Genomic DNA, 115,343 nt, shown 5'->3' on the forward strand with positions numbered 1-115,343 from the left:
CGAAGAACGAATCGGACACGAGCTTTGTCACTTTTCCGTTCTCTTCTAATTTATAGTCTTTATCCAGAACACCATAAGCGAGCAAATCGTAGTTCTCCTGACTGCTAAACATCCAGTTAAAGAGTTGTAGATAACGATCTACATCTTTCTGACCACCGATGGAGATAGAGTATTTCGTGTTATCCCTTACGGAAGCCATAAGAGGCTGATCTCCGATCTGATAGTTGACTAACTTTCCGTTCGGAACCTTGGAAACCAGGTTCGGAAGCTGTTCCATCGGATATGCAGAGGTTCCACGGTTCATTAAGGCTTTACCTGCATTCCAGTCAGCAAGACCAAGCTCTGGATTGGTGATCAATGCTTCACTGATGTAGCCTTCTTTTTGCCACTTCGCCATCATTTTAGCTGTTTTCTCAAACAATTCAGATTCATAGAAGCTGTAGACCTTATCATCTTTAGCTAAAGAATCAACATACGTATACGTCCAAGCTGTCGAGTTGCCTTCCATTGGGGTAAACAATTGATCCGGCATCAATGCCGCCCTGAACATCTTCTTCACATGTGAAGCTTCCGGAATCATCGTGTAGTCTGGGTGCTTTTCCTTCACAAGCTTGAATGCGCTTTCCACATCTTCGAGCGCTTTAAGTTCGCTGATGCCGACCTCATCCAGTAAATCCTGACGAACCGTTATGAGTTGGAAATCTCCAGCATACGGCTTGTTACCAACCGGCATAGCGTAGATTTTCCCTTCGAGTTTCCCCGAGTCCCATGCGTCCGGTCGAGTAAGCTCTTTCAGTTGAGGTGCATGTTGGTCAATGCTCTCTTGTGGAATTTCCGCAAGAAATCCTTTATTAACTTTTTCACCTAAGCCGCCGGTACCTGCATATGTAGCGAAATTCTCACCCGACGCGAACATGAGGTCTACCTGTTGGTTACTTCCCCATGGCAAGAATTTAAATGTCAGGTCAATGTTCAGCTCTTCTAAAATCTTATCATGCAGATCCTTCTCTAAAAATTCCGTTCTTCTTGGTGTTAGGTCACCAAAGTTCACTAGTGTAAGCTTAACAACCTCTTGATTATTTTTGGTCTCACCAGAAGCCCCTTTAGCTGCCTCATCGGTAGTGCTTTCGTTTCCTTTTCCAGAACACCCTGTAATTAAGAGCGCAGAACACAGTAAGACAGACATGAGCAAATTCCAATTTTTCTTTCTAAACATGTACTTTGACCTCCTTGAATTATGCATTCTCATTGTCTTCCGTCCTAGGTACGGAAATATATTATAAATCCGCCACCACAGCGGGTTAACACTTCGGCCGTGAGGTAACTCGCTTAACAGCAGGCAGCGGAAACATAATTACATCATTAGATTACAAACAATGCCCTGCTAACCCTTAACTGCCCCAATCGTAATACCCTTGACGAAGAACCGCTGGGCAAAAGGATACACCAAAATGATGGGTCCGATGGTAATACAAGTCAATGCCATTCTTGCCGTCATCGTCGGTATAATGACCTGACTCGATCCCTGTGCAAAGGCATCCGAGCCTCCTCCTCCACTTGTAAGGAAAGAGATATTCGACATCATGTTATAGAGCAGAAGCTGAACAGGGTACAAATCACGATCCGTAATCAGCATCAGTGACAGGAAGAAATCATTCCAGTAGCTCAGTGCATAGAACAATGTGATGGTTACAATCCCTACCTGAGCTAAAGGGATCATGATTGAGAAATAAATTCTGAAAGGCCCGGCACCATCGATCTTTGCCGATTCCGCGAGTTCCTGTGGTATCCCCCGAAAGAAGTTACGCATCAGGAACATATTGAACACATTAATTGCGTATGGAATGAATAGCGCCCACAGATTGTTGTGAAGATGGTAATACTTCGTAGTCAATATGTACCAAGGGAGCAGTCCTCCGCTAAATACCATCGTAAACCAAGCGATAAATGATAACGCATTCGCATACTTAAATTCCTTCATGGAAGCGACATATGCATAGGATACTGTAACGGCTACTGAGAAAAGCGTACCCACAACAACCGTGAACAGCGTGATGCCGTAAGACTTAATAAGTAATGCACCTTTACTCTCGAACAAATATTCAAACGTATACGTTGTAATCCCTCGTGGGAATAACGAGAAGCCGTTTAACGCCACCTGCTGGTCATTAGATAAAGATGCTGATATGACCATGATGAACGGGATGAGACAGACCAGTGAGAATAACACAATAGCCACATAACTGATCCATAGAATCACTTTGTCTTTGCCCATGTTCATGACATTCATTAAAGCCCTTCCTTTCTCTGCTTAGAACAGTGCATATTCTTTGTCATATCGCTTCACAATCCAGTTGGAGAACATGACAAGCATGAAGCCGACAATCGATTGATAGAGCTGAACGGCTGAAGCGGATTCAAACTGTCCGTTTTGAAGAGCTGTCCGATACACAAATGTACTAATATTGTCCGTAGTCTCTAGCAGCATCGGATTCAGATTCGTAAGACCAAGGATTTGGGTAATGTCACCCGCCAATATGCCGCCTACGGCTAGCAGAAACAAAATAATAATGGTCGGCATGAGGAGCGGAATGGTGATTTTGGTGATCTGTTGCCATTTGGATGCCCCATCCACGGTAGCTGCTTCATAGTAAGAAGGATCAAATCCTGTGATCGCAGCAAAATAGATGATGGAGTTAAAGCCTGCAGCCTTCCATACACTGAAGAATATCAAGAGCGGCCACCACAGCCACGGATTTGAATACCATAACACCGGATCCATACCGAGAGAGGTCATCATCCCATTAATCAGACCTTTTTTCTCATCCAAAAAGGTAACTGCGATCGTTCCTACAACAACCCAGGAAATAAAGTGTGGAAAAAACATGATTGATTGGGTTACTTTTTTGAACCATTTGTTACGAATCTCATTCATCATAACGGCAAGTCCGACCGCCACTACGGTTGTCAGAATTATATTGAAGAAATTGACGACAATCGTATTCCTCGTTGCCCGAAGGGCGTTCTCCATATTTGAGAAAAAGAATTCAAAGTTCTTAAGTCCCACAAACTCGCTTCCGAATAAACCGCCTTGATACGTGTACCTTTCGAATACAATATACAAACCGGCCATTGGAAGATAAGAAAACAATAGTAGAGCAACTAGCCCAGGCAGGGACAATACATATAAGGGCCAGTGATCCCTGATCGACTTGACGAAGCCGCCTTTCCCACCTGGCGAGAGAACTTTCTTCGTACGCTTCATCTTCCATCTGCACCTCCTAACGTGATGAGGCAATCATAATGTAAGTGCTTTCTTGTTGTATATTTCAAAATCATCTTCTGGTTTCTTTTTTCTCTAAACATATAAAAACGCCCGGCAGAACAGCTTATTCCGGACGTTTCTTTCGTTTATTTAAATTTTCGATTTAAGTTTAGTTTTTACGTACTGAACGGATTTTTGAAGGTGAAACTCCATACTTCTTCTTGAATGAGGTTGTAAAATAGGAGTTGCTGCTGTATCCAACCTTTTTAGAAATATCCGTAATGCTCAGCTCCGGATAGTCCTGAATCAGTTCCTTCGCTTTTTCCATCCGCAGATGATTCACGTACTCGGGAAACGTATATCCTATGGATTCATTAAATATTTTACTGAAATAGGACGAGCTGATGTTCAACGTTTCTGCCACTCTGTAAACCGAAAGAGAAGAATCACAGTAGTTCTGATTGATATAATCCAGTGCTTCAGGAACGAAATCCTGCGCTTTTTTATTGGAGATCTCACGTAAGACCTCACTGGATTGATAGAATAGCTCCGCGAACCATTCCTTCAACTTCTCATACTCATATATCTCAGACACACGCTGATGAATATCGAAATCATTGACTTTAACTTGTCCACTATCTTCACCAATTAAATCTTGAGAAAGCCGAAGAATAGAACTAGCGAGTGTGGCAAAAAAACGGAGTGTACTGACATACTGATACCCCCGGCATATGGATGCGATACGATCTAGCTCACTTAGGTACCGTTCATAATCTCCTTGGGCCACCGCACTTAACATCTCTTTAGCAACGTTATCCGGGATATCGGAAGATTGAAGATTCCTTATATCATGAGCATCCGCAATCCATCGGTTCGTTTGAACGATTCGGTGCTTCGTTACATCAAACGCCTCTTTATAAAGATCTACAACGAAGCCTGGGTCATCTGATATGGAGCTAATCCCGATGGAGATATCTATACTTAGCATGTTAGAAGCTGAAATCTGGGCATGCTCCGCTGTTTTTGTAAGAAAAGCACTATCCAACTTCGTACCCTCACAAGGCTCACTGACCACGCAAATGAACTGGCCCTCAGAAACCGTAAATAAAGCGCATTTCACCTCGGAGGACAAACTTTCGATCAAAATAGCAGCTAAGGAGTCTAGACGAAAAGAAATCGTCTCAACATTACCTGTCTGACTAAAATCTTCAAACCCATCGATTCTCACGACTAGCACAGCATAAGGTGTATGATCCGAATGAATGGCTCCCGTCTTCATGAATATATTTTCGATTCGCTCCTTCGTATGTTCTGTTTTCGAGTTCAGCAATCGAACGAAGGCGTGCACGTCATTTTCTTTTTCCAGTGAATTCATTTTGTTAGTCATTTGGGTAAAAGTGTTCGATACGAGCTGCAGTTCGGCAACATTGCGATCTTGTTCTGATTCTCCTGGATAGCTGCTACGGATTGTTTTGACAACATGCCCCAGTGGCTTGTACAACAAGTAAGATATAAGACCGGCGATGAATAAAGCGATTAAAAGAATGAATAGACCGTACATAAGTATCACATTTCTTGTCTTCACCCACTCTGAAAGCGTATGCACAACTTCCATCTCTGAAATAATGAAATAGCGTCCATTGGACGATGTAAGGTAGGCATAAGTTAATGGCCCCTCCTGATTCTCCACTGTAAAAGAGTCGTATTTATCGCGTGAATTCAATATTCTAGTAAAAAACGGTTCAGAAGAAATATTACGATTGGACTGAGACATATCATTATGTAAGATAATATTGCCTTGGCGGTCTGCGATATACATCTTCTGATGTTGATGGGTTCCTTCATCTGCAAAGATAGATTTCGCCATATTGCTCATATCGATATTGACAGCAGCAGCCCCTCCAAGTCCCGAAGGTGTACCTTTATGAAAAAAGAAAGTCATTGTTTGGATGTCTTTTCCGCTGTACTTATCTTTCATATTCCAGATCACTGGACTATCAGAGGCCCTGTGACTTTTCACAATATCAAATAGATCCTGGTCACTGTCTGGTTCGGCAAACCTCTCCGATATATTCAGAATTGTGGTCGTATCATTCAGCACATATACCGAATTCATAATATCCCGGTTCACGAGCAGAATATTCTGGATGTGATTCACTGCATTCTGGGTCCCACTATCCCACGCCAAATGATCCATAAACATCAGTTTTCGAATATTTGGATTCTCGTATAACTCCACCGAGTAGTTCTGAAATCTTTTGATGTGACTTGTAAAGACCGTATCCGTGTTCTGAAGGGACATTCGAGTTACCTTGTTAATTTCTACAAGCGATTTATCCTTCATCCAGTAAAACATAACCATGGATAGGATCGTGATAATCATAATCGATAGAAGGGATAGCCCGATGAAAATGTTAAACAAAAATGCATTTCTCTTGTAAGAGAGCTTAGGCAGAACGAACCGTTTCAAGTGATTCCACTCATTCCATGTTGTATTTTCTTAAGACTACATTTCATTCTTAGGCTAGAACTTTTAGCGTTATTTTGCAATAGGAAGCACTAAAGAAATTTTTCTTTCTATTAGCCCTAGCCTCATATCACAAAAAATACCCCTCTTATACTCAGGGGCATGGCTTAAACTAACTCCGGTTGATATTCCATGATTGTGCTGAAACTCCGATAAATCGTCAACACATCCTTGATAAGAATGGTTTCATACACAGTATGCGTATGAGACTGCACTGTATGCTTTATCTTGATCTCCAGACTCTTTACATCTCCATTACTGGAATCTTTCATTTTATTAACTTCTTCCAAAATGCATTTCACCACGTCTGGTTGTAGCTTCTTCCTTTGCACCCGCAAGAAGAGCTCATAAATTGCATGATTAACCCTTCTCAGCTCCTCCAAAAAGCGGTTCGCATCTTTAAGTTCTCTCGTCTCATTATTCATAAGAATGCGATCCTCAATTAATGCCGAGATGGCAAATAGATGATGGATACTGTGCGCTTTGGAGGGGTTCTCAAAATAATCATATAGTTCCTCTATAAGATACGTAGACATGTCTTTGTACATTCGAACCAAGCCCGCTGTCCCGTTCTCGATACTATACGGAAGAATCAGGCGGTTGGCTAGCATTCCTATGCCTATACCAAGTACGACATACAAAATTCGCTCCAAGGTCACAGCGCCCATACCGCTAACTAATGCAGCAGTTCCTAGTGCAGGAACTGTTGCCGTAAGAATAATCGTACGATATGCCACGGCAAAACTATTCAAATAACCGAACAACAATACAATTAACATGTGACTAGTCGGGCTTTTGAACACACTGAATAGCACGAAGAAAAGAGCCGCACCGAGAATCGTTCCTTTCAATCGTTCAGAAAACCTGAATTTTGCAGTTTCCGAATAAGGCTGGGTTACAGAGAAGATGGTGAACATCATCCATTTCCCCTGTTCAAGAGCGAAGTAATCTGAAATAAAGGCAGCGATCGTCACCGCCAAACTCACACGAACCGCATAGGTGAAGCGCACCGAATTTTTATTGAAATTTACGGTATGGTTATACGTTTTTTTAAAATATTTCGGAATGTTCTCTAGTTTTTCAACTTTCCGCAGCTCTTTTTTGTTCGTAGTATGTAATTCTTCGATCAGTTCATAGATCAGCTCAAACGTATTCATCCATTCTGTAATGTAAAGGTCGTCCATGGCCTCTAACTCAAAATCACGTAAGCCCTGAAGCCTACTTTCGTTCATTGATTCTTGACGACGAAGGAATTGGTTAACCCTACTCAATTCATGAATCAAAGCCTCCATAAAATGATCTTTATGGCGAACATCATGAGAATCATTCAGCAGCAGGTACAATTTTTCGAAGCAAGCTGACGTTTTGAGATATATTCTGCTTTCATTGGATACGTAGTAACCATCAATGGTTTGATGATAAACTATTCTCCTTATTTCTTTTATAGCATTGTCAATTGTAGGGTTAAATTGATGATGATCTTGCTCTGACTGAATGGCTTTAAGCTTTTGTATCAACTGTTCATTAATCGTAATAAGAAGTTTATGCCCTATTTTCTCCATCTTATTGTGATTAAAAATGAATTGAGCAACCATTATAATGACGGCTCCAAGCGCCAAAGCCATCAGACGAAGCGGCAATGCTTCGAAGGTTACCGGGGTGGTCAAGATAAAAAGATATTGTAATCCAAAAGCGATCGTTAGTGGCTTCTTTAGATTAAAAGAAAAGAAATAACCAACGATAAACATTGATATTAGATTTAATGGAATACCAATCCACATATGAACAGCCGATATGTAGCCAAATATCCCTTGCAGCAGATTAACGGTGAGCAAGAATAATAGGTTTTTCCAGGGATTCTTGGTTAAGTCTCGTTCAAGATACATAAGAGTGGCGATCACAATCGTTACACCGATCAGCGTATTATCCTTGCCAAAAAGACTATTGAACGCAAATATGAACAAGAGGATGTAGATAAATATTTTTGTCTTCGCATAGATGAGTTGTTTCATAAAAAACCTGCCTTCTTTTCCTAATATTAATCATATACTTCTCTAGGCTGATCAGGTTTATTCGATCTTCACTTATGTCCAGAATTATTGCATTAATCATTACATTGAAATCAAATAAGCAGACGTCGGTAGGATGCCGAAATCTGCTTATTCAAGCTTACTACTCTTTATTTAACACGATGTAGCACATCGGCTAACTCCCGCAGCCGCGGTCCGTCTATCAAACCAAGTCCTTGTCGGCCTTCCCGAATCGATGAACCAAAGTGAACCTCTTCTACACCTGTTCCTTCTATGAAAGGAATAATTCCTTCCGGTGTTAAACCGTAACCCGCTAGAATTCGAGGGCCTCCTTGTTTGGAGCGTTCCACAAGTCGATGGATTTCAGGAACCGACTGCGGTGCTGGAGCAGTTCCACCCGAAGTCAGAATGCGGGAGATTTGCGGATAACGGGCTAGCACTTCGTAAGCTGCCATTTGATCTGAAATTTCATCAAAGGCACGATGGTATGTAACATCAAGTCTACCGACTGCGGCAAGTAGTTGCTTTAAGACTTCTTCGTCCACATGACCATCAGGTGTAAGGGGCCCTAGAACAACTCCTGCTGCATTCGTATCTTGAATCCGAGTTATATCTTCTAGCATCGTATCTAAATCTGCTTGATCCGTAACAAACGTACGACTATGAGGGCGGATCATCACATTCACTGGAATTTTCACACTTTGAGTAACACGTTCGATGAGTCCTATACTAGGAGTCAAACCGCCTTCCGTTATGGCTGTAATCAATTCAATACGATCTGCTCCGCATTCTTCTGCGACCACAGCATCTTGAAGGGTTGTTGCGATAACTTCCAATAACATGATCGTTCCTCCTTTTCATTCCCTTATAATATTATATTAGGTTATAACTCGTTCCTCGATGTAACATAGTCCGCTAAAAGACGAGCACCATATCCAGTAGCACCCGATGCGGAGAATCCAGCATCACCTTTATATTGAACGGTTCCTGCCATGTCAATATGCACCCATTTCATAGGCTCTGTAACAAATTTGCGAATAAAGAGTGCTGCCGTAATTGCACCAGCAAGTGAAGAGGATCCGATATTACTAAGATCTGCATAATCACTATGAAGCTCAGACTCATACTCATCCATTAGTGGCATTGGCCACAGCCGTTCCCCGTTACGTTCGCCAATGGATACAAGACGTTCTGTCATATCTTCATCGCCCCAAATGCCTGCAATACCTAACCCAAGGGCTTGACCTACATTGCCAGTTAGGGTGGCAATCTCTACGGCTTCTTCTGCTCCAAGCGCCGCCGCGTGAAGAAGACTATCCGCAAGCACCAGCCTGCCTTCCGCATCCGTATTCGCAGCTTGAACCGTCAATCCATTAGGGAAAGAAACAATCGAAGATGGCAGCATGGCATGAGCATCAGGTACATTCTCCGCTACAGCAATGAGTCCGACAACATTGACCTTCGCACGCTGGGATACAAGAATGTCCATGGCACCAGCTACCGCGGCTGCTCCTCCCATATCCATACGTGCATCACTAATATCTTTACCACTTTTGACGTTCATACCGCCCATATCAAATGTAATTCCCTTGCCCACAAGACTGATAAGCGGAAGAGATGCGTCCCCTTCATAACGAAGCTCAATCATCGCCGGTGGATGAACACTACCCGCACCCACTTTAAGAAGACCGTTCATCTGACGTTCCTCTAACTCCGCACCTGTGTAAATCGTAACCTTTACTGGCGTATCTTTAAAATGCTCAACCATCCACTCAACCATTCTGCCAGGATGTAAATAATCTGGTGTTTCATTCACCATATCTCTAGTAAGCATGGTTCCTGTAGCACGAATTTCTGCGGTTCTGATCACCTGCTGGATTTCTAAATCTGTGATCTTTGGCCAATCTTCCGGACGGATCCGTAGCGTTACTTCCTTAGGGGGCTGCGATGCAGTCCGATATTTATGAAATCCGTATAGACCGAGCAGCCATCCCTCTATCCAGGCTTGAAGCCATTCACAGTCTTTTACGTCACTGTTCGACTTGTTAGATGCTACCTCTCGAATGAGGCAAGCATCGCTAAAACCTTCCTTCTGAATGTTTCGTGCAGACAAACCACCCGCACGCCTTATTGCTTCAAGACTAGCCTTTCCTCGGTCCCCTAAACCGACCACGAATACATCTTTGTCCTCATCGCTGCGGCTTCTAAACCAAACCGATTGTCCTGCTTTCCGATATGCCTCACGGATAGGATATATAAACGCTTGATCCTGATATAAAGGATATATATGAACTGCCGTATGGTCACTAGATGTCCATGTTATTTGCATGTAGGTATCTCCCTTCTAAGCTCGCACAATTGTTTTGATGGAAAAAATAGGATTCTGCTTAACTTTGCAGTGAGAATACAGCCTTACGTTCACCCACAACTAAGCCGTTATCATTAATAATTTGGTTCGGGACAAGTTCATACAGGCTATCGATTGTATCCTGGTTGCTGTAACCAAGTGATTCTAGAATGGATGCGATAATACTTGGCCACACCTGTTCAGATCCGTCAGATACTTTTAGTGAAATACCAATGCGTTCTTTACGAAGCCCAATGCCATAAACACCTTTCGCTCCGCCCTTGGCTGTCAGATTAGAGTCTTTTAATAAGGTAGAGCATACAAATTGGGTATCAGCAATCATATTCGGATTTTCATTCATCAACTTGGCGATCCGTTCAGCTGCATAACGTGTTTCTTCATCCTGAATCAGATCAGGGCAGGCTAGTTTTAAATAGGATAGAGCAATAGACTTGAGTGGCACAGCAAAAATGGGAAGACCACACCCATCGATGCCCATACCAATAGACTCCTTCGGTACGTCAGCGAAGTATGCAATCGCATCCACAATTTCTTGCTGTACTGGATGTTCAGGAAGATAGTACGTTAACGGGTCCCACCCCATATGTTTACTAAGAGCTATCAGCCCAGCATGTTTACCTGAGCAATTATGAAAAATACGTCGTTTCTCTTCGTTGTCACGCAGTCGCTGCGCTTTAGCATTCTCGTTCAGTGGATAATTCGGACAACAGTGAAGTTCTTCTTCACGGATGTTAGTCTTGTGAAGTATCGATTCCAAAGCATCAATATGAAATGCTTCGCCTCGATGGGAGGCTGCGAACAAGGCTGCTTCTTCCCCCGACAAGCCATAAAGCTCATCAATCTTACGTTTCATCACCGGTATGGCTTGAAAAGGCTTCGCCGCAGACCGTAGATAGGTTACATGGTCCGGATCTCCGGCATGATATAATACGTTCCCCTTCTCATCCACCACACTAACCGCTCCGTAGTGCACGTTCTCAAGCAATCCACCTCGATATTCCTCAACCAATGTCGTAAATCCTCTCATCGTCATCCCGCCCTCATCATCCATTTATGTTAAGCTAATCTAATGAAAAAAATCGAGTCTGCGCCAACAATCCAGAACCGATCATGACACCTTCTTCACCAAGCACAGTGCATTGAAGACCATAAGTATTACGCAGCAGCTCCCATACAAAGCGTGTGTTGCATAATTGCTCGATGTCTGGCTGAATCTCAGGAAATTTCTCCAGCCATTCTCCACTCAAAATAACCATGTCGGGATTATACATGCAGAGTACATTGTTGATCGTGATAGCCATATAGATGAGTGCTCTATCGATTAACTGCACTGCCCACATTTCTCCAGACTTTCTGGCTTCAAAAAGCTCCTCGATCGTATCCATTGGTCGAATCTTATTGGCCTCATTTAATAATGCGCTTGTGATGATGTAAGTCTGTAAACACCCCGTCTTACCGCATTCACACAGTGCACCATTCGGGTCTATCGTTGTATGACCAATCTCGCCAGCACTGTTCGATTCACCTCGGTAAATCTCTCCTTCAATGATCAAAGCCGAACCAACCCCTGTACCAAACCCAAGTAATACGGTGCGCTTAGAGCCAGCGGCAGCTCCCTTCACATGTTCCGCAAGAGCCTTTAATTTAAGTTCGTTATCCACCGCTACTTCATATCCTGTTAGGGCTTTTAACTGTTGAACAATATTCACTTTCCTCCATCCTAGCTGAACAGAGAATACTACTTCACCACGCTCGTCATCTACAATGCCAGGAAGCCCAATACCAATACCTGCAATACGAGTGGAATTCACACCTTCAGAATCGATCATTCCTTGTAAAACTCTGGCAATGTTGTTCAGTGTCTCCTCAGCACTTTCTTCAGGGAGCCGTTCACGAACTCTGCTATATAGTAAGACACCATTTACATCGACAATGCCGATGCGGTACTGATGCTTATCAAGCTCTATACCAACAGACAGAACCGATGTATCCACGAGCTTAAGCATCGCTGCTTTACGCCCTAAACCGTTAGATACCAACTCAAACTCAGTAACATAACCTTGTTCACTCAGCTCACCAACAATTCGACTAACCGTCGTTGGGCTCATTCCCGTTATTTTGGCAATGAGTGCCCTTGATATGGGGCTACGGACTTTGATCATCTCGTAGACCGTTTTCTTATTTTGCAGCCTCATAAAATCTTGGTCATGCTTTTTCATTGAAACGCCCCTATTAATTTCTCCATTGGATTAATTGACTGCATAATTCAAATATAACTAGCTAATCCAAGTGTATTTTGCATTTAATATACAATTTTCGATTGATATCAAATACAACTTACTCCAGTCACGATAATAATAATCCTGCATTTATGGATCGTCAACATGATAATGACTATTTTCCCAACCTTATCTCTACAATGAAAATGTATGTATGCAAAAAAAGGGCGTGATACCCCCGACTATAGGGTTTATCACACCTTTTTTACAACGATTAGCGATTATCTACTTTCCGGAATCTCCACGATAGGATTCACATCTGCTTCATAATCCACACCATCGGTTTCAAAACCAAACAGCTGGAAGAATTCACGACGATATCCCTCTAGATCCGTTAAGTCATAAATGTTCTCACTCGTCACTTGTTTCCAAAGCTTCTCAACTTCTTCCTGTACATCTGGACGAAGCTCCCAATCATCGATACGAATACGACCCTTCTCATCGACTGGTGTATTCTGACCACTATACAGACGATCCGCGAACAAACGGTATGTCTGCTCAATACAACCTTCATGAAGTCCTTTCTCTTTCATGACTTTATAAAGGGCAGAAACGTATAGCGGAACAACAGGAATCGCTGAGCTGGATTGTGTAACGAGCGCTTTACTTACAGATACATATGCACTTCCTCCACCTGCTGAAAGCTCCTGGTTTAGTCTTAGTGCCGTTGCCTCTAAATGATCTTTAGCTTGGCCAATGGATCCATCACGATATATGGCTTGCGTGATCTCAGAGCCAATGTAGGAATAGGCAATGGTAATTGCATTATCAGCTAGAACTCCGCCATCACGCAGCTGCTGAATCCACATTTCCCAATCCTCGCCGCCCATGACTTCAACCGTATCGCGCACTTCCTGATCATTCGCAGGTTCAATTGTCACTTCGGTAACTTCACCTGTATGAAAATTAACGGTTTTGTTCGTATATGCCTCTCCAATCGGTTTAAGAACGGAATTCACTGCTTCGCCGGTTTTTGGATTCGTACGACGAGCAGATGCCACACTATACACAACAAGATCTACTTGCCCCAGTTCCTGACGAATCAGGTCTACTGTTCTTTGCTTCGTCTCATCAGAGAAAGCATCCCCTGTTACACTGAATGATTTCAGATTGGCTTCTCTAGCAGCCTTCTCGAATGCAGCAGAGTTATACCAACCAGCAGAAGCTGTTCTTTTCTCCGTTGCCTGACTCGGACGATATACGCCAATCGTATTCGCATTAGCTCCGAACGCAGCAGCGATGCGGGCCGAGAGACCATACCCTGTGGAAGCACCAATAACTAGCACATTCGAAGGTCCTTTAATGGCTGGCTTAGATTTAATATATTCTACCTGCTGCTGCACCTGGCGTGCGCACCCATCGGGATGAGCTGTAGTACAAATAAAACCACGTGTTCTAGGTTTAATAATCATTATTTAATAATTCCTCTCTAAATCAAATGATATTCTCTGATTCCATAGTACCCTGACATATCAATTCTAACAATTTTTTTCGAAAACGAAAAACGTTTCAAATTAAAAATAATGTTGAGCTTCAACGCCTTTTGTTTCCTTCTATAAAATTCTTCTCCACCAATTGTTCATTAAATTGTTCGATGTATGCATTATCCTTCATTTTAGTCTGTACAACCTCATGCCACTGCTTCTCATTCTGCAGTGGACGCAGACTATCCTCTCCACCATACCATTCCTCCACTGCCTTTCTATGAATCGTAAAGGTTATGTCCTCGAAGGTCAAACGTAGAACTTGTAAGTTATCAATCATAGCAAAGTTCGCAATTGTGTTATAAACGAGCATTTCCTTCAATTTCGCTGCATCCACATAGACAGAAGAATTCGGAAATTTAAGTTCAGCAGTTAACTCATCTGGATACAACTGATAGGTTCGATTCAATTCATTAAACGGAAGAGAATTGTTAAGATTCATCAGATTTCCGGCATCACCCATATATTTGCTCTTAAATTGTAATGTTCGAGAGATATCATGAGTATATGGATTTTGCTGCTCGGCAGCATATCTTGCTTCTTGTTCCCTTACCTTAGGCTTTGCATAACCTTCCACTGCAACGATACCGCTGATTCCAATGATGAGCAGGATAAGAATCCATATATTTTTTTTATTCATGCTCAGTCACCTCATGTTTCTTAATCAGTCTGTCTGCTTTATAAGCCGCCATTGGGATGATCACCGTAACTAGCGGAATCGCGAGCTCCAGCACAATAACATAGAGAGCATACGGTCCATTAATCTCAATCGTTCTGCCAAACCACAAATCGCTTCCGAAACGAGTCAGGAGTGTAAAGGCTGTAATGACGGAGGCGTAGATCCCCCAAACAATCCATGTGATCCCACTTAACTTCTTCGCTTTCACCACATTCATTGTACCTGTGCGATTACTATCCTCTTTAACAATACGTGAAATAAGGAAAAAGATGATCCCTACAGCGACTACAAGTAAAATGAGTACATTATTCGCAAGCATGCCTACAGGCATAAGTCGCAATGGAATCGTGAAGATCCAGGCTAGTAATGTATATAATAATGTGCTCTGCGCAACATCATAACGATAGCGGTTCATATATATAGTTAAATGATCATCAATCAGATTGTCTATCGCTTCAATATCCTCAATAGCTATACATACCGCCTGCTGATATTCCATTCCGTTCTGCATATAATCGGTAACTTTAGCTTCCAGATTGCTAAGCACTTCATTCCGGAGATCGATCACGGCTTTAGTCTTCCGGTGATTAGCAAACAATCGGTCTACAAATAATTCAAGATCATTTTTGCTTCTCATCATGTACTCCCCTTTCAAAGCCAATCAATACGTCGATGATTTCCCGTGCCGCCTTCCATTCTTCCCTATTCTGAAAAAAACGATCTTTCCCTTCAGATGTTAACGTGTAATATTTCCTTCGTCCCCCTTGGGTCTCTTCGCCCCAATATGATGTAATAAGTCCCTGTTTCTCCAATCTTCTCAGACTTGAATACAAGGTAGGCTCCTTCAACTCGAAGCGATTTCCACTACGAATCGAAATTTCCTTTATAATCTGGTAACCGTAATTGTCTGCATCCTTAAGCACCCGCAAGATAAACGTATCAATGTTACCCCGAACAAGATCGCTATTATGTAATGAATCCATTGTTATTAAATTCCCTCCCTCAAAATAGGGTGAGTACAATCTAACACATATAACTATGTGTGTCAAAGTAATATTAATGACATATATATTTTGTTCAAATGATCCTTTATACTATTTATTAGGACAAATTCCATTTGACTAATAACTACTATTTATCCGTTATTTTTTTTATATTTACCATTTTGCATTTCTGGAGGAAATCGCTTGCTTCGGAGAATTTTTAGAACACTTAAATATTACATCCTGACGTTACTTCGTATGCAAAACAGCGACCACCGGATTGCGCTAGGATTCTCATCAGGATTCTTTCCATGCTGGTACCCTACTTTTGGCGTTGATATTATTATCGCCATCGCACTCAGCCGAGTTGTCAGTGGGAATATGGTCGCAGCCATATTAGCAGCATCAATGGGTTCCTTTCTCTGGCCGTTACTATTCTTTATCAACTATAAGGTTGGTTACATGATCAGTCATATTTTCTCTACACCACCCCCAATCGAGCTTAAAGATGTTATAACGGCTCCCGTTCCAGATCGGGATTATTCTGTTCTTGCCAGCTACTTCAGCAAACTAGGGGATATGGGCGTAAACTTCTTGATTGGATCTGCTGTTAACAGTATTATTTTTTCCTTTATACTTTATTTTGTTGTTCGTTATTTACTGTCCCAGTACCGAAAGCCACTTCTCACCAAATTAAAAAAAGCCAGAAAAAAGCGTATTTTATAGGTAGACGCTCTAACTCGCTTCCATATAAGAGGCAAGCTGCATCCATAAGCAGTTTGCCTCTTCTTTATTGTCCCCGTAATAGGTAATTTTTCACTTTCATCTGGCTGAACAGATGAAAGCCACACGACGAACACCTTTCCCACAATTTCAATATACAGAGCGACCAGATGCGGTTGCAGCTTCCCTCTTAGAAGGGCGTATTGGTATTATGCTTGACGGAACTCCCTCAGCTTTACTAGTTCCTGTATCCATCTTCTCACTGCTGCAATCCTCAGAAGATTACTATCAAAGCTTCTACTCCGCTAGTTGGATTCGGATTGTCCGATTTGTGTTCTCTTTAGTCTCTTTAATGCTTCCTTCACTATACGTGGCTATCACTACCTTTCAGCAAGAAATCATTCCGACAGATCTGCTGATTACGATTGCGTCAGCTCGTGAGAATATCCCCTTCTCCGCTTTAACCGAAGCGCTTATCATGGAGCTTACCTTCGAAGCGCTTCGGGAAGCAGGAACAAGAATTCCTAAACCTGTGGGTCAGACCATCTCCATCATTGGTGCGATCGTGATCGGGCAAGCTGCCGTGGAAGCAGGTATTGTATCAACCCCAATGGTTATCGTTGTTTCTATAACCGGGATTGCAGCTTACATTGTTCCCCATTATGAACTGGGTCTCACGTTTCGACTGTTAAGATTCCCTCTTCTCATTATCGGGGGGACAACGGGCCTGCTTGGGGTACTCGCAGCAACTTTTCTCATATATGGCCATCTGACGTCCCTGCATACGTTCGGCACACCTTATATGCAGCCACTCGCACCACTCGTGCTATCCGACTGGAAGGATATGTTGGTTCGTGCTCCATCAAACTTAATGAAAAAGCGCCCAAGCAGCTACGCTTCTAAAAACAAAAGGAGACAATCCCATAAATGAACGTTCTAAAGCTCTGCAAAATGATCCTCCCCTTACTGCTGCTAACAGGGTGCTGGTCCAGGGTGGAGATCAATGAACAATTGTTTGTTTTCGCATTATATGTTGATCAAGGCGACCAACCGGATACTGTCGAAATTACGATCAGTTCTCCCTTACCTAACCGATCCATATCCGGAAAAGGCGGGGGTGGTGGTCAGGGGAATCCATATGCCATGATAAATAAGACGGGATCTTCCATTCCAGATACAATAAATGCGATCCAGCGAGATACCACAAGACAACTGGATTTTAGTCACACACGTGCCATTGTCGTCGGCAGAGAGTATGCGGAGACTGGTATCCGGGACATCCTAGACTGGATTATGCGAGAGCCATCCCTAAACCTAAGCACATTCATCCTAGCCGCTGCTGGAAAGGCTAAAGAGATCACAAAACTAGCTCCCGTTTACGAGCAAATGCCTTCTTTTGTGTTGATGCGATTTGAGATCCTAAGCAATATTCTGGCAACAACAGCTAAAGATTGTTTAATTGGGGAACTCGGAGGCCAAGGATTTGCACTCACTTATCTGAATAGTCATCTGAAACCAATGATTAGTGAAAAAGAACAATTAGAGCACTGGGTTGGTATCGAAGGAGCAGCACTTTTTCGAGGAGACCAGATGAAAGGAGCCATTCAACAAGTAGAATCAAAAGCACTAGCTTGGGCGATGTCTCAGATTCGTAAGCCCATATATACGGTAACTTGGGACGAGGGAAGAAGCAAAGCTAGTGTTATTTTTATCAATCCAAAAGCAACTAAAGAAGCGTATATGACAAGTTCAGGCCCTCTTTTCAAAGTGAAACTATCCGGCATGGGCGATATGATTCTACTCAAGGATGCCAAGAAGCGTAGTCCACTGGAAGTCAATCAAATTATCATCAATGAATTAGAAGAGCTTATTCGTAACGATTTAAACAATACCCTGCAAACAACACAAAAATTAGGAACAGATGTTATGCAGTTCGGGAATATACTCGAAGCTAAATATCCGAACGCATGGGACAAGTTACGCCCAAACTGGGGAGAGCACTACCGGGATGTTGCGGAATTCGACGTGAAGGTTAACGTAATGGTCCGCACATCAGAGTCTTCCGCATTATAAGTTTAAGAACACCGTTTGCTTTAAGGAGGCATACGACATGCTGGCTCTGTTATTTGTATGTATCGCTCTGTTCGATTGGTTTCTTATTAAATCCAAATCAAAAGTAGAGAAATGGGGAGGGCTCCTCCTCATCCTCCTGATCGCCGCGTGGAATGTGAGCGCCAACTTTATTTTGTGGTGGGCAGATCCATTTGTCATCATTAATATGGCTCTAGGCTGGATCCAATAAAGCCGATCTCGATGGAAGGATGAAGGACATCATGATTAAAACACCTTGGCAAACATTTCGCTTTGCCTTCATTTATCTTAATTCTCAGCCATCAGCGTATCTCATCCCCATCTTACTTGGAAGTTCAATGTATCTAGGATGGGCAGCTATACTTTTAGGCAGTCTCTTGAGTACGTTCATCCTTTGGTGCACCATTCGTTTAGGGATGTGGGATCGTGAGAGAGCCTGGATCGATTTCGGAGAGCAGATTGTCGGCAAGTGGATTCATTCCCTTGTGCTTCTCCTTTTATCATTTTGGGCTGTCACCTATGCCTCTATCGATATTCAAAGCTTCACCTTGTTCTACGGCTCCAACTACATGAGAGAAACGCCACAATGGTTTATTCAAATCATACTCGGAATTGTGATCATTTTTACAGCTCGATGGGGATTCAAGACATTAGTCTATCTTTCAGACGGCTTATTTTTCTTCACTGTTGCAGCGCTGGTGCTAACCATCAGTTCATTTGCTAAAGATGCTGATTTACATATGGTTCCAGGATTCTTCACACACCGCAATTATGGAACATTAGCTAAAGACACTGTTATTGTCTTGTCTTACTTGGGTGAGTGGATTGTTTTTCTATTCATTGCTCCATATATTCAGATCGGATGGAGAACGATGAGAAATCTATTTTGCGCTGGTTTACTTGTTACGATTGCAATCACTTTGCAATGGACGCTAACCTTCTTAAATTTCGGCCCCCATCTCGGGAAGCTGATGCAGTTTCCCTTAATTGAACTGCTTAGAAGCTCCGTTACTGGTGTGCTAGGAAATATAGATCCGCTTATTATCGGTCTATGGTCCAGTTCGATGTTTATTCACAGCGCTTTTCTGATCCATATTGCTGCTCGTTGCTTTGGGAAACTGCTACGCACACAAAGAATGCAATTAACTCTTGTTACATTAATGGGGGGCTCTGCTACTGTATCTGCCTATCAATTCTCACGAGACCCAACCTCCTATCAGCAGAATGTAGGACTTCTATCCACTGCTGTATTTTGGGTCATCGTCGAGTGTATTCCGGTCATGTACTGGATCGTCACGCTGTTCCGTTCTAAAGAGAAACAACAAAGAAATCGTCGTTCTTAATTCTGTTTCTGCACATAAGGCATGTATTCATCAAAAGGGGTGAATTTCAACTTTTCAGCCACATACCGCCCCTCTTCAAAGGTATAAGTGATCTCTAAGTCACCAAGATACATACTGAAATAAAAGGCACCACCCAATCGAGCAATCAGCTTGTTATTCTCAACTCTATGATAAACAACGCCTCCAAAGCCGATTTCGGATTGATCTACAAAGCCCATGTCCGGGATACGGAGGATGACATCATCCCCCTTATCATGAAGAAGGATGGAAGCCTGAAGGAGATCTCCATCCTTCTTCAACTCTGTCGATACCCAGTTCTTAATCGTCTCTTCTTGGGCTTCAATAGGTATTTCTTTAAAATCGCTCATGCTGATCAGATGTATATCTTGTGCATGAATGCCAGTTCCAGAACCTTGATTCAGTAACACAACAACTTCTGACTTGCCATCCTCATTCAAGTCGCTCACAATCAGTTCAGGTACTTCTTTCCAGCCAAGTGGAGTTTCCCAATCAAAATGATGACGCTTACCAGCAATTTCGAGCACCAGTCCTTTATAAACGTCACCTTCTATGTTCTCGCCAAAGATCTTAACATCCGGATGAGTATCTGACACTGCTATAGGACTTCTTCCCTTAGAATTTATCGTAAGAGAGCGATATTTCTCGTTATACTGGATACCTACTCCTGTCATTTGCTGTAACAACGATGCAGGAATCATGACACGTCCATTATCAATGTACGCAGCTGCGTCTAGTGTAATGGTCTTTTCACCCATTTTAACTGTTCTGCTTCCACGAACAATTTTGTAGGATTGTCCATCGACTGTGACTGTAACCGTTTTGGTCTCTTGATTCCAATGCAGCCTCACGTCCGACCAAGATCTTGTCATATAGATGGGTACGTATGGAGACTCATTCTTCATAACAGCGTTTGTATCCAAATCTAAGAGTCGTTTGTCTAATTGAACGGACAACACCTCAGATGAGGCTGCCGATGAATGGTTAGGTATGTAAATAGCCGTTGATATTAAGACTGCGGCTATGAAAGAGCTTAGTATTTTTTTCATATATATAAATTCCCTTCATAAAAAGACCTAGTTATTTACTCTATCATAGCTGATCTACTAGGAAAAAGGGATAAGAAATGGTCATTTTTTCAAATTAAATGATTATCACTATTCTCTATTTTAGAAATGGTTGAATCTCTGGTGATCAATTTAGTTCCCAATTTAATCGATACCGGATCGCTAGAAGGATGGTCCACTCGATTCATTAGCAATCGAACCGCTGAACTACCAAAGTCATTCATCGTCTGCATAACAGTCGTCATACGAATAGGAGCATACTCAAGCACCTTGTGGTTGGAGAAACCAGCAATCGATAATCTTTCAGGCACTTTATATCCCAGCACTAGTGCTGTTTTCATCGTTAACATCGCCAAGAAATCATCTGAGCAAAACACGGCTGTCAGCTTACCATTCGCAGTTAGAAAGGATTGAATGGCTTGCTGTTTGACTGATACGCCCTTTTCACCACTCTCATGTTTCTCCAAAAACAGAAGTCGATCAGTTTGTATATCCATTTTCCAATCTAGCAGTGCGTCAATATACCCTTGGTACCGTTCCTCTCTACTCTTCGCCATATTCATTTCACTCGTCATAAACCCAATCTCTCTATGCCCCGTTCGAAGTAATTGTGCAGTCATCTCATAAGCTCCGCTATAATGATCATGGCTTAAACTGTCGAACCCAACCTCATTAAATTGACGGTCAAGTATAACAACGGGGTATTTCAATAGTTTTAATCGAAGAAGGTGATCTCCACAAATTTTCCGATCGACTGGAAACAACAGAATACCCACAATATCACTCTGGTGCGAAAGACTACGAACCGCTTCGGCTTCTGCAGCTACATCTCCAGTAACCTTAATAACGATTTCATACCCTTGTTCTTTAGCAGCTTGTTCAACAGAGGTAATAATGCTGCCAACATAATCATCAATAACAGGCACAATCAATGCAATGTAATGCCCTGCACGGCGTGGTTGTTTTGCTTCGTACGAATGATTCATACCTGCTGATTGCTTTAATTCATCCAAATCCACGTCTGCCAGAAATGTACCTCTCCTAGGAAGACGATACACAATTCCCTCATCTTGAAGTGCCTGAAGCGCAAGCTTACCTGTCATACGGCTCACGCCAAATCGATTCGCAAGTTCTCCTTCAGATGGTAAAGGATCATGTGGCTTTAACCCACGCTCCAAAATGATGCCAAGCACCTGGCCCTTCAGTTGTTCAAATAACTTCCCCGATATATTATTCATCTGGTATTCCTGCCTGCCTTCCTCTCCGTATCAGCGATATCTATTTTATCACATGCAAAAGAAACCTGTCCCCAGATCAAGGATACAAGCTTCTTTATTTAAAGATCGCTTAAATCTGTCTAATGTATGCTGAATATGACGATATCATTAATTTTTTTTGAATATATTGTGAAAGCGCTTCCCATAATCAGTTCTTTTTTTGTAAGCAATTGGCATATTATATATTACAATAGACCAGCTAGTAGGGGGCGGTAGAACAGGAGGTGAAATCCATGGGCGTGAATGAAGCGTTAACGTTAATGATTTCGTTCGCCACCTTGGTCGTGTCGATGCTTGCTTTTCACAATAAGAAATAGAACCTTCCCTTTAAGAATGTATCTATTTCTTATCCGTTAATTGAAGCATGTTAACTATAACCGCCCCGCACACATCTGGCTGTTGTTCAGGGAGTCGGCTGCCACCGGCTCCTTTAGCGATGAATCGGTACACAAAAATATCCTATTCCCCGAAAAAAGCAAATATAACTGTCCTTATTTCTTTTTTTGTTGAAGCAGAGGTTTAATCTCTGCTAACAGCTGATTTAACCGATTGGCCGTATTCGTATAAAGCTCTTTCGACTCTTTCGTAGGAGCTGAAATGCCGAACATCTCCAAGTCAGCTTCACACTTTTTAAGATTAGCGAACAGAGCAGCCTTCTGCCTTACTTGGGGCAAACTGATCTGATCATCATACAAGTCCAGTTTAAGTTCACCACTAGTATCCACCTGTGCAAGATACACTTCTTCTTGTTTGACATTATTCTTATTCAGCTCTCGTTTCAACCATGCCGCACTTTTACCAGATAAACGTAGAGGTTCTTCCATTACCTCTCCGTCCATAATGACTTCGTGAGGCTCCTTAATGCTTCCAGGCTGTAATCCAAGGTGTTTAGGTGTCAGCGGTTGTTTCTCACTTACAAGCATAACGTTAACTTCGCCACTGGATTCCATAATTGCAAATTCCACATCAGCTAAATCAAAAATACTTTTCTTACGCAATTGTTCCATTAGCTCGTCCGAAGTCAGACGCTCTTTTTTCAAGTTTCCTTCTAATACTTTTCCTTCTTTTATCACCGTTGTTGCTTTGAAATCGATAAAATCCCTCAGCCTCTTACTTTTAATTTGCAACAGCTCAATAAGTAGTGAGAAAGCTACCCAAACCGCTAGGGCTATCAACCCTAAATACCAATTAGCCTCTAAATCAAGCGATAAGGATGCAGCAATACTACCGATCGTAATACCCGTGAGGTACTCGAAGAACGACAATTGCGAGACTTGTCGTTTACCTAACAATTTTGTTAATAAGAACAAAACGACAGCGGCACATAATGTCCGAAGTAAAACTTCTAGCCATTCCTGCATGATTACAATGCCTCCCCCTCAGTATCTTCTACATCAAATTATTATGGGTAAGATACTTTTTTTCTAAACCCTGAGATTTTTCTCTCATGAGACTGGATATTCACAATACTAGAATCCACTTTACAAGAAAGCGCTTAATTCTAATTGAGTATTTTTATCTTTCAAGGTAAAGTGTTACATAAAAAGGAATTCGAACAAGGAGGCAGCCTGTATATGACCACTGAAATGCGTCGTCCTTTTGATGTCATCACTTTTGGTGAATCCATGGGACTCTTATATCCAGATGGCCCGCATGGTATTGGACAAGGTGGCACGATGGCTCAATCATTCGGCGGAGCAGAAAGTAATCTTGCGATTGGCTTAGCTAGACTTGAGTGTACTTCCGGATGGTTTGGACAGCTTGGTAAAGATCCAATGGCACAAGGAATTGTGAAAGCGCTTCGCGGAGAAGGTGTTGATGTCTCTAGAGTAAGGTATTCCGAATCTGGGCCAACCGGTCTTATGCTTCGTGAATCGGTCAGAGGAAAATCATCTGTTTATTATTACCGTGCAGGTTCAGCTGCAAGCAAAATGACTCCCGAACTGATTGATACAGATTATATCGCTCAGGCGAGAATCGTTCATTTTACTGGGATTACAGCTGCCTTAAGTTCGAACTGTCTTAAGACCATCCAACACGTGATCTCCATATGCAAAGAGAATGATGTACAGATCAGCTTTGATCCCAATCTTCGACTGAAACTCTGGAATATTGAACAAGCTCGCCCTGTTCTATTGGAGCTCGCTGAAGCTTGCGATTATTTCATGCCAGGCTATGATGAATGCAAGCTCCTATACCAAACGGATGACGAGAATGTAATCATTCAAGAACTGCGTAAGCTTAATGCCAAATGTGTTATTAAAAGTTTTCATGGAAACAACGTCCTTGTGGAAAAAGACCAACTTATCAAAGTTCCGTTCGAGCAGGTCGATGAGGTTGTGGACCCGGTTGGCGCAGGTGATGGATTTTGTGCCGGTTTCCTGGCTGGTATATCCAAGGGGTATTCCCTTGAGAAAGCCATTCGACTTGGAGGCTTAACAGGGTCCATGGTAATTGAAGCCATTGGCGATTGGGAAGCGCTTCCCACATGGGAGGAAGTCGAGATTCGCCGCGGTAATAGAACACACATCGAACGATAATCGAAAAGGAGTGTAAACGATGAAAAAAATGAGGTTGCTACAACAAATTCATGATGCAGGTGTTGTTGCCGTGCTTCGCGCTGATTCACCAGAAGAAGTAGTACGCATGGCTAAGAAGGCAATTGAGGGTGGAATCAAAGTTATGGAGATCACCATGACGGTTCCTTTTGCGACAGAGGCCATCACGGAATTATCTAAAGCTTATTCCTCTGCCGATCCACTTACAGATAATTACGCTATTATTGGAGCTGGTACCGTTCTTGATCCCGAAACAGCAAGACTTACGATTCTAGCAGGTGCTGAATTTGTTGTATCTCCAGGATTTAATAGCGAAACCATTATGCTCTGTAACCGTTACCGAATTCCTGTTATGCCCGGTGCAGTCACTGTGCATGATATCGTGGCATCACTGGAGCTTGGTGTTGATGTCGTAAAACTATTCCCCGGCAATCTCTATTCTCCATCTGTCATTCCTTCTCTGCGTGGACCATTGCCTCAAGCAAACATTATGCCAACAGGCGGTGTCAGCCTGGATAATCTAGCTGAATGGATACTTGCGGGTGCTTTTGCCGTTGGCATAGGCTCTGATCTAACGAAAGAAGCGGTCAAAACAGGGAATTATCAATTAATTGCTGAGAAGGCAAGCGCTTATGTCCAAGCTTTTCAAGATGCGAAACGTCAAACCATTATCCAGCATGTATAGCATACTGTCTTACCTACAGAAGGCCGCTCAAGGATAATCCCTGGCGGCCTTACTTCTTCTGTTTATACGTACTAATTAAAGTATGCTTCTCTTCTTCTCTTCTTCTCTTCTTCACTTCTTCCTAGCCCAACGTCGCTGTGTGCACATACCTGTGGTGAACCCGCCAGATACAATGGTAAATATGGATAAAATAAAGGTTTCACCTGACAGTAATAAACCACCAACTCCGATAATAACTGCATCCATTAATAGAATAATGACACCCACATTCAAAGGAATTCGCCTCGAGAGAAAGTGTGCAAGCAAATCTGTTCCACCCGTGCTTGTCTCAAACCGAAGCATGATTCCGAGCCCCGCCCCGATGAGTAGCCCTCCGACTGAAGCGCTGGGAATAGCTCCGATCGAAACATTTTGCTGAAAAAATGATTGTAAGGGCGATAACAGATCAATGACAAACGATGAAATTAGCATTCCCGTCAAGCTGTTATAGAAAATCTCTCGGTTTAACAGCCATGCGGCCATGAACATTGGGATGCTGCACAATATAATAACAAAACCAATATGTACATCCAACATATAATTGGTAATCAGCGCAATGCCAATTACACCCCCATCGAGTATCTTGTGTGGTACAAGGAAGAAGTTTGTCCCTGCGGCGATCAGAAAACTCCCAAGAACAATAACGATATACTTGATTAAGGTCTGCATATAGAACAGCTCCAAACATAGGAATGTTTATTCATATGCTTGTCAGAAGAAAAGTTTTACTCCATGTTAGATATTTTTTTCTAAAAAATAACAAATATTTACCATCAGTAAAATCTACCACTCTGCAAAGTTATATCGTTTGTATCAAGAGGCCATTACACTATATACTGGTAACTAGGAAACTCTCACAGTATAGAAGAGGTGAACTATTCATGGATCAAATGAAAGAGGCGTATGAGAAGCTTGGACTTCCAGAAACAGCAACCTCAGAAGAGCTGGATGACCGATACACCCTGCTCATGCGCCAGACCCGTTCAGAGCAACGGCGGAATCCGGATAAGTCAGATGAAGTGGAAGAACGTTTTGCGGAAGTTACGAAAGCTTACAATTTTATTTTGGAAGAGGAGAAACGCAAATCCCTGGAAGAATTGAGTCGTCAAAAATACGGTAAATTTAAAGGTATGGCCGGCGCAGCGGAGAAGACAGAACATTTTTTCCGCTACTATAGATACCATGTTCTGGGTGGACTTGCCCTCATCGGCATTATCATCTATATCATCATTAGTATTTTCGATCATCGGGCAGAGCAGGAACGCCTTGCTAAGCTACCACCTGTAGATCTATCGGTCATGTTCTTAGGTAGCTATATCACCCCGGATGGAAGTCAAAATTACAAGCCAATTGAAGATGCGATTTTGGCACAGTTCCCAGATTGGAAACGAGTTGAGATCAATGTAACTTACGTTCCAGAAATTGATTCCGGCAATCCGAACGATGCCGCTCTTCTTCAGAAAGCTATGCTCGTACTTGCCACCGAACGACCGGACTTATATATTATGGATCAGGGCGCATTTGACTGGGTTGGTAACCAAGGGATGATACGAAGCCTTGAGCCTGAACTTGAGGGGGAGCTGAAGTCACTAGTTACTCCCGATCTGCTGAAGAAGACCAAACAAGATGAAGAACCTACAGAACAAGTGTATGCCGTGAATATTATAGACAGCCCGCTTTCAGAAGAGCTTCCTATAGCGAAAAAGGACATGTTCGCAGGTGTCCGTGCAGGATCAGAGAAAGAAGCTAACGCGTTAGCGTTTATCAAACACTACTTGGAAGCTTCCAAAACAAATAAATAACACAATTAATGTCAAAAGCTCCTTTCTTGAGGGAAGAATGCATACCCTCTGAAGGAGCTTTTCAATTCCGGCGTTTCCAGCCTTTGAAATCAGGCTTAACCTTGCTATAATAAAAGGAATTTGATTGAGTTAAAGGGAGATGTTCATGTCTGGAAAAATAAAAATATTCGCTGACAGCACTTGTGACTTACCGTCCACGTGGATTGAAAAACACGACATTGGCATCATACCATTATATGTTGTTTTTGGGGAAGATTCACTTCGTGATGGAATTGATATCACACCTGTCGAGTTGTACGCTAAAGTCGAAGAAACGGGAAGTCTTCCAAAGACTGCTGCTCCGTCGCCTTCTGATTTTATCGCTGCATTTACACCATCGATTGAACAGGGTGACGATATATTATATATCAGCCTTTCTTCTGAGCTGTCCTCTACATATCAAAATGCCTTGATTGCTGCGGATGAGATGCCGCCAGGGCGCGTCACTGTAGTCGATTCGAGGAATCTCTCCTGCGGTATTGGACTCCTTGTTATGAAAGCAGTCCATGCGGCTAATGAGGGCTCCTCCATTCCACAAATCGTAGATTTGCTGAACAAATACACAGGCCAAGTTGAATCCGAATTTGTTATTGATACGCTTGATTATTTATACAAAGGTGGGCGCTGTTCTGGGATGCAAAACCTGATCGGTAGCTTGCTCAAAATCAGGCCTGTCATTAAAGTTGTGAACGGTAGCATGACACCTGCTTATAAGGTTCGTGGAAAGAAAGAAAAAGCACTTGAACAAATGTTAAGCAATGCACTCGACAAGGTCAAGGATATGGATAATGATCTCATTATCGTTGTACATGCTATGGCTGAATCGGAGGCACGCTTCCTTCAAAAGGCCCTTCAAGAAAAGACAGGAGCAAGAGAAGTCGGTCTTTCGACTGCGGGCTGTGTTATAAGCAGCCACTGTGGGCCTCATACCGTTGGACTCATGTATACCAAGAAACCGAATGTATAGCATTGAACAATAGGATTTTATAGTGAACGGCCATTCTGTCTTAGCAAAAGCTAGCAGAATGGCCGTTCATTGTTTTATTCATCACAATCATCTTGTACAGTCTGAATGGGTAAGAAAAATCTAAATACTGAGCCTGCCCCTTCTACACTATCCACAAAAATAGAACTGCCCATAAGCTCAACAAGCTGTTTACAAATGGCAAGCCCTAAGCCTGTACCACCGTATTTTCGGTTAATTACAGGGTGCAGCTGGGAAAATGATAAGAATAATTCATCGAGCTTATCTGCTGGAATTCCTATTCCTGTATCTGCTATGGAAAACTCAAGTGAGAGATTGTCCGAATCGTTTGATCCAACGGGAGTAATCGTTACAGTGACTTGTCCCTGCTCGGTGAATTTCAATGCATTCCCTATGAGATTCACAAGAATCTGCTTAACTCGAATCGGATCGGCTATGATTAGATTTGGAACTCCCTCCTCAACAACTGCTTTGAAGAGCAATCCTTTCTCAGAGGCTTGTCCCATGAATAATTCCATAACCTCGTTTACCAATTCTCGAAGATCAAACATCGCAGGTTTTAATACCATCTTACCCGCCTCCATCTTACTGAAGTCGAGAATATCGTTCAGGATAGACAGAAGAGATTCCGAACTCGATCTAAGAATGTCAACGTAACTTCGCTGTTCCTCATTCAGGTCACTGTCAAGCAGCAGCTCCGTCATCCCAATCATTCCATTCATTGGAGTACGAATTTCATGACTCATCATGCTCAGAAATTGAGACTTGACCTGAGCTGTTCGCTCAGCTAATTCTTTTGCCCTCATAATCTCACGCTCGGTTGTAATATCATTAAAAACGACAACAGCTCCCTTAATTTCCCCTTGATCCATGATCGGATTCGTATGGTATGAAACTAAGAAACTTGATCCATCTTTTCTCCAGAACACATCCTCATTTACGACACGACTTCTACCATCGCGAATCGTCTGATAGATGGGACAGTTCGACATCTCATGATGTGAGCCGTCAGCCTGGGTATGATGAATGAAATCATGACTGTTCAAGCCCGTAAATTCATCCTTGTCATATCCGAGCATTTCCGCTCCTGCAGGATTGATAAATATGGATTTCCCCTCTCGGTCCAGCCCATAAATCCCTTCCGAAACCGAATTTAAGATCAAGCTATGCTGACTGCTCAACTTCTTAATTTGTTCAATATACAATTTTTCGTCCGTTATATCTCGTGCAATTCCATACACACCTACGATCTGCCCCTTTATAATAATCGGAACATTCGTAATATGAACACGACGTTCTTCCCCATCCTTACGCAGTACACTGCTCTCAAAGTATTGAAGTAATCCCTGCTTGGCGAGTTCAAAGTGCTTGATCGTATTTCCTAACTCTTCAGGCATAAGTTTCTCATGAAAAGAGCCAGTTAACAGTTCCTCCTTGGTATAGCCTGTTAATACGGTTAATTGATCATTTACAGACAGATAGTTACCTTCGAGATCCAGGGAATATACACTTGAGGGGTTATATTTAAAGAGCGACTTATAACGCTGTTCGCTTTCCTCTAGTTTACTTCTAGCTATAATTTGTTCTGTAATGTCTTGAGCAATCCCATATATACCTACAATCTCTTCCTCAATCTTGATCGGGACATAGGTAATACGAGCATCACGTATGTCTCCATTCTTATGTCTAAACTGAATTTCGAAATTCTGTGATGTTCCAGATAACGCTTGGTCCATGTAACTGCTTCGATTTTTTAGACCTTCTTCACAAAACAACGCATTTTTCGGTAAACTAAATAACTCTTCCTTGTTATAACCTGTAATTCGCTCGGTTGACCGATTAGCGTCCACATACACACCTTGTGTATTCATGATATATATCGCATCTGGATGATTCTCGTATAATGATCGGTATGCGCTGCCTTCCGAAATTAACTGCTCCATGATATGAGTTTGATGGTCGCTCAATACAGCTTCATTCCTCTCTTTATGGGTCCAAAGAGAATATAACATATTTACTCAACATTAGCGCATGGATTAACTAGAGGATTGCTAAAAAAACAAAAAGAGCGGTGTTAAACCACTCTTTAAAAAATAATTATCACTCTTGGTCGAGCATTACTCCCCCAGTACTCATAAGTAGACGCTCTACGATCTGGAGAAAGTGTCCTACCCGGATAGGTTTTGTTACGTATTCCGTAAAACCTGCTTCGAGTCCTCTTTCGATGTCTACCTTCTCAGCAAATGAACTCAATGCGATCACCGGAATGTGAGAAGTCTTTTCATGCTCCTTCAAACGCTGAAGGGCTTCATAACCGTTCATCCCAGGAAGTTGAATATCCATAATGACGAGATCAACATCTTCATTCAACGCAATTTCCAAGCCCTCCTCCGCATTTACAGCTTCACGAAGGACCACATCATGAAGTCTTTTCACCACATGCTTCATTACGAGCATATTTAAATCATTATCCTCAATACATAACACTATAGAAGCCAATGGATCAATCCTCCTTAAACACAAAAAAGCCAAAAAGAAGCACAAAGGCTCCTTTTTGGCTTATGCCTAGCTCATCCGCATATGAGGATGTCTAGTTCATTACCACCAAATATAAATTTGTATAGGAACATTTAACTCAGGAATGGAAAATATAAGCGACAATCCCTTTATCCCGTTCTAGATCCCAATCAACATAAACATCCGCGAGTTCTTTACCAAACAATTCTCCGATACGATTATCCTGTCCGAATACCCTCTTCTCAAGCTTACGCTTTGTGGTCTTCAGTACATTCTCATATCCAAGCCCGATTAATTCCTTCTCTAGTAGAATCAACAGACCTTCACGAACCACGATTAATGTTCGAGAATTAATCCACCATGAATCAATCCGTTCGGGCTCCTTCTGTACCTTGGCAGTAAGAAGGGCGATTTGTTTGTGAACCTCGGCTTGTCCTTCGTAATAATTGGAAACTTGAATAGCATTTTGAAATAGTCCAACAATGATGCCTGTGGCGTTATGTAAGCCCCAATCATAGAACATCTCATCTACATCCAGACCTATCTCATTCTTCAAGTAGATAGTCAATTCTGGCAGAAGGGATTTCATTAACAGTTCGCGAGTGTAACGGAGTGCCTGTTCTTCTTCCTTACTCAAAAGAAACTTCTCAACAGGTCCGATAAAATTGCGGATGTGCAGTGTAATGCCTCTTTCGCCAATCGATACATACACTGATTCGGGGCCTTTACCAAAACGATCTCGAAGCAGCTTCCCCGTGAAGCTGGATACCTGATTAATCTGAGCTTGCGTAAACAAGATTTCACTTCCTACCGACAGAATCATTACCTTTTGACGAAGAACCATTGTACATTCGATCCATTAGAATAATATAGATCGATACTTATTCTATTATTGTAACCTTTTTTTAATAGAATACAACCTGAATAAAACAAAGGAGAACATAAATTGTATAAATGTGTATTCCCATAGTCCTTATAGAGCCTTGCTGCAGAATCACAATCAAGTATTTTCTTCCAAAAAGCGAGGCCCTTAATCGGACCTCGCTTAAGAGAAAGCTGTATAATTTACATCTCCACGCTTACTAATCCTCAGAACAAACTCCCCTGCACTCTTCCCTGCCACAATGACTATGGATAATCTTTACACCGTCGGTCGGCAAAGTATCGATCAACTCGTTACAGCCAGAGCATATGATCAGCCCCATATCCTTGCTTTTGTCCACATTCCCCGCCATCATGCTTGTTAGCGTTTTCATGTTATTCCTCCTCAGGGTTAGGTGCTTTTGAATACCATAGACAACCGACTTACAGGGTCTTCCTGTCAGCGTATTATGCAGCCAATTTCAGGCCCTGTTCTTCTTAGTGTATTGTCAAAAAAATAAACTTATGAACAAATGATTTAACTTAAAAAAATTGTGTTAATATAGCAAATTATAGGACATATAATTCATAAAAAAGATGGAGGGTACTGCTTGAACAATTTGTTACAGCTTATTAAAAAAGGTAACACCTCGTCAGGAATCGCTGCTTTAGGTAATACCGGTCTTGCGATCATTAAAGGGGTGGCCGCTTCACTCAGTGGCAGCGGTACTATGTTTGCCTCTGCCATGCACTCCGTGGCCGATGCTGTCAATCAAGCTTTTGTATTCATCGGAAGTGTTCTTGCCGAGAAGAAGCCAACCAAGAAATTCCCCTCCGGATTCGGCCGAGTCATTAACCTTGTCTGTATGGTGGCCGTTATTGTCGTCACTGTCATGGCCTATGAAACAATCTTGAAGGGCTTCAAGCTTCTGAAGCACCCTGAGGAATCAACCAACTTCTGGCTTAACTTTGTTGTATTGTTGATCGCCATCCTCATCGATGGGTCAATACTCATGAAAGCCATGAAAGAAATTCTAAAAGAAACGCGGGTGAAAGCCCATGGATTTGGGATGATTCCAGCTGCTTTTAAGAATGCAGGCCGGGCCGCTCCTCCTACCCGACTCGTGTTTTACGAAGACATTGTAGCTACATTAGGTGCCTTGTTTGCGCTAGTTGCTATCATTTTTGCTCATTTCCTTGACTTCACTCTTCTCGATGGAATAGCTACGATTCTTATCGGACTCCTCATGATTGGTGTAGCTTTTAAGGTAGGTTACGATAACATGGTAGGTCTAATTGGAGTTGCTGCTCCGAAAGATGTGGAAGAGAAAATATCTCAGACCCTCTTATCGGATCCTGATGTACGCGATATCAATCGTCTGCGGATTTTACAAGAGGGCAGAACCTATCATGTGGAAGCATACATTGAACTGCGCACTGGAATGACCTTAGCAGAAGCAGGCCGTACTAAGACTAGAATTAATGCCCTGTTACTTAAAGATCCAGATATCGCAGACGTCGTTCTAGGCATTCTTGAAGATGATGGAATTAAGCTCTGGAATCCAAATTATGATATAGAGTCATAATGACTGAGTTTATAGATAACAATAAACGGCAGGTTCAGAGGAAAGCTCTGACCTGCCGTTTTTCATTTCCTGTTTTATAAGTTCAGAATTAAAGGTTATGTGCTATTTACAGCGGTTAAGAAACTCTACCATACGGGCATAGGCAACTTTCTCATTGGCTTTTTTCGTAATGCCGTGACCTTCATCCTCGAATACCAAATACTCCACATCGCGTCCTTTTGCACGCAAGGCTTCAACGATCTGATCCGATTCTTCCTTCACAACACGGGGATCATTCGCCCCTTGAATAATGAGCATCGGGTTAACCATGTTATCCAGATACGTAATCGGTGAATCCTTAATAAATCGTTCACGGTCCCGCTCGGGGTCCCCCAGCCAGCGCTCCATGATCGGCTTCCAGTGCTCAGGTACCGAATTATTAAATGTAAATAGATTGCTTACACCAACAATATCAATGGCCGCAAGGAAGTACTCAGGATTACGCCCTGCAAGCAGGAGCGTCATATACCCACCATAACTGCCACCCATAACAAACAATTTCTCACGGCTTGATATCCCCTGCTCGAATAACCAATCCATCCCAGCCAAACAATCCTTACGCGGACCCTCGCCCCAGTCTTGCTCAACTAACTTCACGAAAGAACTGCCATAACCGGTGCTACCACGGAAGTTCGGACAGAAAATATTGTAGCCCTGCGCAGTAATATATTGAAACATGGCACGAAATTGCTTGCGTTCAGCCGCTTGTGGTCCGCCGTGTGGCCAGAATACTGTATAGCCATTCGCTAGGTCCTCTTTGGCACGGTATAGAAGCGCTTCAATCTCCATACCATCAAACGATGGGTATGTAATAACGTCCGGAGATACAAGGTCATCCTCAGACAACCCTGTCATGACGTTTCGGGTTAGCATACTCCATGTCCCATCTTGATAGCGATAGATATTATGCGGCTTTACTGCTCCGCGGGCCAGAACATACAGGTTACCCGATTTTGCTACCGTTAGTTGCTCTACAATATCGGATGGAAGCGGAATCGACATAAGTTCTTCACTATCAAGTGAATATCGATAAAGCTTATCCTCAACCCCCTTTTCGGTCACTACGTAAACTGTACGCGATTCTTTATGATATCGCATCAGACTGATACTCTCTTGTTCAATATGACACAGTGGCTTGAATGCTTGATTAGGTATGTCGTATTGCGCAATATACGTGAACTCCGAATCAAAGTTAGTCGCGAACAACAGCGTATCGTTGTCGAGAAAAATAACATCACCGGCAATATGAACTTGTTCCGGAGAAGGAGTCAGGCATTGATCTTCCATACCTTCACGTCGTACAAAACTTAAGAAATATGTATTAGCATATACTTTTGTATACACCAAACTGTCCTCATCTGGACTCACTGCAGCCAATTCGGTTGTCGTATCCTTCCCTTCAATCAAAAGCTTATCCTGCTTCGACTCTAGGTCATACACATGTGAATTCATAAAGGAAGGATTATCCTTGGAGGTGCTGTAATACAGACGCTTTCCATCTTCGGATAGTTGTACAAAATAATGCTTATCCTCTGAAGAAGCAGATTCAAATAAGGGCATTGGGTCTCCACCGTTCCAACGCAGTGCATGGAATTGGTAGTTCTCATTACCATCACGGTCAAATGCCGTTAATATGTGTCTTCCTTCTGGGTCCAGCTTAATAAAGCTGCTGATCTGGTCGTTATAGGTAAGAGGATATGGAAATGATGTTTCCTTGTTCAAATCCATAGCCCATAAGTTAAACTTACCATTCAAGTTGCTGCTGAAGACCAACCGTGACTCATCCATATCCACCCCAAAAGAACGAATAATGTACGTTTGAAAAAATTGCTCCACATCCGGCTTAGGAAATTGAATCATTGCATTGCCTCCCCTATCCAAAACATATGATTTTACAGGTAAATAGACTCTCCCCCTGCATAAATCTAATTATATCGTATTCGATTGGTAAATAAATCAAACCAGGGGTGTATGCCACCTCATTCTTTAGTCGTAACCTAGAACACAAATAAAGCAGGCTGCCCATGAGTTCTCTCTGGGCAGCCTGCTTTAGTTCATCTTTTTATTTTGTAACGGATCTATCTGATTTCAGCATCTCTATAATAAAACCAATTAGAGCACCTACAATCGCGGGAATGACCCAACCTATCCCCTTCTCATACAGTGGAATATACTTAAACCACGTTGTTATGAAGTCGATCGATATATTGGCCTCCTTCAATCCATCAAAGATACTGATGATCACGGTGGCAATCATGGCCCCAGCATAAACATAAGGAGACACATGGAATAAGCGATCTAAGAATGAAAGGAGTATAAGCACAATAGATACTGGATAAATCACGAGCAGGACAGGTACCGAGATGGAAATGATCTGATTTAGTCCCAGATTAGATACTAACAGTCCAAGCACACATATGATAAATGCAACCCAATTGTAACTAGCCCTACGGATAAGTGTTGAGAAATATTGACCACAAGCAGCTACGAGACCGATACAAGTCGTAAGACAAGCAAGGGTTACGATAAATGCAATCAGAATTAGACCGTATTTACCGAATAACGCTTGTACAACAACGGTGAGCAGTTGACCGCCATTCTCTGCATACCCGAAAGATTCAACGCTCGTTACTCCGATGTATCCGAGAGCAGCGTATACCAACGAAAGACCGATCGCAGCTACGATCGCAGCTTGGATTGCTGCCTTAGCAATGAGCTTGTTGTCCTCCACACCCTTCATCCGTATTGCATTAATCACAACCACACCGAAGGCAAGTGCAGCAATCGTATCCAACGTTAAATATCCCTCCATAAACCCTTTGAAGAAGGGGGATTCAACGTACTCTTGAACTGCAGGTTGTGCAGATCCTTGAGGATTCAGCATGGCTGCAACAAACAATCCCGCTACCCCCAACAGAAGTAGAGGTGTCAGCACGTTACCGATCCGGTCCACAAGCTTAGACGGATTCAAACTAGCCCAAAATACTACACCAAAAAACACCAGTGTATACGCGAACAGCACCCAGCCGCTCGATTTCAATGATTCAGGAACAAATGTCTGCGCACCCATCTCAAACGCCACGTTTGCTACTCTAGGAATAGCCATCGAGGGACCTATCAGAATATACACCACGATTGTAAATACAATTCCGAATTTCGGATGTATTCGTCCAGCTAGCTCTTGCATATTCCGACCTGAAAGTGCAATCGCAACGATCGTCAGTAACGGCAACCCAACACCTGTCATAATAAATCCTAGAATAGCTGGCCAAAATTGCTCTCCTGCTTGTTGTCCTAAGATCGGCGGAAAAATTAGATTTCCTGCTCCGAAGAACAACGAAAACAGCATTAGCCCTATGAAGAAAATATGGGTCTTGGATATGGTTTTCATTAAGAACCTCCTGAAAATCTCTCTTAGCTGTCATTTAATAAAAAAAACGTCCCACGAAGGGACGGATTATACTACACATGATCACCCAATACCGACTTAAAAAGATCGGTGTGAATCATTCACCTGCATTCATCCATTTTAATTATTGCTTCAAGCATTTTCTCATGATGTTATCAGTATTGTCAAGTTACTAGCCCATCTCATAAAATCCATTTTAAGGATATTTATTTTATGATTAGCAGCAATCTAACATCGGTGTATATAACGGGAGTGGAAACCAACCTACAGGAATGTTTTCAGGTTCATTCCCCGTAGAAAATGCAGTATAAGAACTAAGCGGCGAGAACAGCAGGGCAGTTGCTTCTCTTGCAGATAATACGGCATCCGGTTGGATCACACCATTTGCATCTTCAACACGCTGTACGCTCACTTCCCCATTCCTCACTTGAATATCAATAGTTTCAGCATTCTCGATCTTTAACACGTACCTTCCATCCTGAATTCTTCTCTCAGAAACCTTACATTTCATAAAGGCTTCGATAACCGGAGTATAAAGGAATACATTGTAATTATGTTGATAAGTAGTCCTATAGGTATCACACACGCTGCCCAGCAAGGTAATCTTGTCCCTGTCATAAGCAGGCAGTGAGAAGTGTAGCTCTGTCAGACGTTTAACAGACATCAATGACTTACAAACAACAGGCAACAACTCTGGATCGACAAGCATAATCTCTAAGATCGAGCCGTTCTCCTGGGATAGACTAAGATAACCTGCAAATTGTCCTCCCTGAGTAATAACGTATGGATGGGTATTCCATGTATGCAGTATATCCACGAATTGCTCTTTGTTTCTTGCCCCACTAACTAACCCTTTTTCATATAAGTTAAAGGCATCTCCAAGTGAAGCTGAATCCTCCAATAATTCTTCAAATCGGATATCATCCGCATTCAATCCCTTAAACTTATGCCGAACGTTATCACTAGTTAGTGTGAAATCCATCTTTATCCCTGCGGGCTCATAACCGAAATATTCATATCGCTGTCTTTGTCCACCCAGCACACTGAAGTGGTAGCCTTCAACTTTCATCTCATCTAACGCGAATTGAAGCAACTTCTGCATATATCCTTTTCCTCTTGCTCGCGGATGGACCGACACCGTCCCCACACAACCAACCTTGAGCACGGTACCCGCCACATGAAAGTGGAGTGGTAATACACAGAGCATCGCACGAATTCTACCGTCTTCTTTTACTAAATAGTGAAATTCTTGAGTCCTCTTCCCTTCCCCATATAACTTTGGAATCATTTGTGCAAAATCATGTGGTGCTGTGGCTGTACTGAATATGTAATCTGCAAAATCCACGATATCCTGGGCGTCTTCTACTGAACCTTTACAGTAATTTTCCATGTATCTTCCTCCAAATATGTGTAATTTAAGGGACAAAGTGCATGCTATCCTCAAGCATATCCAATCCATTGGATTGACCTGATAGCGTTTACATATATTCACTACAAATATATCATATACCGCATTCCAAGAATGTGACTTGTTCAGATGATCGTCTATTCTATGGACCCAGTGCTTACGTTAAAAAGGTTGTATGCGAAAAGTTATTTATTCATATCAGAAGCATATGATTTATGATATTGTTGAATTGGTTTAATTTACCTCATCCTCTGTTCACTATACTTCATACGAACTAGACTTCTTATAATAAGTATTTCACTAACTGGAGGAATTACTTTTGAACACTGTGCTCATTCTGGTCTCCATCATCCTGTTTACTGGACAAACGTTATCGATGAAGCTGATCCAATCTAACCTATTCAGAGAACGGCTGTTGATCTATTCGGGTTTTACTTTAATAGCCGCCATTGGCTTACTACTATTTAGTTTATTTCAACCAGAGGTACGCGAGATTCATCCTATAACCCTCATGTTCGGCATTTTATTTGGTCTTGGATTTATGCTGACCATTATTTTTTATAATCTCGCGATCAGCACCGGCCCCCTTTCGTATACTGCTTTTTACTTTGCCGCTAGCATGCTCATTCCCACATTTATAGGATTCATTGCCTTTAATGAATTACTGACGATAGCTGCTATCATTGCAGTCTTTTTATTCCTTGGTGCATTCTACTTCATAAATGTAAATCCAAATTCGAAGAAGGAGAACACCAAGAAAGGTGATCGATGGCTGCTGTATTGCCTTCTGACATTTCTATTTAACGGTTTACTTGGAGTTATTCAAAAGTTTCATCAATATCAATTGGAAGGAACTCAAGCCACGGGGCTAATGCTTGTTGGTTTTTGTTCTGCATTTGTATTTTATTGGATTGCCTACAGTATTCAGTACGTTAGAGACAAGAAAAGTGCACAACTGACGCTCTTACAAGAAAGCACTACACTGTGGCATAATATCCTCCCTATGGTCCTGCTTGCATCCACATCACTCATCGGGAATATTATCATGACATTTCTCTCCGGCGTCGTACCTAGCTTCTATCTGTACCCTCTCGTTCAGGGCAGCGTGATCGTCTCAATCACCCTCTGCTCCATGCTGTTATTCCGTGAGAAGCTCACCACGTACGGCAAATTAGGCATTACACTTGGTGTAATCGCTATTGTTGTCATAAATTTTTAAGACAGATTATAAATAGAGAGGCTGTCCCAAAAAATTTAGGATCATGCGAGATGGCCTCGTTTGTTGTTGTGAGGCGCTCCGCGTACGAAACGTTCCTCCCCTCGCTGTTGCCCCCAAATTTCCGGTAATATTTCTAGCAAGGAAGAAATTCGGGGGCAAAGGCGATCGCTACCGCTGGTCCGGAATCGTTTCGTTCTCTTCGCTGCTTCGTGCATATCCATCCAAAAACAGATAGCACAAAGAAACCGCCCTTTAGTAGAATGGAAGTGACTAAGCCACCATCTATAAAGGAGCGGTTTCATTTGTACATTCAATATATCATGGATCAACTTTGCCTGCCTATGGATTGAGACATCTCCGAACATCATCTTTCCCAACTCGTCAATATCGCTGTTATCGTCTGGACGACCAGATTTTTACCGCTGCCTATCCCGGTGGCGGCCGAGATAACTACCAGCTGAAGTTGCTTACCAAAGTCGTCCTTTAAGCCTACACTCAGTACTTCTACTGATCCCGAAAAATCGCAAAGTCGTACGCGAAAACATTTGGTCGAAACCGGATACTTCAAGTTAGAACACTACTTCCTAGATGGCACCAAGAAAACTACAATTATTTGGAAAAAGATCGGATTCAGGCCGTGGTAAAGTACAGTACATATTACAAAGAGAAATCAAAGAAATGCTAAGAGGATAAATGAAGGAACTGTCCCTAAGCAGAAAAATCTACTATTGGGACATCTTCTTTTTTCATCACACAATTATGTCTCGCTCTGACCAACCAGAAGCTCAAGATTTCGAATCAGCTCTTCCAGTTCTTTAAAGCTGGTCACGATTTCATTTACCATCGCTTTCTGTTCTTCCATACTTGCCAGAATCTCTTCTGAAGCAGCACTGGATTGTTGTGAAACAGCAGAGATAGACTCTACTTCGCCTATGATTCCACCTGAAGATCTCTTAATCATTGCTGTCTGTACATCCAGACGATCGGCATGGCTCGCTACCTGACCTGCAATGTCATTCAACTGCTGAAATACTTCCTTGGATACTGCGGCCGCATTTCGGCTCTGATCAATCGCTACCTGCCCTTGTTCTACCTGCGCTGTTAAGGAGGAAGTCATTCCAATAACCTTATCAAGAACACCGGCAATCTCTTCAGCTGAGCGACTAGAATGTTCTGCCAATTTCCGAACCTCTCCCGACACTACCGCGAAGCCCTTCCCATGTTCCCCCGCTCTTGCTGCCTCGATAGCTGCATTTAACGCAAGAAGATTGGTCTGTTTCGCAATATCCTGAATCGTTGTCAGGATCATGCCAATTTCTCTGCTCTGGTCGTTAAGCTCGTTCATTGACCGCACAATATGATGAACAATATCACTAACCTCATTTACTCCGGTAAAAAGCTCCTCTATCTGTCTATTCCCGTGTACAACCGCTTCGACCGTTTCATCTGAGAGATGTTTCATTTGTTCAGAGCTGCCCGCAACACTAGTAATCTCCTTGTCAGCACCATTCAAGATACCAGAAATTTCACCTACACTAACGGCTTGATGCTCAATCCCCTTGTTTACTTCAGCAAAACCTACAGCAATCTCTGAAGTAATACTTCCCGTATGCTTCACGTTCTCCTGCAGCTTCACATTAAATGAGCTCAGCGTAAAAATGGATTGCTTCAATTCAACAAATAAATGCTCAACTTGCTCTTTGGCTTCATAGACTTCTCGTGTATTCCGGTAGGTCTCATGAATAAGGCGCTGAAATAAAAAAGAGATCATCAGAAGAATACTGAGGTTGATTAAAAATTCGGTGTTACTGCCACTAGAAATCACTTCTCTGGTCGCTTCATTCGGGTATAATGAAAACCAATTAATAATACCAAGTGACAGGATTCCGTATACAAGAAGGGGCTTATATGAAGGATAGATGGTTAAGACCGCTGTAAAAGCGATCATCATGGTAAGTGAAGGCTGTACAGCAGTAAGCGAAAACATCAGTACGGCCATTAACACGGCAATCAGATACGGAAAATAAGAAGAAAGCCAGCGTTTCCTATGAATAACATCAATGAGTCCTACTACCAACGCACAACCCGCACCTAATATCAGGGTAACTATAATATCGTATGAAAGTGTAGACAACACAACAATTACCGCAGCTAGTACCCAAAAAAACCGAACAATTAACGTACTCCGGCTTACCATTAATTGCTCAAAGTAACTTTGTTCCTTATGATCTTTTGACATATTCAACTCTCCTTTAGACGTTCCACATATACCATTTATCGTCAAATAATGTCGAAATTTAAGCTTTTTAATTTTTTTATTCTTGATCAGTCATAAAAAAACCTTGAGTCGCTGTAATAGCACTCAAGGTTTCTTCATCGTCTTATAAGTTCACTTTGTATAACATAACAGATTGCGTTCTTACTTTTATTTGTACATATATTCCAAATGGATAAGGATTACCTAGCAATTCGAGGGATATTAGACTTGTACCAAACCTAATATCATAACAACCCTCATCAAATGAGGATTCTAGCTGCCCTGTCAAAATGGTAAACTCTCGCTCATTCTTAATCGAGTGTTCTGCAGTTTCTGATGGAGTAACATCCATATCCCATATCAGGACATTAGGAATTTCTATTTCAACCTCATATTGACTGCCAACGATTGGCGCTTCACCTGCAAAATAAGCACTCGCCGTTCCCTGTTCAGATTGGAATGTGACCATACAGCGATCTTTCAGCCGTAATCCTACACTCGTTATTGTGATGTACATTATTAATGTCTCCCTTACATTAATAACAGTGCCAACGCACCGTCCATTTCGCACTTTAGTAAATCCATTTTGTCACGCTTCCTAAAGCTTTGTCAAAGCGCCCTATTTCCGCATATCGTCACGAAAATCCCATATATATGATAAGAATCATCTTTTTCAACTACAAGGGGGGATTTCTCGTGCATCAAGACGAGATTGCGGAACTGGAACGATCCATCTCAGAAATAACGGAAATCGCTACTGGCTTTGGCCTTGATTTTTACCCCATGAGATATGAAATTTGCCCGGCAGATATCATATACACTTTCGGGGCTTACGGCATGCCTACTCGCTTCAGCCATTGGAGCTTTGGAAAAACCTTCAATAAAATGAAGATGCAGTATGATTTTGGCCTGAGTAAAATATATGAGCTAGTCATTAACTCTAACCCTTGTTATGCCTTTTTGCTCGATGGAAACTCACTCATACAGAACAAGCTTATTGTTGCCCACGTTCTGGCGCACTGTGACTTCTTCAAGAATAATGCCCGCTTCTCCGTCTCTAATCGTAATATGGTCGAGAGTATGTCTGCTACCGCTGAGCGAATAAGCCGCTACGAACTAGAACATGGAACAGATGCTGTTGAGAAATTTATCGATGCCGTTTTGGCCATCCAAGAGCACGTAGATCCACAGATTCTCAGACCCGAAAAGCTCGATAAGCAGCGGTATACGGAACGAATTATTCAAGGACAGAAAGACGATGCGAAACGGCACAAGTTTATTGGCCCATACGACGATCTGTGGGAGACAGACATAAATAAAGAAGCACCAGCTGCAAAAGAAGGCCCACTCCAGCGGAACTTTCCACCTGTTCCGGAGAAAGATATCATGTGGTTCATTCAGGAGCATTCTGAAATCTTGGAGGATTGGCAGCGAGACATTATGAGTATGCTGCGTGAGGAGATGTTATATTTCTGGCCTCAGATGGAGACGAAGATCATGAACGAAGGCTGGGCTTCCTACTGGCATCAGCGCATTTTACGCGAGATGGACCTCACCAGTGAAGAGACTGTTGAATTCGCTAAGCTTAACGCATCCGTCGTGCAGCCTTCTCGTCACAGTCTGAATCCTTACTATCTGGGACTGAAAATATTTGAAGATATTGAACGCCGATGGAATCGGGAGAAAATGTTCGAAGTCCGCGAATACGACTCCGACATCTCGTTCTTACGCAATTATATGACGAAAGATCTTGTTAACGATCTTGATCTGTATGTCTTTGAGAAAAAAGGGCCTGAGTGGAAGATCACCGACAAAGCATGGGAGAACATCCGCGATCAACTGGTCGTATCCCGTGTAAACGGCGGATCGCCATATCTTGTTGTACAGGACGGAGATTACCATCGATTCGGTGAGCTAATGATTAAGCATCAATATGAAGGCATGGAGCTGGATTTGAAGTATATGGAGCGCACGCTTCCTTACGTCTATCACCTCTGGGGTAAACCTGTTCATCTGCACAGCGTAGTTGAGAACAAACCTATCATGTTCTCCTATGACGGTAAAAAGCTGCATCGTCGTTTTATTTAGAGGATTGTATTACGTTCCTCAATGTCCTTCTTATATTCTAAATTAAAACTGCCCCCTCGTAAGTTAGACATCATCTAACTTATGAGGGGGCAGTCTCATTTCATAATCAACTAACCCTCTTCCTCGGTCACTTTATTTGTTCGTTAAAGCAGATACAGCACACGACATCTGATGAATCCCCGTTCTTATCTGATGTTCTGACAAGTTAGAGTACCCTAAGATAAACGTCGCCTTACTAGGTTCGGTATGAAAAAAATAACGGGAAGCCGGATAAATCTTTGCTCCGAACTCAAACGATTTTTGAGCGATGAACTCTGCATTTATATTCGTATCCAGTTCGATCAGAAGATGAAGTCCTGCCTCGTCTCCGAAATACCGAACCTCATCTCCAAACTCATCTTGCAGCGCTTGAACCAGACATGCTCGGCGTGAAGCATACAGCTTTCCCATCTGACTGATATGCTTGGCATACTGTCCGGATTGTATAAATTCAGTAAGCGCTTCTTGCTCCAGCACAGGTGTCATCCGGTCCGTAATCCATTTTATCGACAGAAACGGCTCGATGAGGGAGGCTGGGAGAATAACATATCCGATTCGTAAAGCAGGAAACAATGTTTTGCTAAAGCTTCCAACGTATATTACTCGTCCGCTTGTATCCAGTCCTGCTAAGGCTGACACCTTTTGCCCAGCATAGCGATACTCACTATCATAATCATCCTCAATAATGAATGATCCATTCTTTCTTGCCCAATCTAAAAGCTCGATTCTGCGATTCAGGGTCATCGTGACCCCCACGGGAAATTGATGGGAAGGAGTGACATAGATCATTTTAGGAACAACATCACTGTGGCTGCTGTGCATCTTAATACTCCTGGCAATCTCCTGCACACAAATTCCTTCCTCATCCACAGGTACAGGGATTACCTCACCACCTGAGTAGCTGAAGATCTCACGAAGAACATCATGCGTGGGATCCTCAACCAGCACTGGGGCGCCATCACCCACGCATAATCTAGCAAGAATATCCAAAGCTTGCGTGGCACCTGTTGTAATTACTATTTGTTCAGGCGTCGCTGGAATGGACCGGGTTGAACGCACCAACCGCGCAATTTCCTCCCGCAGAGCATAAGATCCTTCTGCAGGTCCATAAGATAGCGTGGCAGGTGTAGCTCTTCGGCATGCCTCAACCAAGCATCTCTGCCAGCGATCCATCGGGAACATATCCCAAGCAGGAACACCATGCCGAAAATCATTAGGGACGTTTATTCCTCCATGTGCGTGGCCGACAGGTGGTGAACTGGTAACCAAAGTCAGGTTTGGGACATTGGCTATCATCTCATAGTCCAAATTAGGATCATGGCCTATCGGTTCTGCATCAATCGGGGCTGCATTCGAAGCAATAAAGGTTCCGGCACCTCTCTTCATTTCCAAGTATCCCTCGGTCTGAAGCTGCTCATAAGCTTTAATAACAACACTCCGAGAAACATCAATCTGCTCTGCCAAGAACCTTGTTGAAGGTATTGGGTCTCCTGGTCGCAACCGTCCTGCCTCAATGGCTTGCACAATCTGTTCGTAAAGCTGTCTAGTCAAAGACGTATCCACTGCTCTATCGATTCGGACCAACAATTCGTGTGCCAGATGCATCCTCCCCCTCCCACAACTTATATCTATAATAATGGATGTAAGCCTCCGACACGAATGGTCGGAGGCCTGTTATCTCAAGCAATCTTTATATCACACATGTTGTAAGTTAGAACGTTCTTGCAACATATCATACACCTGGGCCACATCCTTATCGCCCCGGCCAGAAAGACTTACTATAATAATTTGGTCCTTCTGCATGGTAGGAGCGACTTTCATAGCATGGGCAACTGCATGAGAACTCTCAAGTGCAGGAATGATTCCTTCTGTCTTAGAAAGCTTCAGAAAAGCATCCAAAGCTTCCTCATCATTAACCGTCACATAATCAGCTCTGCCAATATACTTGTAGTAGCTATGCTCAGGTCCAACACCGGGATAATCCAATCCTGCCGCAATGGAATGACAGTTATCTGCGTCTTCCATAACATAGCATCTAAATCCATGAATAATATCCGGTTTCCCAGTTGATAATGGAGCAGCATGAATGCCAGACTCGATTCCTTTTCCGCCTGGCTCGACTCCAACAATGGCAACCTCAGCATCATCTACAAAAGGATAGAAGAGTCCCATAGCATTTGAACCACCGCCTACACAAGCTGTAATCAAGTCAGGGAGCCGTCCTTCTTTCTCTAGAATCTGCTGCTTAGCTTCCCTTCCGATAATCGATTGGAAATGCCGAACCATAAGCGGAAATGGATGCGGGCCTACAACCGAACCGATCAGATAGAAGGTATCCTCGTAGTTTTTGGAGAAATCATTTAAAGCTTCATCCACAGCTTCCTTCAGTGTACGATTCCCTGACTTCGCTGCTACTACCTCAGCTCCGAGCATCTGCATACGGAACACATTTAAAGCTTGTCTTTCAATATCAACCTCTCCCATATAAATGGTGCAAGGGATATTTAACAATGCGCACACGGTAGCTGTGGCAACCCCATGCTGTCCAGCACCTGTTTCAGCAATTATCCGTTTAACGTTCATTCGCTTAGCCAGCAGAGCTTGTCCAATCGTATTATTGATTTTATGCGAGCCCGTATGGTTTAGATCCTCACGCTTAAGATAAATTTTCGCTCCGCCTAGCTGCTTCGTAAGTCGCTCAGCATAATAGAGCGGATTGGGTCTGCCCGCATACTCTTTTAAGTAATACTGAAGTTCGCGTTCAAATTCCTCATCATTTTTGTAATGCTGAAAGGCCTCATTCAGTTTTTGTAGAGGTAGCTCCAGTTCCTGAGGCACATACGTCCCTCCAAATTGCTCCCCCTCTTGATCTCCAAATACGCCGTCTGCCGAAACTTTTATCATACTCATAAGATTCCCCTATCTTTTTGGTGGTTTTGAAAAAGAAGCTCTAACAAAATGACTCTTAAGTTGAAATGGCACGGTACAATCAAAAACAACTTTGGCTGTCATGCCCGGCTCCTTAATTGAAGGAGACATCCCAGGCTGCTGCGAAGGATCAAGATGAAATCCTGGAAGGCCCGTAAGGATCAACACATCCTTGTCAGCCTGAAACCGGGTAGCCATAGCCCACCATACCTCCTCCTCACTGAAGAGATTCACATCCTCATCCACCAGTACAACCTGTTTGATCATGCGAAAAGAACGAATGATTTCGATGCCGGCCTGCCTGACGATCGCATCGTCCTGCTCATTCATTTTATGGAACTGTGCGAACATTAATAACTGCCCACCACCTGCAGAGCTGCAGTAAGCATTCGTCATTAACGGTGTTATCCGATCACGTACAAAACGAAGTACTTCCGCTTCCATACCTATGGCTAACAAGTTGGATTGTTCGTAGCCCGGACCAATTACTGTCTGAAAGATAGGAGTCTCGGAAGATGTGATACCGTGAATTTTGACAATAGGTAAGCCGGGGTGTGCCTTTCCGTCATAACCTAAAAATTCCGGTAGCGAATGCCCTCCGGACTCTCCTTCCGGAGCGTAATCATGCGTGATTTCTCCTTCGAGTACATATTCCGCGTCTGCCAAACAATCTGCCGAGACGGATAAACACGAGGAAATTTGAACAGGTCGATTACGTAATCCCCCGGCTATAGACAACTCATTACAGCCCTGAGGAGCAATGGCTCCTGTACAGCAAGAAGCAAAATACACCGCTGGATCAAGACCGATGTTAATGGATATAGGCAGAGGCTTACCTAACTCTTTAGAGGCACGATAGAATCCTTCCAGATGACGGCCTGGAACCATCCATATGGTCAATTCATCTTGACTCTTAACCCATAATCGATGGATCGATATATTGCTCTCACCTGTTACCGGATGTTTAGCAATTACTAAACCAAGCGTAATAAAAGGTCCTGCATCCTTAGGACTCATCGTCGGGATCGGCAGTTGAAATAAATCAACTTCTTGATGCACAACCGTCTGGCACGGGGGATGAGAGCACCTCACAGGTTCCACAGGTCTCTCCACCGCACCAAGCAAATAATCAGCTATGTGCTGTTCATTCGCTCCTAGTAAAAGAGCACATCGCCTCCTTGTTCCGAACATCCCTACAAGAACAGGTCGATTCATCGGAATAACCCGTTCATAAAGAACGGGTAATCCCGGGCCTGTAGGAGGGGCAATCGGTACCCCGCCTCCATGGACCGCATAATGGGCGGCCAGTTCATACTGAGCTTCCACAGGAGCCGCTATACGCTCAGGACCTTCTCCTTGCTGATTCAGAAACAACAGAGCTGTCTTCAGATCACAGACCGAATGGACCTCAGGCAGCTTCCGATCGTGTTCTAATGAAACTTTCACACGCCTGATCCTTCTGCCGTTTGACGGCTACGGAGATAATCCAGCTGCATGTCTGTTAGGACTGTAATCAGCGTCTGGTAGGTAGGAACAGCAATCTCAGGTTCCAATCCATTCTCCTCAGCCAGCTTAGCTACCTTATCTAGGACCTGCTGTACACGGTCACAGGAACGAACAGACTCCTCATCCGTTTTCAGTACCATGACTTGCTTCACAACTTTAGTTCTTTCCGCAATGAGCGCAACAATCTGACGATCTATACGATCGATTTCCTGGCGATGCATTGTAAGATTCTCTTGATTCATAGAAAAACCCTCCTATATCATCTGAATTTTTGGGGAAATACTCACATAATTTGCGATAAAGTTCTGAATTAACTGCAATCCGCTTTCCGTATATACACTTTCAGGATGAAATTGTATGGATTCGATTGGGAACTCTCTATGCCGCAGACCCATAATATACCCGTCATCTGCTGACTCGGCAGTAATTTCAAGACAATCTGGGAAGTTGTCCTTACTTACAATTAAGGAATGGTAGCGTGTCGCACGAAAAGGATTATATAGCCCTGAAAAACATCCTTTGCCATCGTGGATAATTTGACTCGTCTTGCCATGCATCAAATGGTCTGCTCGCTTAATGGTTCCACCAAATGCGAGGCCAATAGCCTGATGTCCAAGGCAAACACCAAGAATCGGAAGTTCTGTGCCATATCGATGAATCAGCTCTGCATACCTTGCTTCAGAAGGGTGACCAGGACCAGGTCCAAGCACGATAAAATCAGGAGCCAATCGGTCGATCTGATCAAACTGAAATTGATCATTACGAACAACCTCTAACTGGACACCCGCTTTCATAAGATACTGACAGATAATATAGACGAAACTATCGTAAGCATCAATAACTAAGGCTTTCATCGAGTATCTCCTTTCCGGTTACGGCCCAGAATAAGGCGCCCATCTTATGATAGGTTTCTCTCCATTCATTCTCGGGCTTGGAATCAGCTACCACACCCGCAGATGCACGGATCGAATACAGGTTAGGTTCGTGATGCACCGCTGTTCGAATGCAGAGCGCCATATTAACAAAACCACTAAAATCAATAAATCCAAGAGCACCTGCATAGGCACCACGTCGTGTGGTTTCCAGCTCTTCAATGATTTCCATTGCCCGCACCTTTGGAGCTCCTGTCATGGTCCCTGCTGGAAATGTAGCTGAGATAATATCATACATGTCCTTACCAGGTACTTTGATTCCACTCACACTTGATACAAGATGGTTTACATGCGAATATCGTTCGATCACCATGAGCTCTTCCACCGTTAACGTTCCTTCACGACATACTCGGCCAATATCATTCCGACATAGATCTACTAGCATGATGTGCTCGGCTACTTCCTTCTCGTCTGTCATTAACTTCTCAACAAGTTGTTTGTTCTCTTCCTCGGTTGCGCCCCTACTGCATGTACCCGCTATAGGGCGCATTGTAATGGTCCCTCCCTGAATTTTCACAAACAACTCCGGGCTAGCTCCAATCAACGTCATATTTCCGAATGGAGCCATATACATGTAGGGAGATGGGTTTCGTTTTCTAAGACGATAGTAGACATCCATAGGCAGAATATCGCTGTGAATATTGATCTGATTACCAAGCTGTACTTGATATATATCACCCATAGAAATATAGGATAGCGCCTTTTGGACGTTGTCTTCGTAAACCTCTCGCTGAATTGTATGTTCGATTGCAAATGGCTCGATAATATCTGCCACTGGCTGGTCCTCACGGATCAACGTTTGTTGATCTAGAATGCTGCAAATATCCGCAGCATGGATATCCTCCCACGCTTCATTTGACTGATTCAGAACTAATCTGGCCGTTTGTTCAATCAGATTATATTCCACCAACCCTTGATAGATGGATAACACGATATCGGGCACTCTACCATCATTCGGAATATGCTCAGGCAGCTTTTCGACCGACCACGCCGTATCGTATCCCAAATATCCAAAAAATCCAAAGCTGAAAGCTTCTCCCGGCTCTGATACAGATACTGAGAACCTCGATTGAACAAACCGAAAGAAATTCCAAAGTCCATGTCGTTCATATAGATGCAGTTCATTTCCCTTTTGCATAAGTAGTCCTTCTCTTATAGCCCCCAAGCGTACCTGGTCAACAATGGATTTCATTCCTTCCAGACGAACCTCGGTTCCAAACGTTGTGATGGAAAACAACGGTCTGAATCCGATGATCGTACTTTGAGCATCTTTAGATGGACCCGACAAAGATTCGAGGAGATAGACCTCCTGCTGTCCGAACTGCTCTTTAAGTGACAAATAAGCCTTCAAAGGATCTTGGAATACTAGGTTATGAACTTCGGTAACTACCTTAATGGCGTTAATACGCAAGATGAACTCACTCCCCTTATTACTTATTCCATCTCATCCATGACAAATACTAACGTAGAACTCCCGTCCTTACCTTGTGATCGGTGAGGATCACCATCCGGAATGACGAAGCCCATACCCGGGCTGCACGACACCTTGCGGTCTTTATAATGAATCGTAAATTCACCATCCAAAACATAACCAACATGACCTTTGAGACACCAGTTTTCTTCATTAAATCCTGGGGGTAGCTCTAATAAGCGAATACGTTTGTTGCCAATGTAACTGATCTTCACTCGTCCATTCGCACCCGGCTTATCCCAGTGTGTCCACTCCATATTAGGGAAATCAATGCCTCCCAAAGCCTCAAGTTCTTTAATTGTCATTGTCATCTTCGTCAACCTCCAATATTTTATATAGATAACCCCTGAATGCTCAGGACATATCTTCTAAATCAGCGATTCTTTTAAACGCATAAGTGTGTTTTCACTAATCATTCGTTCATTGGCTTCGTTATAGGTTAGGAAGGCGTCGTTTGTCATGCGTGAATAACGCTTCATCACAGAAACCATGTCTACCATACGCTCCACCATTCTCCTTACCGAGTCCATACCTTCCAGATCATCAAATGCCTCGTTCGTCTTCCCTGCATGTAGCAGAGCGGGAAAACCGCTGCCTACCATAATCATTCGGTTTAATAAAATGTTACTGACAAGTTGGGAATATACATGCTGATGGTTATATCGACGCCCAGTTACGATAGCTCCTCCGACTTTATTTGTAAGAGGTCTATCGAATCGGAGATAACATACACCGGCCCGCTCAATGAATATTTGCATAAGGTGTCCCATACCGAAACCATGAACAGGAACCGCGTATATAATCCCATCTGCTCTGCTCATCCGTTCCGTAATCTTCAGCATATCATCATGAAAATCACAAGGATTTTCCCGATAATTACAATCTCCACACTGACCACATGCGGATATATTGAAATCTCTTAAATTCAGAACCGATAGATTAGCATTCTTTTGGAGGGCTACTTCTTTGGCATACTGCAAAATTTGATCCGTATTTCCTCCCACGCGGGTAGAACCGCATATCGCAAGAATATCTGCTGTAACGTTATCCACTGTGAACTCCTCCTTCGGCCAAAATATTTATACAATTTTAACAAGTACTGCCACAGCAACAGAGGCAGCAATAACACCGAATAAGGGTACCTTTTTGGTAAGGACTAGAATGACGGATACAGCACCCGCTGCAACCCCAACCCATAATGAATCTTTATCTACATAAAAAATACTTGGAACAGTCAGTGCACTAAGTACAGCTAGCGGAAGATGATCTAGAAATCCACTGCTTTTCTTCTCTACTTGGGATTCCTTTATTAGCAGTAGAGGAGCTGCGCGGAAGAAATAGGTGATGAGGCCCATCGCAAGAATCAGTAATATCGTCACTTCGCTTCACTCCCGATTTCTTTTTGCCTAGGCGTGTAAAAACCTACGCATGCGCCAATCAGCATAGCTACAAGCACGGACGAAGTTCCCAGTAAGGGCTGCAGCAACCAAGATGACAACGCAGCGGATAGACATATCCCTAGATTTCTTCGATTACCTAAAAGTTGAGGAATAATCAGAGCGATCAATAGTGCATAGAGTGAGGTATTCAGAGCAGGCAAGATGAATGTAGGAATATAATTAGCCAGCATGATCCCAGCATAAGTTGAGATTAAGGTCACGGCATACGGAGGGAATTCCAGCCCTATGAGATAAGGGACAGATAGATGACTTCCTTTACTGGTGTTCTTATGTGACATCATGCTAACCGCATAAACTTCTTCCGTTAGCCCAAAACCGACAATGCTTTTTAACGTGGCTCTTGTACCGCGTTCTAGCCTTTGAGACAAGGACATACTGATGAAGAAATATCTTAAATTGATGATGAAAGTCAGCAGAAGAAGTATAGGAGCTGCGGTTCCAGCTGCCAAAAGTTGCGCACCTATAAACTGACTTGCTCCGGCATAAACAACCGCTGACAGAAGAAACACTTCCCAGCCGCTAAGCCCGAGTGATGTGCCGACCAGTCCGAATGTAATGCAAGCGGGGATGTATCCGATGACGATAGGGACAGAATCGTTCAATCCTCTTTTCATTTGGCCTAGTATGTTGGTCATGAACTCGGTAGTTCCTCCCTGTTTAGCAAGTGAAATGTATGTTCAGGCGAGGATTTATGTATAAAAGCACATTCACAAAGACCTCCTTTAGTGAAAGGCTGCAGCAATTCATTTAAAAGAAATGTGGTAGCCTCAACCAGGACCTTCGCCTCCTGATGTACAGCTTCTATCGTAAAGAGCATCTGGGATGAATCAGATGTTGTTTTGATCATGTCACTTTGTCTCCAGTTCCAACGTCTCGAATGAGCCCTGAAATCTTGATCAGCATAAATAATCTCACCGGGTGCAGGCACTTCGTACTCTTCAGGTTTGCCGATTGGATAGAATCGCTCATTTCCTTCCGCCTGACGAATGACAAATTCAGATATGTCTGATATGTCGCAAGATGCAATGGGAATTCTGGATTTTAGTGATATGGCGTTGCATAGATTAACCAAGGTATTAATCCGTGCCAGCTCTCCTTGTTCGACGACACGTCTGATTAGAGACTCCGCAGCACAAGGATACCTTGCAGGTTTGACACCAAATTGACTATATACTTTTCTCCAAGCTGCAATTGTGGGCAGCTCACTAATCTGTTCCTTCTGTAGCCCCGAGTTCGATATTTCCTGCTCCATATGTTTCAGTAGTGCCAGTACTTCGTTATCCTTGTCCAGATTCGAAACAGGAGCGGCAGCAATTAATCCGACATGTAAATCAGGAGCTATTTCAAAAACATCTTCAGAAAATCGGACTGAAAATTGTCTATCCTTGCCGTTAAGCGGTGTGGAAGAATGTGTCATTTCAAGATCCTCCTCGTCAATATATGGAAAATCATACCTTATATATACTATTAATGTAAACGACCACTTTTTGACCAGTACACCATACCACTTTTCATAACTTTGATTTGACTGGATGCACAAAAAACCCTAAATGGCAAAAGCCACAGGGTCGTTGTAGTAAAGTATATTAAAATAATAGAAATTGGTCTTTTATGGAATCGACATTAAGGTCACTTCCTCAATTTCTCCCAAGTTGCACCAATAGCAAATCCACACGCAATTCCTATTCCAATTCCTATTATTAAATTATCGAATATCACGCCAAAAGTTGTTCCTAGAGCAATTCCTAGTGCTACGCCAGTTCCAATGTATCTTCTCGGTCCCGGATTGTTCCCGCCGTCCACATGCGTTCCCTCCCTTGCCTAAGAAATCCAAGAGCTAGGTACTACCTATCATCTGATAATTGTTGTATCCATCATCTTTGATGTTGTACTATGCTGCAGTGCTTCCAGATCTGCGGCCAGCTTCTCCATCATCTTAACGAATGCCGACAACTCTTGGGAGCTAGCTGCCTGGTTACGAGCATTGATCGAAGTCTGCTCCGACTCATGTTCCACCATTTTAAGCTTCCGAATAATGCCAGACACCTTCCCTTGAACTTCATCCATGGCTGTTCGGGAATGACTTGCAAGCTTCCGAACCTCTCCAGCAACAACCTCGAATCCACGTCCGAATTCACCAGCATGCGCTGCTTCAATTGCAGCATTCAGGCCAAGTAAATGACTTTGATCTGATATTTCACGAATAAGCGAACTCATCTGTTCGATCTGAAGGATCTCTTGGTTAAGCTCTTCCGTAAGCGTGTGAGCCTTCTCCTGCGCTTCCGCCGTTTTTGTAGCATTATCAGCCATTAGAACGGCGCTCTCATCCAGTTCAACGATCATCGAAGTGAGTTCCTGAACCGCTGAAGTAATCGCTTCCAACATATGCTCCTGCTCATTAACAAGCGTTTGGATGCGCTCCTTCTCTTTTATATTGTAAGCTTCTAGTACAAGCTGTGAATCTAGATTAAACATTTTACTTAAAGCATGAACTACCCGTACCCAGTTATCCGGTACGATCTGTTGCAATAAATCTGCGGCAATATCCAGATATACCATATAGCTTCCTAAGTAATAATCTGTTGACAAGCCGATTCGAGAATGGACCTGTCCAATTTTGATCCGATGATTAATATATTTATCATCAACGAGTCCGTCTGTCAGCGACATCCAGTAAACGCGCTGGGTCTCCTTCAATCTGTCCACCGTTGAAGTATTGTCGATGATTCTCATCAATTCAGGTTGTGTTCCAATCTGATCATAGAATCGTGTAACGACTTCCTCCACTACTTGCTTAAATATTTCACGATGATTAGCTAGAAGCAATAATTCTGTTTCTTTCAACCCGAGATAATCTAACTGTCTGCGTCTTTGAGGGGATACGTCGATCATGTCGAAAAAATTCACTCCCAATTCAGTGATAAATATCACTTAATTTTTAACTTTGGGTTCATTATAGACTATTTCTACTATATCCACATAATCATAAAGGCCTAATTGACCGTGTAAATGCACTTTTAAATTACATATAGTTGATAAAATTCCACATAATGTGATTAAAATCTTCAGGAATCGAGTTTGAACAAAACACAACTCCTCCTAGCCATAAAAAAAGAAGCATAGTGACCTACATCCTAGTCACCACGCTTCTTATAAAACTTTTACCGGTTCAGCAAACTCCCCACATAACGCAGAAGCTCATTTGCACATACCGGGCAATATCCATGCTCTTCGATCAGACGTGAACTAACTTCATTTATTCTTTTCAGTTGTACAGCATCCGGAGTTTTCGTTGAAGTCGTAATTTTCACGATATCCTTAAGATCTGCGAACAGCTTTTTCTCTATCGCTTCACGTAAACGCTCATGGTTATGGTATTCAAACTTTTTCCCTTTCCGGGAATAGGCCGATATCCGAATCATGATCTCTTCACGGAATGCTTTTTTCGCGTTCTCCGATACACCGATCTGCTCTTCAATGGAACGCATGAGCCTTTCGTCTGGGTCCATCTCCTCATCGGTTAGAGGATCTCGTATTTTACTCCAATTGCAGAATGCTTCAATATTATCGAGATAGTTCTCAAATAGTGTCTTGGCAGACTCCTCGAATGAATATACGAAGGCTTTCTGAACTTCTTTCTTTGCAAGGTCATCATATTCTTTTCGCGCAGCGGAGATAAAGTTTAGATACCGTTCCCGCTCTTCCTTCGTGATCGAAGCATGTTGATCCAATCCATCTTTAATCGCCCGCAGCATATCTAACGCATTAATGCACTGAAGATCTTGCTTGATCAAAGCACTTGAGATTCGGTTGATGACATAGCGCGGATCTACCCCTGACATCCCTTCTTCCAAGTATTCGTTCTGCATCTCCTTGAGATCTGCCTCTTTGTAACCCTCGATCTCTTCTCCATCGTACATACGCATTTTTTTGATGAGGTCCATTCCTTGTTTTTTCGTCTCCTTCAAGCGTGTCAGAATAGAAAATATAGCAGCCGAGCGCAGCGCATGCGGTGAAATATGGATATGCTTCATATCGCTTTGTCCGATCAGCTTTTCATATATTTTCTCCTCATCACTTACTCTTAGGTTATAAGGAATCGGCATTACGATCATCCGTGACTGTAGCGCTTCATTTTTTTTGTTGGCAATGAAGGCTTTATACTCTGATTCATTCGTGTGAGCAACGATGAGTTCATCTGCGCTAATAAGCGCAAACCTTCCAGCCTTGAAGTTACCCTCTTGTGTCAGGGAGAGTAAATTCCATAGAAACTTTTCGTCACATTTCAGCATCTCCTGGAACTCCATCAGTCCCCGATTCGCCTTATTCAGTTCACCATCAAAGCGGTAAGCCCTTGGATCTGATTCTGAGCCGTATTCTGTAATGGTTGAGAAGTCGATACTACCCGTTAGGTCTGCAATGTCCTGTGACTTCGGATCTGACGGGCTGAATGTACCAATACCTGTTCGACCTTCTTCAGAGATCAAGACACGCTCTACCATGACCGACTCAATATCACCATCATATTCGGTTTTAAGCCTCATCTGACAGGAAGGGCATAGGCTTCCTTCAATCCGAACCCCTAGCTGCTCTTCCACCTCAGGCCTTAGTTCCAGTGGGATCAAGTGTAGCGGTTCCTCGTGCATTGGGCACCCCGCAATGGCATATACGGCCCCACGCTCTGTCCGAGAATGCTTCTCGAGTCCACGCTTTAAGAGCGTAACTAGCGTCGATTTACCACCGCTGACCGGCCCCATCAACAGCAAAATCCTTTTACGAACATCCAGCCTACGGGCAGCGGAGTGAAAATACTCCTCTACAAGCTTTTCAACTGCACGATCAAGCCCAAATATCTCCTGCTCAAAAAACTTGTATTTTTTTCGGCCGCCACTCTCCTCAAATCCATAAGATTCGATCATGTCGTACACGCGCGCATGCGCGGTCATGGCGGGAGAAGGATCCTTCTTAAGTATTTCAATATATTCCCTGAATGTGCCGCTCCATGCCAGACGATCGCTTTCTGCCCGATACGTTGCTATGCGTTCGAAAATATCCATACCGCTACCTCCTATGACTCTGATTATGAGGATTGGCTCTCATTCCACTCGTGTCGTTTCACTATAAACCCACCGAAAAAGTGTATTACATACCTATGCGGCACTGACCGAATAGTTGACCATATTTTCGAAGTTAAGAGCTTACTTTTTCCTCGAATGAACTCGGGACGTCTTGTACACACGCACATCCGTTCTTGGCATGTTATACTGATGGAATAGAGCGCCCTAAGCATCTTCAGCATTTTTGGATAATTGGAATACAAAGGAGAATAGCCATGGCGATAAAACACGAAGCCGAGCTGTACGCTCCCTTGAAGGCTTTTTTCGAGTTGCATGGATATGACATTAAAGGCGAAGTACGCAATTGTGATATGGTCGGCATGAAAGAGACCTTGGTAGAACCACTCATTGTTGAGATGAAGAAAACATTTAATCTCGCGTTACTCCTTCAAGGCATGGAACGCCTGAAAATGAGTTCTCTTGTATACCTTGCTGTCGAGAAGAGTCGAACTAAAAAAGGTGCGGTCAACCAGCGCTGGTCCGAGATCAGTGGTCTATGCCGCAAGCTTGGACTTGGACTGATCACAGTCACTTTCTATAAGACCAAAGCTCCGTTTGTCGAGGTGCTTTGTGAGCCTGGTGAGGGTAATGGATCAGACCAGAGAAAAGCCCCGCGAAAGCGTGAGCGACTTCTTATAGAATTTCGAGAACGCAGCGGTGACTATAATACAGGTGGTGTCACACGAGCTAAACTAGTCACAGCTTATCGTGAGAAGACGCTTCGCGTTGCAGCTGCGCTGCAACAACTTAGCAAGGCTGAAGGCATTCTGGATGCATCGACCTCCGCTTCAGAGCACATGTCTACTACTGGTAGACGAAAATCCACACCGATTACACCACCCAAACCAGGCGTAACTCCAGCTGCAATCCGAAATTTGAGCGGTGTAGGGAATGCTGCTGCTATGCTGCAACAGAATTACTACGGTTGGTTCTCTCGCGTTGTACGTGGACGCTATATACTTACAGAAGCAGGGATACAAGCATTACAAGAATACGCATCCGTCTTAGAGTCCTCCACCATCTCTAGTCACCTTCCTACGTCTTATCCAAGGGATTAGACTTGTTCCAATCGAATGATATACAAACAAAAGGGCAGACCTCAGATTCCAATACTGGATTTTCGAGGTCTGCCCTATTTTCATAAGAAAAATATATCACGGTGATTTCACTCGCTTTAGTCTTTAATTCCGAGCCGTAAACTCCAGAACCGCTTCACTGATCAAGTTCATTCCTAGAAGCAATTCATCCCTACCTGGATGGGTAAAGTTTAGCCGAATACATTCATTGGCTTCATCTCCAGAGGAACACATTGATCCAGGAAGAAACTGCACTCCCTTCTGCATCGAGCGTTTCAAGAGCGCATCACCATTCAGTCCTGCCGGCAAACGCACCCAGAGGAACATGCCGCCCAATGGAACCTCATAAGCGGTATCCTTCCAGACGTTGCGTTTAAGCAGCTCAACCATTAGTTTGAGCCTTGTTCCATATTCTCTGTTAAGCATTTGGATATGATCGTCATAGTTAAAATAATTCGACTCAAGCAAATGATGCAGTAGTCTCTGATTTAACATACTGGACTGCCAATCTGCCATTTGTTTAACCGCCGTCATCATTTCAATAATCTTCCGATGTCCCGCAGCCCACCCAGTCCTTAGTGCAGGCGCAACAGTCTTACTAAAGGATCCCACATACAGCACATGTTCACCCGGATTCTCTTCTAATGAGATCAGCGATGGTAGCTGCTTCGGCAGGTTTGCTCCTTGAGGGAAATACAAATCCCCAACAGAATCATCTTCAACGATCAACAAGCCATGTGCTATACACAACCGTAATACTTCCTTACGACGTTCCAAACTCCATAAAACGCCTGTTGGATTGGTAAAGTTAGGTGCAGCCAGTAGAAGTTTCGGCTGATGTGCTTTAATGAGCCGCTCCAGAGAGTCAGGTATTATGCCGCTGCTATCCCCTTCTACCGGAATAATATGTGCCCCTTGCAGCCTCAGCACCTGGAGCAATCCAGGAGAAGTCGGATTTTCCACAAGAACGCGATCACCAGGATCCACATATACCCGAACGAGAAGATCCAGAGCCTGCTGCGTTCCGGTTGTCAGCAAAATCTGATCCGAAGATACCTTCAACTGCTTGCGGCGGCTCCAATCACAACTAAGCCATTCTCGAAGCGGCCCATACCCTTCTGCCTCCCCGTATTGAAGTGAACGCCGATCTGAATTCAGGACAGAGTCAGCAGCTTCAGCCAGGGACGAAAGAGGAAATAACTCCTCAGCAGGAAGCTCTTCAGCCAGAGAAATAAAAGAATCCCGCTTCGCAAGTTCCTTAAGACTGCGCAGCGGGGATAACATTAGAGTCTGTGCACGGGAAGCAAAGGAATACTGCATACGAAATCCCTCCCTTTAACCGTTATCAAAACCTCGGATTAATTCCAGGCAGCCTTTTAAAGGTATTCCTAGTCTCTCACCATTATAACTTACAGTTATCATTTAAGCATACATTTGGCGCCCTTGATGGGTGTAAAGCGCATATTTCTCGATCGCCTGTGCTCTTGTGTTTACACCTAACTTCACATAGATTTTCCGAAGATAATTGTCAATGGAACGGCGGCTCACTTCAATTTCAAGTGCGATTTTGTCATAGGTAATCCCTTGCACGATGCGCTCCATGATGAATGTCTCCGTCTCGGAAAGTGGTAATCCACCTTCGTGCATCGCAGAAGAATTAAGTGGCCATATCGCTTGCTTAACCCATTCTAGTGGCAGCGTGGTAACGCCTTCACGAAGACCCGCAATCATATGCATGAGTTGAAAAGGAGAAGCTTGCTTTGATAAAAGACCGCTTGCCCCTCTACTGATTAACGCTTGCAGTAAAGAAAGCCCATCGTTATCCGTCATGATAATGATATGTGTTTCCGGTGATATCTGTTTCATCTGCTCTAACACGGTTTCCGCCGTTGTATCGGGAAGTCGATAGTCTAATAACACGAGATCAGGCTGAATATCCCCAACCATTCTAATTCCTTCTTGCGCTGATGAGACCATACTAAGCACACTTAATTGTTTCTCTTCTTCCAAAATTAATTTGGTTCCAAGCATACTCGTAGGATGACTGCCTACAATAACTACTCGCCAAACCTGACTCATGATCCTTTAACCCCCTGTTTCAACTAGCTATACTAGTGTTAAGCATAGTCATTCTTATAATAGCTGTGACCCTATTTAATAACAAACGCGAACTTACGTTGTTTGCCGCCCTATTAATCCACCACGATCGTTTTCAAAATGGAAAATAGGTTAAGTAATGCTAGAGGCTTAGACCCGGGCAGGATAATATGGCAAACGACTTATCTGTATCACTTTTGTTAAACAAATCTATACAGATTGTATCCCACTTTCGTCGATTTAAGCAATCTATTTTTGATGATTAAGAGAGTTTTTTTCGTCTTTGCGAAATTAATTTTAGCGTGATAGAATGATTACTGGAAAAATTGATAGGAATTTCAAGGAGTGATAAGGATGCCAAGGCTGGAAACAGAGAATATACCAACCTATCCATCCCGGGAAACATCTTCCCGTAGAGGACCAAAAGCAAGATGGTTTTGGATGTTCTGGATCATATTTATTGCATTAGGAGTTGCTGCTGCTTATTCATATAGCAATCATCTTAAACAAGAAATGCTAACACAGCTGCAGGAAGATACTCACAAAGAGCTTGCTGCTCTCAAGGCCCAGTATGACAGTCGTTTCACAGAGCTATCTCAGCAAGTAGACGAAATGCAGAGCAAGGTGCAGTCTTTTAATGAACTACTCACGTTTACAAAGGATCAGGCGAGTGGCAAGACAGATAACAGCAATAAGTTATACAGTCAGCTGAATGAAGTGCAAGAGGAACTTAAGAAGCTGGAGCAGAAGCTGGAGCTGCTGAAGTGAGGTCGTTGAACCGGATGACACCCAAGCAGGTAAATCGATGGTTCATGCTTGCCATTGCACCGTTTATCGGTGCGGCGTTCTGTATCTTTTTCTTTCAAGAACCTCCACGTCTTCAGCTGAATATTTCTGCTTATGCACCAGACTCCGAATTATCCAAAAAGACGACAGCCATTATTGAGGGCTTAGATCAAGCGGCTCTTACAGTGGACAAGACGGTTGCTTCTATTGAAAAAACAAGCAAGCTATATCGACAGACAACTACGGCAATGAGTAGCATCCTGAGGAATACAGAACGACAAGCGTTAGTGCCCGAGCGTCTGTATAACCGCCGAATTACAGCTAAGCTGGGTACTGCCGTGGAAAGAGTGAACAGTGACCGGATTAACATCGAACTGTTTAAAGTCAACCCCGGATTGTATCATGGTTATGCAATGAAGGTGAAGCTCAAAGATCCGAATGCCATGAACATGTCTCTTGGCAGTGGAAAGGTCGGTTCGGTAGAAACAACGATGCAGGCTGTAAATCGCTTTGGTGCGGTTGCGGGGATTAATGCAGGTGGCTTTGCTGATGGAAACGGTGGTAGGCATCCATTAAGCACAACCTTTATAGACGGTCATTACGTTACCGGATTCCAACCCAGCTTTAAAGACCTTGCCTTTGTAGGGCTTAACAATTCTGGCCAATTAATCGGTGGTAAGTTCCAGAGTCAGCAAGAGCTCGATCGACTTGATCCAAAATTCGGAGCTACCTTTGTGCCTGTATTGTTGAAGAATGGCCAAAAAATGCCAATACCAATCAAATGGAAGACAACCCCTGCTCGGGCTCCTAGAACGGTTATCGCGAACTATAAGGATGATCAACTACTTATTCTTGTGACAGAAGGTTATGATGAAAAAGGAAATTCAGGCGCAACCCTGCAAGAGTTACAGAACAAGCTTTATAACCTTGGCGTAAAAGACGCTTATAACCTAGATGGAGGCGGCTCCACTTCCCTCATTCTAAATGGAAGAGTAGTGAACAAGCCTTCGGATGGGAGTCTTCGCCCCGTTCCTACACATTTTTTGTTTTTTAAATGAACAAATCTATGACATACTTCATAATTCTCATTTATTTTTCCTCCAAGGCTGGGTATAATAGGAATAGCTTAGCAGGAGGTGGCCTTTATGTCTTTCTCTTTAACTTTTTGGATTGTCGCACTGGTTCTTGCCTTGTACATGGTCGGAATTTTAACTGCCTCGTACAATGATGACAAAACCAAAGGCCTGTAAGGCACGGCTTCCTCACCATGGGGAAGCTTTTTCTTTTGCCTTCCTATAACAAAAAAGCACCGCATTAAGCGGTGCTCATTCGCACTACATTAGGCATGTATCGGAAGTTGATTCATCTCGGACATGCACTGTGCGCATATATGACGTTCTTTAAACTCGCTTACTCCATCCATAGATCCACAGAAAACACACTTCGGACGGTAGCGTTCCAAAATAATATGGTCACCCTGTACCAATATTTCTACAGGATCGCCTTCGTTCATTTGATATCTCTTACGTAGTGATTTGGGCAGGACAATTCTCCCCAGCTGATCAACCTTACGTACAACACCAGCAGGTTTCATAACAAAGTACACCTCTCCGTTCAACAAGTAATGTCTACATTATTCCCAATTGCATGATAAAATGGGCCTAGTAGGATAGTTCGATAAAAGGTTGTCGAATCCTGCTAGTTTCTAAGAATTTATTTGTTTTTTTACTTTTTTGCTTCCTTGTATAGGTAGAGCGTCTGATTTTATACAACAAACAGTATACTTTATCCTATTCCATTTCTGGAAAATCCAATTGACGAAGAGCCTCGTAAACAATAATTGCAGCTGAATTGGAAAGGTTCAAAGAACGAACTTTATCGGTCATTGGCATACGAATGCAAGTCTCTGGGTTCGCAGCCAGTAATTCTGGAGGAAGACCTTTCGTTTCCTTACCGAATACGAGAAAATCTCCGTCACGGAACGAGATATCTGAATACCGTTTCTCTGATTTTGTTGAAGCGTAGAAAAAACGTCCATCTGGATACTGTGCCTGCAATTCCTCAAAAGAATCATGATACTCGATATGTACAGCGTACCAATAATCGAGACCTGCACGCTTTAATGTCTTATCATCCGTATTGAAGCCAAGAGGTCTAACCAAGTGAAGGTGTGTTCCTGTTGCCGCGCAAGTTCTAGCGATATTCCCCGTGTTAGCCGGGATCTCCGGTTCTACGAGTACAATGTGTAATGCCATGTTGTAACCATCCACCCTTTTCATCTGTTTTCTTCTATTATAACTTAAAAACCCGATTTCATCGCAACACGCCAAAAAAGAACCCCCCGCCAAGACGGAAGATTCCTCTTTGTCACCCACATTATCCGTGCGTTTTCTTGAAATGATCCATAAAATCAACAAGTGCTTTACAACTTTCCATAGGAACCGCATTGTAAATCGAAGCACGTAGTCCACCAACACTCCGGTGACCCTTCAGACCTACAAACCCTTCTTGCTCAGAAGCTTTGATAAATGCTTTTTCAAGTTCTTCCGATTCCAAACGGAAGGTTACGTTCATGTCTGAACGACTATCACCATCAACACAACCACGATAGAATCCACCGCTTCCATCAATTGCATTATAGATCAGTCCTGCTTTTTCACGGTTCTGAACTTGGATGCCTTCAAGGCCTCCCCGTTCTTCGATCCACTTCAACACTTCATTAATCATATATATACCAAAGGATGGAGGCGTGTTATAAAGTGAGTCGTTGCTTGTATGTGTGTTATAACGCAGCATTGTTGGAAGGTGTTTTGGTGAGTTAGTAATCATATCTTCTCTTGCGATTACAACCGTTACACCAGATGGTCCAAGATTCTTCTGTGCTCCGGCATAAACCATACCGAACTGATTCAAATCAAACGGTCTGCTCAGAATATCACTGGACATGTCACAGATCAAAGGCACAGAACCAGTATTCGGGAACTGCTTGAACTGCGTTCCTCCAATCGTTTCATTGGAAGTCATATGCAGGTAAGCTGGATTCTCGGACAATGAGATATCTGCAAGACTTGGCATAGACATGAAATTATCTGCTTCAGAAGAAGCCGCAATATGAGTATCCCCAATCAATTTTGCTTCTTTTACCGCTTTATCGGCCCAGCTGCCTGTCAATACGTAGTTCGCTTGTTGTCCTTGACTTAGGAAGTTCATAGGAACCATGGCAAATTGCGTGCTTGCTCCGCCTTGAAGGAACAGGACCTTGTATCCTTTAGGCTTGCCAAGCAAAGCTAGTAGGCGCTCTTGCGCTTCTTTATGTACCGATTCATAGATTGCACCTCGGTGAGACATTTCCATGATGGACATGCCGCTCTCCCTAAAATCAACAAATTCCGACTGTGCGCGTTCCAAGACTTCTAGTGGCAGTGCGGCCGGACCCGCGTTAAAATTATAAGCTCTTTTGTTCAAACGACTCTCCACCCTTTCTTTCTCTACTTACTAAATATTATCGCATATCATAGCAACAATCGGGAAGTGCGGCAAGTGCTTTTTTTCTCAATTTAAAGACACGAATATCATAATTAATAGTATCAGGCCCAACACAAAGGAGGGTGCCCCAGGTCAAAGAACCTTTTGGGACACCCAACTATATTCAATTTCTATTAAAGATCATAGTAGAGAGAGAACTCATGCGGATGTACCCGGATGGACACTGCTTTAGCTTCGCCACGTTTCAGTTCAATAAAGTTGTCGAGGAATTCCTTCGTGAATACGCCGCCCTCAGTCAAGAATTCATAATCAGCCTGCAGTGCATCCAGCGCTTCATCTAGCGTTCCTGGTACGCTGCGGATCTCTTTCTTCTCAGAGTCAGACAACTCGTAGATGTTCTTGTCGAACGGGCCGTAGCCTAGCGCTACAGGGTCGATCTTACGCTTAATTCCGTCTAGACCAGCCATCAGCATCGCTGAGAACGCGAGGTATGGATTCGCTGTGGAGTCCGGTGTACGGAACTCAATACGACAGCCCTTAGGTGTAACAGCCGCTACTGGAATACGGACGGCAGCAGAACGATTACCTTTGGAGAATACAAGGTTAACGGGTGCTTCATACCCAGGCACCAGACGTTTGAAAGAGTTCGTGCTCGGGTTCGTCAAGGCGATCAGAGCAGGGGCATGATACAAAATCCCTCCGATATAATGCATAGCCATCTCACTAAGATTTGCGTAAGCACCTTTTTCATAGAAGAGTGGCGTATCACCGTTAAAGATCGATTGGTGAACGTGCATTCCGCTTCCGTTATCTCCGAAAAGTGGCTTAGGCATGAATGTTGCCGTCTTACCATATTGACGAGCTGTATTATGAACGATGTATTTATAGATGAGTAAGTTATCTGCCGTTTTCTTCAGGGTATCAAATCGGAAATTGATCTCTGCTTGACCCGCTGTAGCAACCTCATGATGATGACGCTCTACGCGAAGACCTGCCTCACCCAGCAAACGACACATCTCACTGCGAATATCTTGCTGTGTGTCTACCGGAGCGACGGGAACATATCCACCTTTGACACCAATCTTGAATCCTAGGTTGCCTCCGTCTTCTTTGCGATTCGTATTCCATGCTGCTTCTTCGGATTCCACCACATATGAGGAACTGTTCATCGTGCTTTCATAACGCACATCATCGAACAAGAAGAATTCAGATTCCGGTGCGAAAAAGGCAGCTGTACCTACACCACTTTCCTGCAAAAACTGCTCTGCACGAGCTGCAATTCCGCGTGGATCACGCTCATATGCTTCACCATCCGGTGTGTAGATATTGCTCATAATATTCAGGGTAGGATGTGCCGTAAATGGATCAATGTAGCAAGATTCTGGATCAGGCATCATAACCATGTCAGACTCTTCAATCCCTCGAAAGCCTGCAATGGACGAACCATCAAAAGCCACACCATTTACAAACGTTTCTGCGTCCACTTCAGATGCTGGTAGTGAAATATGATGCGCACGCCCCGCCAGATCTACAAACCGAAAATCAATCCACTCAATGTTGTTTTCTTGAATCGTTTGCAATACTTTCTCTACCGACATATCTATTCCTCCCAATTTCCGAACATTACTGGCCTATACACCCCTGAATGTTCACTAAATTTCGTTTTCTTTTCAGTCATTATATTCTGGCATGTGATGTAACGTCAATACTGATGTGAGGTATTTTTATGCCATATGTCACTTAACCTGACATGTAGTATAAATAATAGGCACAATTGTGCAAAGAAGCTGTATACAGCACTATAACAACAAGAAGAGGCCGTCCCATGGGACGGCCCGCTTTCTATTTTATTTATGAATGTTAAACCTGTTGAAATTCCGCAGCATGTGCTTTTGTAGTATTAAAGGTTTTACCGAGAACCTCCGCGATCTTCTCCAGATCCTTAAGCAACTCTGCGAACTGATCTGGGAAAAGAGATTGAACCCCATCTCCTGTCATGGAATTGTCCGGATCTGTATGCATTTCAATAATCAATCCATCGGCCCCAGCCGCTACCGAAGCTTTCGACATCGGAGCAACCAGCTCACGGCGCCCTGTTCCATGGCTTGGATCGGAGATAACGGGGAGATGGCTCAACTGTTGCAGTACAGGAATAGCCGATAAATCCAGTGTATTCCGTGTGTATGTCTCGAATGTACGAATTCCACGTTCACATAGCATAACATTCGGATTTCCACCTGCAAGGATGTATTCCGCTGCATTAAGGAATTCGTCATAAGTTGAGCTGAAACCACGCTTCAACAAGACAGGCTTCCCGCAAGTGCCCAGTTTGCGCAGTAGATCGAAGTTCTGCATATTCCGCGTGCCGACTTGTAGAATATCTGCATATTCTGCACAGATGTCTACGTACTCCGGAGTCATTACTTCTGTAATTGTAAGCAGTCCATGTTTCTTACCTGCTTCAGCCATCATAATCAGGCCTTCTACACCAATACCTTGGAAACTGTAAGGACCTGTGCGCGGCTTAAACGCACCTCCACGCAGGACCTGACCGCCAGCAGCTTTAACAAGCTTAGCAATCTCATCAATCTGTTCGGCAGATTCAACCGCACATGGACCACCCATTACAACAAGATTCCCTCCACCGATCTTGACACCTTTAATATCTATTATTGTATCTTCTGGGTGAAAGTCTCTGCTCGCTAGCTTATAAGATTTAGAAATCTTAACAACATTCTCTACACCCTTCATTTGGCGAAGATGCTCTGCTAGTTTCGGGTTAACGCTACCGATTAGGCCAATAACCGTTCTGCCTTCGCCTTTTGAGATATGAGCTTGAAGCCCTTCCTTCTCAATCTCTGCTACGATTTGGCGTAATTTTTCCTCTGGAATTTGATTAGATGTGATCACGATCATATATACAGCCTTCTTTCTACTTATTATAGTTTCATATGATTTATACTCGGATATGCTTTCGCGCTTGTTCGCTTTTAAGCTTTTATGCTTATACGCTTTTAAGCTTTTATGTGATAAAGTAAATATACATAATATATCCCCGTTCGTCAAGCCTAATTGATGGCTTAGCTTACGGGGATCTTCATAGTGATGAATATAACGCATGTCTAAAAGGCATCAAAGTTCTTTAACCCGCCTCTTTAACACTTGACGTTTTATCAAAGGAATTCTAATTCTTATGGTCGTTCCGATGCCAGGCCGACTAAAAAGTGTCACACCGTACTGCGATCCATAATGCAGCTTAATACGCTGGTCTACATTTTTTATTCCGTATCCAGCATCCGTCAATTCTTGAGCGTCTGTGAGTTCCCGTAACATTCCTGCTGGAAAGCCCACACCGTTATCTATAATTCTAAACTCTAAAGTCTCGCCCTCAACACATCCAATGATTCGTATATGAACGGAATCTCCCATCCATGCATGTTCGAGTATATTCTCGATGAACGGCTGTAGAATAAGCTTTACCGTCTCGTAATGAACCACCGCCGGATCCATATCATATTGCACTTGCATCCGATGCTCATATTTGATTTTTTGAATATCAATGTAAGCCTGAGCCTGCTCTAGTTCATTCTTCACAGGAATTACGTTTCTACCCTCATTCAGTGATAAGCGGTAAAACTTAGCCAGATCCATCACCATGCGTTGTAGCTTCTCCAGTTCACCAAACTTAGCCAGTCGGCTGATCGAAGACAAGGTGTTATATAAAAAGTGAGGATTTATTTGCGCATGAAGTGACTCCAATTCAGCCTCTTTTTTTTGTAGGTCAGCTAAGTATACCTCTTGAATCAATCGGCCGATATTATTCCCCATCTCATTAAGAGCAGATGCAATTTTGGAGAATTCATCATTTCCTTTAAAGTGAATCCGTCTATGAAATTCCCCTTCTTGAAAGGAGTCAACCACCTTCACAATCTTGGATACCCTTCTTCCAAAGTATCTAGATACGATCACACTTACAAAGAAGAATAATAGAATACATACCAAACAAATAATCAGCGTAAGATTGCGAACTTTCACAGCATCCTTCTCAACAAGATCTGCAGGTATATAAGCGACTAGATCCATATTTAATCCAGGTAAGTTATCTCGAATGATCAGGCTGTTCTTGTTCTGATTCACTTCGTTTATCCTAGTAACTTCCGGTCCCCCGTCAGAGGCAGAGGATATGATGACATTACTTTTAATGTCCGAAATATAAATTGTTGTCCCTTCACCGATCTTCTGAAAGTCCACCCCATCAAATAAATCGGATAAAGCTACGCTAATTCGCATAAATCCAATCTCTTCAAACGGGTAATTATCCCCGCCGATATCTACAATTCTTCGCAAGAGCGAGATGCGTCCATACTTGCTATCGTCGTCGATTTGTCGCCATTGGTGAGTCGTTCCATAGATCTCTTCCTCTGGAAAGGTCTCATACCACTGCTTACCCTCCAGTCGATGATACTGATATATATCATATAACCTTGCTTTCGTATCTAGTGGATTCATATTATCGTAAATATTATATACTTCGCTAAAATTATCATTCTTAAGGTACACCGACAGCCACATTCGACGATTTGCCGTTTCTACTGCAGTTTGAAATTTAGGGATAAGCACCGTTTCCATCGCATTATAGCTTGACCATCCTTCTTTCGTCTGGCGAAGCACTCTAGCCAAATATTCATCAAAATACAGCATATCCGATATCCGCTTTGTATCTTCCATTTTGAAGGCAATGTTATTTTTCATCTGATGTAGGGTCCCTTGAATAATGCTGCGGGTCTGTTCTCTCATAGACTCAACGTATACCCGGTTGGCAACGTTACCCACCATGAGTACGGCAACCATGATTAGAATGCAGTAGGAAAGCATTAGCTTGTAACCAAATGGCACCTGCATTATTTTAATTTTGGACCACATCTGAATATGCCCTCCCTGAATGTTATCATGAATGTGTTCGTCTATATTCCAGTGGGGTCATCCCGTAAGTATCTTTGAACTGACGACTGAAATAAGGAAGGTACTGATAACCCGCTTGTGATGCAATTTCATATATTTTCAGCTTTGTGTTCACAAGCAGATCTCTTGCTTTTTCCATCCGCATGGCAATAACATAATCGCTAAAGTTTTGACCTGTTTCCTCTTTAAAGAGAAGTCCTAAATAATTCGGAGAGAACGAGAAGCGGTTTGCGATATCGCGAAGCGTAATGCTCTCGTTCAAACGCCCTCTTACATCCTCCACGATCTCTTGAATCAATCGTCCATTCTTCGATCGCTTTTTGTTATGCAAGTGCTCTGAAATCTCATACACGCGGCGGCGCAACCATAAGAATATATCATCTAGCGTCTCAAATTGAAGCACTATATCCAGGTTTTTTCGTTCCATATCCAAGATTTCAAAAAGATCCTCATTCATCGTATGCAGATGCTCATCCAGCTTGAGAATGATATACATCGCAAAGTTTCGAATTGTGAATTTAGATCGCAAACTAGATGCAAGCAACGATAGCGCTTCCAGTTCATCATGCACTCGTACCAGTTCATAATTCGTCATCGCGCTAAGCAAGGAATCCAGTTGAATAAATATATTCTCAGCATCTCTGATATCCTCAGAGGGGACATCTCCATATGGAATCCATTTCCCTTTTCCTCGGAACATCTTATAGTCGAGTGCCGCAACCGCTTGCAAATAAGCAGGATGCAGATCCTGAACTTTGCTAGCTGCATTACTGATGCCGACAGTTACTGAGAAAGGAAATTCTATTTTGAGCTGCTCTAAGATCTGCACTACTGCAGCTCGCTCAGACTCGTCATTCATTAAGATTGCCGATCTTCGATCTGTCACTCTACAAACATAATGAATATATTGTTCTTCAAGAAGGGTCTCTAATCGGGAGAAGAAAGCATCCATTATGCTCTTCTTCACACTTTCTTCAGATTGGCTCGTTTGCCCAGATACATCATGATCCAGTTCAATTAAAGCCACCCGAGCCGGCCAGTTCACCTCGTCGATTTGATACTCCTTATTAAATACATCAAATGGCACATCCTCATAAGCCTTCTCAAGAAGCTGCAAAAGGTATTGATTCTTAAACATGGGCACCATCTGAAGATAAGCTAGCTCAGTTATCTGCTGCTCTTTATCTCGATCAAGCTCTCGGCGAACTTTATTCAGCGCATCAATCAATTCTGCATCATCCATGGGCTTTAGAACATAGCTGCAAGCGTTGAGTGCAATGGCCTGCTTAACATATCCAAAGTCCTGATAGCCACTCACAAAAATAATTCGTAGCTTCTCTTGAGCAGCCAGTGCTCTTTGAGCCAACTCAAGTCCTGTCATATTAGGCATCCGGATATCCGTTACCAAAATATCTATATGCTGCTTCTCTAACACCTCACATGCGGCAAATCCATTGTTCACACTATCCACAACAGTCATTCCTAGCGATTCCCAAGGAATAAAACGTTTCATCCCTTCTAAATCGAGTACTTCATCGTCAGCTAGTAATACTTTATACATAAAGACTGTTCACCCCTCGAAAAACCCTAAGGGTATACTGCGAAGGCAGTATACCCATTAGGTGATAAGGAATTATGAATTAATTCCCTTCCATTTTTTTGAGATTTCCTTGCCATTTCTGGGTCTTGAATTCTAGTAATTTGGCATAACCGGCGGCTTGTGCATCTGCTTCTGCCTTATCAAGAATGGCAGTCACTTCTGCATCGTCTTTGGCATAAAGTGCTTTTGCTCTAGATTCCAAGAATATATCTTCGATACGTTGACGAATAATTCCTTCTTCACTATCTGGCATTGGATCTAGGTTAATGAACTCTGTAGCATTTCCTTGTGTCTTCCAAGTAATTTCATATTGCCAGCGAGTGGACCAGTTCCGCTCTTCTTCAGGAAGAGTGCTCTCGTATTTCGCTTTTGCTTGGTCAATATAAACGGTATTACCATTCCACATAATATTCGTTGTGATCGCTTGCAATTTAGCCAGGCCTTCAGCATCACTTGTATACTTGTCAGTGAATTTAGGTGTCAAACCATCTGCTTCAAGACCATTCCAGTAACCATTCTCCCCTTCAGGTCCCCACATTTGAATACGCTGTCCTTCTGGACCTGTGTACCAATCAAGGAAAGCAAAGACTGCTTCTGGATCTTTCGCTGCTTTTGTAATAACACTTACGTTCCAACCAAGCTGTGTATATGTGCCTGGGAAGATTTTGTTCTTGTCGAGTCCTTCTTTATGAATCGGCCAGATCATGAAGTACCCAGCATCTGGATCTTTTTCGGTCAGCAATGCATGTCCATTCATTGCGTATTCTGTAGGACTAGATGCAGCGTATACAGCAACGCGTCCTGTGTTCAGTTTTTCTTTTACTTGGTCAGCCGTTTGAGTCATCGCATCTTGGGAAATCAATTTCTCACGGAACAACTTGGATGAGTACTGCATCGATTCACGGAAGACGGAATCCGTAAAAATAGAGCTTAGCTTATCGCCGTCTGGTACGCCACGAATACTGATCCAGCGGCTAAGAGCATTCTCAGCAAATGCAGTGTACAATACATCCAATCCTTGACCATCTTTAGCCAAGTAAGGCTCAAATGGAACGACATTCGGATACTTTTCTTTTACCATGACAAGGTATTTATACAAATCATCGGTTGTTTCCAGTTTTGGAGATCCCAGTTCCGTATAAATCTTCTTGTTCACAACATAACCGGCATTACCGTTCGGTTGGTTCGTATACCAGTTCGGGAACTGATACAGCTTACCATCCTCTGAACGAAGCATGTTAATTCCAGCTTCTCCGAGCCATTCTTTCAAGTTCGGATATTTATCTAGGTAATCATCGAAAGGAACCAGCATACCTGCTTGGCGCAACTTCTCCACATCAGGTCCGCGCTCCATCCAGATGACATCAGGCAAAGTGTTTGAAGCGATCATTGTATTGAATTTTTGGGCTGCGTTACCACCTGAATGAACTGGCGTAACATTGACCTTCATATCTTCTTTAATATACTTGGAAGCTTCATCTGCACCCCATTGAGGCATCGTATACCAATCATAGTGACCATATAATGAGAATTCAAGCGGATTTTCGCCTACAACATATTTACTCTCTGTTTTCGGAGTATCTGTTTCTTTACCAGGCTCAGTATTACCTCCTGCCGTTTTATCTCCGGTACCCCCAGAACATCCAGCAAGTAGCATAGCTCCAGCCAGCAAAGCCGCCATTGTTGACGATAGTGTCTTTTTTCTTACTCTCATTGTCTCTTTTTCCCCTTTCGGCGTCCCCATGGTATTTATGTTAAAGCCTAGGCTTTAAACATCAAGTGAAATCTATCCTACTCTTTCAATGAACCTACCAGAACACCCTTAACAAAGTATTTTTGAACAAAAGGGTAAACCATAATGATAGGTAATGTAGCAATCATCATCGTAGCCATCGATAGTGACTTGGATGAGACGGTTTGCATCTTCTGTAACTGGCCTTGTGCTGCTGAATCCAGGTTACCGATTTGATCCGACACAATATTCGTGTTAAGAATCTGCTTAAGCATCGTTTGAATCGGCATTAGATTTTCATTATTGATGTAAATACTAGGCAAGAACCAATCATTCCAATGGTTAACCGCTGTAAATAAGGATAGCGTAGCGATAACCGGACCTGAGAGTGGAAGTACGATCCGGAAGAACGTTCCCCAGTTGCCACAGCCATCGATTTTTGCTGATTCCTCTAGCCCACCGGGTAGCCCTTGAAAGAATGTTTTGAATATGATCATATTCCATACGCTGACCAGACCCGGAATGATAAACACCCAGAAGGAATCCATCAGACCCAGACTTCGAATCAGCAGGAAGCTTGGAATCAATCCACCACTGAAATACATCGTGATGATACATAGAACCATGTAATACTTACGGCCAATCAATTCTTTCTTTGTCATCCCATAAGCGAAGACTGCCGTAACGATAATGGAGGTTACTGTTCCGACAACGGTCCGCATAACCGAAATATAAAAGCCGTTTAATAGACGCGCGTCATTGAACACAATGGCGTAGTTCTCAAGTGTAAAATCTCTGGGCCAGAATGTAATACCGCCAAGTGCTGTATCCGACCCTGTGTTAAATGAAATGACCGCTGCGTTCCAGAACGGGTAGAATGTCGAGAATGCAAGCAGAGCCAGCAAGGTATAAATAATAACCATCATTAATCGGTCTCCGAAACCTAGACGTACCAAGTCAATCCGCTCCTTTCTTCTAGAGGCCTGAATCCTACCATAGACTGTTACCAGATTTACGTGCGATGAAGTTCGCCATCGTTAACAGCCCGACGCTGATCACGGCTTTAAACAGTCCAACTGCAGTTGCATAAGAGAACCGAGAATTTTGGATACCTACACGGTAGACGTAAGTATCAATAACATCGGATACTTCACGAAGAACCGGGTTCACACCAAGAAGCAAAATATCCTCGAATCCAGCCGTAAGCAAGTTACCAATCGCAAGAATCATGAAGATGATGACAACTGGCATGATAGAAGGTAATGTAATCGTGAAAATCTGACGTAACTTACTAGCCCCATCCATATCTGCTGCTTCATACATAGAAGGGTCAATTCCTGCGACAGCAGCCAGGTATACAATGGAGGCAAAACCAATCTCCTTCCAGACCCCTGTCGTTACAAGAATTCCCCAGAAGTATTCGGGAATGGATAGGAAGCTTACAGGTTCATCGATCAGATTGAGCTTCTCTAGCAATATATTGATGCTTCCGTTGTCTGTGGATAAGAGTGACATCGCAAAACCTGCCACAATAACCCAAGACAGAAAGTGCGGAAGATAACTGACAGTTTGAACGATCCGTTTAAATGCCATATGTCTGATCTCATTCAACATCAATGCGAGTATCACCGGTGCAGGAAATCCAATGAAGAATTTCAAAAGACTAATGACAATCGTATTACGCATCACATTGAAAAACTCGGGAGATTCGAAAAACATTCGAAAATGTTTAAATCCGACCCATGGACTCTCCGCCATACCACCAAATAAGTTGTAGTCTTGGAAAGCCATCAATACGCCATACATAGGTATGTAGCTAAAAACTAAAATGAGCAATAAAGCTGGAAGCACCATCAACTGAATGTCCCATTGTGTAAATAACCGGATCAGGATGTTGTTTCGTTTCCGTCTTGGAATACGTTCCTTATCAACGGATATCTGAGCCATTTCTGTTCCTCCCCCGTCTCTAGTATCTTTATGGTTATAATTCTAGCGGAACGGATTCACGCATACTATTTGCCTGATCAACTAAAAATGATACAAAACAATCGAGAATTGAAACGCTTTCATAGTTTCAGATTATCAGAGCATAGAAATAACCCGCTATCGCATAAGCGACAGCGGGTTATTGTTTATGAATATATATGATACTAATCAATGATAGTTAATCAATTATATAATTAATTAACTTTTTGCTCTTACAGGGGGAAGCAGTTTACTCATATTAATCGTTCTCTTGATCTCCCATGTCTCGGGCTGATCGTGTTCATATTGCTCTAAATACGCAATAACTTCCTTGGTAATCGGCGTTGGTGTTGAGGCTCCTGATGTAACAGCCACCTTCTTAACCCCTTCAAGCCATTCCCGTTTCAGTTCAGTGACATCTCCAATTCTATAAGCTGGCACCCCAGCAATCTCCTCAGAAACCTGTGCAAGTCGGTTTGAGTTGTTACTACGTGGATCACCTACCACGATAACAAGATCTGACTGTCCAGCCTGCTCGGCTACTGCTTCTTGACGCACCTGTGTCGCAAGGCATATCTCATTATGAATCTCAGCACCTGGGAACTTCTCTAAGAGACGCTTCATGATGTGTTTGATGTCCCACTGGCTCATCGTCGTCTGATTCGTAATGATGATCCGGCCCGCATGAAGCTTAAGATCCTCAATTTCTTCTTCCCTCTCGATCAGATGAACGTGATCTGGAGCAACTCCAATCGCACCCTCTGGCTCGGGATGGCCTTTCTTCCCGATATAGATGATTTCGTATCCATCAGCGACCTTCTCTCGGATGAGATCATGGGTCTTCGTTACATCTGGACAAGTAGCGTCCAGCGTTGTCAGCCCCTTATCACGGGCTAGCTTACGGACTTCCGGCGAAACACCGTGAGCCGTAAATATAACCGTTCCTTTATCGACCTGATTCAAGATTTCCATCCGATTCGGTCCATCTAATGTGATGATTCCCTCGTCTTCAAAAGACTGCGTTACATGACTGTTGTGGACAATCATACCTAGTATATAAATAGGCCGCGGAAGATCCAAATTATTCGCTGCCTGCCGTGCCAGCACCATTGCGTCGACAACACCATAACAGTAACCGCGCGGCGATATTTTGAGCACTTCCATGGTCTTCACCTGCTTTCTAAACAATAAAAATAACAATCTCTCTCATTATAACCCTATTCAAGTGGAGGAGCAAAGATAATAGGTAGCCAGACGATAAACGTACTTCCTTCTCCGCGTTTCGTTACCACTTCAACAGAGCCATTATGCACATCGATAATCCACTTTGCAATTGATAATCCAAGGCCGGTTCCTTCGGTTACCCCTCTAGACTGATCTGCCCGATAGAAACGTTCAAAGATATGAGGAATTTCATCCTTATCCATGCCGATTCCTGTATCCGAGAAACGAATTCCGATCTGGCCCTTATACAGGATAACATCCAATCGAACTTCGCCCTCCGGTGTGTATTTAAAGCCATTCTCAATAAAAATGAATAGCATTTGTTGCAAATAATCACGGTTACCTACAACATACACTCCGTTAAGTGAACGCAGATCACCTACATGCCATTCCGCTGTTTTCGGAAGAAATTTCGCTCGTCTTGCGACTTCCTCGATGAGAGGTTGAAGTGCAACAGGTTCCTTCTCAAAAGTCTGTCCCGTGTCAGCACGGGCAAGTGAGAGCATATCTGATACCAGGCGGCTCATCCGCTTAGCCTCATCCGAAATGTCTCCAACCGCTTCAACAGACATTTGCCTTAATGTCTCTTCATCCAAATCCGGACGTTCCGAAGGAGATCCCGTCCATATTTTATGAAGTAAATCTACATTTCCACGAATGGTAGTAAGCGGTGTTCTTAGCTCATGAGAAGCATCAGAGACAAATCTACGCTGAGCGGCATAGGCATCTTCAAGCTCTTTATAGAACCCCTCTGTCCTTGCCATCATCCCATTAAAGGTTCCGATAAGCCTTCCGATCTCATCCTGCGGACCGTCATACTCAATTCGAACACTTAGATCCGTTCCCTTCTGGATCTGATTCGCAGCATCGGCCACTTTCTGAATCGGCTTCATAGATTTACGAGCTAAGAATAACCCGAGTGTGGATGCAATGATAAGTGTCGCCAAAGATCCCATGATAAGAATGGATCGCAGTCTATTCAGCGTATTTTCGGCTGTACCTGTATAAACACCTACCTGAAGCCATCCAACAATCTCATTGGTATTCTGCGTGGTTACAAAGTCTTGATACATGAAGAATGGATAGCCGCCAACACTAACCTTTTTAAATCCAATATCCTTCGATGCCTTTGATGGAGTAGGCATTTCGAATTCGAGACCTCTGAGCCGCATATTGTCGGATTTCCAAGTCAGCTGATTGTGATAGGTGTAGATCTGAACATAAATATCCGATTCCTCCATACGCTGTTTAGAAGATCGGTCAGGAGTAACATACGCTAAACTTCCATCCTCACTAATGGTAAGGATCGGTTTTATTTTATTGGACTGCTGCACAATCTTTGATTTCAATTCATCATACGTATAGAGATGAACAAAACCATACACAGCAACGCTGAATATAAGCAACGTGATGAACAGAATGCCAGAGTACCACGCTGTAAGCCGCCAACGTACCGACATGCTATTGTTCTCCTCTTAGAATATATCCTGCTCCACGGATCGTCTGAATCAACCGGCTTCCACCTTGATCCTCCGTTTTTTGTCGCAGCATGGCTATGTAAACCTCAAGTACATTCGACTCACCGCTATAATCATATCCCCAGATTTTATCCATAATTAAGTCACGGGAGAGTACCCGCTTCGGATTCATCATGAACAGGTGCAGTAGCTCGAATTCCTTCGCAGTAAGCTCCAACCTTTTCCCGTTTCGTATCACTTCCCGGGCATCGGTATCCATGACGATATCCTCATAGGTTAATTTATGATTACTTGACTCGACGCCTGTATTCCGTCTAAGCAGCGCACGAACCCTAGCGAGTAACTCTTCAAGCGCGAACGGTTTGACCAAATAATCATCAGCACCTATATCAAGACCTTTAACGCGGTTCTCTACCTCATCTTTTGCGGTAAGCATGAGCACGGGAACTTTACTTCCGCCTTCCCTTAATCTACGCAGTGCTTCAAATCCATCCACCTGAGGCATCATGACATCCAGTACAACCACATCTGGCTCTTCGTTTAAGACCATCTTTAATCCCTCGGCACCATTTGAAGCAGTATGGACATCATATCCTTCAAAAGCCAAACCTCGACGTAACATAGAAATGATCTTATCATCATCATCAACGACTAAAATACGGGATCGCATATTGGTATCTCCTCTTATTCATCTATCTTTTCTACTCTAACCCCATTATATCCATGCCCCCGAGAACAGCACAAGCGGAAGGGACTCTCCCTTCCGCTTGTCTCCCAGGTTTAATAACCCTAATTATTGCTGCTGTTGCTGCGTGAGATCGAACTCATTGCGATCACCAATCGTCAAAGGAAGATCGATCTTCTTCCCGTTACGCACAACATTCAACGTAATCTTATCGCCAACCTTCTTGGATTGAATAAATTCAATCAAATCCTGGGCTGTCGCATACTTCGTTCCATCAATTCCAGTCACAATATCATACTGACGAAGATCTGCCTCATAAGACGGGGAACGGAATACTACGCTATCCACATAAGAGCCTTCTGTTACATCTGTACCCAGCTGCTGGGATACCTGTGGAGTCAATGTTCCGAGACTTGCACCGATAAATGGAATAGGCTCTTTTGGAACTTCTTTATTGTTCTTCAAGTAATCCAGAACTTCACTGATCGTCTTGGATGGAATAGCGAAGCCGATACCTTGCGCATCTGCACTAACGGCCACATTCATTCCGATAACTTCACCTTTCAGATTAAGAAGCGGTCCACCGGAATTACCTGGGTTAATAGAAGCATCTGTCTGTAACAAGTGTTCATAGTTACGGTCTTCTTCTCCATTCTGTCCTGAAATATCGATATCACGTTCCTTGGAACTCAGGACACCTGCCGTTACCGTATGGTCAAATCCATGTGGATTACCAATCGCAACGAGCCATTCACCAACCTTCAGTTCATCTGAATTACCAAGTGCTACAGATGGGAAGTCTTTATCGCCTTCAATCTTAAGTACAGCTAAATCAAGCTCATAACTCGAACCGAGTAGTTTAGCTTCATAAGGCTTTTTGTTGTCCTGCAAAGTTACCTGGATCACATCCGCTCCATGAACAACGTGCTCATTCGTTAGGATATATCCTGACTTATCAAAGATAAATCCAGATCCTATACCGGATGGTTGCAACTGTGAAGTATCTTGACTGCTACCGTTATTGTTGTTATTGTTGTTTCCACTTCTGCTACTGGACTGATCTCCGAAGAAGTAACGGAACAATGGATCATCCATATTTGAGCTGCTTTGTCCTCTGTTATTACTGTTAACAAGCGTTTCAATTAGAACAACTGCTGGACTAGCTTGATCCACTACGGATGCGACATCACCAGGCTTAGACGGTATTTGTACTGATGCTGTCTTGTTGTTATTCTCTCCATCCGCTGAGGCAAGAGTTGACTGTACATTCTCATTTCCAGCTGCCTGTGAGGTTATGCCTGCATCTGGTGTAAATAGATTAGCTCTATCTGCTGCAAACATACATCCTGTAATCACAAGCATACCTGCTAGAAACGATAGCAGAACCGTTTTGACCGAGCTCTTCGGCTTCTTGCTATAATTCCATTGTGCGTTAGAAGATTTCTCAGGGAGAGAACCACCTCTACCGCCCCCATTGCCTTGGCTAGAAGATCCGGCCGAGTAAGATTGAGAAGGAAGAGGCTTTACGGGTTGAGGAGCTGTAACCTCCACTTCTTGTGCTTCAGGCCTACTGTAAGGATCCGGAACATCATTACGGGCATCTTCATCACTGATCGACTTGAATGGTCCGTAAGAATAGTAGTAAGATGAATTATCCGAAGACGAATTTTGCTGTTGCTGAGGTTCATTCACTTGATCCTCATTATCTTTCTGACCGAATCGATTTCTTTGATCGTCCATATCTATACCTCCTATTAGATCACCTGATCCAAATACAGGTGGTTTAATAATTTATCTGTTCTTATTGTGTACTATAAACCTTAATGACACCTTAAAAACAATTAAAAGTAAGATAAAAACGAATGAAATCAAAATAAGTGCTTATAAGATATTATTCTCACTACTTGTCATTTGCTAGTTCGTCTTTACCCAGCCTTTTCTGTGGGCAAAGATAGCAAGCTGTGTCCGGTCTTCAAGTTCACATTTCATCAATAAATTGCTGACATGTGTCTTTACTGTTTTAATGCTGATATGTAGTTCTTCACCGATCTCCTTGTTACTCTTTCCTTCTGCTATTAACAATAGAACTTCCTTCTCTCGTTCGGTAAGCCCTGATTGATCATCTTTCACCATATGTTGACGGATACCACGGGTCAAAGCCTCAGACACATCCTTCGTCATCACGGGCATCCCGCGAAATGCACCTTGAAGTGCATAAATAAGCTCATCCGCCGATACGGTTTTAAGGACATAGCTTACTGCTCCTGCCTCAACACACTCCACTACTAAATTATCCTCCAAAAAACTTGTTAATATAACTATTTTCTGATTAGGAAATTCAGTCATCACTGCCCGCGTTGTTTCAGCTCCATTCATCACAGGCATCATGAGATCCATGAGGATGAGATCTGGTCTCTCTTCGTCACTTCTCAGATAATCCAGTACCTCCTTGCCGTTCGAAGCTTCTCCTATCACTTCAAAAGACGAATCGAGAGATAAATATGTTTTAAGTCCCATTCGAACCATATCATGATCATCAACCAGTAGTATTTTAATCACACTCATTATGCTCTTCTCCTATTCTCCCTGTGATTCTTTGACTTCCGTATCCGTAGTATGTACATCTGAATTAGACTGCACCTCATCATCGCCTAAATTCTCAAACAACGGTATATGTACACGGACCGTTGTGCCTGCACCTCTGCGACTTATAATGTCCACCTGTCCACCCAATTTCTCTGCACGCTCACGCATGGTAGACAAGCCGTATGATCCTTGCCGCTGCGTCATTTCGTCAAAACCTTGACCATCGTCACTTATACTTAACACGACTCGCTTCTCTTCCTCGTGAAGGGACATACTCACAAGACTCGCCCTAGCATGTTTAACGATATTAGCCACGGCCTCTTGAATGATAAGAAAGAGCTGATGTTCAATGGCTTCAGACAATCCGTCATACATCTCGACATCTTTTATACCTTTCAGTCCATTCTGGCGGCAATAATCAGGGAACCAACGTTCAAGCGCTTCCTCTAACGTTTTACCTTCAAGCTCAACTGGCCGCAGCTGTGCAATTAATGCCCTCATCTGTTTTTGGGCTATATGTGACATCGAGATTAACTGCTCAAGAACTTTATCTCCATGCTCAGGATTTTTGCGCATCACACCCGGAAGAGATGAAGCTGACATATGTATGGCGAATAATTGCTGGCTGACTGTATCATGTAAATCCCTCGCCATCCGCCTGCGTTCCTCCAGTACCGCAGCTTCCGCAGCAATCTCCTTCTCAATAACATCCTGTTCACCGAGTCGTTGAAGCAGCTTCATCTTCTTCTCCAGCGCTTCCGTCATCCCATTAAATTCTCCATACACACGAGCAAAAGATGCATCCTCTGCATCTGGCATTCGGACGGTTAGATTGCCTTTGGCTACTTGAAGCATATTCAAATGTAGCAAGTCCAAGGGTCTTTGTATTCGCTGACCTGCGATATAACCTGCAATTCCTGTAAACAGAACAATACCGACCGCATAATACACCCACAGCCGGTTGTCCTCAATGATAATATAACCTGCACCGTCTGCGAGATATAGAAACACAGCTACCGCAGCCCCGATTAACAGGAAGTAAAGCATGATCACCCATTTGGTATTTTTTATAAAACTCATTAGTCTACCCTACCTTGTTCACCTTAACATCGCCAATAAATACGCTAATGTTAATACGGATTTTTTTGCCGGCTTCTCTGTAATGAGGACTTTCCATATCCGCACTACTCATGAAACCACTCCGTTTCTGTCCCAGGACGGACATGTCTCCGATGAATGAATTCGTTGACACATATACACCAATATCCGAGTCATTGGGTACGAACACCTTTACATCCCCGATGAAAGCCGAGATGTTAATCTTCGTTTCACCATAAGGAATTTGCGCTTTCGTTAAATCCAGCACGGCATCCCCAATAAACTGTGAGATGTTCGTTGGCTTCAATGTGAAATATTCGTTCCCTAAGTGCACATCCCCGATGAAAGCCGACTTATTGACTGTTTCACAATCATCCCATCCATGACCCTTCCAGTGCTCCCCATGATCTCTACGATGATGTACATGATCTCTACGATGATGCCCATGCGATTTACGACGTGGCTCCTCATCGATAAATTCCGGGTTAGGCTTAGCTTCCTTTTCTTGATCGACTTTCTTACCGAATGTCCGTTCAAACATCTCATCAAGCGAGGATTCCAATTTTGGTGCTTCAGGCACTTCAATGTCAGGATGATGCTCTACCCTTACATGATCTTCTCTTTTGTAGTGTTTCGGCGGCCCAGGAGGCTGCTGATTTCTAGGTTTAAAAATAACCGTCAGCCCAAAAGCAATGAGAAGTAGTGGAACCGCGTATTTAATTAATTCTCCCAATGAGAAGTGAACCATATCTAAATTACGCCCTAGAAAATAAACCCCAAGGATTAAGGGCACGATAGAGCCCCAAATTGCACCACCAAAGTCAGGTCGATTCATCAAACCATGTAATCCTACCCATATCAGAATAACTGGCCAAAATGTTGAGATCAGGTGACCCAAACTCACATCAATGATGCCCATTTGCTGTAATATAAAATACACACCTACACCGATAAGCACAAGTCCGCCTGTCAGTTGGTTCCAACCTCTTCGATTCATGCGCATCCCCTTGCTTTCCATTTCGTATTTTCCCTTTGACTACATTTTACAATAAGAGCTACTCTACGGATAGCGGCGTTGGAATGAAACATGTCTCGGTCTTGAGACCGAGTGAACTGGATGATTATGTATATTGAATAATATTGAAAGGAAAAGCCCCCGCAATGAAATTGCGGAGGCTTAACTTTGTTTAAGAATACGGGCCTAACGGCTCGAATTCTTGTTATTTGCGCTGTTTTCTTCAGCAAACTCAGCATTAAACTTTTCGTTTGGTGTACTGTAGTTTTCCCTTACTTTCTGGGAGCTCTTTTGTGCACCGGCTACGCTGTTTTCTTCAGCAAACTCAGCGTTAAACTTTTCGTTTGGAGTGCTGTAGTTCTCCCTTACTTTCTGGGAGCTCTTTTGTGTGCTGGCTACGCTGTTTTCTTCAGCAAACTCAGCATTGAATTTTTCATTTGGTGTACTGTAGTTTTCCTGCACTTTGTTTTTCTTGGCCATGGTATTCACCTCCCTGTCCAACAATACCATCATCCTCTTCAGGGAACGTCTCCCCGAAGAATAGTATGTGAAGGACAGCCAGGCATTATTCCGAGAAACTGATGAATTCATTTCCAAATATTAAATAGCCTCTTCGAGTACAGATGAAGGTAGGAAATGATACGTCTCAATAGCAGTACCTAGCTTCTCAAGCATCTCTTCAGTACATTTGCCGGTCCCCCGTTTGATCACCTGTACCTCTACATCCTTCTTACCCCATTCATTATAAACCTGCTTTGTTGTCGTAAAGTACAGGTCGATCTTCTCGCCTTTTATTGCAGAGCCGGTATCAGCAACAATTCCATACCCATAGTCCGGAATGTACAAAATACTTCCTAATGGAAATACGTTTGGATCTGCCGCAATGGTCGAAACCTTGTTCTTATCCCGTTTTACCTTAACACCAGAATAGGTTATTCCATACTGTTTATGTCCAGGTTTTTTACCCGTTGATTCAAAGCCAGCAGTATACCCTGTCGCTGTAACCTTTACGGTATGAAGAACTTGTTCTTCCTTCGGAGCAGACACTGTCACGGATGGAATACGTTTCTTCATCGGATCAGTGGAATCTATCTTCTCTTCTGTAGAAGCCGGTGGCTGTAATATATAGTGATTGATATTTCCAAGCCCAACAGCACTAAATGCATAAAAGGTCGTCATCTCAACAAAATCATTCTCTTCAACGATCTCTTCTTGGTCTCCATTTCTATAATCCATGCTACTAAAAGAATCTGGAGATATCGGTATCATCGTTGCAGCACTTACTTCGGCTATGCCTATGCTATACACACATGCTGTTAGAAAAATACATAGTAAAAACCTCTGCCATGTTTTCCAATTGTTCATTTGAGAACCTCCCCTTACTAGCGAGGTTTCCCAAATCCCATTTGGTTTATACGTAACATGACAGAGGCTTATATAAGTTTCTATTGGTGACTACTACTTTATGATACGTTCAAAGCTCTAAACGGAGCGAGTATTAATCTCTTCACGCAGCTTCAGAATGACATCATCCAAACCTTGTGCTCCAAGATCTCCTTCTCCGCGTTTACGCACAGATACTGCTTTAGCGTTCATCTCATTCTCACCTACGATGAACATGTAAGGTACTTTCTCAAGCTGAGCTTCACGAATCTTGTATCCAAGCTTTTCATTACGCAAGTCCGCTTCAACCGTAATCCCAGCCAGCTGAAGTTTATCGGATACTTCTTTCGCATAATCCTCGAAAGCCGTCGATACTGGAATCACTTTAACTTGAACTGGAGATAACCATAGTGGCAATGCTCCCGCAAAGTTCTCAAGCAAGAAAGCAGTAAAACGTTCCATGGTACTAATGATACCGCGGTGAATAACGACTGGACGATGCTTCTGTCCATCATCGCCTACGTACTCAAGCTCAAAGCGTTCTGGAAGCAAGAAGTCCAATTGAACTGTTGATAGGGTTTCTTCCTTACCAAGCGCTGTCTTGATTTGAACATCCAGTTTCGGACCGTAGAATGCTGCTTCGCCTTCTGCTTCATAGAATGGCAATTCCATGTCTTCAACAACCTCACGCAGCATACGCTGAGACATTTCCCACATCTCATCATTCTGGTAATACTTCTCGGTATCCTCCGGGTCACGGTAAGACAAGCGGAATCTGTAATCATGGATACCGAAGTCTTTGTATACAGTTCTAATCAATTCGATAACACGCCCAAACTCTTCCTTGATCTGATCCGGGCGACAGAAGATATGAGAGTCATTCAATGTCATGGCACGAACACGATGAAGTCCTGTGAGAGCTCCTGACATTTCATAACGATGCATCATACCAAGCTCTGCAATACGGATTGGAAGGTCGCGGTAACTGTGCATGCTGCTCTTATATACCATCATATGGTGTGGACAGTTCATTGGACGAAGGACAAGCTCTTCATTGTCCATAACCATTTTCGGGAACATATCCTCTTGGTAGTGCTCCCAGTGTCCGGATGTTTTGTAAAGCTCCACATTACCGAGCACAGGAGTATATACGTGTTGGTAACCAAGACGCTCTTCCATATCCACGATATAGCGCTCCAATGTCCGGCGAAGCTTAGCTCCGTTAGGCAACCAGATCGGGAGTCCTTGTCCAACCAATTGAGAGAAAGTAAACATCTCAAGCTCTTTACCAAGCTTACGGTGGTCACGCTTCTTCGCTTCTTCAAGCAGACGTAGATGCTCATCAAGTTGAGCTTTCTTCACAAACGCAGTTCCGTAAATACGCTGCAGCATCTTGTTCTTGCTGTCCCCGCGCCAGTATGCTCCAGCCACATTCATCAATTTGAAGACTTTAATCTTTCCAGTTGATGGAACGTGAGGTCCACGGCACAGGTCAAAGAATTCGCCTTGCTCATAAATCGAAATAACACTGTCTTCTGGAAGCGCATTGATCAGTTCAAGCTTGTAAGGATCCTCCATTTCGCCGAAGATGCGAAGCGCTTCTTCACGGCTAACTTCTTTGCGGACGATCGGCAGATTCTCACCGATAATGCGTTCCATTTCCTTTTCAATCTTTTGAAGATCCTCTGGATTAAGCGGCTCCTCAAGATCCATATCATAATAGAAGCCATCCTCAATGACTGGACCAATTCCAAGCTTAACCGCTTTAGAACCGAACAATCGCTTAGTAGCCTGAGCCATCAAGTGAGCAGTACTGTGACGCATAACCTCAAGTCCATCAGGAGAATCCTGAGTCACAATCTCAATCAGTGCCCCTTCTTCGAGAGGTGTTGAGAGGTCAACCACTTGACCGTTTAGCTTGCCTGCTACTGCGTTCTTTCTAAGTCCACTGCTGATCGATGCTGCCACATCTTCAATACTGCTACCTTCTGCATATTCCCGAACAGATCCGTCCGGAAGTTTAATATGAATAGCCATCCTGCATTCCTCCTTAAAGAATCGTTGATATTCATTTCACGTTTGATCCTTATGACCCACCTGCAGGACAACACAAAAAACACCCGTCCCGCAAAGGGACGAGCGTTATACTCGTGGTTCCACCCTAGTTCGATCTTAGATAAACAGTCATCTATCCTGTCAAAATAATAAGATCCTTCGTTGGCATTGGTAACGGCAATGAACCGGCGAAGCCTACTCTAATCATGGAACGCTCACCATAGCGTTTAGAAAATTTCGACAACGCAGCTACAAAGGGGTAAATCAGGTGGTGTACCGGAGGAAATTACAGCCTCGTTTCCTCTCTCTGTTCGGTCTAGACCAGCTTGACTCATGTCTTTGTCGTTGCTTTTACGTGAATTTATCAGTTATTATAATCCCGCTTCGCTGGGAACGTCAAGTCGTCATTGGCCACATTCCCAAGAAAAGAACTGCATTCAGGGCAACTGCAGCAAATCTCTGCCCTATTATCAAAAATATGAGCAATTGTGCCGATAACCGGCAACTCGGGCTCCCTTGTATGAATAATCATCCGTGCAGGAGATACAGAAATGAGTGTACTAACAACCATGTCCTCAAGTTCCATCTCTTGATCTAATCGCTCCATTACAAGTCCTTCGTCCCTAACCTTCTCAATCGGTCTGAGATTGCCATCCAGGAGAAGAAAGTCTTCATCCCCCTTGTGGATCACATGTACAAGCGGCATAAGAGGTTCCTGAAAATACACGAAGTATTTAAGCAGACTGACAAACTCCTCATACTGTTGATCCAACATAAACTCATCTACTGCATATTCGGCCATTTCTCTCAATTCCTGCATGTACGATTGCATCCTAAAGGTTATATAACCATCTAAATTCAGATCTGGTGCCTCAGCTAAACAAGCAAATATACTGTCTTTCAGCTTATTTCTGCGCTGCTGTGAATAATCACCTGATGAACTGTCATCTTTGGCTAACAGCATCAAATACCACTGTAGCACCCGCTCAGCCTCTACCTCATCATTGAATTCAAATTCCGTAACCAGCAGCCGGGCTGCGAGCTCGTGTTCCTTCTCCTCTAGAATAAAGGTGGCTGCTGCTTCGGAAACCAGTCTACGCACCATCTCTGCAGATGCAGTCCATGCCGTTAACGGCAGCTTCCCTGAACACGACCAGATGACCCGATCTCCCGAAGCACTGAATGAAAACTTCAGCTGCTTGCATTGTTTATGTAGCTCTTTCTGCTTGTCTGATAAGATACGGTAAAAGGCTTCTTTTTCACCGTCAGTCTGTGTATTAACCGCTATGCTGAATAGTTCCATGGAATCGCTCCTTTCGGGTTCCCTGTTTCAGTATATGGGGACCCGAGGAGGGATATACGGAACTCCTCTTTGGAAAGCTCTGTTAAATATTAAAGGCCCTAACAAACCGTGACGAAAAAGAAACGGTTAATTAGGACCTTATGATATGGATATATTAATTAGTTCTGCATAACAAAATCGCGCTCAATGGTGCTATCATCGTTAAACACGCGCAGGATATCGTATTTCGTATTCCGTTGTGCAGGAATATTCCCCGTCTCACGGATCAACTTCAAGATAGACTCAATATTGACTTTATGCACAGCACCCGCAGATGAAACTACATTCTCTTCCATCATCGTGCTTCCGAAATCATTACATCCGTAAGAGAGCGACAGCTTACCAATCTCCGGCCCCATCGTTACCCACGAGGACTGAAGATTTGGCACATTATCAATAGCCAAACGACCAATCGCTACGGATTTCAAGTATGCTTCTGGCGTTTCACGCTCACGTTTCAGATTCGTATTGTCGGGCTGGAAAGTAAACGGTATGAAGGCAAGGAATCCTTTGGAGTTCCAACCATTCTGAATACACTCGTCTTGAGCATCACGGATTCGAAGCAAATGAAGCGCTCTTTCCTCCATCGTTTCGCCTAGACCAATAACCATTGTAGCGGTAGTGTTCATACCTAGTTTATGTGCAGTCTGCATAACATCCATCCACTGGCGCCAGCTTCCCTTCAGCTTGCTGACCTTCTGACGGATACGGTCGTCCAATATTTCAGCACCGCCACCAGGCAATGAATCGAGACCAGCATCCCGAAGCTCACGAACGACTTCTTCCATGCTTAAGCCGGATACTTCCATCATCTTCACAATCTCTGCTGGTGAGAAAGAGTGCATCGTAATATTCGGAAACCGTTTCTTAATGTTCCGAAGCAGATCCGTATAATAGCTGAACGGTAGGTTAGGGTTCGTTCCACCCTGCATTAGAATTTCCGTTCCGTTTACGTCCTCTGTTTCTTGGATTTTCTGGAAAATCACCTCATCTGAAAGAACATAGCCCTCTTCATGACCCGGTCTGCGATAAAAAGCACAGAATCGACAGTATACATCACACACATTCGTGTAGTTTACATTTCGTCCAATGACGAAGGTCGTAATCGGATCAGGATGTATCCGTTTAGTCATAATATCGGCAGCATGGCCGATCTTCTCAATCTGATCACTTTCGAAAAGTGTCACGGTATCTTCCAGATTCAAGCGCTCACCACGTAGCGCTTTATCCAGAATGCTGTTAACAGTGCCCATATATAGGTCCTCCCTTATCATAGCTAAATGACAGTGAAATCGCACTTGCCTACATGTTATCTTCTTCACCTAGTATCTTTTTCATCGTAACACATAAAGGAATTAAAAACGACATCCCCTTAAACGGAATGCCGTTCTATAAATGTTGCTTATCTGTGAACTCCAAACGCTTGATCTAGATCAGCGATAAGATCATCAATATCTTCTAAACCCACAGAGAAACGAAGCAAACCATCTGTAATGCCGCGTTCGAGACGCACTTTCTCACCCATCGCAGCATGGGACATCATTGCAGGATAGGACAGAATACTCTCCACTGCTCCTAAACTTACAGCTACAAGAGGCAGCTTCACAGCATTCAACACTTGCTTAGCCCGTTCCCCTGATCCTACATCAAATGAGACAACTGCTCCATAACCACTGCTTTGCTTCTCGTGAATTTCACGTCCTGGATGGTTCAGCAGACCCGGATAATATACCGCCTTAATATCACTACGACCGGTAAGCCAAGCTGCTAGTTTCTCCGCACTCTTCTCACTATGTGTCATGCGAGCTCCGAGTGTCTTCATGCCTCGCATAAGCAGCCAAGAATCCTGTACCCCTAGAACCGTTCCAAGACCATTCTGAAGCTGCTTTAACTGCGTTGCCAGCTCTGCAGTTCGAGCAACTGCTAAACCCGCCAGCACATCACTATGACCGCCAAGGAACTTGGTTGCACTATGTAGAACAATATCTACTCCCTGCTCAATCGGTCTCTGATAGTAAGGTGTCATAAAAGTATTATCAAGGATTGTTAATAGACCGTGTTCTTTAGCCCAATCCGTAATTGCACCAATATCCGTAATCTTCAGCGTTGGGTTCGATGGTGTTTCCATATATACAGCCTTCGTGTTTGGTTTAATTGCACCCTTAACTTGGGCAAGATCTGTCATATCAACGAAAGTGCATTCCATCCCCATACGGTTAAGGATGCTTGTAAGAAGGCGATATGTTCCTCCGTATACGTCCTCCGTTACAATGATATGATCTCCTGCGGAGAGCATCATAAATGTGCTGGAGATGGCTGCCATACCGGATGCATAAGCAAAGCCTTGAACACCACCTTCTAGCAGTGCGATGTAATCTTCTAGAACCTGACGTGTCGGATTCCCAGATCGGCTGTAATCATGCCGCGGGGGATCAAAGATATCCTCATGATGGAAAGTAGAGGCTTGATACAGCGGAACACTAGATGCACCCGTTGCAGCATCAATCTCACCACCGAAGTGAAGGAGCTTGGTTTCAAACCGAATCTCATCCAAGTTCGCTTTCTTACGATTCGTGTGTCCTAGTTCGTTCGATTGTCCATTCTGGTTGTCTTGACTCATCTGTCAGTGCCTCCTTCAACTTCCGCTACTGCTGCATTCAGTGCAAAATCCAAATCTGCGATCAGGTCATCCACATGCTCAATTCCGACAGAGAAACGAAGCAATCTGTCATCCACACCAACCGCATCACGAATTTCTAATGGGATATCCGCATGCGTTTGTACTGCAGGATAAGTCATCAGTGACTCTACTCCACCGAGGCTTTCAGCGAAAGCGATCAGTTTGATATGACGCAGAAGAGGCTCTACATACCTTGCATCCTTCACTTTAAATGAGAAAATCCCTGTATTTCCGCTTGACTGCTTCTGCTGAATTTCATATCCTGGGTGATCGGAAAGAGCCGGATAAAATACTTCAGATACCGCAGAATGGTCCTTAAGAAACAATGCAATGGCTGTTGCATTACTTTCATGACGTTCCATTCTTAGAGCGAGCGTCTTCATTCCACGCATCAATTGGTAGGAATCTGTTGGACCAAGTACCGAACCAATCGAGTTATGGAGGAAAGCAATCTCCTCGGATAACTCTTTCCCTTTCGTCACAATCAGGCCAGCAAGAACATCATTGTGTCCACCGAGATATTTTGTTGCACTATGTACAACGATATCTGCTCCAAGCTCAATCGGTCTCTGGAAGAAAGGTGTAAGCAGGGTATTATCTACAATACTAATTATTCCGTGATGACGAGCCCAACTACAGACAGCTTCGATGTCCGTAATCATCATGAGCGGGTTCGTTGGCGTCTCAATAATGATCGCCTTCGTATTCGGTGTTCTTGATTGCTCTAACGCATCCATATCATTGGTATCTACATACGTTGCCGTAACTCCAAACCTAGATAAGATTTTCTCAATCAAACGATAAGTGCCCCCGTAAAGATCCAGTGACACGATGAGGTGATCTCCTTGACCAAACAGGGCAAACACAGTCTGTAAGGCTGCCATACCTGAGCTACAGGCAAATCCCGCATCACCCGATTCAAGTGCTGCCGCCGCTTCCTCAAGCACTGTTCTTGTCGGACTCTTCGTTCTTATATAATCAAAGCCTGTACTTTGACCTAATTTCGGATGACGAAATGCAGTCGCTTGATAGATTGGAAAATTAATAGCTCCCGTAACCGGTTCCTCTATCGATCCAATCTGAGCTAATCTACTCTCAATTTTCAGATGCTTGTTCTCCATCTTGTTCTCTGCTCCTCCTTCAGCTGTACATTCTCTTTTTATCTATATTTGTGGTCCGATATCATAAGGTGTTTCTTGATATACATAGTAATTGAGCCAATTTGAGAATAATAAATTCGCATGAGCCCTCCATACAGAAGGAGGTTTCCTTGCCGGATCGTCTTTCGGATAGTAGTTACGCGGAAGTGCAATATCCATCCCTTTAGCTGCATCCCGCTCATACTCCCACCGAAGTGAATCAGAGTCATATTCTGAGTGTCCTGTCACAAAAATCTGTTTGCCATCCTTCGAGGCTACCAGATACACGCCAGCCTCCTCGGATTCTGATAAAATCATAAGGTCTTTCGCTCGCTTGATATCTTCTCGCTGCACATCGGTATGCCTGGAGTGAGGAGCGTAGAACACTTCGTCAAAGCCGCGGAGCAGCTTAACCGTTGGCTCGTTCACTGTATGAGAGAATACACCGAAACACTTCTCGGGAAGGCTGTACTTCGCCACATCATAATGATAGTAAAGGCCTGCTTGAGCTGCCCAACATATATGGAGCGTTGAAGTTACATTCTGCTTGCTCCATTCGAAAATTTCGGTAAGTTCATCCCAGTAGTTCACATCTTCGAATTCTAGCTGTTCCACTGGCGCACCCGTAATAATCATGCCGTCAAACCGGCGATGCTTGACTTCTTCAAATGTTTTGTAGAATGATTCCAGATGCTCTGCCGGGGTGTTTTTTGAAGTGTAGGAGCCCGGATGAAGCAGCACAACATCGACCTGGAGAGGGGAATTACCGATCAGCCTTAGCAGCTGCGTCTCTGTCGTCTCCTTAGTTGGCATCAAATTCAGAATGGCAATCCGCAGCGGGCGGATATCCTGTTGAAATGCATGGCTTTCGTCCATTACGAAAATGTTCTCCCCAGCAAGTATTTCCTTTGCAGGCAGGGTGTCTGGAATTTTGATCGGCATCATTATTCCTCCTTCGGGTTAATAAATAGTCAAGACTGCATAATACATGGTCAGAGAAGGCCAAGGTATACAAAAAAGACCTATCTCTGTTGAGAAAGGTCATATGTACAGAAACTATGCGCCTCTCTCATCTGTCAGACTGCAGCGATCCTTACTACGTAAGGCCACAATACATCCTGCAAGAATTAGCACCGTGCGATGTTGCCGCCGGTTGCCGGGTTTCATAGGGCTAGTCCCTCCACCTGCTCTTGATAAGATTTCGCTGATATAAAGTTGTAAATTTCCTAATATTGCTGATTAATACTTTAAATCAAGAACATTTTTTCGTCAAGAAGCTTTGTGTTAAAAAACAAGAACATTTCACCGCTTTCTTCCATATCCTGTACAAGGACATATGACGCCTTAATTCCACCTTGAAAAGGTAATAACCTCAGCGTTATACTAGACAGGTGCTAATTAACCATATGAAAGAGGTGACATGAAAGATGGACGGTGACCCGAGCCAGAAGCTGGATGTAAGTGACGCAAAACCGCATAGGATTAAGATCAGCTTACCGGTGGCGGGCAACGTTATTTTTCGTGTGCTCTATTAAACCCTTTTGCCGAGTCATGTGACTTGTTCGCATACGACTATGCCGGTAAGCTGATACCCTATGCCTTTATTCGATAATGCGCAAGCAGTGAATTAAGGAGTGATATCAGATGAAAATCCGGTTGGTAAATTCGGGTGTTTTTACCCCTGTAGACGATATTGAAACGACATTAATAGCTCCACCAGACGGATTTTACTGGATCGACGCTGATGTAGAGGACTTGCTGGAGCTCCAGCCTCTCTTCTCTCTGCATGATCTGGCTGTAGAAGACACGCAGAGCGAGGAAGAACAGCGTCCTAAGATTGAAATATATGAGAACCACTACTTTATCGTAGTTAACAGCATTCGATTTGATGATGAGGAAATCTTCCTGAGAGCTCTTAATATCTTCCTTGGCAGGCATTTCATCATTACGGTGACGAAACAGAAGATTCATGAACTTCGCGCTGTGAAGCCTCTACTCTGGGAAGATGAGGCTAACACACCTGACCGATTCTTATATATTCTGATCGACTTGGTTACAGATAACTATTTCACAGTTGGTGACCGAATTGAAGCACGTATAGATCAGCTTGAAGAAGATATTCTAATGCATACCAAGAAATCACATTTGAACGAAATTATTGGTCTACGAAGTGAAATACTGTGGCTTAAAAAAGTACTTGGTCCGCAAAAAGAAGTGATCAATACACTGAATAAGAAAGACTTACGCCTGATTGATGATCAGCTGCAAAAGTACTTTAGCGATATATATGAGAATGCTGTAAAAATATCCGAGACCTTCGAAACTTACCGCGACCTGATGAGTAACCTTCGAGAAGCATATCAGTCCAGTATAGCGAATCGCGCGAATGAGATCATGAGAGTTTTTACGGCCATGACAACCATTTTCATGCCTCTAACTGTCATCACAGGTATATACGGAATGAACTTTGAATTTATGCCTGAGTTAAAATGGAAGTATTCCTATTTTGCTGTCATCGGCCTTATGATTTTCCTCGGTTCTGGCATGTTTTATCTGTTCCGCAAGAAAGATTGGCTATGAAATTTAAAAATAACGGGTTCCCTTCAATTCGTGAAGAGAAACCCGTTTTTTGTTGATTCATACTGCGTTCTGCTTATCAAAAGCTTGCCGGCGGAATCGAATTCGGATCAGGCGGAGCCGTTCATACAATGGTTCCATTCCGCCCTCGACTACAGGGTCCTGTCCATAAACTCGGTGCATCACAGGCTTAAGAAAGGTATCTCCAAGCTCCTCAAATGCCTTCCAGATCGCCAACTGATCTCCTTCAGGCATACTCTCTAGCTCCATCCGAATTAGCGGTTCCGTATCATATCCATCCTTCTCTAGCCCCTCCAACTGTTCAACCAGATCTCTACGGGTCATACCACTTGTCTCAGCGAGTTGATCCAGTGTTAAACCTTCAGCAATGCCCATCAGCATCACCCTTCCCATTCTGAAATCTTCCAGCTCCTGCTTGTACTTATGCTCTTTCTGTTTATACATCCAAGATAAGAATACATCCTCTCTCAATGCATTAAATACCCAATCCAGTGGAAAGGAGGTTGTTCGCTCCACTCGAGATGTCATCTCAATCCATTCGGCACCATGCTCTGTTGCCTTATTCGTGCCAATTCCAGGCAACTGAAGGAGTTCTTCCTCGGTCTGAGGTACAAAGGCACTAATGAGTCGAAGTACCCGATTACTTGCTATAAAATAGGGAGCCTTACGGCCTGCAGCAGCTTTTCTTCTACGCCAAGCACATAGCTCTGTGTAAAGCTCCTCCGAGCCGTAGAGCTCACTGTAACACTGTAGTTTTTGTGCTGCATGGTTCCTTCCTCTGGCATCCTCAGGTTCGTGGAACACTCCCTCAATCACCGGGCGATATCCCTCACTTAATTTCATCGAAAGACGATGACGATAGACACACAAGAGCTCTTGCCACGAGCTGCCTTCGTACCAGTCTTCATCCTCTTTATATCCGTCAGCCTCAATATCTCGCCACCCTAGTCTCCATATACCTTCCTCTTCCCCAATCCACACTTGCGCTGCATGTTCCTCACTTGCTTCGCTTACTCTAGACAATTGATTCATAAATACGATCTGCATTCCCTAGTCCCCCAATCATTAATAAGTAACGGTACAACGCAAAAAAAGCACCTCTCCCGCCGCAGCGTAGAAAGGTGCTTCCTTCTTGTAATAATTACAAAACGTTATACTGTTAATCAACATAATACCATATTTTGTAACTGAGTCAACTATGTTGTTGTAATTCAATTGGTTATATAGGTTGTCTCAACCTTTTCTTGTATAATGGACAGCAGACGTCTAATAAAGGAGTGAACCCGCCTATATGACCGGAGAATCACGGCAACTTGATTTTTTATCTGATAGTACAGAGTCTACATCGACCCGCTTCGTCACGTTCATCGGCCCGTCACTCAAGCGATTTGATCTAGCTGTGACGACAACAAACTTATTTTATGGCAAAAAGCTCGTAACCGATATTCAGTTTGGAAGAACTGCTATTCTTGCTGCTGATGATCTGGAGCAGGAAGATTACTTAGAACGAACCTTCAATCTTAAACCAGATGAAGCAGATGATTTACGTGAATTTCTGACGCTCGTGCTAGGGGAAGCCCACTTTACCGATTAATAAGTTGCTCGAAAAAAGGTATCAAAAAAAAGGAGCTGTCCCTAAGTTAGAATATTTTTCTCTTGGGACAACTCCTGTATTATAAGACTACTTTAACTACAAAGCCTCTTTAATAATTCCTTTATAGAAAAGGACTGATAATAGGCCGAAGATGGAATACAGTACGGTATACAGGAGCATGACCATGATCATAGGGGTCCATAGTTCTGTACCGAAGAAGAACCATCCGGATTTCACTGCAAAATAACTGTGAAACAAACCGACAATAAGCGGAATGCCGAAATTAAAAATCTGTTTCATCTGAATACCCCGAAGGAGATTGCCTTGTGTAAATCCAAGCTTTCTCAAGATCGTGTAATTCGCTTTCTCCTCTTCCCCTTCATCCATCTGCTTGAAGTACAGAATACATCCCGAGGTGATGAGGAACGTAAGTCCTAAGAAGCCTACGATAAACATCATTAAACCCATATTCGTTTTTTGATATTGAATCATCTCTGATTGGGAGCCGTTTCCACGATACGCTTCAAGACCTAACTCCACAAAAATCTTATTCGCTTCTTCAACCTGGGACGAATCCTTAATATCAACCCCGAAGTATACAGAATACTTATCCTGAATATCCGGATTTAAGTTCTGCGAAAGCTCGTTATACACCGTATCATCTACAATCGCTGTAGGCATGCTACCATTACTAAAATAGTTAGATACCACAGCTTCTTTACTCATACCTATCAATTTCAGAGGGATCTTCTGTTTGCTGTTATGAAGCGTTATATCCCCTGTTTCTTGAATCGACATAAATTTTAGAATTGCATCATTAGATCCTGCGAACAGTGTTTCGTTAGGCGATACGTCAGTCCCCTCGACCTCCTTGTCACTCACGACAGAAAGAGGCATTTTACCGTCATCACCCGATGAATTTAGCAAACTAGAATTCATAATTTGTGAGAGATCGAACTCTCCTTGCAACACATTTCGCTGTACCACATCATAATCAATACCCGCCGCTGATAAAGCATCTGTAAACGGAGTTTGTCCCTCTTCCGTCTGTACAATTGTAAAATCATTAGGAATGCTTTGTTGTGCTGATTTTTCGGCAGAATAATAGGAAATGTAACTAAGGGATAGTAATCCGATGGCAAGTGCGGAAACCGTCGTAATCACCGTCAATAATATCGCATTCGATTTCATCCGGAACATAATGGACGAGAGCGAAAGAACCTCATTAAGCGACAGATAACCGCCTTTACTCTTACGGATCGCATTAAAAATAAAGCTGACAGACCCTTTATAGAACAAATAGGTCCCTATAATAACTGATCCAAGAATCAATATCATATTTAAAAATAACTTGTTCATCTCTGTGATGTCACCACTAAACAGCTTTGTCGACACATAGTAACCGTAGAGAATAAGCCCGATTCCAAATAAGCCAATTAAAATTTCCATAATGGATAATTTTTTTACTCTCGCTTGTGTTTTGGATACAGTTCTAAACAGTGATAGTATACTTTGTCTTTTGATGAACAAATAATTCATCATCATAATGAGCAGATAAACAATTGCAAATACAATAACCGTTTGAATCAGTGCTTCGGATGAAAAACGTAAGGAAGCATTCGCATCCACCCCTGTAATTTTGAATAAAACCATCAGAATCAAGCGAGATACCGAGAAACCTGCAAAGATACCAATCAGCATGGAACCAAAGTATAAGATTAAGTTCTCTGTACTTAAAATGATAAAAATTTTGCCTTTTGTCAGTCCGATTAATTGAAACAGTCCAATTTCCTTACTGCGTCGTTTAATGAAAATGTTGTTCGCATACAACAGAAAGATGGCTACGATCGCGACCAATAGTACGGATGCCGCTCCTAAGGCTGCACCACCTTTTATCGATCCCTTAGCTTCATCCATAGCCGGATCGTATTGTAGGGTAACGAAGGAGAAATAAAGCGCCACACTAAAAATCAATGCAAATACATACAGATAATAATTTTTAATGTTTTTTTTCAGGTTGCGGTAAATGAGATAATTAATGTTCATTCTGAACACCACCCAGAACGCCTTGTGTTTTTATAATATCTTTGAAAAAGGCTTGTCTGTTCTCCTCGCCTTTATTAAGCTGCGTGTAAATCTGACCATCCTTAATAAAAATAACTCTGCTGCAATAACTCGCTGCAACTGGATCGTGAGTTACCATAATAATCGTGGAGGCTAGCTTTTGGTTTAAATCACTCAATTTATTGAGCAGGTCTGAGGCTGACTTTGAGTCCAGCGCACCCGTAGGCTCATCCGCAAATATAATACTAGGATCATGAATAAATGCACGAGCTGCTGATGTACGCTGCTTCTGACCACCTGATATTTCGTTCGGATACTTGTCTTTGAGATCATAAATGCCAAGTTCCGAAGCCACGGTCTTGAACTTTGCATCCGCTTCTTTTCTAGATACCTTCTTGACAGACAGCGGCAACAACACATTCTCTTTCACCGTTAATGTATCTAGCAAGTTGTATTCTTGAAAGATAAAGCCAAGATGATGCTTTCGAAACTCTGCTAGCTGCTTCTCTTTTAACCGAGTAAACTCTTCTCCTTCAATCGTGATCGATCCTTGACTGACTTTATCGATGGATGAGAGTACGTTAAGCAGTGTTGTTTTTCCTGAACCTGAGGCACCCATAATGCTTACGAACTCGCCCTTTTCAACAGTAATGTCAATCCCCTTTAACACTTCCTGCTTGTTAAACTTATTCCCATAGCTTTTATAAATTTTATTCGCTTCTAAGATTACCAATTCACTCACTCCTTTTTAACATACTCTCATCATAAAGCAGCTTCCTCCCCATTTCCCTCGATTCCCCGAACAAATGATAAAAGCATGTGACATTCTTGTCACATGCCTCTAATGCTCTCAAAATCGTTTTTTTGTGGAAACGTTAAATAAAAGGTTGTTCCCTCTCCAAGCTCTGAGGTTACCTGAATATGGATTAACAAGGATCTTGCTACTCTTTGTGCTAAATAAAGGCCCATACCTGTTGCAGCATGGTCTTGGTGCTTCGTTGTGGACGTAAACCCTTTATCAAAAATCCGCGGCAAGTCCTTCGGATCAATCCCACGCCCCTGATCCTTGATCTCTAAGACCGTGTTACCGTTATCATCCATCCTGGTTTCAATAAGGATATCAGAGGCATCGCTATACTTTACAGCATTCGTTAGCAGTTGCCTTAATATAAAGCCTAGCCATTTCGCATCGCTTAATACTTCTGTCACCTGAAGTGACACATCGAAGCCGATCCCTTTTTGCATACACCAAGATTTCAGTTCCTTGATTTCTTTATAGATAATTGGCTCAACGAGAAATAGCTCGACATATAAATCATTCTGAATAAAAGGAATCCGCTTCTGGTGTAGCTGTTGATCTAGTAAAAGATGTATACGGAGCCACTCATACAGAAGTTGATTTTTCAACGGATCTTGGGGCATACGCTCAATCATTAAATGCATCGCAGTCAGGGGTGTTTTCACTTCGTGAATCCAAGATAACAGTTCATCCTTTTCCTGCTCCACCTCAATAAAGCGATGTGACGCCTCATTTTGGTACCTTTCATTCAAAAATTTTACATTGGTTTCGACGATTTGCTCAAAAGGACTCTCAGCCTCCATTATCGTATCAATCCCCGTGGTGTAATCCCAGCTTTCAAGACTTTTATAAAACCTCGTTTCTTTATGGTATCTCATTATAAAAAATACAATGAAGATAAGTGTTGAAAGAAACATAATGTATACCATCGGCATGAACGGAATAGAGGAGTCAATAAACGCTACAAACAGGAGCATCAACTGAACAATCATGAACAGTAGGATCCAGCTACGGCGTTCCCTGATGTACCTTCTAATCATATGGCTGTACCTCTTCCGTAGCCATGTATCCTTGTCCCACTTTCGTTTCAATATAGGTGTGGAGACCGATGTTCTCTAATTTTTTACGTAGGCGGTTTAAATTCACTGTTAATGTGTTGTCACTTACGAAATGTTCATTGTCCCAAAGGCTCTTAATAATGTCTTCCCGGCCTACGATCTGATTCTTCCGTTCAATAAGTATTTTTAAGATAAACATCTCATTCTTTGTCAGTTCAACCGTTCCACGCTCATGGGTGACCGTATTCTTCACATATTCCACGGTTGCGCCTCGCCATGTTCTTAGCTCCGTTCGTTCTGTGCTGTAGTTGTACACACGGCGAAGTATTGCTTGTATTTTGGCGATTAGCACTTCGAAATGAAATGGCTTCTGCACAAAGTCATCCGCACCAAGCTGCATCGACATAACCATATCTGTCGGGTGATCTCGAGATGACAGAAATATGATCGGAACATTGGAATGCGCTCTGATCATTCGGCACCAATGAAACCCATCAAATTTAGGCAGCTGAATATCAATGATGACGAGATCTGGTGCTATCGCAGTAAACTCTTGCAGAACATTTCCGAAATCTTTGACACCATGAACATCATACGACCACTGAGTCAACCTTTCATTGATTTCCGTATACAGACTTATATCATCTTCTATTAACATGATCTTAAACACATCATCACCACATTATTAAGTATTGTTAAATGGGATCACTTTCATAATTATGTTACCCATATAAAAAAGGATGTTCCAGAAGTCATCTGAAATGACTGTGGAGCATCCTTTCATTTACACGGTACAGTAAAAACAATTCTTCGTAGCTTCCACTCTATAGCGGTCAATCAGCTGTCCAAGCTCCAGACATTGACCATTATTCAATCGGGATTCCTCAGCCGCAAAAGCCATCATATGGCTCTGCAGAGAAGCTGATGCAGATGTTAATGAGCTGCCCGTGAAGAATTCCACTTGCTCACAGAATTCATGGAGCATTCGATCGGTACCTTCACGGCCCCCATCTTCAACCTGAATTTCCGTGCTACTTCCGTCTACGAACGAGTAAACCGTAAACGACTGCTTCGCCATATTCCCTCTAATTTCTCCACGAGTTCCCGAGATTTGAACACTGCGAGAACTATCGTGGGTGAAAGCAGACAATGAGAAAGATGCTGTAGCACCATTGCCGAACTGCAAATTTACATTTTGATGATCAACAACATCATTGTCACAATGGTATACGCAGCGTCCATACGGTGTATGTGGCAGCTGCTGTCTGATCATCTGATCCGACAGATCACCTGAGAAATGCTGGGCGTGCCTTCGGCCTTCTCCCATATAATAGCGCTGATCTACGTAACAACAGCTCTTAATATGCGGACAACCATCTGAGCAGCGTTCTGTTGCACCTTCTGGGGCTTGTTCTTTAACAAAATGGAACAGTGAACCGAAGGAGCTAAGACGAACACATTCCTCACCCATCAGCCAAGAGATTAAATCTAGGTCATGACAGGACTTGGCCAGAATCATTGGGCTCGCTGAAGCTGCATTATTCCAATTTCCCCGAACATAACTATGAGCCATATGCGCATAACCGATATTCTCACGAAGCTGTATATCGACAACTCTGCCAATATCTCCGCTTTCGATAACATTCTGAATCCCAGTCCAGAATGGTGTATAACGAAGTACATGGCATATCGTTAGCAAGCGGTTACTTTTCCGAGCAGCTTCCTCTAACTCCAGACACTCAATGGGCGAGGGGGATATCGGTTTCTCAAGCAGCACATGATACCCTTGTTGAAGCGCCATCAAGGCAACCTCATAGTGCATCCGATCTTGCGTACAGATCCATACAGCATCAGCAAAACGAGGCTTCTGAAGCACTTCGCGCCAGTCCTCGTAAATGTGTTCATTAGGTATATCATAATCCACAGCAAAGGAAGTTCTGCGCACGGGATCTGGTTCTGCAACCGCTGCAAACTGTAATTGATGTGGATGATTTCGAGCATAAGGTGCGTATACATTAGCGCCGCGAACACCGGCACCAATCAAGATAGCCTTAATAGTCATAACGATTACTCCTTGTGGGGCATAGATGCAAAATACATTCGGACAACATCCAGTAATCTATCTTAATATGGTATAACCGAACTCTGGACTAATGTCAATTGTATTACACCCCCAAAAACAAATGACATAATGGATAAAGCCATGTCTCTCTAGTGTTCTTAGCAAAACTATAAAATTATTATGAAAATAAATAAAACCGGCGGAGAATCCTCCGACCGGTTTTATGTTTGTAATTCGTTGTAGCGTATCTTCTAATTAATTCGCAGATTCATCCACGGCCAGCTTCGCCAGTGCCAGTGCACCGCACAGACCCGCATTGTCACCAAGCTGCGGTGATACGATGAATTGTGCAATATTCTCGTTCAAGCTTGGATGTGAAACATATCCTGCCAGCATGTCTTGCAAATTCTTATGAATGAGCGGGAACAGCTGTTGCTGCTTCATCACACCACCACCCATTACAATACGCTGTGGCGAAAGGATCAAGACATAATTCATCAGAGCTTGTGCAAGATAATAAGCTTCCATCTCCCAAGCAGGATGATCTGGAGTCAGTTCCGCTCCTGCTACCCCCCAGCGTCTGCCAAGGGATGGTCCAGCAGCTAAACCTTCCAAGCAATCACTATGATAAGGACAAGTACCTTCATATTGATCCTCTGGATGGCGACGAACGATAATATGACCCATTTCCGGGTGAGAGAGACCATGAATCAACTTTCCATCCACAACCGCACCGGCACCAACACCCGTTCCAATTGTGATATACAAGCAGCTATCCAGCCCTTGGGCTGCTCCCCATGTGTATTCTCCAAGTGCGGCACCGTTTACATCGGTATCAAAACCGATCGGTACATCAAAACGCTCCTTGAGCGCTTTTACCACATTAAAATTACTCCAGTGAGGCTTAGGCGTCGTTGTGATGCAGCCATATGTAGGACTTCCTTTTACAGGGTCAATCGGTCCGAAAAAGCCCGCACCAATTGCTTCTACCCCTTTACCTTCAAAAAAGGAAAATACTTGCGCCATCGTTTCCTCTGGCGTTGTCGTTGGAAAACTGGTACGTTCAATAACTGTACCGTCCTCCTTACCAATTCCACATACAAATTTAGTTCCGCCTGCTTCAATCGCTCCAAGTATCATGTCAGTTCATCCTCTCCAAGGTGTAAGTGTCATTACTTGCTTTTTATGTTCTCTTCGAAACCATCCGGCCTGAACGACCATTTCCTGCCAATGCTAATAAAACCCATGAAAATAATACAACCATTCCGGTCCAAGCCCACGCTAACGTAGTCTCCCCATTCCCCACTGCAAGATAAATAGCCGTTGGCAGCGTTTGTGTCTTACCTGGTATGTTTCCTGCAACCATCCAAGTGGCTCCAAACTCACCAAGTCCACGGGCTAGTGCCAGAACATAGGAAGTTACAGCTGCACTTCCGCATAGAGGCATTGTAATCAGCCGAAATACTTGCCATTCGCCTGCGCCCATAGAACGTGCTGAATCCTCAAGTTCTGGATCAATCGAGTCAAATCCTACTTTCATTGTCTGATAGACAAGTGGGAAAGAAACTACAACAGCCGCAATAACAGCTGCCCACCAGCTGAATATAATAGGCTGAGCAAACAGCCACTCCGCTATTGAACCAATCCAGCTGTTTCTCCCTAAAATAACCAAAAGTAGAAATCCGACAACTGTCGGGGGCAGAACAAGGGGGAGCATCAACAAGGTTTCTACAACCGTTTTCCCGCGGAATGCTGCCCGGTGCATCCACCGGGCAGCTGCAGTTCCAAGTATAAAGGTTATGATACTTGAACACAGTGATGTTTTTACAGACAACCATACCGGCAGCCAAAAGACTTCACTCGTCGTCACACCGATTCCTCCGGAATCACAAACCCATACTTCACAAAGATGTTTCTTGCCTCATCCGACTTCAGAAAGTCAAGCAGCTTCTTCGCTTCTTCCGGATATCGACCTACAGTAGTAATTGCAGCTGGGTAATGAATAGGCGTATGAAAAGTCGGATCTATCTCTTCCGCTACGCGAACATTCGGGGACTTTAATACATCACTGGCATATACAAACCCAGCATCTGCATTCCCACTCTCCACATACGACAGAACTTGAGTTACGTCCTTGGCATTAACAACCTTCGACTCAACATTGGGCCATAACTCTGTTCGTTCTAATACTTCCTTACCATACATACCTGCAGGAACTGTATCTGGCTGCCCGATGGCTACAACACGAACCTCAGGTTTCTTTAGGTCCTGTATACTTCTGATAAGCTCGTCTCCTTTCGGAGCAATCAGTACCATGCGGTTATGCAGAAGTACCTCTGGCTTGTCCTGCTCAATCAGTCTCTTCTGTACAAGCCGCCCCATCGGTTCCATCGCAGCGGAGAAGAACAGATCTACTGGAGCGCCCTGTTCAATCTGCTGCTGTAAGGAGCCTGAGCCCCCAAAATTAAACTGTAATGCGATATCTGGATACTCTTGCTGAAATAAAACGGCTACCTCTTCCAGACTCGATTTCAAGCTGGCAGCAGCTGATACCGTAAGCTGAGTCTTGGATGAAGTCTCTTTACTCTCTCCAAGACTCTCTTCGGTAGAAGGCATACATGCCGTCAAAATGATGGCTGAAATGATGAGTGTCCATAAGGTTCCTACGTATCTATTCACTTATCATTCGCCACGTTTGGTCTAATCACCTGAGTTCTCATCAAGGAACCGTCACCACGCCCATCAGATGACTTAAACTCTTCATTTCAAGTTCCTCAAGCTTGGATGCAATACGATCATGGTCAATTTCCAGAAGACATAGATCCAAATCACAATCTACAGGCACTTCACAATGAATTGCAGCTAAAGAGCGAGACAGATGGAGCATCTCAAGATCCGCTTCAATTTTATTACGAACACTTTTGGTGAGGGAATCCATATTTTCAAGAATACCTTCGATGGTCTCATATTCTTGTATAAGCTTCATTGCTGTCTTCTCGCCAATGCCGCGCACACCAGGATAGTTATCGCTGGTATCGCCCATGAGACCTTTCACATCAATCACTTGACGAGGAAGAAGTCCCTTCTCTTGATAAAGTGTCTCTGGCGTGTAGACCATGTAGTTGCCGTGGCCCTTTTTCATGATGATGACAGAGGTTCGCTCATCCACAAGCTGAAGCAGATCATGATCACCAGACAGGATCATCACATTCATATCTTTACCGTATCGGCAAGCGAGTGTTCCAATACAGTCGTCTGCTTCAAAGCCCTCAACACCAAGGTTAGGAATACCCAGACATTCGGTTACCTCACGAATGAGAGAGAACTGAGGAATTAAATCCTCCGGTGCTTCAGGTCGATTACCTTTATATGCTGCAAATTGCTCACTGCGGAATGTTTTGGCTGGCATATCCCAGCAGCATGCGACATGAGTAGGTTGAAATGTATCAATGGCATCCCATAGGTAACGGAGAAATCCATAAATAGCGTTCGTTGGAATTCCCGTCTTCGTGCGGCGGATATATCCGCTTGTAGCTGTAGCATAATATGCCCTAAACAATAAGGCCATACCATCAACGAGCAGTAGGGACGGTTGTTTCTCTGTATTCACTGTGTTAAATCTCCCCTTGCGTATATGTTCAAAATCTTGTTATATCATAATTTCTACACCTTTGTCATTATATCATAACTACCTTAATGATAGATTCAGCCGAATTATATATTATTTGGTTAGTAATACTAGTAATCATCTACATGCAAAAAAGCTCGAAGACCTTATCCGTCTCCGAGCTAATATGCCGTTATTATTAAAGCTTCCAGGCGTTCTCGAACATTTCTTCTTTGAACCCCACCGTTACATGCTCTCCATCTGATACAATTGGACGCTTGATTAGCATTCCATTCGAGGATAATAACTTAATTTGTTCCTCAACAGACAGGTCTTTCAGTTTATCTTTTAAACCCATTTGCTTGTATACTTCTCCACTTGTGTTAAAAAATTTCTTCAACTCAAGACCACTTTTCTCGAACAAAAAAGACAGTTCTTCCGGTGTAGGCGGCTCATCTTTGATATGACGAAGCGTTAGATCATGTCCTTCATTCTGCAGCCATTTCACAGCATTTCTGCATGTGCCGCATTTAGGATATTGATATACCGTTAGTTGACTCATCGATGTACTCTCTCCTTCTTCTGTGTCTATGCATTCCATTCTTGAACACATAAGATTCGTTAGTATGCTAGTTGTCTTCCTTCAGGTGCTCCAGTAGCTGTAACATATCCTCGGGAATCGGAGCACTAAAGGTCATATTCTCCGAAACAATAGGGTGAACAAAGGTTAACGACTCTGCATGCAGTGCCTGTCGATTAATGCTTTCATCAAGGCTAATTATTGCCAATGCTTCCTTATCCATTTGATCCACAGATTCTCTCTCGTATAAAGGATGTCGATACATCTTATCTCCGATTAATGGATGCGAAATACTACTCATATGAACACGAATTTGATGGGTGCGTCCCGTCTCCAGCTTTAGTTCTACAAGAGCAGCCTTGCCGTTGTAGGGCTCCCTTACCTTGTAACGAGTTAAGGAAGAGTAACCGTTCGGTGTAACCATACGACGATGTGGCTCTAAAGGATCTCGATCAATAGGACCATCGATATCTCCAGCATCTGGATTCGGTACACCATGAACCAATGCCACGTACCTCTTATCTACCGTTCCAGCGATCATTTGCTCTGAAATATGCTGATGAATGTAAGGATTCTTGGCAATAGCCAGTACTCCTGATGTGTCTTGATCCAGACGATGTATCGCCCTAAAACGATAATTCAAGCCCTGTTCCTGCCAGTAATGAACAACACCATTCGCTAGTGTATTTGTATAATGACCATGCGTTGGGTGCACGATTGTGCCCGGAGCTTTGTTGACCACAAGTAAAAACTCATCTTCATATAAAATATCCAAATCCATGGGCTGCGGCAAAATATCATCTGACCGCTCTTGTTCCATACGGATTTCGACCAGATCCCCGGCACTGACTTTTACGCTGATATATACTCTTATTCCATTCAGCATAATCCCTTGTTCAGTCATTTTTAACCGGGATAAAAGCTTGCGAGATACGCCCATCCGTTTTTGTAACACCGTCTTCAATAAGACGCCATCATCGATCTCAGATACTCTGTAGGATATAGGCGGATAATACAACTCCATATACTACCTAAACACCTTTCCGCTTCGCACATATTCCATATCCGGCACACCCGCTCTTACATTAGCCGTACGAGCCGTCACAAAGAAATAATCGGATAGACGATTCAGATAGCTTCGCACCTCTGGATTAATCTCCGTTGAACGTGCTAGCGTAACTGTCAATCGTTCTGCACGACGGCATACGGTACGGCATACATGGAGCGTTGAAGACAAAGCACTGCCTCCAGGCAAAATAAACCGTTCCAGCTGCGGGTTCTCTTCCTCAAAAGCATCCAACCACGCTTCCAGTTGCTCAACTAGTTGAGCGTTTACTTTGTACTTGTCTTCGTTGTGCTTGGCATAAGCAAGGTCCGACCCACAATCGAACAGCTCATGCTGGATCTGAATCAGCTGCTCATACAGCTCATTAAACCCACTTTCTTGTGCCAAAAATACAGCCTGCCCCACAAAACAATTCAACTCATCAATCGTTCCATAAGCTTCAATACGTGGATCATCTTTAGGTACACGTCCTCCAATGATTGACGTCTCGCCTTTATCTCCGGTTTTTGTATATACTTTCATCCTTTATTCCTCCATAAACACCGTTTTAGATAGCATTCCTTACTTCTTTTTTGATTAAGTTTCACTATACCATAACTTGATGTACAGATGAATTGTTTGGTTGAATGACAAAAGAAAGAGCTGTCTCACCGTAGAAAATCTACTCATGGGACAACTCTTTCTGTTATTTATCATCCTTATTTCTTCTTAGGATATGTCTTCATATATTCATTGATCTTTAAGTCCAGTAGACTGCTGATCTCAATAACAACCTCTGAGGTAAACGATTGCTCTTGTAAAAATATCTGTTCCATTTTACGGCGAAGCAAGTGGATTTCTTCTTCCAAGGATATATTTTGAGGAGTCGATTCCGCTGATTTCATTGACCACTTACTATGATCTTGGCCTTCGGCAATAAAATCACCGCGGTATGGCGACAATTCGTAATCACAATACAATGGCAACCCCTCCTTGGAATAGTGAAATAATGCTTCCAAAATAAAATTATAACATAGATATTTGTAATGAAAAGTAAAACTTTTGTTAATTCAAGGAAATGAAACAACTATCTGCTTCTTATGTCAATTTCTCGACAAATTTCCCCATTCGTTCCAGCGCTTCATTTAATTGAGAGATCGATGTAGCATAAGAACACCGGATAAATCCTTCTCCACCAAGTCCAAACGCCGTACCTGGAACAGCCGCGACCTTTGCCTCGGTAAGAAGCCGCTGCGAGAATTCTTCTGAAGATAATCCCGTTCTTTTGATACTTGGGAATGCATAAAATGCGCCTTGTGGTTCATGGCAGTCTAGCCCGATATCACACAGCCCTTGGACAATAAGTCTACGGCGCTGGTTATAGGACTCAATCATGCGGTCCTTCTCTTCCATTCCGTTCGTAAGGGCTTCAAGTGCAGCAACCTGACCCATAACAGGGGCACACATCACTGTATATTGGTGAATTTTCAGCATGGCAGCTATTAAATCAGGATGTGCGCAAGCATAACCCATTCTCCAACCTGTCATAGCAAAAGCCTTCGAAAAACCACTGACTAATATCGTTCTGTCCTTCATGCCAGGAATTGAAGGGAAGCTTACATGCTTGGCATCGTAAGTCAGCTCTGCATAGATTTCGTCGGAAATGACGATCAAATCATGCTTCTCTACAACCTTAGCAATAGGTAACCAATCTTCGTAAGTCATTGTGGTTCCAGTCGGATTGCTAGGGTAACACAATATCAAAATTTTAGATTTTGGCGTAATCTTTGCTTCAAGTGCCTCAGCCGTCAGTTTGAAGTGATTATCAGCTGTCGTTTCAATTCCAACAGGAACCCCTCCACCGATCGCAGTAATCGGAGAATACGAGATATAACATGGCTCAGGAATAAGGATTTCGTCCCCTGGTGTTATAAGTGCCCGTAGCGCCAAGTCAATCGCTTCACTTCCACCAACTGTCGCCAAAATTTCATGCTGTGGATCATAAGAAACGTGGAAGCTACTTTCTAAGTAGCGAGAAATTGCTTCACGTAACTCCGGCATACCTGCATTTGAGGTGTAACCTGTAAATCCGCGTTCCAGTGAATATACACATGCTTCACGAACATGCCAAGGTGTGACAAAGTCAGGTTCGCCAACACCAAGTGTAATAATATCCTTATTACCGCTCACTAAGTCAAAAAATTTACGAATACCAGATGGTTTAATGTCACGAACCGATGGTGCCAAGTAGGATTCCATCGGCTTTCTATTGTTTTCTGTAAGATGATCTTCTTTCACAATCATACACACTCTTCCTTTACGGCGAGATCAGGAGACGATTGTCTTCTTGACGTTCTTCATAGATAATCCCGTCTTGTTTATATTTTTTTAGTATAAAGTTTGTTTTGGTCGACAATACGGAGTCGATAGGAGACAACTTCTCAGATACGAAGTTCGCGACCTCTCTCAAATTCCGGCCTTCCACCTCTACAAGCAGATCATATGCCCCCGACATCAGATATACGGATTTTACTTGAGGAAATAAGTAGATACGCTCTGCAATACCTTCAAAGCCTCTCCCTCGTTCTGGTGTAATCTGCACTTCAATAAGAGCGGTGACTTTTTCTTCCTCCACCTTACCCCAGTTAACGATAGTCGCATATTTTACGATAACATGATCATCTTCAAGCTCCGTAATTGCAGACTTTACTTCCTCTTCCTTCACGCCGAGCAAAGTAGACAACAGAGCCGGAGATCTTCTCGCATCTTCTTTCAGCAAGTCAAGCACTTTCAATTTCAATTCGCTTAGCTCTTCCATTTGTAGTCCTCCAGCGTTTATTTCAGGAAAGCTCGAACATATAACGACTTCCCTGTAAAGAGATTAATACTTATATTACAATATCTCGGGCGATCTGTGCAAAGAAAAAACCGACCACTCTTTCGGCAGATGCCTCAGGACGGTCGGTTTCTTTATGCTTTAAGTTATATAGCAAAGGTTAAATACTAATGAGAAGGTCGTACATTGGTTGGATGCTGATTTACATTCGCCTGATGCGATGTTACAGCAAGCCCAGAAGTCTTTTGGCTAATCAGTTGTCGTGTCTGTTGACTAGTCTTCTGCGCTTCTTGCAGCTGTTTATCCAATTCATTCTTCATGGCATGCGGAATAGGGGCTGCATACTGCTTTTGCTGCTCAATCAGCTGGTACATATCCCCTTGCATTTTGAGTGTATCGGCTGTCAGATTACTGAACATGTTCCGAACTGTCGGACATACCGATTCCGTCGTTGCTGTTGTGTACTCTTTCACAGATCGCTTTAGTTCATTCAGGATCGTGTTCAGCAAATCCTCTTCTGGCAAAAAGGAACCCCCGCTTGGAGATGGCATTTGATTTCCTCCTTTATTGTTTCTTAATGAGCTTGAGTAGGTGCAATCGCTTGATGACTTTGAAGGGCTTGAATCAGTGTGTCCATGTGGTTTTCATGCTTTTGCATAAAACCCATAAGTGCCTGCTGAACAGACGGATTCTGAATGGATGCTGCCGTTGCAGCACAATGTTTAGCGAGTGAGCTCTCATTAGAAATACAGTCCACAATGTAATCCAGTTCTTTCGAAGTTAGAGGCTGCATTTGGTTACTAGATGGCATATTGATATTGTCCCCCTTCCATATTAGGTGCACATATGTAGTATGCCTTTATCGTTCATTTCTATGACACGCAATAAATACCTGAGCATTGCTAATACTGAGACTAGAATTTTTCTTACACATAAATAAGGATGAGGAGAGTGTACAATGATGAAGTTAAGAGAAGGAAATGCCCCTTGGCGCGGTTTAGATACAAGCGAATACAATCTTAAGCACTCTAGTCTAGAGGATAACCAATCTTGTGAAGTGGTGATCATTGGTGGTGGCATGAGCGGAGCAATAACCTCGTATGTGCTGTCCAAGCAAGGAACCGATACGATTCTACTTGAACAAGAAGAGATTGGGAGCGGTAGCAGCTCAGCTAATACGGGGCTGCTGCAGTATATGAATGATGATATGTTAACACAGTTAATCCAAACGTTTGGGGAACAAAAAGGGGTCGGTTTCTACAAGTTGTGCGAGAATGCTGTCGAACGACTGTCACAAATCGCAAGCAATCTTTCATTCGATGCTGAATTTAGACGCCGCAGTAGTCTTTATTACGCCTCTGATGAGAAGGATGCAGGTAAAATTCGTACAGAATTCGACAACCTTTCTCGTCACGGGTTTCAAGTTGAATATTGGGATCGTGATCGCATAAAGTCATTTTTCCCTTTTTCAAAATCAGCTGCACTATACACACCTAGAGATGCAGAGGTTAACCCTTATAAAATGGTCCAGACCCTAATCTTTGATGCGGTCAAACAAGGACTCAAAGTGTATGAACACAGCGGAGTAGAGCATGTCGATTATTCGGAGAATGGTGTCACCGTTAAAACCAAATCAGGCAGTGTTAAGGCGAAGACGATCATCTGGGCAGCAGGATATGCCGCACAAGAGTGGAAACCGGATCGGTTGGCTAACCTCGATAGTACGTATGCAATTATGACGCAGCCTGTTGAGGATTTGTCTTCTTGGTACGAACGCGCTCTAGTCTGGGAAACCAAGCGCCCGTATCTATACATGAGAACAACATTAGACAACCGAATCGTTGTGGGTGGACTAGATGAGCCGCTGACAGATAAGGGACTATCCCAAGAAAAAATCACAAAAAACGGACAGACGCTTCTGAAAAAAGTTCAAGATCTTTTCCCTACCCTAGGCAATCTCTCGATCTCCCACGCCTGGGCAGGCGTATTCGGCACGAGTAAGGATGGAGCGCCCATGATTGGTCGTCATCCTGAATATCCCCATAGCTATTTCATTGAGGGCTACGGTGGGAATGGTACGGTCTATAGCATGATTGCTGCTGACTTGCTCGCAGAGGCCGTAACCGGCAAAGAACCCGATGTACTGAACTGGTTCTCCTTCACTCGTCCCCTCAAGACAAACGTCTCGGCTTCAAGCTAATTGATACGCTATACAACAAACATGTAAAGCCACTTGAGCATAAACCTCAAGTGGCTTTTTCTAATCTCCTATAACAGCTTTTATTCATGCAGTTGTCTGCCGCTCTTTCATTATTTTTCGCATGAATAACCATGTTCCAATGGGTGAAGCACCTAGCACAAGCAATAATAATGTGATGGTAACCGGATCTTGCCGTATAGACAATACAAGTAAAAAGACGATCAGGCCAATTATTCTTCCAAACATGAGGCTGATTTCTCTGACCACAACAAGCTCCACTCTTCTCTCTACGTTTCTCGGGCTCGCTCCCATTAGATCAAAGCTGATTGAGATGGCTGGTAGCGTGAATAGTGGAATAAACAATGAAGTACCTGTACCCAGAATTAGTAAAGTCATATAGTTCACTTCCCACAATAGTGGTAATATAACAAGCAGCATCATAACCGCCCCTATGAGCATACCTGTGCTGCGATACGCCGGTTTAAACCATTTTCCAGCAGCCCAATAACTAACCAGTGAAACTGCTGAAGTGATGAGCATAAACTGTCCCAGCTTTGATTCCCGATTCGTAGCACTAAAGACGAGTAGTATGATGAGAAATGAGAACACGCCCTCTCGTATGCCCTGCATTACCAAACCGCATATCGTAGAGCGCCATGCTCCATCCGTTTCTTTTAGCCTTCGAATTCCTTCCATCCATTCATACTTACCGTTAACTTCTCTCTTCTTCAGGAAAAAGCTAAGCACGACAGTCCCTGCAAAGATAACCATCGACACGCTAAAAATAAATCGATATCCTTGATCACCATGCATCAGTGTAATGAGCAGTCCTGATAACCACGGGCCAACAATCCCAGTCATGGATCCTAGCAGCCCTACCCAACCATTAAACCAGTCGCGATTATCTGGATCCGTCACTTCAAAATAAACGACGTTAAATGCGATCCAGAATAGCCCAAGAGATATGCCAAGCATTAAGCCAAGTGGCCAAATATAATAAACTGCGTTCTGTCCAGCACCAAGAATACATAGATAAAATAATCCCGACACGGCGATGCCAAGCCGGAGCGCATTCATCTTGTTTCCTTCCTTTACCCACTTGCCCGCAATCCAGAAGGTCAGTCCCAGTGCAATTTGCTGTGCCACCGTAAACCATGCGATCATCAGGTAATCTTGTCTGCTCTTCCATAAATATATATTTAGAAAAGTTCCGGATAGCGCGCTGGCCAATACAAACAAACCGTTTACCGTGAGCAACAGCACGGCTTGGCGGTCCCTAGGTTGTTTCATATGCATCCACCCCTTCAGCAGAAATCTATGGTTACACTTCAAGTAACTTGCCCTAGAATAGGAAGGATCATAACATTTTTTAATAAAAACCAAATGAACTTTCATAAAAAAGATACAACATAAAAAAGGGCAGCCATAGGGCTGCCCTTTCGTTCTATATAATTAATAATTGTTATTTCTTAGTCAATCCCTCAATTAATCGCAAGCGATCATCTTCAGCAAGACTATATTGCACTTGGAAGCAACCTGAACAAATATATACATTCATGTCGAACGGTGGCTTTAACAACGCACCTGTAATCGGCAGTACGGCAGGATGAAATCCTTCCTCATTCACACGCTGGGTTCCTGCAAGCATCATGTATTCACGACAGTGGAAGCATTCAGGCGTCTCATCCTGATGGTCAAGAACTTGTTCCACTGCTTCCTCGTATGCCATCAGATCATGAGCTTCACCATACTTGTCGATTGTTCGAATTGCTGGAACTGTTCCTTCTTCAGCTCCCCAAAATGGCTTATTCAGTATTCCTTCATCATCATAATCTTCAAAGGAATCTTCCAGTTCTTCCTGAGGTTCCATCTCATCGTCAGCATCATCAAGTGCAACGCTAAGCGTACGATATCCCTTTAACTCATTCTCACAGTGAGGACAGTTCTCTTCAGGGCCAATCTCTTCATCCCATACGATTTCAGTCTGACACCATGGACATATGGTCGGTTCCATCAATCATTCATCCTTTCATTATACAAAGGGCTATTTCTCATAACCCACATTAATTCCACATCAAGTATACTATGCCTGCCATGAAAAAGATCAGGGCTGCCGCAAACAATACTCGCGGTAAATATTTCATAAAATGATTCCTCCATTCAAGTTGAAGCGACTCATATTATGCTCGCGCCTATTATAAAAGATAATGATGTAGTGATGATCAATACAATCAAGCCTACAGCTCGATTATCCTTACCAATCTCTTCATCAATAGAGAACACAGGCGTTAAGAATTCGAGCAGCAAATATGCCGCAAGCAGCAGAACGAAGCCTAAGAAAGACCATTTCATCATATCATAGACCGTTGTATGGGCTTCAATGGTGTAGCGCATAACATTGCATATACCGAATATTTTACCGCCCGTAGCCATCGCTGCAGCAACGTTCCCCTTACGAATTTCTTCCCAACAATTGTACTTCGTAACCAGTTCAAAGCAAGATAAGTATACAATTAACGCTAAAATTGCAACCGAGAAATAGCCGACAAGCACACCTACAGGGTGAGCTAGCAACTGATCGATACTCTCCGTCATTCCCCCGCGTTCCTCCCCGAAGTTGATGGACCGCTAACGCTTTAGCAGTCCATCTTGTCGTAATGCAGATGTTTAAGCATTTAACATTTCCACAAAATGCCCGCTTAGTTGTATACGAGTTAGACGAACCGTCGGTTCCCAATTTATTTGCGTCTATTTCAGTTCCGCAATCGTAACTCCTGTACCACCTTCGCCGTAATTTCCTAGACGATAGCTTTTTACATGTTTATGTTTACGTAAATAATCTTGAATACCTGTTCTTAAAATTCCCGTTCCTTTACCATGGATAATAGAAACCTGACCTAAGTTCCCCAAAAATGCCTCATCCATAAAACGGTCTACCTCAATAAGCGCCTCTTCAAGATTTGCACCTCGAAGATCTAGCTCCTTCCGAATGTTCGCATCCCGGGTACGCTTAATCGTCGTAACGTGACGTTGACCTTGTGATTTGCTCGCTGATGCTGCAGCAGATACAAGCTCCAGATCATCCAGAGACACCTTCATCTTCATGATACCAAGCTGAACAAGTGCTTCTTTGGCACCGGCCATCTCTACAACATGTCCCTTCTGGTTCAAGCTATATACCATGACCTCATCACCAGGCTCAATGGATCTTTTAGGCTTATTATTACGTTGTCCAGTAGCTTTACGCTTCTGCTCTGGTTCTGCCTCATCCAGACGCTTACGGGCAGCAATAAGCTTATGCTCTTTAACTGAAGCGCCTTCTTCTTGAGCAAGCTTTCGCAGATCCGTAATAATCTCTTCAGCTTCGCTTCTTGCCTTGTCCACAATCTTCTTCGCATCCTCACGAGCTTTATCAACCAGCTTATCACGCTG

Annotated in this window: 107 protein-coding genes, 1 pseudogene and 1 riboswitch (2 of these 109 only partly in view); of the genes and pseudogenes, 19 read left to right on the forward strand and 89 right to left on the reverse strand. The window is 43.2% G+C overall.

Going from position 1 to position 115,343, the window contains the following annotated elements; translation table 11 throughout:
• From ACK8P5_RS19360 to ACK8P5_RS19420, 13 genes are all read right to left on the reverse strand, one after another.
• Positions 1-1,216, reverse strand: partial view of a DUF3502 domain-containing protein gene (locus ACK8P5_RS19360; protein WP_422657886.1) — the 5' portion only. The gene continues 326 nt to the left of window position 1, outside the view; 1,216 of the gene's 1,542 nt are visible here — the first part of the coding sequence; it begins with the start codon at positions 1,214-1,216; its stop codon lies beyond the left edge, outside the window.
• Between the two features lie 168 nt (positions 1,217-1,384).
• Positions 1,385-2,290: a carbohydrate ABC transporter permease gene (locus ACK8P5_RS19365; RefSeq protein ID WP_422657887.1), complete on the reverse strand. Its 906-nt coding sequence runs from the start codon at positions 2,288-2,290 to the stop codon at positions 1,385-1,387.
• A gap of 21 nt (positions 2,291-2,311) precedes the next feature.
• Positions 2,312-3,265, reverse strand: a complete 954-nt coding sequence (locus ACK8P5_RS19370; RefSeq protein ID WP_422657888.1) for an ABC transporter permease — start codon at positions 3,263-3,265, stop codon at positions 2,312-2,314.
• 169 nt (positions 3,266-3,434) lie between these two features.
• The gene (locus ACK8P5_RS19375; protein WP_422657889.1) at positions 3,435-5,735 is read right to left on the reverse strand and encodes an AraC family transcriptional regulator; all 2,301 of its coding nucleotides are present in this window, start codon (positions 5,733-5,735) and stop codon (positions 3,435-3,437) included.
• A gap of 164 nt (positions 5,736-5,899) precedes the next feature.
• Positions 5,900-7,804: an FUSC family protein gene (locus tag ACK8P5_RS19380; RefSeq protein WP_422657890.1), complete on the reverse strand. Its 1,905-nt coding sequence runs from the start codon at positions 7,802-7,804 to the stop codon at positions 5,900-5,902.
• Between the two features lie 167 nt (positions 7,805-7,971).
• Entirely contained in the window at positions 7,972-8,664 is a 693-nt protein-coding gene (locus tag ACK8P5_RS19385; RefSeq protein ID WP_422657891.1) for a copper homeostasis protein CutC, read from the reverse strand.
• Positions 8,665-8,705: 41 nt separating this feature from the next.
• Positions 8,706-10,151: a M17 family metallopeptidase gene (locus tag ACK8P5_RS19390; RefSeq protein WP_422657892.1), complete on the reverse strand. Its 1,446-nt coding sequence runs from the start codon at positions 10,149-10,151 to the stop codon at positions 8,706-8,708.
• Positions 10,152-10,209: 58 nt separating this feature from the next.
• Positions 10,210-11,217 carry an asparaginase gene (locus ACK8P5_RS19395; protein ID WP_422657893.1) on the reverse strand — a complete coding sequence of 336 codons (1,008 nt, stop codon included), beginning with the start codon at positions 11,215-11,217 and terminating at the stop codon, positions 10,210-10,212.
• A gap of 34 nt (positions 11,218-11,251) precedes the next feature.
• Positions 11,252-12,409, reverse strand: coding sequence for an ROK family transcriptional regulator (locus ACK8P5_RS19400; protein ID WP_422657894.1), 1,158 nt, complete (start codon positions 12,407-12,409; stop codon positions 11,252-11,254).
• Between the two features lie 281 nt (positions 12,410-12,690).
• Positions 12,691-13,881, reverse strand: coding sequence for an enoyl-ACP reductase FabV (gene fabV, locus ACK8P5_RS19405; protein WP_422657895.1), 1,191 nt, complete (start codon positions 13,879-13,881; stop codon positions 12,691-12,693).
• Positions 13,882-14,002: 121 nt separating this feature from the next.
• Positions 14,003-14,593 (reverse strand): DUF4825 domain-containing protein, encoded by a 591-nt coding sequence (locus ACK8P5_RS19410; protein ID WP_422657896.1) that lies wholly within the window; start codon positions 14,591-14,593, stop codon positions 14,003-14,005.
• A complete protein-coding gene (locus ACK8P5_RS19415) occupies positions 14,586-15,269 on the reverse strand; it encodes a permease prefix domain 1-containing protein (protein WP_422657897.1) in 684 nt (227 codons plus the stop codon). Before ACK8P5_RS19415 ends, ACK8P5_RS19410 begins: the two co-directional genes overlap by 8 nt.
• On the reverse strand, positions 15,253-15,615 hold the full coding sequence (locus ACK8P5_RS19420; protein WP_422657898.1) for a PadR family transcriptional regulator: 363 nt from the start codon (positions 15,613-15,615) through the stop codon (positions 15,253-15,255). The genes ACK8P5_RS19415 and ACK8P5_RS19420 overlap by 17 nt, the downstream gene beginning before the upstream one ends.
• A 204-nt stretch (positions 15,616-15,819) precedes the next feature.
• Between ACK8P5_RS19420 and ACK8P5_RS19425 the strand changes: the two genes are divergently transcribed.
• From ACK8P5_RS19425 to ACK8P5_RS19445, 5 genes and pseudogenes are all read left to right on the forward strand, one after another.
• Positions 15,820-16,341, forward strand: a complete 522-nt coding sequence (locus tag ACK8P5_RS19425) for a DUF2062 domain-containing protein (protein WP_422657899.1) — start codon at positions 15,820-15,822, stop codon at positions 16,339-16,341.
• Between the two features lie 100 nt (positions 16,342-16,441).
• Positions 16,442-17,269: pseudogene (locus ACK8P5_RS19430) on the forward strand (spore germination protein); the annotation flags it as partial.
• Complete coding sequence (locus ACK8P5_RS19435; RefSeq protein ID WP_422657900.1) at positions 17,266-18,411, forward strand: Ger(x)C family spore germination protein; 1,146 nt, start codon at positions 17,266-17,268, stop codon at positions 18,409-18,411. The pseudogene ACK8P5_RS19430 and the gene ACK8P5_RS19435, both read left to right, overlap by 4 nt.
• Positions 18,412-18,448: 37 nt before the next feature.
• A complete protein-coding gene (locus tag ACK8P5_RS19440; RefSeq protein ID WP_422657901.1) occupies positions 18,449-18,640 on the forward strand; it encodes a hypothetical protein in 192 nt (63 codons plus the stop codon).
• A 31-nt stretch (positions 18,641-18,671) separates the two neighbouring features.
• Positions 18,672-19,772 (forward strand): GerAB/ArcD/ProY family transporter, encoded by a 1,101-nt coding sequence (locus ACK8P5_RS19445; RefSeq protein WP_422657902.1) that lies wholly within the window; start codon positions 18,672-18,674, stop codon positions 19,770-19,772.
• Here the strand turns inward: ACK8P5_RS19445 and ACK8P5_RS19450 are convergent.
• Both ACK8P5_RS19450 and ACK8P5_RS19455 read right to left on the reverse strand, forming a co-directional pair.
• Positions 19,769-20,839 (reverse strand): copper amine oxidase N-terminal domain-containing protein, encoded by a 1,071-nt coding sequence (locus ACK8P5_RS19450; RefSeq protein ID WP_422657903.1) that lies wholly within the window; start codon positions 20,837-20,839, stop codon positions 19,769-19,771. The two genes, ACK8P5_RS19445 and ACK8P5_RS19450, sit on opposite strands and share 4 nt — an antisense overlap.
• A gap of 89 nt (positions 20,840-20,928) precedes the next feature.
• Positions 20,929-22,095, reverse strand: a complete 1,167-nt coding sequence (locus tag ACK8P5_RS19455; RefSeq protein ID WP_422657904.1) for a GntR family transcriptional regulator — start codon at positions 22,093-22,095, stop codon at positions 20,929-20,931.
• A 272-nt stretch (positions 22,096-22,367) separates the two neighbouring features.
• Between ACK8P5_RS19455 and ACK8P5_RS19460 the strand changes: the two genes are divergently transcribed.
• Positions 22,368-22,451, forward strand: coding sequence for a putative holin-like toxin (locus tag ACK8P5_RS19460; protein ID WP_379249454.1), 84 nt, complete (start codon positions 22,368-22,370; stop codon positions 22,449-22,451).
• Positions 22,452-22,625: 174 nt separating this feature from the next.
• Here the strand turns inward: ACK8P5_RS19460 and ACK8P5_RS19465 are convergent, their stop codons facing one another.
• A complete protein-coding gene (locus ACK8P5_RS19465; protein ID WP_422657905.1) occupies positions 22,626-23,495 on the reverse strand; it encodes a DUF421 domain-containing protein in 870 nt (289 codons plus the stop codon).
• Positions 23,496-23,708: 213 nt separating this feature from the next.
• On the opposite strand from ACK8P5_RS19465, the gene ACK8P5_RS19470 reads away from it, so the two are divergent.
• Both ACK8P5_RS19470 and ACK8P5_RS19475 read left to right on the forward strand, forming a co-directional pair.
• Entirely contained in the window at positions 23,709-24,674 is a 966-nt protein-coding gene (locus ACK8P5_RS19470) for a sugar kinase (RefSeq protein WP_422657906.1), read from the forward strand.
• Between the two features lie 19 nt (positions 24,675-24,693).
• The gene (locus ACK8P5_RS19475) at positions 24,694-25,377 is read left to right on the forward strand and encodes a bifunctional 2-keto-4-hydroxyglutarate aldolase/2-keto-3-deoxy-6-phosphogluconate aldolase (RefSeq protein ID WP_422657907.1); all 684 of its coding nucleotides are present in this window, start codon (positions 24,694-24,696) and stop codon (positions 25,375-25,377) included.
• Positions 25,378-25,488: 111 nt separating this feature from the next.
• On the opposite strand, the gene ACK8P5_RS19480 is transcribed toward ACK8P5_RS19475, so the two are convergent.
• Positions 25,489-26,085 carry a YitT family protein gene (locus ACK8P5_RS19480; RefSeq protein WP_422657908.1) on the reverse strand — a complete coding sequence of 199 codons (597 nt, stop codon included), beginning with the start codon at positions 26,083-26,085 and terminating at the stop codon, positions 25,489-25,491.
• Between the two features lie 212 nt (positions 26,086-26,297).
• Between ACK8P5_RS19480 and ACK8P5_RS19485 the strand changes: the two genes are divergently transcribed.
• The gene (locus ACK8P5_RS19485; protein ID WP_422657909.1) at positions 26,298-27,218 is read left to right on the forward strand and encodes a DnaJ domain-containing protein; all 921 of its coding nucleotides are present in this window, start codon (positions 26,298-26,300) and stop codon (positions 27,216-27,218) included.
• A gap of 145 nt (positions 27,219-27,363) precedes the next feature.
• Positions 27,364-28,224, forward strand: coding sequence for a DegV family protein (locus tag ACK8P5_RS19490; protein WP_422657910.1), 861 nt, complete (start codon positions 27,364-27,366; stop codon positions 28,222-28,224).
• Positions 28,225-28,298: 74 nt separating this feature from the next.
• On the opposite strand, the gene ACK8P5_RS19495 is transcribed toward ACK8P5_RS19490, so the two are convergent.
• The 4 genes from ACK8P5_RS19495 to ACK8P5_RS19510 all read right to left on the reverse strand — a co-directional run bounded on the left by ACK8P5_RS19495 (position 28,299) and on the right by ACK8P5_RS19510 (position 32,015).
• Positions 28,299-30,185 (reverse strand): PAS domain S-box protein, encoded by a 1,887-nt coding sequence (locus ACK8P5_RS19495; protein ID WP_422657911.1) that lies wholly within the window; start codon positions 30,183-30,185, stop codon positions 28,299-28,301.
• A 157-nt stretch (positions 30,186-30,342) separates the two neighbouring features.
• Complete coding sequence (locus ACK8P5_RS19500; RefSeq protein WP_422657912.1) at positions 30,343-30,741, reverse strand: response regulator; 399 nt, start codon at positions 30,739-30,741, stop codon at positions 30,343-30,345.
• A gap of 136 nt (positions 30,742-30,877) precedes the next feature.
• A complete protein-coding gene (locus ACK8P5_RS19505; protein ID WP_422657913.1) occupies positions 30,878-31,555 on the reverse strand; it encodes a Na-translocating system protein MpsC family protein in 678 nt (225 codons plus the stop codon).
• A 286-nt stretch (positions 31,556-31,841) separates the two neighbouring features.
• On the reverse strand, positions 31,842-32,015 hold the full coding sequence (locus tag ACK8P5_RS19510) for a GapA-binding peptide SR1P (protein WP_422657914.1): 174 nt from the start codon (positions 32,013-32,015) through the stop codon (positions 31,842-31,844).
• A 216-nt stretch (positions 32,016-32,231) separates the two neighbouring features.
• Here ACK8P5_RS19510 and ACK8P5_RS19515 point away from each other — a divergent pair, with 216 nt between their 5' ends.
• Positions 32,232-33,206, forward strand: a complete 975-nt coding sequence (locus ACK8P5_RS19515) for a cation diffusion facilitator family transporter (RefSeq protein ID WP_422657915.1) — start codon at positions 32,232-32,234, stop codon at positions 33,204-33,206.
• Between the two features lie 102 nt (positions 33,207-33,308).
• On the opposite strand, the gene ACK8P5_RS19520 is transcribed toward ACK8P5_RS19515, so the two are convergent.
• From ACK8P5_RS19520 to ACK8P5_RS19530, 3 genes are all read right to left on the reverse strand, one after another.
• Positions 33,309-35,105, reverse strand: a complete 1,797-nt coding sequence (locus ACK8P5_RS19520) for a S9 family peptidase (protein WP_422657916.1) — start codon at positions 35,103-35,105, stop codon at positions 33,309-33,311.
• 202 nt (positions 35,106-35,307) lie between these two features.
• Entirely contained in the window at positions 35,308-36,636 is a 1,329-nt protein-coding gene (gene brnQ, locus ACK8P5_RS19525; RefSeq protein WP_422657917.1) for a branched-chain amino acid transport system II carrier protein, read from the reverse strand.
• 235 nt (positions 36,637-36,871) lie between these two features.
• Positions 36,872-38,044 carry a GNAT family N-acetyltransferase gene (locus tag ACK8P5_RS19530; RefSeq protein WP_422657918.1) on the reverse strand — a complete coding sequence of 391 codons (1,173 nt, stop codon included), beginning with the start codon at positions 38,042-38,044 and terminating at the stop codon, positions 36,872-36,874.
• Positions 38,045-38,381: 337 nt separating this feature from the next.
• On the opposite strand from ACK8P5_RS19530, the gene ACK8P5_RS19535 reads away from it, so the two are divergent.
• Positions 38,382-39,281, forward strand: a complete 900-nt coding sequence (locus tag ACK8P5_RS19535) for a hypothetical protein (protein ID WP_422657919.1) — start codon at positions 38,382-38,384, stop codon at positions 39,279-39,281.
• Between the two features lie 757 nt (positions 39,282-40,038).
• Here the strand turns inward: ACK8P5_RS19535 and ACK8P5_RS19540 are convergent.
• Both ACK8P5_RS19540 and ACK8P5_RS19545 read right to left on the reverse strand, forming a co-directional pair.
• Positions 40,039-41,520, reverse strand: a complete 1,482-nt coding sequence (locus ACK8P5_RS19540) for a methyl-accepting chemotaxis protein (protein WP_422657920.1) — start codon at positions 41,518-41,520, stop codon at positions 40,039-40,041.
• Between the two features lie 142 nt (positions 41,521-41,662).
• Positions 41,663-42,055, reverse strand: coding sequence for a hypothetical protein (locus ACK8P5_RS19545; protein WP_422657921.1), 393 nt, complete (start codon positions 42,053-42,055; stop codon positions 41,663-41,665).
• A 179-nt stretch (positions 42,056-42,234) separates the two neighbouring features.
• Between ACK8P5_RS19545 and ACK8P5_RS19550 the strand changes: the two genes are divergently transcribed.
• Positions 42,235-43,626 (forward strand): SpoVR family protein, encoded by a 1,392-nt coding sequence (locus ACK8P5_RS19550; RefSeq protein WP_422657922.1) that lies wholly within the window; start codon positions 42,235-42,237, stop codon positions 43,624-43,626.
• A gap of 132 nt (positions 43,627-43,758) precedes the next feature.
• Here the strand turns inward: ACK8P5_RS19550 and ACK8P5_RS19555 are convergent, their stop codons facing one another.
• The 14 genes from ACK8P5_RS19555 to ACK8P5_RS19620 form a co-directional block, all read right to left on the reverse strand.
• Entirely contained in the window at positions 43,759-45,270 is a 1,512-nt protein-coding gene (locus tag ACK8P5_RS19555) for a PLP-dependent aminotransferase family protein (RefSeq protein WP_422657923.1), read from the reverse strand.
• A gap of 90 nt (positions 45,271-45,360) precedes the next feature.
• Entirely contained in the window at positions 45,361-46,575 is a 1,215-nt protein-coding gene (trpB, locus tag ACK8P5_RS19560; protein WP_422657924.1) for a tryptophan synthase subunit beta, read from the reverse strand.
• A gap of 9 nt (positions 46,576-46,584) precedes the next feature.
• Complete coding sequence (locus tag ACK8P5_RS19565) at positions 46,585-48,039, reverse strand: UbiD family decarboxylase (RefSeq protein WP_422657925.1); 1,455 nt, start codon at positions 48,037-48,039, stop codon at positions 46,585-46,587.
• Entirely contained in the window at positions 48,036-48,341 is a 306-nt protein-coding gene (locus tag ACK8P5_RS19570) for a chorismate mutase (protein ID WP_422657926.1), read from the reverse strand. Before ACK8P5_RS19570 ends, ACK8P5_RS19565 begins: the two co-directional genes overlap by 4 nt.
• Before the next feature lie 12 nt (positions 48,342-48,353).
• Positions 48,354-48,953: an anthranilate synthase component II gene (locus ACK8P5_RS19575; protein ID WP_422657927.1), complete on the reverse strand. Its 600-nt coding sequence runs from the start codon at positions 48,951-48,953 to the stop codon at positions 48,354-48,356.
• Positions 48,934-50,442: an anthranilate synthase component I family protein gene (locus tag ACK8P5_RS19580; RefSeq protein WP_422657928.1), complete on the reverse strand. Its 1,509-nt coding sequence runs from the start codon at positions 50,440-50,442 to the stop codon at positions 48,934-48,936. Before ACK8P5_RS19580 ends, ACK8P5_RS19575 begins: the two co-directional genes overlap by 20 nt.
• Positions 50,443-50,465: 23 nt before the next feature.
• On the reverse strand, positions 50,466-50,813 hold the full coding sequence (locus ACK8P5_RS19585) for a cupin domain-containing protein (protein WP_422657929.1): 348 nt from the start codon (positions 50,811-50,813) through the stop codon (positions 50,466-50,468).
• A gap of 57 nt (positions 50,814-50,870) precedes the next feature.
• Positions 50,871-51,554 (reverse strand): flavodoxin family protein, encoded by a 684-nt coding sequence (locus tag ACK8P5_RS19590; protein ID WP_422657930.1) that lies wholly within the window; start codon positions 51,552-51,554, stop codon positions 50,871-50,873.
• Between the two features lie 27 nt (positions 51,555-51,581).
• Complete coding sequence (locus ACK8P5_RS19595; RefSeq protein WP_422657931.1) at positions 51,582-51,881, reverse strand: AzlD domain-containing protein; 300 nt, start codon at positions 51,879-51,881, stop codon at positions 51,582-51,584.
• Complete coding sequence (locus ACK8P5_RS19600; protein ID WP_422657932.1) at positions 51,878-52,597, reverse strand: AzlC family ABC transporter permease; 720 nt, start codon at positions 52,595-52,597, stop codon at positions 51,878-51,880. Before ACK8P5_RS19600 ends, ACK8P5_RS19595 begins: the two co-directional genes overlap by 4 nt.
• On the reverse strand, positions 52,594-53,379 hold the full coding sequence (locus ACK8P5_RS19605) for a B3/4 domain-containing protein (RefSeq protein ID WP_422657933.1): 786 nt from the start codon (positions 53,377-53,379) through the stop codon (positions 52,594-52,596). Before ACK8P5_RS19605 ends, ACK8P5_RS19600 begins: the two co-directional genes overlap by 4 nt.
• Before the next feature lie 212 nt (positions 53,380-53,591).
• Positions 53,592-53,765 (reverse strand): hypothetical protein, encoded by a 174-nt coding sequence (locus tag ACK8P5_RS19610; RefSeq protein WP_422657934.1) that lies wholly within the window; start codon positions 53,763-53,765, stop codon positions 53,592-53,594.
• A 48-nt stretch (positions 53,766-53,813) separates the two neighbouring features.
• A complete protein-coding gene (locus ACK8P5_RS19615; RefSeq protein ID WP_422657935.1) occupies positions 53,814-54,854 on the reverse strand; it encodes a protoglobin domain-containing protein in 1,041 nt (346 codons plus the stop codon).
• Between the two features lie 269 nt (positions 54,855-55,123).
• Positions 55,124-57,019 carry a PrkA family serine protein kinase gene (locus ACK8P5_RS19620; RefSeq protein ID WP_422657936.1) on the reverse strand — a complete coding sequence of 632 codons (1,896 nt, stop codon included), beginning with the start codon at positions 57,017-57,019 and terminating at the stop codon, positions 55,124-55,126.
• Between the two features lie 275 nt (positions 57,020-57,294).
• On the opposite strand from ACK8P5_RS19620, the gene ACK8P5_RS19625 reads away from it, so the two are divergent.
• Positions 57,295-58,137, forward strand: coding sequence for a DUF2161 family putative PD-(D/E)XK-type phosphodiesterase (locus tag ACK8P5_RS19625; protein WP_422657937.1), 843 nt, complete (start codon positions 57,295-57,297; stop codon positions 58,135-58,137).
• A 123-nt stretch (positions 58,138-58,260) separates the two neighbouring features.
• On the opposite strand, the gene ACK8P5_RS19630 is transcribed toward ACK8P5_RS19625, so the two are convergent.
• Both ACK8P5_RS19630 and ACK8P5_RS19635 read right to left on the reverse strand, forming a co-directional pair.
• Positions 58,261-59,475, reverse strand: a complete 1,215-nt coding sequence (locus ACK8P5_RS19630; RefSeq protein WP_422657938.1) for a PLP-dependent aminotransferase family protein — start codon at positions 59,473-59,475, stop codon at positions 58,261-58,263.
• 102 nt (positions 59,476-59,577) lie between these two features.
• Positions 59,578-60,234, reverse strand: a complete 657-nt coding sequence (locus ACK8P5_RS19635; protein ID WP_422657939.1) for a response regulator — start codon at positions 60,232-60,234, stop codon at positions 59,578-59,580.
• A gap of 372 nt (positions 60,235-60,606) precedes the next feature.
• Between ACK8P5_RS19635 and ACK8P5_RS19640 the strand changes: the two genes are divergently transcribed.
• Together ACK8P5_RS19640 and ACK8P5_RS19645 are read left to right on the forward strand one after the other, a co-directional pair.
• Positions 60,607-61,020 (forward strand): hypothetical protein, encoded by a 414-nt coding sequence (locus ACK8P5_RS19640; RefSeq protein ID WP_422657940.1) that lies wholly within the window; start codon positions 60,607-60,609, stop codon positions 61,018-61,020.
• A 14-nt stretch (positions 61,021-61,034) separates the two neighbouring features.
• A complete protein-coding gene (locus tag ACK8P5_RS19645) occupies positions 61,035-62,096 on the forward strand; it encodes a phosphodiester glycosidase family protein (RefSeq protein WP_422657941.1) in 1,062 nt (353 codons plus the stop codon).
• 281 nt (positions 62,097-62,377) lie between these two features.
• Here ACK8P5_RS19645 and ACK8P5_RS19650 read toward each other — a convergent pair whose 3' ends face one another.
• From ACK8P5_RS19650 to metA, 25 genes are all read right to left on the reverse strand, one after another.
• Complete coding sequence (locus tag ACK8P5_RS19650) at positions 62,378-62,632, reverse strand: AbrB/MazE/SpoVT family DNA-binding domain-containing protein (RefSeq protein WP_422657942.1); 255 nt, start codon at positions 62,630-62,632, stop codon at positions 62,378-62,380.
• Positions 62,633-62,828: 196 nt separating this feature from the next.
• Positions 62,829-63,293: a tRNA (uridine(34)/cytosine(34)/5-carboxymethylaminomethyluridine(34)-2'-O)-methyltransferase TrmL gene (trmL, locus tag ACK8P5_RS19655; protein ID WP_422657943.1), complete on the reverse strand. Its 465-nt coding sequence runs from the start codon at positions 63,291-63,293 to the stop codon at positions 62,829-62,831.
• 121 nt (positions 63,294-63,414) lie between these two features.
• Positions 63,415-64,503, reverse strand: a complete 1,089-nt coding sequence (serC, locus tag ACK8P5_RS19660; protein ID WP_422657944.1) for a 3-phosphoserine/phosphohydroxythreonine transaminase — start codon at positions 64,501-64,503, stop codon at positions 63,415-63,417.
• A 194-nt stretch (positions 64,504-64,697) separates the two neighbouring features.
• Complete coding sequence (glnA, locus tag ACK8P5_RS19665) at positions 64,698-66,122, reverse strand: type I glutamate--ammonia ligase (RefSeq protein WP_422657945.1); 1,425 nt, start codon at positions 66,120-66,122, stop codon at positions 64,698-64,700.
• Positions 66,123-66,384: 262 nt separating this feature from the next.
• Complete coding sequence (gene aroF / locus ACK8P5_RS19670; RefSeq protein ID WP_422657946.1) at positions 66,385-67,440, reverse strand: 3-deoxy-7-phosphoheptulonate synthase; 1,056 nt, start codon at positions 67,438-67,440, stop codon at positions 66,385-66,387.
• Positions 67,441-67,656: 216 nt separating this feature from the next.
• Entirely contained in the window at positions 67,657-69,426 is a 1,770-nt protein-coding gene (locus tag ACK8P5_RS19675; RefSeq protein WP_422657947.1) for a cache domain-containing sensor histidine kinase, read from the reverse strand.
• 46 nt (positions 69,427-69,472) lie between these two features.
• Positions 69,473-71,047, reverse strand: coding sequence for a response regulator (locus ACK8P5_RS19680; RefSeq protein WP_422657948.1), 1,575 nt, complete (start codon positions 71,045-71,047; stop codon positions 69,473-69,475).
• A gap of 79 nt (positions 71,048-71,126) precedes the next feature.
• On the reverse strand, positions 71,127-72,800 hold the full coding sequence (locus ACK8P5_RS19685) for an extracellular solute-binding protein (RefSeq protein WP_422657949.1): 1,674 nt from the start codon (positions 72,798-72,800) through the stop codon (positions 71,127-71,129).
• A 77-nt stretch (positions 72,801-72,877) separates the two neighbouring features.
• The gene (locus ACK8P5_RS19690; protein ID WP_422657950.1) at positions 72,878-73,774 is read right to left on the reverse strand and encodes a carbohydrate ABC transporter permease; all 897 of its coding nucleotides are present in this window, start codon (positions 73,772-73,774) and stop codon (positions 72,878-72,880) included.
• Positions 73,775-73,808: 34 nt separating this feature from the next.
• Positions 73,809-74,765, reverse strand: coding sequence for an ABC transporter permease (locus ACK8P5_RS19695; protein ID WP_422657951.1), 957 nt, complete (start codon positions 74,763-74,765; stop codon positions 73,809-73,811).
• 237 nt (positions 74,766-75,002) lie between these two features.
• Positions 75,003-75,947 carry a 4-hydroxy-3-methylbut-2-enyl diphosphate reductase gene (locus ACK8P5_RS19700; RefSeq protein WP_422657952.1) on the reverse strand — a complete coding sequence of 315 codons (945 nt, stop codon included), beginning with the start codon at positions 75,945-75,947 and terminating at the stop codon, positions 75,003-75,005.
• 53 nt (positions 75,948-76,000) lie between these two features.
• Positions 76,001-77,467, reverse strand: coding sequence for a sensor histidine kinase (locus tag ACK8P5_RS19705; protein WP_422657953.1), 1,467 nt, complete (start codon positions 77,465-77,467; stop codon positions 76,001-76,003).
• A gap of 1 nt (position 77,468) precedes the next feature.
• Positions 77,469-78,155: a response regulator transcription factor gene (locus tag ACK8P5_RS19710; protein ID WP_422657954.1), complete on the reverse strand. Its 687-nt coding sequence runs from the start codon at positions 78,153-78,155 to the stop codon at positions 77,469-77,471.
• 123 nt (positions 78,156-78,278) lie between these two features.
• A complete protein-coding gene (locus ACK8P5_RS19715) occupies positions 78,279-79,910 on the reverse strand; it encodes a S1C family serine protease (RefSeq protein ID WP_422657955.1) in 1,632 nt (543 codons plus the stop codon).
• Between the two features lie 174 nt (positions 79,911-80,084).
• Complete coding sequence (locus tag ACK8P5_RS19720) at positions 80,085-80,735, reverse strand: response regulator (RefSeq protein WP_422657956.1); 651 nt, start codon at positions 80,733-80,735, stop codon at positions 80,085-80,087.
• Positions 80,736-80,747: 12 nt separating this feature from the next.
• On the reverse strand, positions 80,748-81,836 hold the full coding sequence (locus ACK8P5_RS19725) for a histidine kinase (RefSeq protein ID WP_422657957.1): 1,089 nt from the start codon (positions 81,834-81,836) through the stop codon (positions 80,748-80,750).
• A gap of 4 nt (positions 81,837-81,840) precedes the next feature.
• A complete protein-coding gene (gene liaF / locus ACK8P5_RS19730; RefSeq protein WP_422661523.1) occupies positions 81,841-82,857 on the reverse strand; it encodes a cell wall-active antibiotics response protein LiaF in 1,017 nt (338 codons plus the stop codon).
• 198 nt (positions 82,858-83,055) lie between these two features.
• On the reverse strand, positions 83,056-83,349 hold the full coding sequence (locus ACK8P5_RS19735; RefSeq protein ID WP_422657958.1) for a hypothetical protein: 294 nt from the start codon (positions 83,347-83,349) through the stop codon (positions 83,056-83,058).
• Positions 83,350-83,469: 120 nt separating this feature from the next.
• A complete protein-coding gene (locus ACK8P5_RS19740) occupies positions 83,470-84,048 on the reverse strand; it encodes a 3D domain-containing protein (protein ID WP_422661524.1) in 579 nt (192 codons plus the stop codon).
• Positions 84,049-84,351: 303 nt separating this feature from the next.
• A complete protein-coding gene (thrS, locus tag ACK8P5_RS19745; RefSeq protein ID WP_422657959.1) occupies positions 84,352-86,289 on the reverse strand; it encodes a threonine--tRNA ligase in 1,938 nt (645 codons plus the stop codon).
• Positions 86,290-86,671: 382 nt separating this feature from the next.
• Positions 86,672-87,610 (reverse strand): putative sporulation protein YtxC, encoded by a 939-nt coding sequence (locus ACK8P5_RS19750; protein WP_422657960.1) that lies wholly within the window; start codon positions 87,608-87,610, stop codon positions 86,672-86,674.
• Positions 87,611-87,768: 158 nt separating this feature from the next.
• Positions 87,769-88,902 (reverse strand): cyclic dehypoxanthinyl futalosine synthase, encoded by a 1,134-nt coding sequence (gene mqnC, locus ACK8P5_RS19755; RefSeq protein ID WP_422657961.1) that lies wholly within the window; start codon positions 88,900-88,902, stop codon positions 87,769-87,771.
• Positions 88,903-89,051: 149 nt separating this feature from the next.
• A complete protein-coding gene (locus ACK8P5_RS19760; protein WP_422657962.1) occupies positions 89,052-90,269 on the reverse strand; it encodes an aminotransferase class I/II-fold pyridoxal phosphate-dependent enzyme in 1,218 nt (405 codons plus the stop codon).
• Positions 90,266-91,450, reverse strand: a complete 1,185-nt coding sequence (locus ACK8P5_RS19765; protein WP_422657963.1) for a PLP-dependent transferase — start codon at positions 91,448-91,450, stop codon at positions 90,266-90,268. The genes ACK8P5_RS19760 and ACK8P5_RS19765 overlap by 4 nt, the downstream gene beginning before the upstream one ends.
• 42 nt (positions 91,451-91,492) lie before the next feature.
• Entirely contained in the window at positions 91,493-92,410 is a 918-nt protein-coding gene (metA, locus tag ACK8P5_RS19770) for a homoserine O-acetyltransferase MetA (RefSeq protein ID WP_422657964.1), read from the reverse strand.
• Between the two features lie 124 nt (positions 92,411-92,534).
• Positions 92,535-92,668: riboswitch (SAM riboswitch) on the reverse strand.
• 444 nt (positions 92,669-93,112) lie between these two features.
• Between metA and corA the strand changes: the two genes are divergently transcribed.
• Positions 93,113-94,048 carry a magnesium/cobalt transporter CorA gene (corA, locus tag ACK8P5_RS19775; protein ID WP_422657965.1) on the forward strand — a complete coding sequence of 312 codons (936 nt, stop codon included), beginning with the start codon at positions 93,113-93,115 and terminating at the stop codon, positions 94,046-94,048.
• Between the two features lie 57 nt (positions 94,049-94,105).
• Here the strand turns inward: corA and ACK8P5_RS19780 are convergent, their stop codons facing one another.
• Positions 94,106-95,113: an HRDC domain-containing protein gene (locus ACK8P5_RS19780; protein ID WP_422657966.1), complete on the reverse strand. Its 1,008-nt coding sequence runs from the start codon at positions 95,111-95,113 to the stop codon at positions 94,106-94,108.
• Between the two features lie 244 nt (positions 95,114-95,357).
• Between ACK8P5_RS19780 and ACK8P5_RS19785 the strand changes: the two genes are divergently transcribed.
• The gene (locus ACK8P5_RS19785; RefSeq protein WP_422657967.1) at positions 95,358-95,660 is read left to right on the forward strand and encodes a DUF3055 domain-containing protein; all 303 of its coding nucleotides are present in this window, start codon (positions 95,358-95,360) and stop codon (positions 95,658-95,660) included.
• Between the two features lie 96 nt (positions 95,661-95,756).
• On the opposite strand, the gene ACK8P5_RS19790 is transcribed toward ACK8P5_RS19785, so the two are convergent.
• The 17 genes from ACK8P5_RS19790 to ACK8P5_RS19870 form a co-directional block, all read right to left on the reverse strand.
• Positions 95,757-97,706, reverse strand: a complete 1,950-nt coding sequence (locus ACK8P5_RS19790; protein WP_422657968.1) for an FtsX-like permease family protein — start codon at positions 97,704-97,706, stop codon at positions 95,757-95,759.
• Entirely contained in the window at positions 97,696-98,457 is a 762-nt protein-coding gene (locus ACK8P5_RS19795) for an ABC transporter ATP-binding protein (RefSeq protein WP_422661525.1), read from the reverse strand. Before ACK8P5_RS19795 ends, ACK8P5_RS19790 begins: the two co-directional genes overlap by 11 nt.
• A 98-nt stretch (positions 98,458-98,555) precedes the next feature.
• The gene (locus tag ACK8P5_RS19800) at positions 98,556-99,563 is read right to left on the reverse strand and encodes a sensor histidine kinase (RefSeq protein ID WP_422657969.1); all 1,008 of its coding nucleotides are present in this window, start codon (positions 99,561-99,563) and stop codon (positions 98,556-98,558) included.
• The gene (locus ACK8P5_RS19805) at positions 99,556-100,251 is read right to left on the reverse strand and encodes a response regulator (RefSeq protein WP_422657970.1); all 696 of its coding nucleotides are present in this window, start codon (positions 100,249-100,251) and stop codon (positions 99,556-99,558) included. Before ACK8P5_RS19805 ends, ACK8P5_RS19800 begins: the two co-directional genes overlap by 8 nt.
• Before the next feature lie 114 nt (positions 100,252-100,365).
• Positions 100,366-101,643 carry a Gfo/Idh/MocA family protein gene (locus ACK8P5_RS19810; protein WP_422657971.1) on the reverse strand — a complete coding sequence of 426 codons (1,278 nt, stop codon included), beginning with the start codon at positions 101,641-101,643 and terminating at the stop codon, positions 100,366-100,368.
• Positions 101,644-101,898: 255 nt separating this feature from the next.
• Positions 101,899-102,783: an ROK family protein gene (locus ACK8P5_RS19815; RefSeq protein ID WP_422657972.1), complete on the reverse strand. Its 885-nt coding sequence runs from the start codon at positions 102,781-102,783 to the stop codon at positions 101,899-101,901.
• 43 nt (positions 102,784-102,826) lie between these two features.
• Complete coding sequence (gene modB / locus ACK8P5_RS19820; protein ID WP_422657973.1) at positions 102,827-103,513, reverse strand: molybdate ABC transporter permease subunit; 687 nt, start codon at positions 103,511-103,513, stop codon at positions 102,827-102,829.
• Entirely contained in the window at positions 103,510-104,322 is an 813-nt protein-coding gene (gene modA / locus ACK8P5_RS19825) for a molybdate ABC transporter substrate-binding protein (RefSeq protein WP_422657974.1), read from the reverse strand. The genes modB and modA overlap by 4 nt, the downstream gene beginning before the upstream one ends.
• Positions 104,323-104,362: 40 nt before the next feature.
• Positions 104,363-105,211 carry a 5'-3' exonuclease gene (locus ACK8P5_RS19830; RefSeq protein WP_422661526.1) on the reverse strand — a complete coding sequence of 283 codons (849 nt, stop codon included), beginning with the start codon at positions 105,209-105,211 and terminating at the stop codon, positions 104,363-104,365.
• A gap of 238 nt (positions 105,212-105,449) precedes the next feature.
• Positions 105,450-105,812: an arsenate reductase family protein gene (locus ACK8P5_RS19835; RefSeq protein ID WP_422657975.1), complete on the reverse strand. Its 363-nt coding sequence runs from the start codon at positions 105,810-105,812 to the stop codon at positions 105,450-105,452.
• A gap of 67 nt (positions 105,813-105,879) precedes the next feature.
• Positions 105,880-106,854 (reverse strand): RluA family pseudouridine synthase, encoded by a 975-nt coding sequence (locus tag ACK8P5_RS19840; RefSeq protein WP_422657976.1) that lies wholly within the window; start codon positions 106,852-106,854, stop codon positions 105,880-105,882.
• 3 nt (positions 106,855-106,857) lie between these two features.
• Positions 106,858-107,418 (reverse strand): cob(I)yrinic acid a,c-diamide adenosyltransferase, encoded by a 561-nt coding sequence (locus tag ACK8P5_RS19845; RefSeq protein ID WP_422657977.1) that lies wholly within the window; start codon positions 107,416-107,418, stop codon positions 106,858-106,860.
• A gap of 176 nt (positions 107,419-107,594) precedes the next feature.
• The gene (locus ACK8P5_RS19850) at positions 107,595-107,855 is read right to left on the reverse strand and encodes an aspartyl-phosphate phosphatase Spo0E family protein (RefSeq protein ID WP_422657978.1); all 261 of its coding nucleotides are present in this window, start codon (positions 107,853-107,855) and stop codon (positions 107,595-107,597) included.
• 118 nt (positions 107,856-107,973) lie between these two features.
• On the reverse strand, positions 107,974-109,179 hold the full coding sequence (locus tag ACK8P5_RS19855) for an aminotransferase class I/II-fold pyridoxal phosphate-dependent enzyme (protein ID WP_422657979.1): 1,206 nt from the start codon (positions 109,177-109,179) through the stop codon (positions 107,974-107,976).
• A 13-nt stretch (positions 109,180-109,192) separates the two neighbouring features.
• Positions 109,193-109,693 (reverse strand): Lrp/AsnC family transcriptional regulator, encoded by a 501-nt coding sequence (locus tag ACK8P5_RS19860; protein ID WP_379249146.1) that lies wholly within the window; start codon positions 109,691-109,693, stop codon positions 109,193-109,195.
• A gap of 185 nt (positions 109,694-109,878) precedes the next feature.
• Positions 109,879-110,262: a spore coat protein gene (locus tag ACK8P5_RS19865; RefSeq protein WP_422657980.1), complete on the reverse strand. Its 384-nt coding sequence runs from the start codon at positions 110,260-110,262 to the stop codon at positions 109,879-109,881.
• Between the two features lie 23 nt (positions 110,263-110,285).
• Positions 110,286-110,522 carry a hypothetical protein gene (locus ACK8P5_RS19870; RefSeq protein WP_422657981.1) on the reverse strand — a complete coding sequence of 79 codons (237 nt, stop codon included), beginning with the start codon at positions 110,520-110,522 and terminating at the stop codon, positions 110,286-110,288.
• A gap of 147 nt (positions 110,523-110,669) precedes the next feature.
• Between ACK8P5_RS19870 and ACK8P5_RS19875 the strand changes: the two genes are divergently transcribed.
• Positions 110,670-111,911, forward strand: coding sequence for an NAD(P)/FAD-dependent oxidoreductase (locus ACK8P5_RS19875; protein WP_422657982.1), 1,242 nt, complete (start codon positions 110,670-110,672; stop codon positions 111,909-111,911).
• 84 nt (positions 111,912-111,995) lie between these two features.
• Here the strand turns inward: ACK8P5_RS19875 and ACK8P5_RS19880 are convergent, their stop codons facing one another.
• From ACK8P5_RS19880 to ACK8P5_RS19895, 4 genes are all read right to left on the reverse strand, one after another.
• Positions 111,996-113,201 carry an MFS transporter gene (locus ACK8P5_RS19880; protein ID WP_422657983.1) on the reverse strand — a complete coding sequence of 402 codons (1,206 nt, stop codon included), beginning with the start codon at positions 113,199-113,201 and terminating at the stop codon, positions 111,996-111,998.
• A gap of 172 nt (positions 113,202-113,373) precedes the next feature.
• The gene (locus ACK8P5_RS19885) at positions 113,374-113,925 is read right to left on the reverse strand and encodes a hypothetical protein (protein ID WP_422657984.1); all 552 of its coding nucleotides are present in this window, start codon (positions 113,923-113,925) and stop codon (positions 113,374-113,376) included.
• A 161-nt stretch (positions 113,926-114,086) separates the two neighbouring features.
• Positions 114,087-114,506 carry a DUF350 domain-containing protein gene (locus ACK8P5_RS19890; RefSeq protein ID WP_422657985.1) on the reverse strand — a complete coding sequence of 140 codons (420 nt, stop codon included), beginning with the start codon at positions 114,504-114,506 and terminating at the stop codon, positions 114,087-114,089.
• A 153-nt stretch (positions 114,507-114,659) separates the two neighbouring features.
• On the reverse strand, positions 114,660-115,343 hold the 3' portion of the coding sequence (locus tag ACK8P5_RS19895) for an endonuclease MutS2 (RefSeq protein ID WP_422657986.1). It continues 1,686 nt past the right edge of the window; only the last 684 of its 2,370 coding nucleotides appear in the window; its start codon lies off the right edge, out of view — the gene reads right to left on this strand; the stop codon is at positions 114,660-114,662.

Origin of the sequence: Paenibacillus sp. EC2-1, assembly GCF_049311625.1 — a bacterium.
Taxonomy (GTDB): domain Bacteria; phylum Bacillota; class Bacilli; order Paenibacillales; family Paenibacillaceae; genus Paenibacillus_AQ.

Coding starts and splice junctions, on each gene's coding strand:
- glnA (WP_422657945.1), bottom strand. CDS start 66,122: ATGTCGGTAGAGAAAGTATTGCAAACGATTCAAGAAAACAACATTGAG.
- ACK8P5_RS19540 (WP_422657920.1), bottom strand. CDS start 41,520: ATGTCAAAAGATCATAAGGAACAAAGTTACTTTGAGCAATTAATGGTA.
- ACK8P5_RS19840 (WP_422657976.1), bottom strand. CDS start 106,854: ATGGAGTTGTATTATCCGCCTATATCCTACAGAGTATCTGAGATCGAT.
- ACK8P5_RS19460 (WP_379249454.1), top strand. CDS start 22,368: ATGGGCGTGAATGAAGCGTTAACGTTAATGATTTCGTTCGCCACCTTG.
- ACK8P5_RS19705 (WP_422657953.1), bottom strand. CDS start 77,467: ATGTCGGTACGTTGGCGGCTTACAGCGTGGTACTCTGGCATTCTGTTC.
- ACK8P5_RS19620 (WP_422657936.1), bottom strand. CDS start 57,019: ATGGATATTTTCGAACGCATAGCAACGTATCGGGCAGAAAGCGATCGT.
- fabV (WP_422657895.1), bottom strand. CDS start 13,881: ATGATTATTAAACCTAGAACACGTGGTTTTATTTGTACTACAGCTCAT.
- trpB (WP_422657924.1), bottom strand. CDS start 46,575: ATGAGTATGATAAAAGTTTCGGCAGACGGCGTATTTGGAGATCAAGAG.
- ACK8P5_RS19365 (WP_422657887.1), bottom strand. CDS start 2,290: ATGAATGTCATGAACATGGGCAAAGACAAAGTGATTCTATGGATCAGT.
- ACK8P5_RS19720 (WP_422657956.1), bottom strand. CDS start 80,735: ATGAGTGTGATTAAAATACTACTGGTTGATGATCATGATATGGTTCGA.
- ACK8P5_RS19800 (WP_422657969.1), bottom strand. CDS start 99,563: ATGATTAGAAGGTACATCAGGGAACGCCGTAGCTGGATCCTACTGTTC.
- ACK8P5_RS19485 (WP_422657909.1), top strand. CDS start 26,298: ATGGATCAAATGAAAGAGGCGTATGAGAAGCTTGGACTTCCAGAAACA.
- ACK8P5_RS19885 (WP_422657984.1), bottom strand. CDS start 113,925: ATGGAACCGACCATATGTCCATGGTGTCAGACTGAAATCGTATGGGAT.
- ACK8P5_RS19570 (WP_422657926.1), bottom strand. CDS start 48,341: ATGAATCAAGAGAATCTTACAATGCATCGCCAGGAAATCGATCGTATA.
- ACK8P5_RS19480 (WP_422657908.1), bottom strand. CDS start 26,085: ATGCAGACCTTAATCAAGTATATCGTTATTGTTCTTGGGAGTTTTCTG.
- ACK8P5_RS19710 (WP_422657954.1), bottom strand. CDS start 78,155: ATGCGATCCCGTATTTTAGTCGTTGATGATGATGATAAGATCATTTCT.
- mqnC (WP_422657961.1), bottom strand. CDS start 88,902: ATGGGCACTGTTAACAGCATTCTGGATAAAGCGCTACGTGGTGAGCGC.
- ACK8P5_RS19450 (WP_422657903.1), bottom strand. CDS start 20,839: ATGAAAAAAATACTAAGCTCTTTCATAGCCGCAGTCTTAATATCAACG.
- corA (WP_422657965.1), top strand. CDS start 93,113: ATGAAAATCCGGTTGGTAAATTCGGGTGTTTTTACCCCTGTAGACGAT.
- brnQ (WP_422657917.1), bottom strand. CDS start 36,636: ATGAAAACCATATCCAAGACCCATATTTTCTTCATAGGGCTAATGCTG.
- ACK8P5_RS19765 (WP_422657963.1), bottom strand. CDS start 91,450: ATGGAGAACAAGCATCTGAAAATTGAGAGTAGATTAGCTCAGATTGGA.
- ACK8P5_RS19645 (WP_422657941.1), top strand. CDS start 61,035: ATGACACCCAAGCAGGTAAATCGATGGTTCATGCTTGCCATTGCACCG.
- thrS (WP_422657959.1), bottom strand. CDS start 86,289: ATGGCTATTCATATTAAACTTCCGGACGGATCTGTTCGGGAATATGCA.
- ACK8P5_RS19640 (WP_422657940.1), top strand. CDS start 60,607: ATGCCAAGGCTGGAAACAGAGAATATACCAACCTATCCATCCCGGGAA.
- ACK8P5_RS19685 (WP_422657949.1), bottom strand. CDS start 72,800: ATGAGAGTAAGAAAAAAGACACTATCGTCAACAATGGCGGCTTTGCTG.
- ACK8P5_RS19555 (WP_422657923.1), bottom strand. CDS start 45,270: ATGCATCTGGCACACGAATTGTTGGTCCGAATCGATAGAGCAGTGGAT.
- ACK8P5_RS19410 (WP_422657896.1), bottom strand. CDS start 14,593: ATGAATAAAAAAAATATATGGATTCTTATCCTGCTCATCATTGGAATC.
- ACK8P5_RS19545 (WP_422657921.1), bottom strand. CDS start 42,055: ATGTACATCACAATAACGAGTGTAGGATTACGGCTGAAAGATCGCTGT.
- ACK8P5_RS19855 (WP_422657979.1), bottom strand. CDS start 109,179: ATGATTGTGAAAGAAGATCATCTTACAGAAAACAATAGAAAGCCGATG.
- ACK8P5_RS19440 (WP_422657901.1), top strand. CDS start 18,449: ATGCTGGCTCTGTTATTTGTATGTATCGCTCTGTTCGATTGGTTTCTT.
- ACK8P5_RS19395 (WP_422657893.1), bottom strand. CDS start 11,217: ATGAGAGGATTTACGACATTGGTTGAGGAATATCGAGGTGGATTGCTT.
- ACK8P5_RS19870 (WP_422657981.1), bottom strand. CDS start 110,522: ATGCCATCTAGTAACCAAATGCAGCCTCTAACTTCGAAAGAACTGGAT.
- ACK8P5_RS19495 (WP_422657911.1), bottom strand. CDS start 30,185: ATGGAGCAGTTAATTTCGGAAGGCAGCGCATACCGATCATTATACGAG.
- ACK8P5_RS19835 (WP_422657975.1), bottom strand. CDS start 105,812: ATGAGTCAACTAACGGTATATCAATATCCTAAATGCGGCACATGCAGA.
- ACK8P5_RS19880 (WP_422657983.1), bottom strand. CDS start 113,201: ATGAAACAACCTAGGGACCGCCAAGCCGTGCTGTTGCTCACGGTAAAC.
- ACK8P5_RS19865 (WP_422657980.1), bottom strand. CDS start 110,262: ATGCCATCTCCAAGCGGGGGTTCCTTTTTGCCAGAAGAGGATTTGCTG.
- ACK8P5_RS19615 (WP_422657935.1), bottom strand. CDS start 54,854: ATGATCGACGTATCCCCTCAAAGACGCAGACAGTTAGATTATCTCGGG.
- liaF (WP_422661523.1), bottom strand. CDS start 82,857: ATGCGCATGAATCGAAGAGGTTGGAACCAACTGACAGGCGGACTTGTG.
- ACK8P5_RS19715 (WP_422657955.1), bottom strand. CDS start 79,910: ATGGACGATCAAAGAAATCGATTCGGTCAGAAAGATAATGAGGATCAA.
- ACK8P5_RS19700 (WP_422657952.1), bottom strand. CDS start 75,947: ATGGAAGTGCTCAAAATATCGCCGCGCGGTTACTGTTATGGTGTTGTC.
- ACK8P5_RS19890 (WP_422657985.1), bottom strand. CDS start 114,506: ATGACGGAGAGTATCGATCAGTTGCTAGCTCACCCTGTAGGTGTGCTT.
- ACK8P5_RS19675 (WP_422657947.1), bottom strand. CDS start 69,426: ATGCAGGTGCCATTTGGTTACAAGCTAATGCTTTCCTACTGCATTCTA.
- ACK8P5_RS19750 (WP_422657960.1), bottom strand. CDS start 87,610: ATGGAACTATTCAGCATAGCGGTTAATACACAGACTGACGGTGAAAAA.
- ACK8P5_RS19520 (WP_422657916.1), bottom strand. CDS start 35,105: ATGATTCAATTTCCTAAGCCGGATGTGGAGCAATTTTTTCAAACGTAC.
- ACK8P5_RS19445 (WP_422657902.1), top strand. CDS start 18,672: ATGATTAAAACACCTTGGCAAACATTTCGCTTTGCCTTCATTTATCTT.
- ACK8P5_RS19635 (WP_422657939.1), bottom strand. CDS start 60,234: ATGAGTCAGGTTTGGCGAGTAGTTATTGTAGGCAGTCATCCTACGAGT.
- ACK8P5_RS19455 (WP_422657904.1), bottom strand. CDS start 22,095: ATGAATAATATATCGGGGAAGTTATTTGAACAACTGAAGGGCCAGGTG.
- ACK8P5_RS19470 (WP_422657906.1), top strand. CDS start 23,709: ATGACCACTGAAATGCGTCGTCCTTTTGATGTCATCACTTTTGGTGAA.
- ACK8P5_RS19420 (WP_422657898.1), bottom strand. CDS start 15,615: ATGGATTCATTACATAATAGCGATCTTGTTCGGGGTAACATTGATACG.
- ACK8P5_RS19465 (WP_422657905.1), bottom strand. CDS start 23,495: ATGCAGGAATGGCTAGAAGTTTTACTTCGGACATTATGTGCCGCTGTC.
- ACK8P5_RS19860 (WP_379249146.1), bottom strand. CDS start 109,693: ATGGAAGAGCTAAGCGAATTGAAATTGAAAGTGCTTGACTTGCTGAAA.
- ACK8P5_RS19400 (WP_422657894.1), bottom strand. CDS start 12,409: ATGAAAAAGCATGACCAAGATTTTATGAGGCTGCAAAATAAGAAAACG.
- ACK8P5_RS19390 (WP_422657892.1), bottom strand. CDS start 10,151: ATGCAAATAACATGGACATCTAGTGACCATACGGCAGTTCATATATAT.
- ACK8P5_RS19790 (WP_422657968.1), bottom strand. CDS start 97,706: ATGAACATTAATTATCTCATTTACCGCAACCTGAAAAAAAACATTAAA.
- aroF (WP_422657946.1), bottom strand. CDS start 67,440: ATGATCGTGATCACATCTAATCAAATTCCAGAGGAAAAATTACGCCAA.
- ACK8P5_RS19695 (WP_422657951.1), bottom strand. CDS start 74,765: ATGGCTCAGATATCCGTTGATAAGGAACGTATTCCAAGACGGAAACGA.
- ACK8P5_RS19475 (WP_422657907.1), top strand. CDS start 24,694: ATGAAAAAAATGAGGTTGCTACAACAAATTCATGATGCAGGTGTTGTT.
- ACK8P5_RS19530 (WP_422657918.1), bottom strand. CDS start 38,044: ATGGAAAATTACTGTAAAGGTTCAGTAGAAGACGCCCAGGATATCGTG.
- ACK8P5_RS19605 (WP_422657933.1), bottom strand. CDS start 53,379: ATGACACATTCTTCCACACCGCTTAACGGCAAGGATAGACAATTTTCA.
- ACK8P5_RS19630 (WP_422657938.1), bottom strand. CDS start 59,475: ATGCAGTATTCCTTTGCTTCCCGTGCACAGACTCTAATGTTATCCCCG.
- ACK8P5_RS19875 (WP_422657982.1), top strand. CDS start 110,670: ATGATGAAGTTAAGAGAAGGAAATGCCCCTTGGCGCGGTTTAGATACA.
- ACK8P5_RS19740 (WP_422661524.1), bottom strand. CDS start 84,048: ATGACGACCTTTTATGCATTTAGTGCTGTTGGGCTTGGAAATATCAAT.
- ACK8P5_RS19370 (WP_422657888.1), bottom strand. CDS start 3,265: ATGAAGCGTACGAAGAAAGTTCTCTCGCCAGGTGGGAAAGGCGGCTTC.
- ACK8P5_RS19780 (WP_422657966.1), bottom strand. CDS start 95,113: ATGCAGATCGTATTTATGAATCAATTGTCTAGAGTAAGCGAAGCAAGT.
- ACK8P5_RS19830 (WP_422661526.1), bottom strand. CDS start 105,211: ATGGCCTTATTGTTTAGGGCATATTATGCTACAGCTACAAGCGGATAT.
- ACK8P5_RS19725 (WP_422657957.1), bottom strand. CDS start 81,836: ATGAGTTTTATAAAAAATACCAAATGGGTGATCATGCTTTACTTCCTG.
- ACK8P5_RS19625 (WP_422657937.1), top strand. CDS start 57,295: ATGGCGATAAAACACGAAGCCGAGCTGTACGCTCCCTTGAAGGCTTTT.
- ACK8P5_RS19435 (WP_422657900.1), top strand. CDS start 17,266: ATGAACGTTCTAAAGCTCTGCAAAATGATCCTCCCCTTACTGCTGCTA.
- ACK8P5_RS19385 (WP_422657891.1), bottom strand. CDS start 8,664: ATGTTATTGGAAGTTATCGCAACAACCCTTCAAGATGCTGTGGTCGCA.
- ACK8P5_RS19650 (WP_422657942.1), bottom strand. CDS start 62,632: ATGAAACCTGCTGGTGTTGTACGTAAGGTTGATCAGCTGGGGAGAATT.
- ACK8P5_RS19785 (WP_422657967.1), top strand. CDS start 95,358: ATGACCGGAGAATCACGGCAACTTGATTTTTTATCTGATAGTACAGAG.
- ACK8P5_RS19575 (WP_422657927.1), bottom strand. CDS start 48,953: ATGAAAGCCTTAGTTATTGATGCTTACGATAGTTTCGTCTATATTATC.
- ACK8P5_RS19810 (WP_422657971.1), bottom strand. CDS start 101,643: ATGACTATTAAGGCTATCTTGATTGGTGCCGGTGTTCGCGGCGCTAAT.
- ACK8P5_RS19380 (WP_422657890.1), bottom strand. CDS start 7,804: ATGAAACAACTCATCTATGCGAAGACAAAAATATTTATCTACATCCTC.
- metA (WP_422657964.1), bottom strand. CDS start 92,410: ATGCCGATCAAAATTCCAGACACCCTGCCTGCAAAGGAAATACTTGCT.
- trmL (WP_422657943.1), bottom strand. CDS start 63,293: ATGGCATTACACATTGTACTCGTAGAACCGGAGATCCCGGCTAACACG.
- ACK8P5_RS19585 (WP_422657929.1), bottom strand. CDS start 50,813: ATGACAATGACAATTAAAGAACTTGAGGCTTTGGGAGGCATTGATTTC.
- ACK8P5_RS19845 (WP_422657977.1), bottom strand. CDS start 107,418: ATGAAAGTATATACAAAAACCGGAGATAAAGGCGAGACGTCAATCATT.
- ACK8P5_RS19510 (WP_422657914.1), bottom strand. CDS start 32,015: ATGAAAACGCTAACAAGCATGATGGCGGGGAATGTGGACAAAAGCAAG.
- ACK8P5_RS19490 (WP_422657910.1), top strand. CDS start 27,364: ATGTCTGGAAAAATAAAAATATTCGCTGACAGCACTTGTGACTTACCG.
- ACK8P5_RS19415 (WP_422657897.1), bottom strand. CDS start 15,269: ATGAGAAGCAAAAATGATCTTGAATTATTTGTAGACCGATTGTTTGCT.
- ACK8P5_RS19680 (WP_422657948.1), bottom strand. CDS start 71,047: ATGTATAAAGTATTACTAGCTGACGATGAAGTACTCGATTTAGAAGGG.
- ACK8P5_RS19815 (WP_422657972.1), bottom strand. CDS start 102,783: ATGATACTTGGAGCGATTGAAGCAGGCGGAACTAAATTTGTATGTGGA.
- ACK8P5_RS19735 (WP_422657958.1), bottom strand. CDS start 83,349: ATGGCCAAGAAAAACAAAGTGCAGGAAAACTACAGTACACCAAATGAA.
- ACK8P5_RS19760 (WP_422657962.1), bottom strand. CDS start 90,269: ATGAGTCAAGACAACCAGAATGGACAATCGAACGAACTAGGACACACG.
- ACK8P5_RS19600 (WP_422657932.1), bottom strand. CDS start 52,597: ATGACCAACATACTAGGCCAAATGAAAAGAGGATTGAACGATTCTGTC.